115 protein-coding genes, 1 tRNA gene, 1 riboswitch and 1 other annotated feature (2 of these 118 running past the window's edge) are annotated in these 115,343 nt (G+C 54.3%); of the genes, 85 read left to right on the top strand and 31 right to left on the bottom strand.

Going from position 1 to position 115,343, the window contains the following annotated elements; all coding sequences use genetic code 11:
• On the bottom strand, positions 1-892 hold the 5' end (the start) of the coding sequence (locus BN1190_RS11810) for a methyl-accepting chemotaxis protein (protein ID WP_040287078.1). 1,091 nt of this gene lie to the left of the window's left edge; only the first 892 of its 1,983 coding nucleotides appear in the window; its start codon is at positions 890-892; the stop codon falls past the left edge of the window.
• A 153-nt stretch (positions 893-1,045) separates the two neighbouring features.
• On the opposite strand from BN1190_RS11810, the gene flaG reads away from it, so the two are divergent.
• From flaG to BN1190_RS11760, 11 genes are all read left to right on the top strand, one after another.
• Positions 1,046-1,408, top strand: coding sequence for a flagellar protein FlaG (flaG, locus tag BN1190_RS11805; protein ID WP_052461811.1), 363 nt, complete (start codon positions 1,046-1,048; stop codon positions 1,406-1,408).
• Positions 1,409-1,422: 14 nt separating this feature from the next.
• On the top strand, positions 1,423-2,886 hold the full coding sequence (locus BN1190_RS11800; RefSeq protein WP_040287077.1) for a flagellar hook-associated protein 2: 1,464 nt from the start codon (positions 1,423-1,425) through the stop codon (positions 2,884-2,886).
• Between the two features lie 34 nt (positions 2,887-2,920).
• Positions 2,921-3,325 (top strand): flagellar export chaperone FliS, encoded by a 405-nt coding sequence (gene fliS / locus BN1190_RS11795; RefSeq protein ID WP_040287076.1) that lies wholly within the window; start codon positions 2,921-2,923, stop codon positions 3,323-3,325.
• Entirely contained in the window at positions 3,322-3,675 is a 354-nt protein-coding gene (locus BN1190_RS11790; RefSeq protein ID WP_040287075.1) for a hypothetical protein, read from the top strand. Before fliS ends, BN1190_RS11790 begins: the two co-directional genes overlap by 4 nt.
• 129 nt (positions 3,676-3,804) lie before the next feature.
• Positions 3,805-5,277 (top strand): methyl-accepting chemotaxis protein, encoded by a 1,473-nt coding sequence (locus tag BN1190_RS11785; protein WP_052461810.1) that lies wholly within the window; start codon positions 3,805-3,807, stop codon positions 5,275-5,277.
• Positions 5,278-5,499: 222 nt separating this feature from the next.
• Positions 5,500-5,865 (top strand): PilZ domain-containing protein, encoded by a 366-nt coding sequence (locus tag BN1190_RS11780; protein WP_040287074.1) that lies wholly within the window; start codon positions 5,500-5,502, stop codon positions 5,863-5,865.
• Positions 5,866-5,988: 123 nt separating this feature from the next.
• Positions 5,989-6,549, top strand: coding sequence for a ribosome hibernation-promoting factor, HPF/YfiA family (hpf, locus tag BN1190_RS11775; protein ID WP_040287073.1), 561 nt, complete (start codon positions 5,989-5,991; stop codon positions 6,547-6,549).
• Between the two features lie 47 nt (positions 6,550-6,596).
• Positions 6,597-7,037: a hypothetical protein gene (locus BN1190_RS14865; RefSeq protein WP_144036094.1), complete on the top strand. Its 441-nt coding sequence runs from the start codon at positions 6,597-6,599 to the stop codon at positions 7,035-7,037.
• 31 nt (positions 7,038-7,068) lie between these two features.
• Positions 7,069-9,576, top strand: a complete 2,508-nt coding sequence (secA, locus tag BN1190_RS11770) for a preprotein translocase subunit SecA (RefSeq protein WP_040287072.1) — start codon at positions 7,069-7,071, stop codon at positions 9,574-9,576.
• Between the two features lie 38 nt (positions 9,577-9,614).
• A protein-coding gene (prfB, locus tag BN1190_RS11765) for a peptide chain release factor 2 (RefSeq protein WP_098060158.1) occupies positions 9,615-10,716 on the top strand; the annotation gives its coding sequence in 2 pieces (ribosomal slippage) (positions 9,615-9,686 and positions 9,688-10,716; 1,101 coding nt in all).
• A 77-nt stretch (positions 10,717-10,793) separates the two neighbouring features.
• Positions 10,794-11,147: a hypothetical protein gene (locus BN1190_RS11760; protein WP_040287071.1), complete on the top strand. Its 354-nt coding sequence runs from the start codon at positions 10,794-10,796 to the stop codon at positions 11,145-11,147.
• 69 nt (positions 11,148-11,216) lie between these two features.
• On the opposite strand, the gene BN1190_RS11755 is transcribed toward BN1190_RS11760, so the two are convergent.
• A complete protein-coding gene (locus BN1190_RS11755) occupies positions 11,217-12,350 on the bottom strand; it encodes a M20 peptidase aminoacylase family protein (RefSeq protein WP_040287070.1) in 1,134 nt (377 codons plus the stop codon).
• Positions 12,351-12,532: 182 nt separating this feature from the next.
• Entirely contained in the window at positions 12,533-13,420 is an 888-nt protein-coding gene (gene dapA, locus BN1190_RS11750; RefSeq protein ID WP_040287069.1) for a 4-hydroxy-tetrahydrodipicolinate synthase, read from the bottom strand.
• 122 nt (positions 13,421-13,542) lie between these two features.
• Positions 13,543-13,721: riboswitch (Lysine riboswitch) on the bottom strand.
• A 357-nt stretch (positions 13,722-14,078) separates the two neighbouring features.
• Between dapA and cccB the strand changes: the two genes are divergently transcribed.
• From cccB to BN1190_RS11705, 9 genes are all read left to right on the top strand, one after another.
• Positions 14,079-14,411, top strand: a complete 333-nt coding sequence (cccB, locus tag BN1190_RS11745) for a cytochrome c551 (RefSeq protein WP_040287068.1) — start codon at positions 14,079-14,081, stop codon at positions 14,409-14,411.
• A 226-nt stretch (positions 14,412-14,637) separates the two neighbouring features.
• Positions 14,638-15,324 (top strand): cell division ATP-binding protein FtsE, encoded by a 687-nt coding sequence (ftsE, locus tag BN1190_RS11740; protein ID WP_040287067.1) that lies wholly within the window; start codon positions 14,638-14,640, stop codon positions 15,322-15,324.
• Positions 15,314-16,198, top strand: a complete 885-nt coding sequence (gene ftsX, locus BN1190_RS11735) for a permease-like cell division protein FtsX (RefSeq protein WP_040287066.1) — start codon at positions 15,314-15,316, stop codon at positions 16,196-16,198. The genes ftsE and ftsX overlap by 11 nt, the downstream gene beginning before the upstream one ends.
• Positions 16,199-16,231: 33 nt before the next feature.
• On the top strand, positions 16,232-17,620 hold the full coding sequence (locus tag BN1190_RS11730) for a murein hydrolase activator EnvC family protein (protein WP_040287065.1): 1,389 nt from the start codon (positions 16,232-16,234) through the stop codon (positions 17,618-17,620).
• A 170-nt stretch (positions 17,621-17,790) separates the two neighbouring features.
• Positions 17,791-18,453, top strand: coding sequence for a hypothetical protein (locus BN1190_RS11725; protein WP_144036093.1), 663 nt, complete (start codon positions 17,791-17,793; stop codon positions 18,451-18,453).
• Positions 18,450-19,040, top strand: coding sequence for a redoxin domain-containing protein (locus BN1190_RS11720; protein WP_040287064.1), 591 nt, complete (start codon positions 18,450-18,452; stop codon positions 19,038-19,040). Before BN1190_RS11725 ends, BN1190_RS11720 begins: the two co-directional genes overlap by 4 nt.
• An 83-nt stretch (positions 19,041-19,123) precedes the next feature.
• Positions 19,124-20,572: a S41 family peptidase gene (locus BN1190_RS11715; protein WP_244898711.1), complete on the top strand. Its 1,449-nt coding sequence runs from the start codon at positions 19,124-19,126 to the stop codon at positions 20,570-20,572.
• Positions 20,573-20,680: 108 nt separating this feature from the next.
• Positions 20,681-21,844, top strand: a complete 1,164-nt coding sequence (locus BN1190_RS11710) for a PDZ domain-containing protein (RefSeq protein WP_052461808.1) — start codon at positions 20,681-20,683, stop codon at positions 21,842-21,844.
• 22 nt (positions 21,845-21,866) lie between these two features.
• Positions 21,867-22,127: a CsbA family protein gene (locus tag BN1190_RS11705; protein ID WP_040287062.1), complete on the top strand. Its 261-nt coding sequence runs from the start codon at positions 21,867-21,869 to the stop codon at positions 22,125-22,127.
• Between the two features lie 189 nt (positions 22,128-22,316).
• Here the strand turns inward: BN1190_RS11705 and BN1190_RS11700 are convergent, their stop codons facing one another.
• Positions 22,317-22,625, bottom strand: coding sequence for an AzlD domain-containing protein (locus tag BN1190_RS11700; RefSeq protein WP_040287061.1), 309 nt, complete (start codon positions 22,623-22,625; stop codon positions 22,317-22,319).
• Complete coding sequence (locus BN1190_RS11695; protein ID WP_040287060.1) at positions 22,625-23,347, bottom strand: AzlC family ABC transporter permease; 723 nt, start codon at positions 23,345-23,347, stop codon at positions 22,625-22,627. Before BN1190_RS11695 ends, BN1190_RS11700 begins: the two co-directional genes overlap by 1 nt.
• 120 nt (positions 23,348-23,467) lie before the next feature.
• Here BN1190_RS11695 and BN1190_RS11690 point away from each other — a divergent pair, with 120 nt between their 5' ends.
• From BN1190_RS11690 to BN1190_RS11660, 7 genes are all read left to right on the top strand, one after another.
• Positions 23,468-24,097, top strand: coding sequence for a TVP38/TMEM64 family protein (locus BN1190_RS11690; RefSeq protein ID WP_052461807.1), 630 nt, complete (start codon positions 23,468-23,470; stop codon positions 24,095-24,097).
• A gap of 461 nt (positions 24,098-24,558) precedes the next feature.
• Complete coding sequence (addB, locus tag BN1190_RS11685) at positions 24,559-28,059, top strand: helicase-exonuclease AddAB subunit AddB (protein ID WP_040287059.1); 3,501 nt, start codon at positions 24,559-24,561, stop codon at positions 28,057-28,059.
• Positions 28,034-31,741: a helicase-exonuclease AddAB subunit AddA gene (gene addA, locus BN1190_RS11680; RefSeq protein WP_040287058.1), complete on the top strand. Its 3,708-nt coding sequence runs from the start codon at positions 28,034-28,036 to the stop codon at positions 31,739-31,741. The genes addB and addA overlap by 26 nt, the downstream gene beginning before the upstream one ends.
• The gene (locus BN1190_RS11675; protein WP_040287057.1) at positions 31,738-32,934 is read left to right on the top strand and encodes a DUF418 domain-containing protein; all 1,197 of its coding nucleotides are present in this window, start codon (positions 31,738-31,740) and stop codon (positions 32,932-32,934) included. Before addA ends, BN1190_RS11675 begins: the two co-directional genes overlap by 4 nt.
• A gap of 44 nt (positions 32,935-32,978) precedes the next feature.
• Positions 32,979-33,878: a fumarylacetoacetate hydrolase family protein gene (locus tag BN1190_RS11670; RefSeq protein ID WP_040287302.1), complete on the top strand. Its 900-nt coding sequence runs from the start codon at positions 32,979-32,981 to the stop codon at positions 33,876-33,878.
• A 75-nt stretch (positions 33,879-33,953) separates the two neighbouring features.
• Positions 33,954-34,325 carry a YisL family protein gene (locus tag BN1190_RS11665; protein ID WP_040287056.1) on the top strand — a complete coding sequence of 124 codons (372 nt, stop codon included), beginning with the start codon at positions 33,954-33,956 and terminating at the stop codon, positions 34,323-34,325.
• Positions 34,326-34,672: 347 nt separating this feature from the next.
• Complete coding sequence (locus BN1190_RS11660; protein WP_040287055.1) at positions 34,673-36,115, top strand: alpha-amylase family glycosyl hydrolase; 1,443 nt, start codon at positions 34,673-34,675, stop codon at positions 36,113-36,115.
• A 49-nt stretch (positions 36,116-36,164) separates the two neighbouring features.
• Here BN1190_RS11660 and BN1190_RS11655 read toward each other — a convergent pair whose 3' ends face one another.
• Both BN1190_RS11655 and BN1190_RS11650 read right to left on the bottom strand, forming a co-directional pair.
• On the bottom strand, positions 36,165-37,013 hold the full coding sequence (locus BN1190_RS11655) for a DegV family protein (protein ID WP_040287054.1): 849 nt from the start codon (positions 37,011-37,013) through the stop codon (positions 36,165-36,167).
• Between the two features lie 21 nt (positions 37,014-37,034).
• The gene (locus BN1190_RS11650; RefSeq protein ID WP_040287053.1) at positions 37,035-37,844 is read right to left on the bottom strand and encodes a Cof-type HAD-IIB family hydrolase; all 810 of its coding nucleotides are present in this window, start codon (positions 37,842-37,844) and stop codon (positions 37,035-37,037) included.
• A gap of 139 nt (positions 37,845-37,983) precedes the next feature.
• On the opposite strand from BN1190_RS11650, the gene BN1190_RS11645 reads away from it, so the two are divergent.
• From BN1190_RS11645 to BN1190_RS11635, 3 genes are all read left to right on the top strand, one after another.
• On the top strand, positions 37,984-38,754 hold the full coding sequence (locus BN1190_RS11645) for a prolyl oligopeptidase family serine peptidase (RefSeq protein WP_040287052.1): 771 nt from the start codon (positions 37,984-37,986) through the stop codon (positions 38,752-38,754).
• A gap of 51 nt (positions 38,755-38,805) precedes the next feature.
• A complete protein-coding gene (locus tag BN1190_RS11640) occupies positions 38,806-39,114 on the top strand; it encodes a metal-sulfur cluster assembly factor (RefSeq protein WP_040287301.1) in 309 nt (102 codons plus the stop codon).
• Positions 39,115-39,319: 205 nt separating this feature from the next.
• Positions 39,320-41,473 (top strand): ATP-dependent Clp protease ATP-binding subunit, encoded by a 2,154-nt coding sequence (locus BN1190_RS11635; protein WP_425313924.1) that lies wholly within the window; start codon positions 39,320-39,322, stop codon positions 41,471-41,473.
• Between the two features lie 834 nt (positions 41,474-42,307).
• Here BN1190_RS11635 and BN1190_RS11630 read toward each other — a convergent pair.
• On the bottom strand, positions 42,308-42,493 hold the full coding sequence (locus tag BN1190_RS11630; RefSeq protein WP_040287051.1) for a DUF2929 family protein: 186 nt from the start codon (positions 42,491-42,493) through the stop codon (positions 42,308-42,310).
• A 188-nt stretch (positions 42,494-42,681) separates the two neighbouring features.
• Here BN1190_RS11630 and BN1190_RS11625 point away from each other — a divergent pair, with 188 nt between their 5' ends.
• From BN1190_RS11625 to BN1190_RS11615, 3 genes are all read left to right on the top strand, one after another.
• Complete coding sequence (locus BN1190_RS11625) at positions 42,682-43,614, top strand: beta-ketoacyl-ACP synthase III (protein WP_040287050.1); 933 nt, start codon at positions 42,682-42,684, stop codon at positions 43,612-43,614.
• 72 nt (positions 43,615-43,686) lie between these two features.
• Positions 43,687-44,925, top strand: a complete 1,239-nt coding sequence (gene fabF, locus BN1190_RS11620; RefSeq protein ID WP_040287049.1) for a beta-ketoacyl-ACP synthase II — start codon at positions 43,687-43,689, stop codon at positions 44,923-44,925.
• A gap of 124 nt (positions 44,926-45,049) precedes the next feature.
• Complete coding sequence (locus BN1190_RS11615) at positions 45,050-45,268, top strand: hypothetical protein (RefSeq protein ID WP_040287048.1); 219 nt, start codon at positions 45,050-45,052, stop codon at positions 45,266-45,268.
• Here BN1190_RS11615 and trpS read toward each other — a convergent pair.
• Positions 45,225-46,211 (bottom strand): tryptophan--tRNA ligase, encoded by a 987-nt coding sequence (gene trpS, locus BN1190_RS11610; RefSeq protein ID WP_040287047.1) that lies wholly within the window; start codon positions 46,209-46,211, stop codon positions 45,225-45,227. The genes BN1190_RS11615 and trpS overlap by 44 nt on opposite strands.
• Before the next feature lie 54 nt (positions 46,212-46,265).
• Positions 46,266-46,483, bottom strand: a binding site (T-box leader).
• Positions 46,484-46,917: 434 nt separating this feature from the next.
• Here trpS and spxA point away from each other — a divergent pair.
• From spxA to pepF, 4 genes are all read left to right on the top strand, one after another.
• Positions 46,918-47,316: a transcriptional regulator SpxA gene (spxA, locus tag BN1190_RS11600; RefSeq protein WP_025786060.1), complete on the top strand. Its 399-nt coding sequence runs from the start codon at positions 46,918-46,920 to the stop codon at positions 47,314-47,316.
• Positions 47,317-47,582: 266 nt separating this feature from the next.
• A complete protein-coding gene (mecA, locus tag BN1190_RS11595; protein WP_040287045.1) occupies positions 47,583-48,245 on the top strand; it encodes an adaptor protein MecA in 663 nt (220 codons plus the stop codon).
• Positions 48,246-48,333: 88 nt separating this feature from the next.
• A complete protein-coding gene (locus tag BN1190_RS11590; protein WP_179860781.1) occupies positions 48,334-49,491 on the top strand; it encodes a competence protein CoiA in 1,158 nt (385 codons plus the stop codon).
• A 46-nt stretch (positions 49,492-49,537) separates the two neighbouring features.
• Positions 49,538-51,355 (top strand): oligoendopeptidase F, encoded by a 1,818-nt coding sequence (pepF, locus tag BN1190_RS11585; RefSeq protein ID WP_179860812.1) that lies wholly within the window; start codon positions 49,538-49,540, stop codon positions 51,353-51,355.
• Between the two features lie 610 nt (positions 51,356-51,965).
• Here the strand turns inward: pepF and BN1190_RS11575 are convergent.
• From BN1190_RS11575 to BN1190_RS11565, 3 genes are all read right to left on the bottom strand, one after another.
• Entirely contained in the window at positions 51,966-52,781 is an 816-nt protein-coding gene (locus tag BN1190_RS11575; protein WP_040287042.1) for a DsbA family protein, read from the bottom strand.
• Positions 52,778-53,170 (bottom strand): globin, encoded by a 393-nt coding sequence (locus BN1190_RS11570; protein ID WP_040287041.1) that lies wholly within the window; start codon positions 53,168-53,170, stop codon positions 52,778-52,780. Before BN1190_RS11570 ends, BN1190_RS11575 begins: the two co-directional genes overlap by 4 nt.
• 93 nt (positions 53,171-53,263) lie before the next feature.
• Positions 53,264-53,977, bottom strand: a complete 714-nt coding sequence (locus BN1190_RS11565) for a lytic transglycosylase domain-containing protein (protein ID WP_040287040.1) — start codon at positions 53,975-53,977, stop codon at positions 53,264-53,266.
• A gap of 156 nt (positions 53,978-54,133) precedes the next feature.
• On the opposite strand from BN1190_RS11565, the gene BN1190_RS11560 reads away from it, so the two are divergent.
• The 4 genes from BN1190_RS11560 to BN1190_RS11545 are packed head-to-tail and all read left to right on the top strand — an operon-like array spanning position 54,134 to position 56,964.
• Positions 54,134-54,523, top strand: coding sequence for a hypothetical protein (locus BN1190_RS11560; RefSeq protein ID WP_144036092.1), 390 nt, complete (start codon positions 54,134-54,136; stop codon positions 54,521-54,523).
• A 23-nt stretch (positions 54,524-54,546) separates the two neighbouring features.
• Positions 54,547-55,224, top strand: coding sequence for a GTP pyrophosphokinase (locus BN1190_RS11555; RefSeq protein WP_040287039.1), 678 nt, complete (start codon positions 54,547-54,549; stop codon positions 55,222-55,224).
• Positions 55,221-56,027, top strand: a complete 807-nt coding sequence (locus BN1190_RS11550) for an NAD kinase (protein WP_040287038.1) — start codon at positions 55,221-55,223, stop codon at positions 56,025-56,027. The genes BN1190_RS11555 and BN1190_RS11550 overlap by 4 nt, the downstream gene beginning before the upstream one ends.
• Positions 56,014-56,964 carry an RluA family pseudouridine synthase gene (locus BN1190_RS11545; protein WP_040287037.1) on the top strand — a complete coding sequence of 317 codons (951 nt, stop codon included), beginning with the start codon at positions 56,014-56,016 and terminating at the stop codon, positions 56,962-56,964. The genes BN1190_RS11550 and BN1190_RS11545 overlap by 14 nt, the downstream gene beginning before the upstream one ends.
• Here the strand turns inward: BN1190_RS11545 and prpE are convergent.
• Entirely contained in the window at positions 56,931-57,671 is a 741-nt protein-coding gene (gene prpE / locus BN1190_RS11540; RefSeq protein WP_040287036.1) for a bis(5'-nucleosyl)-tetraphosphatase PrpE, read from the bottom strand. The genes BN1190_RS11545 and prpE overlap by 34 nt on opposite strands.
• Before the next feature lie 90 nt (positions 57,672-57,761).
• On the opposite strand from prpE, the gene mgtE reads away from it, so the two are divergent.
• Together mgtE and BN1190_RS11530 are read left to right on the top strand one after the other, a co-directional pair.
• A complete protein-coding gene (gene mgtE, locus BN1190_RS11535; RefSeq protein ID WP_040287035.1) occupies positions 57,762-59,135 on the top strand; it encodes a magnesium transporter in 1,374 nt (457 codons plus the stop codon).
• 48 nt (positions 59,136-59,183) lie between these two features.
• Positions 59,184-59,609, top strand: coding sequence for a hypothetical protein (locus tag BN1190_RS11530; protein WP_040287034.1), 426 nt, complete (start codon positions 59,184-59,186; stop codon positions 59,607-59,609).
• A 108-nt stretch (positions 59,610-59,717) separates the two neighbouring features.
• Here BN1190_RS11530 and BN1190_RS11525 read toward each other — a convergent pair whose 3' ends face one another.
• On the bottom strand, positions 59,718-60,281 hold the full coding sequence (locus BN1190_RS11525; RefSeq protein ID WP_052461804.1) for a CotY/CotZ family spore coat protein: 564 nt from the start codon (positions 60,279-60,281) through the stop codon (positions 59,718-59,720).
• 130 nt (positions 60,282-60,411) lie between these two features.
• On the opposite strand from BN1190_RS11525, the gene BN1190_RS11520 reads away from it, so the two are divergent.
• The 7 genes from BN1190_RS11520 to BN1190_RS11490 all read left to right on the top strand — a co-directional run bounded on the left by BN1190_RS11520 (position 60,412) and on the right by BN1190_RS11490 (position 63,538).
• Positions 60,412-60,807: a hypothetical protein gene (locus BN1190_RS11520; RefSeq protein WP_040287033.1), complete on the top strand. Its 396-nt coding sequence runs from the start codon at positions 60,412-60,414 to the stop codon at positions 60,805-60,807.
• A complete protein-coding gene (gene spoVAC, locus BN1190_RS11515; protein ID WP_040287032.1) occupies positions 60,807-61,262 on the top strand; it encodes a stage V sporulation protein AC in 456 nt (151 codons plus the stop codon). Before BN1190_RS11520 ends, spoVAC begins: the two co-directional genes overlap by 1 nt.
• Positions 61,256-62,263, top strand: coding sequence for a SpoVAD (locus BN1190_RS11510; RefSeq protein WP_040287031.1), 1,008 nt, complete (start codon positions 61,256-61,258; stop codon positions 62,261-62,263). The genes spoVAC and BN1190_RS11510 overlap by 7 nt, the downstream gene beginning before the upstream one ends.
• A gap of 10 nt (positions 62,264-62,273) precedes the next feature.
• A complete protein-coding gene (gene spoVAE, locus BN1190_RS11505; RefSeq protein ID WP_040287030.1) occupies positions 62,274-62,636 on the top strand; it encodes a stage V sporulation protein AE in 363 nt (120 codons plus the stop codon).
• An 89-nt stretch (positions 62,637-62,725) separates the two neighbouring features.
• The gene (locus BN1190_RS11500; protein ID WP_082023355.1) at positions 62,726-62,866 is read left to right on the top strand and encodes a YjcZ family sporulation protein; all 141 of its coding nucleotides are present in this window, start codon (positions 62,726-62,728) and stop codon (positions 62,864-62,866) included.
• Positions 62,867-62,887: 21 nt separating this feature from the next.
• Entirely contained in the window at positions 62,888-63,139 is a 252-nt protein-coding gene (locus BN1190_RS11495) for a stage VI sporulation protein F (protein WP_040287029.1), read from the top strand.
• 81 nt (positions 63,140-63,220) lie between these two features.
• Positions 63,221-63,538 carry a hypothetical protein gene (locus BN1190_RS11490; protein ID WP_040287028.1) on the top strand — a complete coding sequence of 106 codons (318 nt, stop codon included), beginning with the start codon at positions 63,221-63,223 and terminating at the stop codon, positions 63,536-63,538.
• Positions 63,539-63,592: 54 nt separating this feature from the next.
• Here the strand turns inward: BN1190_RS11490 and BN1190_RS11485 are convergent, their stop codons facing one another.
• The 3 genes from BN1190_RS11485 to BN1190_RS11475 form a co-directional block, all read right to left on the bottom strand.
• Positions 63,593-64,033 (bottom strand): GNAT family N-acetyltransferase, encoded by a 441-nt coding sequence (locus BN1190_RS11485; RefSeq protein WP_040287027.1) that lies wholly within the window; start codon positions 64,031-64,033, stop codon positions 63,593-63,595.
• Between the two features lies 1 nt (position 64,034).
• Positions 64,035-64,553 carry a YjcG family protein gene (locus BN1190_RS11480; RefSeq protein ID WP_040287026.1) on the bottom strand — a complete coding sequence of 173 codons (519 nt, stop codon included), beginning with the start codon at positions 64,551-64,553 and terminating at the stop codon, positions 64,035-64,037.
• Positions 64,554-64,629: 76 nt separating this feature from the next.
• Positions 64,630-65,352, bottom strand: a complete 723-nt coding sequence (locus tag BN1190_RS11475; protein ID WP_040287025.1) for an alpha/beta hydrolase — start codon at positions 65,350-65,352, stop codon at positions 64,630-64,632.
• Between the two features lie 117 nt (positions 65,353-65,469).
• Between BN1190_RS11475 and BN1190_RS11470 the strand changes: the two genes are divergently transcribed.
• From BN1190_RS11470 to BN1190_RS11450, 5 genes are all read left to right on the top strand, one after another.
• Complete coding sequence (locus BN1190_RS11470; RefSeq protein WP_040287296.1) at positions 65,470-66,021, top strand: phosphatidylglycerophosphatase A family protein; 552 nt, start codon at positions 65,470-65,472, stop codon at positions 66,019-66,021.
• Between the two features lie 213 nt (positions 66,022-66,234).
• Complete coding sequence (locus tag BN1190_RS11465) at positions 66,235-67,230, top strand: TAXI family TRAP transporter solute-binding subunit (RefSeq protein WP_040287024.1); 996 nt, start codon at positions 66,235-66,237, stop codon at positions 67,228-67,230.
• An 87-nt stretch (positions 67,231-67,317) separates the two neighbouring features.
• Positions 67,318-67,848, top strand: coding sequence for a DUF1850 domain-containing protein (locus BN1190_RS11460; protein ID WP_040287023.1), 531 nt, complete (start codon positions 67,318-67,320; stop codon positions 67,846-67,848).
• Positions 67,832-69,862, top strand: coding sequence for a TRAP transporter permease (locus BN1190_RS11455; RefSeq protein WP_040287022.1), 2,031 nt, complete (start codon positions 67,832-67,834; stop codon positions 69,860-69,862). The genes BN1190_RS11460 and BN1190_RS11455 overlap by 17 nt, the downstream gene beginning before the upstream one ends.
• A 97-nt stretch (positions 69,863-69,959) precedes the next feature.
• Positions 69,960-70,385, top strand: coding sequence for a phenylalanyl-tRNA synthetase subunit beta (locus BN1190_RS11450; RefSeq protein ID WP_040287021.1), 426 nt, complete (start codon positions 69,960-69,962; stop codon positions 70,383-70,385).
• Positions 70,386-70,402: 17 nt separating this feature from the next.
• Here the strand turns inward: BN1190_RS11450 and BN1190_RS11445 are convergent, their stop codons facing one another.
• Complete coding sequence (locus tag BN1190_RS11445) at positions 70,403-70,693, bottom strand: hypothetical protein (protein ID WP_040287020.1); 291 nt, start codon at positions 70,691-70,693, stop codon at positions 70,403-70,405.
• A 188-nt stretch (positions 70,694-70,881) separates the two neighbouring features.
• Between BN1190_RS11445 and BN1190_RS11440 the strand changes: the two genes are divergently transcribed.
• The 3 genes from BN1190_RS11440 to BN1190_RS11430 all read left to right on the top strand — a co-directional run bounded on the left by BN1190_RS11440 (position 70,882) and on the right by BN1190_RS11430 (position 72,281).
• A tRNA-Val gene (locus tag BN1190_RS11440) sits at positions 70,882-70,954 on the top strand.
• 216 nt (positions 70,955-71,170) lie between these two features.
• Positions 71,171-71,392, top strand: a complete 222-nt coding sequence (locus tag BN1190_RS11435) for a hypothetical protein (RefSeq protein ID WP_040287019.1) — start codon at positions 71,171-71,173, stop codon at positions 71,390-71,392.
• A 31-nt stretch (positions 71,393-71,423) separates the two neighbouring features.
• Positions 71,424-72,281, top strand: a complete 858-nt coding sequence (locus BN1190_RS11430) for a DNA-3-methyladenine glycosylase family protein (protein ID WP_040287018.1) — start codon at positions 71,424-71,426, stop codon at positions 72,279-72,281.
• A gap of 121 nt (positions 72,282-72,402) precedes the next feature.
• Here the strand turns inward: BN1190_RS11430 and BN1190_RS15060 are convergent, their stop codons facing one another.
• The gene (locus tag BN1190_RS15060; protein WP_179860780.1) at positions 72,403-72,546 is read right to left on the bottom strand and encodes a hypothetical protein; all 144 of its coding nucleotides are present in this window, start codon (positions 72,544-72,546) and stop codon (positions 72,403-72,405) included.
• Between the two features lie 326 nt (positions 72,547-72,872).
• On the opposite strand from BN1190_RS15060, the gene BN1190_RS11425 reads away from it, so the two are divergent.
• From BN1190_RS11425 to BN1190_RS11390, 8 genes are all read left to right on the top strand, one after another.
• Positions 72,873-74,261 carry an aldehyde dehydrogenase gene (locus BN1190_RS11425; RefSeq protein WP_040287017.1) on the top strand — a complete coding sequence of 463 codons (1,389 nt, stop codon included), beginning with the start codon at positions 72,873-72,875 and terminating at the stop codon, positions 74,259-74,261.
• Between the two features lie 147 nt (positions 74,262-74,408).
• Entirely contained in the window at positions 74,409-75,899 is a 1,491-nt protein-coding gene (locus BN1190_RS11420; RefSeq protein WP_040287016.1) for a UDP-N-acetylmuramoyl-L-alanyl-D-glutamate--2,6-diaminopimelate ligase, read from the top strand.
• A gap of 31 nt (positions 75,900-75,930) precedes the next feature.
• On the top strand, positions 75,931-77,505 hold the full coding sequence (locus tag BN1190_RS11415) for a peptide chain release factor 3 (RefSeq protein ID WP_040287015.1): 1,575 nt from the start codon (positions 75,931-75,933) through the stop codon (positions 77,503-77,505).
• A gap of 138 nt (positions 77,506-77,643) precedes the next feature.
• Positions 77,644-80,742, top strand: a complete 3,099-nt coding sequence (locus BN1190_RS11410) for an efflux RND transporter permease subunit (RefSeq protein WP_052461803.1) — start codon at positions 77,644-77,646, stop codon at positions 80,740-80,742.
• A gap of 451 nt (positions 80,743-81,193) precedes the next feature.
• On the top strand, positions 81,194-81,943 hold the full coding sequence (locus BN1190_RS11405) for a TerC family protein (RefSeq protein ID WP_040287014.1): 750 nt from the start codon (positions 81,194-81,196) through the stop codon (positions 81,941-81,943).
• 173 nt (positions 81,944-82,116) lie between these two features.
• Complete coding sequence (locus tag BN1190_RS11400) at positions 82,117-83,466, top strand: TrkH family potassium uptake protein (RefSeq protein WP_040287294.1); 1,350 nt, start codon at positions 82,117-82,119, stop codon at positions 83,464-83,466.
• Between the two features lie 201 nt (positions 83,467-83,667).
• Positions 83,668-85,110, top strand: coding sequence for an ATP-binding protein (locus BN1190_RS11395; RefSeq protein WP_144036090.1), 1,443 nt, complete (start codon positions 83,668-83,670; stop codon positions 85,108-85,110).
• 90 nt (positions 85,111-85,200) lie between these two features.
• Positions 85,201-85,641 (top strand): MarR family winged helix-turn-helix transcriptional regulator, encoded by a 441-nt coding sequence (locus BN1190_RS11390; RefSeq protein ID WP_040287013.1) that lies wholly within the window; start codon positions 85,201-85,203, stop codon positions 85,639-85,641.
• Between the two features lie 43 nt (positions 85,642-85,684).
• Here the strand turns inward: BN1190_RS11390 and BN1190_RS11385 are convergent, their stop codons facing one another.
• Both BN1190_RS11385 and BN1190_RS11380 read right to left on the bottom strand, forming a co-directional pair.
• Positions 85,685-86,425 (bottom strand): hypothetical protein, encoded by a 741-nt coding sequence (locus BN1190_RS11385; protein WP_040287012.1) that lies wholly within the window; start codon positions 86,423-86,425, stop codon positions 85,685-85,687.
• Positions 86,426-86,475: 50 nt separating this feature from the next.
• Positions 86,476-86,682, bottom strand: coding sequence for a YkvS family protein (locus BN1190_RS11380; protein WP_040287011.1), 207 nt, complete (start codon positions 86,680-86,682; stop codon positions 86,476-86,478).
• 221 nt (positions 86,683-86,903) lie between these two features.
• Between BN1190_RS11380 and BN1190_RS11375 the strand changes: the two genes are divergently transcribed.
• On the top strand, positions 86,904-87,080 hold the full coding sequence (locus BN1190_RS11375; protein ID WP_082023354.1) for an aspartyl-phosphate phosphatase Spo0E family protein: 177 nt from the start codon (positions 86,904-86,906) through the stop codon (positions 87,078-87,080).
• Between the two features lie 193 nt (positions 87,081-87,273).
• Complete coding sequence (locus BN1190_RS11370) at positions 87,274-88,134, top strand: NAD(P)-dependent oxidoreductase (RefSeq protein ID WP_040287010.1); 861 nt, start codon at positions 87,274-87,276, stop codon at positions 88,132-88,134.
• A 36-nt stretch (positions 88,135-88,170) separates the two neighbouring features.
• Here the strand turns inward: BN1190_RS11370 and BN1190_RS11365 are convergent, their stop codons facing one another.
• Entirely contained in the window at positions 88,171-88,638 is a 468-nt protein-coding gene (locus tag BN1190_RS11365; RefSeq protein ID WP_040287009.1) for a YkyB family protein, read from the bottom strand.
• Between the two features lie 194 nt (positions 88,639-88,832).
• Between BN1190_RS11365 and fadH the strand changes: the two genes are divergently transcribed.
• From fadH to BN1190_RS11305, 12 genes are all read left to right on the top strand, one after another.
• Complete coding sequence (gene fadH / locus BN1190_RS11360; protein WP_040287008.1) at positions 88,833-89,591, top strand: 2,4-dienoyl-CoA reductase; 759 nt, start codon at positions 88,833-88,835, stop codon at positions 89,589-89,591.
• A 77-nt stretch (positions 89,592-89,668) separates the two neighbouring features.
• Positions 89,669-89,908 (top strand): hypothetical protein, encoded by a 240-nt coding sequence (locus BN1190_RS11355; RefSeq protein WP_040287007.1) that lies wholly within the window; start codon positions 89,669-89,671, stop codon positions 89,906-89,908.
• A 133-nt stretch (positions 89,909-90,041) separates the two neighbouring features.
• Entirely contained in the window at positions 90,042-90,482 is a 441-nt protein-coding gene (gene cbpB / locus BN1190_RS11350) for a cyclic-di-AMP-binding protein CbpB (protein WP_040287006.1), read from the top strand.
• A 126-nt stretch (positions 90,483-90,608) separates the two neighbouring features.
• Complete coding sequence (locus BN1190_RS11345) at positions 90,609-91,502, top strand: LysR family transcriptional regulator (RefSeq protein ID WP_040287005.1); 894 nt, start codon at positions 90,609-90,611, stop codon at positions 91,500-91,502.
• 69 nt (positions 91,503-91,571) lie between these two features.
• Positions 91,572-93,971 carry a hypothetical protein gene (locus tag BN1190_RS11340; RefSeq protein WP_144036088.1) on the top strand — a complete coding sequence of 800 codons (2,400 nt, stop codon included), beginning with the start codon at positions 91,572-91,574 and terminating at the stop codon, positions 93,969-93,971.
• Complete coding sequence (locus tag BN1190_RS11335) at positions 93,968-94,918, top strand: ABC transporter ATP-binding protein (protein WP_040287003.1); 951 nt, start codon at positions 93,968-93,970, stop codon at positions 94,916-94,918. Before BN1190_RS11340 ends, BN1190_RS11335 begins: the two co-directional genes overlap by 4 nt.
• Positions 94,899-95,750 carry an ABC transporter permease gene (locus BN1190_RS11330; protein WP_040287002.1) on the top strand — a complete coding sequence of 284 codons (852 nt, stop codon included), beginning with the start codon at positions 94,899-94,901 and terminating at the stop codon, positions 95,748-95,750. Before BN1190_RS11335 ends, BN1190_RS11330 begins: the two co-directional genes overlap by 20 nt.
• Positions 95,751-95,764: 14 nt before the next feature.
• Positions 95,765-97,345, top strand: a complete 1,581-nt coding sequence (locus BN1190_RS14860) for a hypothetical protein (protein WP_052461800.1) — start codon at positions 95,765-95,767, stop codon at positions 97,343-97,345.
• Between the two features lie 20 nt (positions 97,346-97,365).
• Positions 97,366-98,358, top strand: coding sequence for an AAA family ATPase (locus BN1190_RS11320; protein ID WP_040287001.1), 993 nt, complete (start codon positions 97,366-97,368; stop codon positions 98,356-98,358).
• The gene (locus BN1190_RS11315) at positions 98,355-99,218 is read left to right on the top strand and encodes a DUF58 domain-containing protein (RefSeq protein WP_040287000.1); all 864 of its coding nucleotides are present in this window, start codon (positions 98,355-98,357) and stop codon (positions 99,216-99,218) included. The genes BN1190_RS11320 and BN1190_RS11315 overlap by 4 nt, the downstream gene beginning before the upstream one ends.
• A 15-nt stretch (positions 99,219-99,233) precedes the next feature.
• Positions 99,234-100,982, top strand: a complete 1,749-nt coding sequence (locus BN1190_RS11310; RefSeq protein ID WP_040286999.1) for a vWA domain-containing protein — start codon at positions 99,234-99,236, stop codon at positions 100,980-100,982.
• Positions 100,966-103,551, top strand: a complete 2,586-nt coding sequence (locus tag BN1190_RS11305; RefSeq protein WP_040286998.1) for a VWA domain-containing protein — start codon at positions 100,966-100,968, stop codon at positions 103,549-103,551. The genes BN1190_RS11310 and BN1190_RS11305 overlap by 17 nt, the downstream gene beginning before the upstream one ends.
• Positions 103,552-103,646: 95 nt before the next feature.
• On the opposite strand, the gene BN1190_RS11300 is transcribed toward BN1190_RS11305, so the two are convergent.
• From BN1190_RS11300 to BN1190_RS11275, 6 genes are all read right to left on the bottom strand, one after another.
• Positions 103,647-104,846 carry an MFS transporter gene (locus BN1190_RS11300; protein WP_040286997.1) on the bottom strand — a complete coding sequence of 400 codons (1,200 nt, stop codon included), beginning with the start codon at positions 104,844-104,846 and terminating at the stop codon, positions 103,647-103,649.
• 358 nt (positions 104,847-105,204) lie between these two features.
• Entirely contained in the window at positions 105,205-106,224 is a 1,020-nt protein-coding gene (locus BN1190_RS11295) for an ABC transporter substrate-binding protein (RefSeq protein WP_425313932.1), read from the bottom strand.
• 50 nt (positions 106,225-106,274) lie between these two features.
• Positions 106,275-107,075, bottom strand: a complete 801-nt coding sequence (locus tag BN1190_RS11290; protein ID WP_040286995.1) for an ABC transporter permease — start codon at positions 107,073-107,075, stop codon at positions 106,275-106,277.
• Positions 107,059-107,886, bottom strand: coding sequence for an ABC transporter permease (locus BN1190_RS11285; RefSeq protein WP_040287291.1), 828 nt, complete (start codon positions 107,884-107,886; stop codon positions 107,059-107,061). Before BN1190_RS11285 ends, BN1190_RS11290 begins: the two co-directional genes overlap by 17 nt.
• A complete protein-coding gene (locus BN1190_RS11280) occupies positions 107,876-108,979 on the bottom strand; it encodes an ABC transporter ATP-binding protein (protein WP_040286994.1) in 1,104 nt (367 codons plus the stop codon). Before BN1190_RS11280 ends, BN1190_RS11285 begins: the two co-directional genes overlap by 11 nt.
• Before the next feature lie 16 nt (positions 108,980-108,995).
• Complete coding sequence (locus BN1190_RS11275; protein ID WP_040286993.1) at positions 108,996-109,538, bottom strand: helix-turn-helix domain-containing protein; 543 nt, start codon at positions 109,536-109,538, stop codon at positions 108,996-108,998.
• Between the two features lie 180 nt (positions 109,539-109,718).
• Between BN1190_RS11275 and BN1190_RS11270 the strand changes: the two genes are divergently transcribed.
• The 4 genes from BN1190_RS11270 to BN1190_RS11255 all read left to right on the top strand — a co-directional run bounded on the left by BN1190_RS11270 (position 109,719) and on the right by BN1190_RS11255 (position 112,052).
• Complete coding sequence (locus BN1190_RS11270) at positions 109,719-110,033, top strand: hypothetical protein (RefSeq protein ID WP_040286992.1); 315 nt, start codon at positions 109,719-109,721, stop codon at positions 110,031-110,033.
• 157 nt (positions 110,034-110,190) lie between these two features.
• Positions 110,191-110,733 (top strand): peroxiredoxin, encoded by a 543-nt coding sequence (locus tag BN1190_RS11265; RefSeq protein ID WP_040286991.1) that lies wholly within the window; start codon positions 110,191-110,193, stop codon positions 110,731-110,733.
• 94 nt (positions 110,734-110,827) lie between these two features.
• Positions 110,828-111,277, top strand: coding sequence for a TlpA family protein disulfide reductase (locus tag BN1190_RS11260; protein ID WP_040286990.1), 450 nt, complete (start codon positions 110,828-110,830; stop codon positions 111,275-111,277).
• Positions 111,278-111,392: 115 nt separating this feature from the next.
• The gene (locus BN1190_RS11255) at positions 111,393-112,052 is read left to right on the top strand and encodes a potassium channel family protein (RefSeq protein WP_040286989.1); all 660 of its coding nucleotides are present in this window, start codon (positions 111,393-111,395) and stop codon (positions 112,050-112,052) included.
• A 50-nt stretch (positions 112,053-112,102) separates the two neighbouring features.
• Here BN1190_RS11255 and rnjA read toward each other — a convergent pair whose 3' ends face one another.
• The 3 genes from rnjA to def all read right to left on the bottom strand — a co-directional run bounded on the left by rnjA (position 112,103) and on the right by def (position 114,781).
• Positions 112,103-113,770 (bottom strand): ribonuclease J1, encoded by a 1,668-nt coding sequence (gene rnjA / locus BN1190_RS11250; RefSeq protein WP_040286988.1) that lies wholly within the window; start codon positions 113,768-113,770, stop codon positions 112,103-112,105.
• A 3-nt stretch (positions 113,771-113,773) separates the two neighbouring features.
• Positions 113,774-113,983 carry a DNA-dependent RNA polymerase subunit epsilon gene (locus tag BN1190_RS11245; protein ID WP_040286987.1) on the bottom strand — a complete coding sequence of 70 codons (210 nt, stop codon included), beginning with the start codon at positions 113,981-113,983 and terminating at the stop codon, positions 113,774-113,776.
• Positions 113,984-114,226: 243 nt separating this feature from the next.
• Positions 114,227-114,781, bottom strand: a complete 555-nt coding sequence (def, locus tag BN1190_RS11240) for a peptide deformylase (RefSeq protein ID WP_040286986.1) — start codon at positions 114,779-114,781, stop codon at positions 114,227-114,229.
• Positions 114,782-114,899: 118 nt separating this feature from the next.
• Between def and BN1190_RS11235 the strand changes: the two genes are divergently transcribed.
• A protein-coding gene (locus BN1190_RS11235; RefSeq protein ID WP_040286985.1) for a YkyA family protein crosses the window boundary here: on the top strand, positions 114,900-115,343 show its 5' portion. Its footprint extends 189 nt past the window's final position; 444 of the gene's 633 nt are visible here — the first part of the coding sequence; the start codon lies at positions 114,900-114,902; its stop codon lies beyond the right edge, outside the window.

The following is a 115,343-nucleotide window of genomic DNA, read 5'->3' as shown; positions in this document are numbered from 1 at the left end:
GCGCAATCGCCACGATCACGAGAACAATGAGCGCGATGACGAGGACAGCGCCCCTCAGTTCATCGGCCATGCCGGTGAGATGGCTCTTTTCATAGACCGTACCGACTTTCCAGCCGAATCCGGGAACCGTGGAATAGGCCCGGACTTTGTTACGTCCTTTTTCGTCCGTGAATTCGATATCACCGCTGTCAGCTTTGTACATATCGGCAACATGGCTTTCATCCATCTGGTTTTTACCGGCGAACGTCGGGTGGACGATCGCGTTGCCTTCCGCGTCATACATGACCGGATAGCCGCCGTATGGAATGTCGAGCTCTGTCAGCAGGTCGCTGAGTGCGCCGAGCTCCAGGTCGAAGCCGAGCACGCCATTCACACGGCCGCCCGATTCAGTGGCGATGGAACCGGTGATCATGTAGTTTCCGGTTGTATCATCCTGATAAGGGGCCGACCACTGCACTGTGCCGGGTTCCGCTACAGCATCTGCATACCAGTCGCGGGTCGTTGGATCGAAATCCGACCAGTCCGCTTCTGGATACGAAAGAGAATATTTCGAAGGTAGCGAGTAATAGATGGACACCGCATCATCATAAACGCCGGCAGCAGTTTTGAGCGCTGCCTGGAGCTCGGCTTCCGTCACGTCTTTGCCATCCGGACCGGTGAACCGAAGGAATGTTTCTGTATTAGCGGTTGCCTTGATACCTTTCGTATATTGATCAATAAAATTGAATACGGTGGACGATGTCTGATCCGCGAGAGTTTCGCTGGAATCGACGACACTCTCGAGCGTAAGCTTTTTCGCGCGGTCGTTGATCATGAAAGCCATGATCAGGAGACCGACGGCAAAGAGGATCAGCGTCAGTGCAATGATTTTAGTTTTAAGGGAGCGGGTCATGTGGTAGTTCCTTTCTGAATATATATTGTTTACTCCGCTTATTTCGGCAGGCGGCCCGGGATGTTGAGCGGGAAATGTGAAAAAGCGGTTAACAACCTTTCCGGCAGGCCGATATAATAGGTAATACATGGGACACTGAGGGGGACGGAAACGATGGTCAGTCAACTAGGGGGCAGTCCGGACGGCAAACCGACAGCCGGCACTGCGGAATTCAGTCCGGCGGGGAAAGTCGCACGGACGGAAGGCATGGGGAGCCAGACGCAGGAACAGCCGAACGAACATCGCGAGCTGACAGCGAAAGAAGCGAAAGACCTGACAGGCAACATGAACAAATTCCTGGAAAGCGTGGACACACAGCTCCGTTTCAAGATGCACGACGAGCTCCACGAATACTATGTGACGATCGTCGACTCCAAAACCGACGAAGTGATACGTGAAATCCCATCCAAGAAACTGATGGACATGCACGCGGAAATGAAGAAATTCCTCGGCCTGCTCATCGACCGAAAAATCTGAAGGAGTGACGCACTATGAGAATCGGCGGACTCGCCAGCGGCATCGACACCGAGTCGATCATCAAAGACCTCATGAAAGCGGAGCGGATCCCGCTCGACAAGATCACGCAGAAGAAACAGTACTTCGAATGGCAGCTGAACGACTACCGTTCCGCAAACCGTGACCTGAAGGACTTCAGCACGAAATTGTTCGACAACATGATCCTCTCAAAAAACTTCAATGCGAAGAATGTAACCGTCTCCGCGCCGGATGATGTCTCGATTCGGGCGAAGGGAAATACGGAGAATTTTTCGGGAACTATTAAAGTAGAGCGCTTGGCAACAAGTGCAACTTTACAAAGCGCTGAAATTGCAGATGATTATAAAGTGCCAAATGGGGGCGCTTCATTAAATGTAACTTTTCCTGTTTCGACTGATGAAAAGCTTAAAACGGTAGAGCTTACTTTTTCTGAAGGCGCTGATATTAACGAAATTGTGAAGAGCATAACAGAAAAGACAGGCGTAAGAGCTTTTTACGATCCAGGTTCTAAGAAAATTGGAATGTCTTCTAAAGAAAGCGGTCTTGGTGAGATAGCACTTTCTGGTTCTTTAGCCGAGTCGTTAAATCTGACAGTTGAAAAAGGCGCAACTTCTAAAGCTGGAGTAGATTCCGAAGTTCTCTATAACGGAATGAAAATAAACCGGTCTTCCAACACCTTCGAACTCGACGGCATGGAAATCACTCTAAAAGCCGCAAGCCAAAAAGACATCACCTTCAACGCAACAACAGACACCGACAAGGTCTTTGACAACATCAAAGGCTTCGTCGATGACTATAACAAAATGATCGAGGATCTGAACAAAAAAATCCGTGAACCAAAATATCGGAACTACCAGCCTTTATCCACCGAACAAAAAGCCGATATGAAAGAAAAAGAGATTGAACTGTGGGAAGAGAAGGCAAAAAGCGGAACACTGCGCAATAACCCGGAACTGTCCAACCTGCTGTCATCGATGCGTTCCGTCTTAAACAAGTCGGTTCAAGTAGGACCAGAGCCTACCGACAAGCTGAGTCTCAGTGAAATCGGCATTAAGACATCCAACAACTATCTCGATCACGGGAAACTCGTCATCGATGAAAAGAAACTGAAAGAAGCAATCTCGAAAAGCCCTGAAGACATTCAAAAATTGTTCGGCCAGGACGATAAAGAGAGTACAGGGACATCTTCCAAGACAGGACTTGCCCGCTTGCTGCGGGACGAAGTCGACAACGTCCAGAAAGTCATCCAGAAGAAAGCCGGGAAGGTCGGCGACACGAACAAAGCGTTCACTCTCGGCCGTACCCTCGATGACATGAACAAACAGATCGACCGGTTCCAGGACAAGCTCCAGATGGTCGAAACCCGCTACTGGAAACAGTTCACCGCCATGGAAAACGCGATTCAGCGTGCCAATATGCAGTCCGCCAACCTGATGAACGCGCTTGGCGGCGGTGCATAAGTGAACCACGCAACACAAAAGGAGAGTCTTTCAAATGGTCATGCATAATCCATACGCAACGTACCAGAACAACACCGTCACCACTTCATCGCCCGGCGAGCTGACACTTATGCTGTACAACGGCTGCCTGAAGTTCATCCAGCAGGCGAAGCAGGCCGTCGTCTCCGGCACTATCGAAGAGAAGAACACGGCGGTCCAGAAGGCGCAGGCCATCATTTCGGAACTGATGATCACCCTGGACGTAAAGGCCTTTCCGGCAGGCAAAGAGATGCTCGTGCTGTATGAGTTCGCGAACAGCCGGCTGATCGACGGCAACATCAAGAACGATATTGCACTGTTCGAGGAAGCATCGGAGATCATCACGGAATTCCGCGATACGTGGAAGCAAGTGATCCAGCTGAACCGTCAGAAGCAATACGGCAACGTGAGCGAGATATGATCCGGCCGGCGCTGACCGAGTGGAAGGCTGCGGCGGATCGGCTTCTGGCGCTCTCCCTGCCGGCAGAGTCGGAACAGCGGGATGAAGTCATTGCGGAAATCGAGACGATCCTTGACCTCCGGGACCGTCTCCTGCCGGATATCCAGCCGCCGTTCTCAGCGGAAGAAGAAGTCTTCGGCCGGGACGTCCTGGCTGCAGAGCCTGCCGTTGCGGCGAAACTGGAACAGTGCATGTCGCTGATCCGCAAAGACCTGTCCGCCTCCCAGACGAAGAAGGACGGGGTGCGCAGCTATGTGAACCCGTACAGCAAAGTCGCGCGGGATGGCACCTTCTATGATACAAAACAATGAACGGCTGCCGGCGATCGGAAACGTTCGCCGGATTTTTTTGTATATTTACTAGGTACATTTGCCGGTGCTGAAAGTTTTATGTCCATTGGATTCAGCATTGCCCTACATAACTTTAGAGGAAGTGGCCTAATGACAATCGAACAAATGAAGTACCAAGACTGGCAGAGCAAAAACAATATCCTGTTCTTCGGATTCCTCGCTGCCGGCGGCCTGGGGCTCATTGCCCAGCTGTTCCTGAAGACCAACCTGAACATCATCCTGTCCGTCGCGATCCCGCTAGCGGCGGCCTGTCTTTATTACACCGCTTTCCGGATCACGAAGAACCGGATCCTTTCCGTCAGTCTGCCATATGTGCTACTCGCAGCGACGTTCGCTGTGGCGGCGGGCGTCATCCTATTTTCCGGTGCGAATCTCGGTTCGCTCGGCATCGTGTTCTTCCTGCTTGTCCTCGGCGGGATCCATGGCCGGCTGGTGATCATGGGAGTGGCGTATGTCCTGAGTCTGATTGCGCTATTGATGAACAACACGTTGTTCACGGAACCTGCCGTCGTGGAGTCAAGCGGGTCCAACCTGATCCTCCTGCATTTCCTGAGCGGCATGGTGCTGCTGCTCGTCGTCCGGCAGAACGCATCGGTCTCGAAACGGATCGAACAGGCGACAGCAGAGAGTGAAGCGAACCACCGGCAGGAAGAAGAGCGGGCTGCGCATCTGCAGGCGGCAGTCGAAACCATCACCCGGAACCTGGATACGCTCAGTTCCTCTTCGAAGACATCACTCGCTGCCCAGAAGGAAATGCTCACAGCTGTCAATGAAGTGAGTGCGGCAGGGCAGCAGCAGGCGGATTATATCGGGGATATCGCCGAGCGGTCCGAACGGAATTTCAACTCGGTGTCAGCGGTCTCGGAAGGGCTGGCACAGCTGGCGCAGGCCGTGTCAGGTGCCGGCACCAGTGCTGCAGAGGGCAGTACAAGGATCTCTGCACTGACGAAAGGGATCGAGGAATTCGCCGTATTCTTCGAAGAGGTCAACCGTACATTCGAGACACTGACCGAGAAAATCTCCGAGACGAATGCCTTCGCCTCTTCCATCAAGGAGATCACAGACCAGACCAACCTGCTGGCCCTGAACGCTTCCATCGAGGCGGCGCGTGCCGGTGAACAGGGCAAAGGCTTTGCCGTCGTAGCCGATGAAATCCGGAAACTGGCCGGACTCACGGATGAGACGTTGGCGAAGATCGACCGCAACCTGACCGAAGTCAATTCGTACAACGAACTGGCCGTGTCCAAACTGGCGGCCGGCAAGCAGCAGATTGCAGAACAGACAGTCAGCGCCAATCACTCCAACACGACGTTCACCGGTCTCCACATGGCGATGGACGGTCTGCAGAGTGAGATGGAAAAATTCAGCCGTTCCTTGGCGGAGATCACAGAGGACACAGGGGTCGTGCGTGAACGGACGCTGGAGTTCGCTTCCGTGATCGAAGAGAATTCAGCGGCCGTCGAAGAACTGGATGCGACATTGACGAATCTGACGGGCGAGCAGGGCGAGATCGATACGTATCTCCAGGAAACCTATAACGAGGCCGTCCGTCTTCGGGACTGATCCAAGCGCCTGTCCGGCATCTGCCGGGCGGGCGTTTCCTTCGTATGGCGTGCCGTCTGCCTGCATACGATAAGCGTCGGCTGCGCTCCATGTTTCGGAACGGGGGCAACCGGCAATAGATAAGGACAGAACTATCGCCGGGGAAGTTGGAATTTTGGGAGCCGTGCTGGCAGGATTTTGGTATACTGGAGTCACCAGCAAAGCGGATGGAGCGTGGTTAGTATGCATTACAAACGCGATGAAGCGTTCAGGTTCCCATTTTCAGAACCGGTACCTGCGGAGTTCAGCCTGTATCTTAAAAAAGGCAGCCAAACCGGCACCGGCACGGGCGACGCGATCCTGCTCGACATCAGTCCCGGCGGCACCAGGATGCGGACATTGTTCGACATCCCGGTGAATCGGGAAGAAGTGGCGATCCGCCTGCGGTTCAATGTTTTTCAGGAGCCGATTTTGACGGACGGCGTCATCGTCTGGAAGGAAGTGACCGGCGAAGACTGGGTATACGGCATCGATTTCGATGAAGACGAATTGACCGCCGCCCGGATCGTGAGCGACCTGAAGCTGCGGCGGCAATCGGAACGGATGTGACGGCCGAAGTTGCCGGGCCGCACAAACCGCCAAAATTCTTTTTTATTTTCCAGTTGAAAAGAAGGGTTTTGCGGAAGGTATGCCGAAGTATAAGGCAGGGTCAAATCAAAGGAGGAGTTTAATATGTTAGACTTCAACATTCGTGGCGAAAACGTCGAGGTGACTCCGGCAATCCGGGAGTATGTCGAGAAAAAAGTGAACAAGCTCGAGCGCTATTTCACTGAAGGGGCGAACGCCACTGCCCACGTGAACCTGAAAGTTTATAACGACAAGCAGACAAAAGTGGAAATCACAATTCCTATGAAAAATTTGACACTCCGTGCAGAAGAACGGCATAACGATCTGTATGCAGCAGTCGATCTGATCGTCGACAAGCTCGAGCGGCAGATCCGTAAATATAAAACACGCGTCAACCGCAAGTTCCGGGAGCGGGAAGGCGTTGCGGCATTCATGCAGCAGTCCGTCGAGAACGAATCGAAGGAGCAGGATGCCGAAGATGAGAACGAATTCAATGTCGTGCGTACGAAGCAGCTTGACTTGAAGCCGATGGACCAGGAAGAGGCCATCCTCCAGATGAACATGCTCGGACACGATTTCTTCATCTTCACGGATGGGGAATCCGACGCGACGAACATCGTCTACAAGCGCCGTGACGGCAAATACGGCCTGATCGAAGCAACTTGATAACTGATAAACCCCAACCGCCCGGCCATGCGCCGGGTGGTTTTCGTATGCCTGCTGGCGAACCTATCAATTCCACAGGCGAAGTGATCAATAACGCCGGCGAACCGCTCAATACCACAGGCGAAGCGATCAATAACAACGGCGAACCGATCAATACCACTGCCGAACCGCTCCATTCCACCAGCGAAGCGATCAAAACCACAGGCAAAGCGATCAAAACCACAGGCAAAGCGATCAATTCCATCGGTGAGCCGCTAAATACCGCCGACCGATCAATACCACGGCCGAACCGCTCCATTACGCTGCCGAAGCGATCAATCCCCCGGCGAACCACTCCATTCGCACCGCTGACCGATCAATACCACAGGCGAACCGCTCCATTCCGCCCGCCTACCGCTCCATTCCTCCGCCGAACCGCACACCCTTCCCAAAAGTCGGAAAGTTCCTTGCATGGCATTTGCGCCCTCTGTTTCACAATGTTAAAATGAAGGGTGAACTTTATGAGGATGTGACCAAATTATGCTAAGCGTATTGAATAAAATGTTTGATCCGAATAAACGTGATTTGAAACGGCTTGAAAAAATTGCAGATCAGACCGAAGCGCTCGCCGGCGATATGGAAAAGCTCTCCGATGAAGAGCTGACAGCCAAAACGGCGGAATTCCAGCAGCGTGTCGCGAACGGGGAGACGCTGGACGACATCCAGCCGGAAGCGTTCGCGGTCGTCCGCGAAGCGGCGCGCCGTGTGCTCGGCCTGTATCCGTTCCGCGTTCAGATCATCGGGGCAGCCGCCCTTCACGAAGGCAACATCGCGGAGATGAAAACCGGGGAAGGGAAGACGCTGACGTCGACACTCGCCGTGTATTTGAATGCCCTCGACGGCAAAGGCGTGCACGTCGTCACGGTCAACGAATACCTCGCCTCCCGGGATGCTCAGGAAATGGGGCAGCTGTACGAGTTCCTCGGCCTCACGGTCGGCCTGAACATGAACAGCCTCGGCAAGGACGAGAAACGGGAAGCCTACGCAGCGGACGTCACGTATACGACGAACAACGAACTCGGCTTCGACTATCTGCGGGACAACATGGTGCTGTACAGCGAGCACAAGGTCCAGCGGCCGCTCCATTATGCCGTCATTGACGAAGTCGACTCCATCCTGATCGACGAAGCGCGGACACCGCTCATCATCTCGGGACAGGCTGCGAAGTCGGCTGAACTGTACCGGCTTGCGAACCAGTTCGTCGCGACGCTGAAAAAAGAGGACGATTACACGTTCGAGGAAACGACCAAAGGGGTTACGCTGACCGAATCGGGAATTGAGAAGGCGGAGAAAGCGTTCGGCATTGACAACCTGTTCGATCTGCAGCACGTCACACTCAACCATACGATCAATCAGTCGCTGAAAGCGCATGTCAGCATGCATATCGACGTAGACTATGTCGTGCAGGAAGGCGAAGTCATCATCGTCGACTCGTTCACCGGCCGTCTCATGAAAGGCCGCCGTTACAGTGATGGACTTCACCAGGCGATCGAAGCGAAGGAAGGCCTCGAAGTCCAGAACGAATCGATGACACTCGCGACGATCACATTCCAGAACTACTTCCGGATGTACGACAAGCTCGCGGGCATGACCGGTACGGCGAAGACGGAGGAAGAGGAATTCCGCAATATCTACAACATGAACGTCGTGGCCATCCCGACGAACCGTCCGATTGCGCGGGATGACCGTGCCGATCTGATCTACGCATCGATGGAAGGGAAGTACAAAGCGGTCGCGGATGATATCAAAGAGCGTCACCAGGAAGGCCAGCCGGTGCTGGTCGGGACGGTTGCGATCGAGACGTCCGAAATCATTTCGAATTTCCTGAAGAAATACGGCGTGCCGCATAATGTCCTCAACGCAAAGAACCACGGGCGTGAAGCGGAAATCATCGAGCAGGCCGGCCAGCCGGGTGCGGTCACGATCGCGACCAACATGGCAGGCCGCGGTACCGACATCAAGCTCGGCGAGGGTGTGGCGGAACTCGGCGGTCTCGCTGTCGTCGGCACCGAGCGCCATGAGTCACGCCGGATCGATAACCAGCTGCGCGGACGTTCCGGCCGTCAGGGAGACGCCGGTGTCACACAGTTCTATCTGTCACTCGAGGACGAATTGATGCGCCGCTTCGGTTCCGAGCAGATGAAAGGCATGATGACCAAACTCGGCATGGACGACGAAACGCCGATCCAGTCGAAGATGGTGTCACGCTCCGTCGAATCCGCACAGAAACGGGTCGAGGGGAATAACTTCGACTCGCGGAAACGTCTCCTGCAGTATGATGACGTGCTTCGCCAGCAGCGGGAAATCATCTACAAGGAACGGAATGATGTACTTGAATCTGAGAACGTCCGTCCGGTCCTGGAGGCGATGATCGACCGTGTCATCGAAAATGCTGTTGCCGTGCACACGGCGGAGGAGAACCAGGATAACTGGAGCCTCAAGGCACTCGTCGATTACTTGGGTGCGAACCTGCTTCCGGAAGACCGCCTGGAGGAATCCGATCTTAAAGGGAAATCCGCCGAGGAATTGACGGAGTTCATCAAACAGGCAGTGCATGCCCGGTATGATGAAAAAGAAGAGGAAATGTCCGCAGAGAAGATGCGTGAGTTCGAGAAGGTCGTCCTTCTCCGCGCGATCGACACGAAGTGGATGGACCATATCGATGCGATGGATCAGCTGCGTCACGGAATCCACCTGCGTGCATACGGCCAGAACGACCCGCTCCGCGAATATCAGTCCGAAGGGTTCAGCATGTTCGAAGAGATGGTCGCATCCATCGAACAGGATGCGGCGAAATACGTCATGAAAGCGGAAATCCGCAACAACCTGGAGCGCGAGGAAGTCGCAAAAGGCCAGGCGGTCAATCCGAAGGAAGACGGCGAAAAGCAAGTGAAGAAACCGGTCCGCCGCCGGGTCAACATCGGCCGGAACGATCCGTGCCCATGCGGCAGCGGCAAGAAATATAAGAACTGCCACGGCAAAGAGTAACACGCCGTGAACTTGAATTTTTGGAGGAACAAATTATGATGGAATTATCCGAAGTACGCAACGAGCTCGACAAAACAGCTAAGAAATTAGCGGGTTTCAGGGGGTCTCTTTGACTTAGAGAACAAAGAGGCACGAATGCAGGAACTCGAAGAAATGATGCTTGATCCGGAATTCTGGAATGACCAGGATGCGGCGCAGAAAGTCATCTCGGAATCGAACGCACTGAAGGACACGGTCGGCGAATTCCATGAGATGAACGACGAGCAGGAGAATCTCGAGATGACACTCGAGCTGCTGAAGGAAGAACCCGATGCGGAATTGCAGGAAGAACTCGGCGACGAGCTGAAAGCGTTCCTGAAACGGATGGAGGAATTCGATCTGCAGATGCTGCTGAGCGATGAATACGACAGCAGCAACGCGGTCCTTGAAATCCATTCCGGCGCAGGCGGCACCGAGTCCCAGGACTGGGCCTCGATGCTGCTGCGCATGTACACACGATGGGCGGAACAGCACGGCTACAAAGTCGAGACGCTCGACTATCAGGCGGGTGATGAGGCCGGCGTGAAATCCGTGACGCTGTCCATCAAAGGGCACAACGCCTACGGCTATCTGAAAGCGGAGAAAGGCGTCCACCGGCTCGTCCGGATTTCGCCGTTCGACTCATCAGGCCGCCGTCATACGTCATTCTCCTCCGTCGAAGTCATGCCGGAATTCACCGGTGAAGTCGACATCGATCTGAAGATGGAAGACGTCAAGATCGATACGTACCGCTCAAGCGGCGCGGGCGGTCAGCACGTCAATACGACGGACTCCGCTGTCCGGATGACACACATCCCGACAGGTGCGATTGTCACGTGCCAGACCGAACGTTCGCAGATCAAAAACCGGGAGCGTGCACTCAACTTGCTGAAGGCGAAAATCTACCAGATCCGGCTCGAGGAAGAGGAAGCACGGCTGCTTGAAATCCGGGGGGACCAGAAAGAGATCGGCTGGGGAAGCCAGATCCGTTCCTACGTCTTCCACCCGTATTCCATGGTAAAAGACCACCGGACGAACGAAGAGACCGGGAACACAGGAGCCGTCATGGATGGGGAGATCGATCCGTTCATCAACGCCTACTTGCGTTCGCGTATTTCATAAGAAGCACCGGAAGACCGTTCAGCCGCATATCGTGCTGCTGAACGGTTTTTCAATACATAGGCACAGGGGGGATGGGGATGTTTTTCCGGAAAAAGAAGAAGGCGGAACGCGAGCTGTTCGATGTCAGCATCTTCGCTTCCGGCACTGCCGGCGAAGACACGTTCATGAGGTGGACGGATGAACTGATGGACACGGCCGGCAATGTCCTGTCCGCCGACTGGATACACAGTGAGGAAGCGGATCGCGACGAAATCGACGGCATCTGCTCGCAATTCCCTTCCGTGGATCCGGCACAGCCGTTCTTCGTCATCAGTCCTGCGGAAAGCGGCGGGGATGACGTACTGCTCGCCACGAACGATATGCGTGACGCGCAGGCGTTCTTCCGCGCTGCAGAAGACCGGGAGGCAGGGCGCCGCCCGTTTGACGTATAACAAAAAACCGCACGGCATCCGGAGCAGAGGTTCCGGTGCCGTGCGGTTTTTGTTGGCCTGAAAGACTGTTCAGCCGGCATCCTGTCCTGCATGCAGTTCCAGGATGCGCACCATGACATCGATGCCATTCATCATCGATTCATGGTCGAATGTCATATCGGGATGATGGAGCCCGGGGGACAGACCGCAGCCGAGACCGATCATCGTCGCCTTCAGATGCGGCCGCTTGATGGTATAGAAGTGGAAGTCATCCCCGCCGGGCGTGATGACCGGGGGAACCGTGTTCTCCTCGCCGAGCACGTCGGTGATCGCCTGCCGTGCAGTCTCCTGTGCTTCGGGGTGCACACGTGCGGCGGCCACATAGGTGTCTTCCGTGATAGTGATTTCGCTGCCGAACAGGTTTCTCGCGCTGTCCAGGACATCGCGGACCCGTTCCATCAGTTCATCCATCACTTCGTTGTCCTGTGCGCGGACGTCGATCGCAAGCGATGCGCTGCCCGGGATGATGTTCGTGCTCCGTCCGCCCGCCTGGAACCGTGTCACTTTCACGGAGTGGGCGACATTCGGGTTCACATGGATGGAATGCAGCGCATTGACGATGAACGTGCCGATCTCGATGGAATTCCGGTTCAGGTGCGGCCGGGCGCCGTGTGCATCATCGCCGCGGATCTCCAGTTCGATCGTTCCGTTCGCACCATGCACGATGGCTGGAGCCGCTTTGCCGTTATCCGTCTCCTGGAAGGGGCGCAGGTGGATGCCGTAGTAAAAATCGACATCTTCGATCGCTCCTTTCTCCACCATCTTGAGCGCACCTGTCCCGACTTCCTCCGCCGGCTGGAAGATGAAACGGATGCCGAGGTGCTTGAGCAGTTCGTCCCGGTCTTTCACGCGCTCCAGCACGCCGAGCACCATCGTCATGTGTGCATCATGCCCGCACGAATGGTTCGCCTGCAGGCTGCCGTCGACTTCCTGCCATAATGCATCCATGTCGGCGCGCAGTGCAATTACCGGCACATCGCCGGAGAAATTGCCGATATCACCGAAGACACCTGTGCAGTCATCGAACGACGTCACGCGGCAGCCGGCGTCTTCCAGCCGCTTTTTCACATAAGCGGTCGTCTGCTCTTCCTCCCAGCTCAATTCAGGGTTGTTATGCAGATGCTCGAATGTCTCCATCACTTGCTTTTTCGTCAATTGTGCCATATCGGTTGCCTCCTATGCGTCCGTAAATGATGGGACTGCTGTAAATTGTAAAGACTCCATAAGATTCCGTCAAATCATGGCGTATGGATTGACTGCCCGGTACGTCTGGCGGGCAGGCTGTGTGCGTACATCAGGCACCAACAGAAAAGCCGGACCGCTGCGATGCGGTCCGGCTTGCGTGTTCAGGCGGTTGCTTTGCAGTTCAAGTCATCGAGGACATTTGCGAGCGACTGCTGCTGCCTGTCCGTCAGCGGCACCATCGGGAGACGGACCGTGCCGGCGGGCAGTCCCTGCAGATTCAAAGCCGCTTTGACGGGTGAAGGGTTCGGTGCTTTGAACAGTTCCTTCATGAGAGGCAGGAGGCTGCGGTGGAGCGAAGCGGCCTCCTCGAAACGCCCGCTTTCAGCCGTATGCATCATCGCTTTCATCTCCGGTCCGATGAGGTGAGCCGCGACGGAGACGACGCCTGCGCCGCCGATCGTCAATGCCGGCAGTGTCAGCGCATCATCCCCGCTGTAGACAGCGAAACCGGCAGGCGTCTGTTCGATGATCGATGCCATCGTCTCCAGGCTGCCGCCCGCTTCCTTGATGGCTGTGATATTCGGGATTTCCGCAAGTTTCACGATCGTTTCGATCTCCAGATTGACGGTGCTCCGGCCAGGGATGTTGTACAGCATGACAGGCAGCGAAGTCGACTCCGCAATCGCCTTGAAATGGGCATACATCCCTTCCTGGCAAGGTTTGTTGTAATAGGGGACGACGAGCATGACGCCGTCAGCGCCCGCTTCCTCAGCTGCGCGGGTCAGTTCGATCGACTCCCGGGTGCTGTTCGTGCCGGTGCCTGCAATGACAGGGATCCGTCCGCCTGCACACCGGACCGTATGGCGGAAGAGAGCTGCTTTCTCCGAAGCGGTCAATGTCGGGGATTCGCCGGTCGTCCCGGCGACAACGAGGGCGTCCGTCCCTGTTGCGATCAAGTGCTCGATCAGTTCCTCCGCGGCTGTGAAATCGATGTCTTCCTGTGCATTGAATGGGGTCACCATCGCGGTGATCAGCTGTCCAAAATTCATCTGTTCTCCATCTCCTTTTGGTTGGTTTCCAAAAAATAGAGGTGGAAGGCAGTGTCTCCTGAAACGCAAAAAGCAGCAGCGAAGGATGCGCTGCTGCTGAAGAATCGACGATCTATTCCTCTGCATCAGATAGCCCTCCATATAGTCGCCTATATGACAGTCCTGCACTTGTTCAGTCCAGAACCAGCGTGGGGACGTTTGAGCATCCTCCCGCTTCGGCAAATTCCCCTTTCCGCGGCCGTCTCCGGAGCTCAATCTCCTCGGACTGCGTACTGATGGTTTTTGCGCCTCTATCCTTACTTCGAACGTTGCGAAATAAGTTTTTGTTCAATTACACGTTAGCTTACCGTGTTTCCCGCGGCATTGCAAGCGAAAATTGAAAATATTCCGAGCTTTGCTGTGCTGCTCTTAATCGGCTGTTTACCCGTCCTGCATAGTTTGAAACCTTGAAATCCACCAGAACTGCAGCTGGACAGCCCTCCATAAAATTCTTCCTGGCAAGAGGTTTGATTTCCGGAGAAAAGAGAATAGTACATAGAAGGAGTACGGCAGGTCAGGCCCAAACGTCATGAGTTTGTCACACGGCGGCGTGAAGGACATGCGGATTTTGGTATACTGAGGGAGCACGTACTTATTTTATCTGAAGGAGGAAATCAGTATGAAAACGAAAAGCAAATTCGCAGCGGCAATCTTTGGTGCTGCACTCGTACTCGGCGCATGCGGAGGCGGGGATGACAGCGCGTCCGGCGACAAGGAAGCAGGCGGCAGCGACGTAGATCCGGACAAGGTGTACCAGGCCAACTGTGCGACTTGCCACGGCGGCAACCTGGAAGGCATGAACGGACCGGAACTGGCACACATCGGCGGTGAGCTTTCTGAAGACGAAATCCACGATATCATCGAGAACGGTAAATCCGGCGGCATGCCTGGAGGCCTCATCAAAGGGGAAGAGCTCGATGCAGTCGCAAAATGGCTTTCCGAGAAGAAATAAGACATCCTGAATAAGGAATCATCCGGCAGAGGCACTTCGGTGTCTCTGCTTTTTTGCTGTTCGGCAGTCCCAGCCAGACACCCATAAACAGGATGCCAGATTACAAGATTGTTGAAAAGGTGTGAACAGTCCTGTCGAATTGAAATACTACTGTAATACTATGGAGGTTTATATCTGCTATAATGAAAAAGCTGGCGAAAAAGTAATTGAATCAGGTGGTTACAGAATGATCAAAATGAAAAACGTGTACAAAAAGTACTCGAACGGCGTCGTAGCCGCAAATGGCATCACGATCGACATCGACCGCGGTGAATTCGTCTACGTAGTCGGCCCGAGCGGTGCAGGGAAATCGACGTTCATCAAAATGATGTATCGCGAGGAAGCCCCGACCAGCGGGCAGATTTTCATCGATGGAACAGACCTTGGTTCGTTGAAAAGCAAACAGATCCCTTTTTTGCGCAGACAGATCGGGGTTGTCTTCCAGGATTTCAAGCTCCTGCCGAAATTGAATGTCTATGAAAATGTGGCATTCGCCCTGGAAGTCATCGAAGAGACACCGACGGAAATCCGTAAGAAAGTGACAGATGTTTTAGCGCTTGTCGGCCTGTCGCAAAAAGCGAGAATGTTTCCTAACGAGCTATCCGGCGGAGAACAGCAGCGTGTTTCGATCGCGCGTTCCATTGTCAATGAACCGAAGCTGGTCATTGCGGATGAGCCAACAGGAAATTTGGATCCGGATACGTCGTTAGGGATCATGAACATCTTCGAGAAAATCAACAACAGAGGAACTACCATTGTCATGGCAACCCATAACAAAGATATCGTCAATTCGATCCGGCACCGTGTCCTGCTCGTCGAGGGCGGCATGATCACACGGGATGAATATGAAGGAGAATACAGTTATGAAGGGTAGGACGCTTGCCCGTCACTTCCGCGAGAGTTTCAAGAGTCTCGGCCGGAATGGCTGGATGACATTCGCCTCCATCAGCGCCGTGGCTGTCACGCTTCTTCTTGTCGGCAGTTTCATCGCTATGATGATGAACCTGAACAAGATGGCGGACAACATTGAAAACGACGTGGAAATCAAAGTGGTTGCGGATGCAGCGGCAAGTGACGAGGCAATACAAGAGTTACAGAAGAAAGTGGAATCGCTCGGCGGCGTGGCGAGTGTGGAATATGCGTCGAGAGAGCAGGAACTGGACAAGGTCATCAAGCAGTACGGGAAAGAACTCGCTCTCTACAAGCAAAGCAACCCGCTCGGCGATGCATTGTACGTGAAAGCTGCGGATCCGCACAACACCGCAAAAATCGCCAAAGAGATCGATACATACGAATACACTGCCGAAGTGGTCTACGGAGCCGGGAAAGTCGAAAAACTGTTCAATGTCGTCAAAGTCAGCCGCAATGTCGGCCTGATCCTCATTGTCGCATTGCTGTTCACGGCGATGTTCCTCATCTCCAACACGATCCGCCTGACAATCATCGCACGCGGACGTGAGATCGAAATCATGAAACTGGTCGGTGCGACGAACAGCTTCGTCCGCATTCCGTTCATCTTGGAAGGGGTCTGGCTCGGTATCCTCGGGTCCATCATCCCGATCACGGCGATCTCGATCGCCTATCAGCAAATATACGCCTACTGGCAGCCGAAGCTGGTCAACGAAATGTTCCAGGTGCTCGATCCTGTGCCGTTCATCATCCAGGTCGACGGACTGCTGCTGTTCATGGGCGTCTTCATCGGCGTATGGGGCAGCCTCATGTCCGTACGCAAATTCCTGAAAGCCTGACTAGCCGAATCGTTTGAAAGGGGAACTGGGACTTTGAAAAAGAATAAAAGTTTACTGCTGTCGACCATGGGGGTCCTGCTCTTATCGTCCACTGTCGGTGCAACAGCAGTATCAGCAGATTCACTCAAAGATATGCAGAACGAACAGAAACTGCTGCAGCAGAAACAGAACGAACTGAACAAAGGCATCAAGGACAAGTCTGATAAAATCAACGAAAAGAAAACAAAGAAACAGACGATCCTCGACCAGATCTCGAAACTCAACGGTGAAATCGATACTAATAATGAGAAGATCCGCGACGTGAAAGAAAAGATCGCGGATACAACCAAAGAGATTGCGCAGCTGCGCATCTCCATCAAGACACTTGAGCAGCGCATCAAAGAGCGTGATGAAGTGCTGCGCGAACGTGTGAAAACGATGCAGGTGAAAGGCGGGGACGTCAGCTACCTGGACGTGCTCCTCGGGGCGACCAGCTTTTCAGACTTCATCGACCGTTTCTCAGCAGTCTCTACACTGATGGACGCAGACCGGAAGATCATGAAGCAGCAGGAAGACGACATGAACCAGCTTGAAGAAGAAAAAGCGCTTGTCGAAAAGAAGCTTGCTGAACAGGAAGACCGGAAAGCGAAACTGACTGACTTGAAGAAGAAACTGGAAGGCCAGAAAGTCGAAAAGGACAAGCTCGTCGATCAGCTGGAAGCGGAAGAAGCAAAGCTGTCGAACGAAAAAGCCCACTTGGAAAGTGAAGCTGACGAAGCACATGATATGTCAGCGGACCTTGAAAAGAAGATTGTTGCAGAACAAGAGCGCCTTGCTGAAGTCGCCCGCCAGGCTGAGCTGAAGCGTAAACGCGAAGCGGAACTCCGCCGCCAGCAGGAGGCTGCCGCGGCGAAACGGCGTGCGGAACAGGCTGCCAGCTCGTCACATTCGTCAGCTTCATCCAGCAGCAGTTCTTCGAATGCATCATCAAGCTATGAGCCGTCGGTTGCGGCACCGCCAGTTTCAAGCGGAGCATGGACTGCACCAGCACACGGCCGTCTGACGTCGTCATTCGGATGGCGCGTGCACCCGATTTTCCATACGAAGAAGCAGCACCGCGGCCAGGACATTTCAGTACCGGTCGGAACAACAGTCAGCGCAGCTGCTGAAGGTGTCGTTTCCCATGCAGGACCGATGGGCGGTTTCGGTAATCTCGTCATGATCACCCACTCCATTGACGGTCAGATCTATACGTCCGTCTATGCCCACCTGTCCAGTATCGGTGTCAGCACCGGTCAGCATGTCGGCAAAGGCGAACCGATCGCAAAGTCCGGAAACACCGGCAATTCGACAGGGCCTCACCTGCACTTCGAAATCCACGTCGGAAACTTCTCGGCGACAGGTCCAAGTGCTGTGAACCCGCTCCGTTATGTATCGTTCTGATACCCGGTTCATTACTCTATAACAGTAGTATTTCCGGCTCAGCTCCATCCTAAACATTGCGGCGCAAGTCGGTATGATAAAAAGGTTCGCTCTCGGGCGGGCCTTTTTCTTTGCACCGAAGCCCCCTCGTTGGTGTTGACGAAGGAAATAAGATACCATATGAGGTATCAATGACTGAGGGGATTGCCATGCCAGTTACGGAATACTATCTACTATGGAAGGTGACCGTTCCGTCCTCATGGGTGGCGGCGGTCTTCGGGCTGGCTGCCGGCTGGCTGATGGTGCGCCGCCGATTCGGGAAGCAGGCAGCAGACATGGTGGGTGATGCGATCTTCACCGTGCTGCTCACCTGGAAGCTGTCCGTCATCGTCACGGATTTTGGGGTCGTCCGGCAGTCGCCCACTGCTATACTGTACTTCAACGGCGGAACAATTGGATTCCTCGCCGGCATCGTGCTTGCCGCCTTGCTCTTTCTGCTTTCGAAGAAGCCGGTCCCTGTCTCTGCAGGGCGTGCCTTCCTGCTGCTGACGGCTGTCGCCCAGGCCGGCTATCAGATCCTGATGGCCCTGCTGAATAGGGGTACGCTGTACGCGGAGGCCGTCACGATTCTCCTGTTCGGTATCCTGATCCTGCTCACTGTCCGGTATGCAGGGGACACACGGGTGACCGTCTTCCAGGGAGCCCTGCTGCTGACGGCCGCCCATGGGTTCATCGCCGCCCTGCAGCCGGCAGGCTTCGCCGGGATCCCGTTCGCCGCGTCAGCCGCGGTAAGCGCGTTTATCGTACTGATCGACCATTTGATAAGACAAAGAACTGCTGGAGGGATTGGATGAATAAAAAATGGGTCGGGTATGCGGTTGCCATTCTCGTCATCGGCACGATGGTTGCCCTGATGGTGAAATCCAATATGCAGAAGCCCGAGAAGATCGACACAGCCACGACCAAAGCCCAGTCGGAAACATTGCCGGGCATGGAAGAACTGCCTGGACTGAAACCGGGCGACACGCCTCCGGATTTCGAACTGAAGACACTTGACGGTGATTCAGTGAAATTGAGCGATTTGCGGGGCAAGAAGGTCATGCTCAACTTCTGGGCGACGTGGTGTCCGCCGTGCAAGGCGGAGATGCCGCATATGGAAAACTATTATAAGGACCTCGAGGAAGAGGACAACGTCGAACTGGTCTCCGTCAACTTGACGACAGCGGAGAACCGCGGAGAAAAAGCGGTGGAGGAATTCGCGGACGCCTACGGTCTGACGTTCCCCATCCTGCTCGACACGGAGGATATCGGGATGACCGATTACCAGGTGTTCTCGATTCCGACGACCTACATCCTGAAGACCGACGGGACCGTGGATAACAAGATCATCGGCCCGATGGACGAAAAGATGATGGAGCAGCTGATGGACGACGTCGACTGAATTTCATCAGCCGAATAATGCTGGATCCGGTTTCCGGTGTCGTAACATCCCTGTCCTTTTCATATGTATGGAAAGAGGAGGGGATGGTGACGATGCGCAGGAGCCGGTTTTTTTTAGTTGGCCTATTTGCTGCGGTTGCAGTTTGTCTTGTACTGCTTAACGGATGCGGGAAAAAAGAGAAGGAACGGGCGGCGCCTTCGGATGAATTCGGCGTCATCGACGAAGCCTATGATGTCATTACAGGCAATGCTGTGTATCCGCTTGAAAAGAACGATCTGATCGAAGGGGCGCTCCGTGGGATGGCGGATGTGATCGGCGATCCGTACTCGACGTATCTGACAAAGGAGGAAGCCGCCTCCCACAAGGAATCGCTTGCAGGTGAGCGGGTGGGCATCGGTGCGGAGATCACCCGGACCAGCGGGAAGTTCGTCATCGTATCGCCGGTGAAAGGATCGCCGTCGGACAAAGCAGGTCTGCTTCCATACGATGAAATCGTGCAGATCGATAAGGAAGGCGTCGACGGGCTGACGCTGCAGGAAGTCGTCAAACGGATCCGCGGGAAGAAAGGGACGACAGTGGAACTGACCGTCTACAGGCCGGAAGCCGGAAAGCACGTCGAACTGACGATTGAACGGGATGTCATTCCTGTCCATACGGTGTCTTCTGAAATCATTGAAGAGCGCGGCAAGAAAATCGGCTACATAGGGCTCACGATGTTCGGGGAGGAAAGTGCGAAAGAATGGCAGGCGGCAACGGACCTGCTTGTCAAAGAAGGGGCGGAAGCGCTGCTGATCGATGTGCGCGGCAATCCCGGCGGATATCTCCATGCGGTCGGTGCGATTGCAGGCAGCATGCTGCCGGAAGATACGGTGTACGCCTACATGGAAAACATCAAAGGGCAGCTGACTCCGCTTGTCACGGAGAAGCCTGAGGGCGTTGTGTTCGATGAAAAACTGAAGACCCTGCCGATCGCACTCATGCAGGATCAGGGAAGTGCTTCGGCAAGTGAAGTGCTGAGCGGCGCCCTGCAGGACCTCGGCCGCGGGTTCATCGTCGGGACGACGAGTTTCGGCAAAGGGACTGTCCAGGAGACGATGGAGCTCTCGAATGGCGGCGAAGTGAAATTGTCGACGCACAAATGGCTGACCCCGAAAGAACGATGGATTCACGGCGAAGGCATTGAATCGGATCTTGTAGTCAAGCAGAACAGCCTGTTCGCCGAACATCTGCGGGTGCTTGCGGACGTGTATAGGGAAGAACAGTTCCATGATGATATCGCGTACGCTCAGCGTGTCCTCAAGGCGCTCAAGTTCGATCCGGGCCGCACGGACGGCTATTTCGACGATGCGACCAAGAAGGCGGTTGCGGAATTCCAGAAAGATGCAGAACTTGAAGTCAGCGGGGAGATGGACAGTGCGTTCTATCAAGGTCTGAAAGCCGCGGCCGAAGAAGTGAAAAGCGACCGCGCGAACGATGAGCAGCTCGCAATGGCGATCGGTTATCTGCACCACACGCTGTCTTCGAAAAAGTGAGCGGTCCGGCCTGTTTGCAAAGAACGGTCCGTCCTCACTATCCAATCCATCCGGTTGTTTGATACAATAGTAGAAAACAGCCGGACTGGGATGGGAGTGTGACGGAACGTGACAGATAGTTGGATCGAAGACGTGCTGCAGGCAGCCGGGATGTTTTTCCTGAATCCGCTGCTGTGGCTCATCCTGCTGGCGGCAGTGGCTCTCGGCTACATGCGTGTCAAACGGGAACGACGGGATTACAATATCCGGAAACTGCCGGGCAAGACGGAATTCAGGCGGGTGCTCGCGGATTCGTGGCTCCCTGCACTGATTGTTTCCATCGTGCTGAGCGGCATCGGACTGGCAGCGGACGCCGGCTGGATTGTGCTGTTCTGTGCATTCATGCTTATCATGGCAGTCAGTTTCTATTATCAGTGGGGTTCCCCTGTCTATACAGCGGGGTTCGCGTTCTTCACGCTGCTCATCTGGCAGCGGACCGGACCGGGCGTCTCGTACCGGGGTTGGTCCCTGGACGGCGTCGCGGATGAACTTGCGGTGACCGCTGCAGTCGCAGCAGGCGTGCTGATGATCGCGGAAGGTTTCCTTATCAGGAAGTCAGCAGTCCGGTATCCGTCCCCGCGGCTGGAGAAGACGAGCCGGGGCCTGCGGGCGGCTGTGTTCAAGGTGAAGAGCCTGTGGCTGCTGCCTGTCCTGCTGATTGTGCCGGGCGATATGATCAGCGCCCATCTGCCGTACTGGCCGCAGTTCACGCTGGGCTCGGATTCGTTCAGTTTGGTGCCTGTGCCGGTTGCGATCGGTTTCAGCCAGATTGCGCGCAGGCAGTTCCCGGATGTCCTGCTTCCGAAAATCGGACGCTCTGTCATATGGACGGGGATTGCAGTTACGGCCATCGGGCTTGGCGGTCTGTATGAACCGGTCATTGCCTGGGCGGCACTCGCTGCCGGGATCATCATCCGGACGGTCATCACCGTCACGGCAGCTGCAGGCGAACGGCGAGGCGGCTATGCCGCTTCTCCGAGTGCGGCAGGCGTAGTCGTGGCAGGTGTGCTGCCGGGATCGCCCGCCGAGAAACTCGGCCTGCTGCCGGGTGAGGTGATCCGTGCTGTCAATGGCATGCAGGTCGCCAACGAAAAGGAACTGTATGATGCCATCCAGGTGAACGCCGCCCACTGCCGCCTGCAGGTTGCAGACCGGAACGGGGAAGTGCGGCTCATGCAGCAGGTGCTGTACAGGCATGATCACTATCAGCTCGGCCTGCTGCTCGTCAGATGAATGAGGAAGGAGGCGGCGCACGATGGAAAGTCTGGCTACCAAGTTCGTGCTGGCACTGCTGCTGCCGGGACTGCTCGTCGTGTTCTTCACGCGGGTGACATTCCATCACGTCGTCGGCCTCCTGCTGACGATCGCCCTGATCGCCGCTTCCGTCTATGCGGGCTACACCCACAACTGGATCCTGTATGCAGCGGATGCACTGTCGCTCACTGCGGGATTCTGGTTTGCGTCCCGCATGGTTGCAAATTCGCACAGGCGGACGGAAGACGGACAGGACGAATGACGGGATGTCAGATTCAGCTATGAAAATACCGCACGGCTTCAAGTATTCGAAACTTGAAGCCGTGCGGTTTTTTGTTGTCCGGTCACTGTACAAAGTAACAGCGATACCTGTCTCCTTCTTCTTCACCGATTACTTTGAAACTCGCAGTATGCTTTTACAGATTTCAGGGTATGATAAAGAGAGGGTTCCTCATAAGAACAGGCTGTACACGGCGAGAATACCGATCGTGCCGAGAACGACAGGCATGAGGCCGAAGCCGAGAAGAGCGATGCCGAATGCCGACACGGCGCCGATCACTCCGAACAGGATGTTGCCTTCCTGGACGTAGAAGATGGCCGGAAAGATGAGGGCGCCGAGCACCGCATACGGGATGTTGCCGAGCACGCCGGTGACGAACGGAGGCAGTTTTCTGCCATCCAGGAATGTCAGCGGGATCATGCGCGGCAAGTAGGTGACGAGTGCCATGCCGAACAGCATCCACCAGTATGTTGCGCCCATCAGATCCCCTCCTTTTCAAACGGCGGCACGGGGGAGCGTCCGGTTTTTACATAGAGCAGTTCTATGGCGATTGCTGCAATCAGGGTGGACACGAGAATCGACCAGCCGGTTGGCAGCAGCTCCGTGTAATAGAAGATGCAGCTGAGGATCGCTGATGCTGCAGCGAGCAGGACGACCTTCCGGCTGCCTTTCATGGACGGCACGAGCAGGGCGACGAACAGCGCATAGAGGGCGATCGACATGGCGGCCTGCAGGAACGGCGGCAGGATGTCCCCGATGAGGTGGCCGGCAGCTGTGAAGCCGACCCAGCTGCCATACGCGACGGCGATGACACCGAATGCATGGGCGCTCGTGACTTTGTCCTCTTTGCTGGTCGCGATGACCGAGAACGTTTCGTCCGTGACACCGAATGCGACCGCAGCTTTCACCGGTTTCGGTGCTGGGTGCATCTTTTCATTGAGCGACGCGGACATCAGGAAATGGCGGATGTTGACGATGAACGTGTTGACGACGATCATGAATGGATCGACGGCATGGGCGAGCAGGCTGAGCGATATGTATTGGGCAGCGCCGGCGAACACGAAGATGCTCATCGCAGTCGCTTCGAGCAGCGAGAGGCCGCCTGTCTTCGCAAGCAGGCCGAATGTGAGCGCAACGGGGAAGTAGCCGATGCCGATGCTGAGACCGGCCCGCAGGCCTTTGCTGAATTCCGATTGGTGCATCTTGCAACCCCGCTTTCTGTTCAGTGGTCAATACTAGTGATTATACTATATTCTATACATAGGACAAGACGGAATCTTTGCACGTTTTCCGAATAGTGACGTACTCAGGGGGAATCACGGATGCAGGAATGGTTCACGGTAGACAAAATCATCGAACTGACAGAGCAGTATCGGGCATTCGGTCCGGCGATCGGCTTTCTTTTGCCGTTCATCGAATCGTTCCTGCCGTTCCTGCCGCTGTTCGTTTTCGTATTCGCAAACATTGCCGCCTACCACGTCATCCTGGGCTTTCTGCTGTCGTGGAGCGGGACGGTCGTCGGCTCCTATATGGTGTTCCTGATCATCCGGAAGTACGGCCGCAGCCGCCTGCTGAATTTCATCACCCGGCACAAGCGGGTGAAAAAGCTGATCGTCTGGGTGGAGAGCAATGGGTTCGGCCCGCTCTTCCTGTTCATCTGCTTCCCGTTCACTCCGTCCGCACTCGTAAACCTCGTCGCCGGGCTGTCGAACATGAAGAAGACCTACTACCTCGCCATCCTCATGGCAGGGAAGTTCGTCATGGTGTTCATGATCAGTTTCGTCGGCTACGACATCCGGGCACTCTTCACCCAGCCGATCCGGACGGCCATTGTCGGGGTAGTAATCCTCATCCTCTGGCTCGCCGGCAAATGGTGGGAGAAACGGGTCAACAAGCGGGTGGAAAACCACGCGCGCGAATGGGACGGCCATAAGCATTGGGAAGACGACTGAAGTTGCAGCGCTCCGCCTCGGCGGGGCGTTTTTGTATGGCCGGATGTAGAGAGGGATTGTGTCCGGCTGCCGATAAATTCGGCGGAGTGTCCGATACTTGCGGCCAACTGTCCGATAACTTTGACGAAGTGTCCGATACGATACGCCAACTGTCCGATACCGAGCGCACGGCGGGCCTGACAGGAAACGAGCGAAGCGAGCCCAAGCCAGTCCTTTGAATTATATCCGGATGCCGATAAATTCGGTGATGTGTCCGATAACTCAAGTGAAGTGTCCGATAGTTCAGGCCATCTGTCCGATAAATTGCGCGAGGTGACCGATACCCCGCGCGAACTGTCCGATACCCGCCTGCTCTCTGTAAAATAATACGAACATTCATTCGTAAAATCACACACTCCGCTTTGATTCTTCCAGGCAAAACGATTACAATTGAACTATCAGACTGACAAGGGGGCGGGCTCATGACGCTGCGCATGATAACAGGACGTTCAGGAACAGGCAAGACGTATACGATCGAGCAGGAGATCGCCGGAGCGCTGCGGGAAGACCCGCTCGGCGCGCCGATCATCCTCATCGTGCCCGATCAGATGTCGTTCTCGATGGAGCACAGTCTCTCCTCACGGTTCGGTCTCCATGGGATGGTGCGTGCACAGGTACTGACGTTCAAGCGGCTCGCCTGGCGCATTCTGCAGGAGACCGGCGGCATCACACGCCGGGAAGTGGACGCGTTCGGCTACCGGATGCTGATCCGTAGCGTGCTGGAAGAGAATAAAGACGAATTTACGCTGTTCCGGCAGGCGGCGGACAAGCGCGGCTTCACCGAGCAGGTCGAGGGGGTGCTGAAGGAATTCAGCCGCTATTGTCTCGATCATACGGTGCTGACCCAGCTCAACAGCGAATTGACGGCGGCCGATGCGCCCCGTTCGCTGATCGACAAAGCGGGGGATCTGTCCCTGCTGCTCGGCAAAGTCGAAGAGCGGCTCGGCACGGGCTATGTCGACAGCGAAGGGCATTTGGCGATGCTGACGGAGCAGATCCGGTTCTCGGAGTATATCCGGGAGGCGGATATCTACATAGACGGCTTCGAATTGCTGACGAACCGGGAACACGAAATCATCCGGGAGCTGCTGAAATACGCCAAACGGGTCACCGTCGCCCTGCCGACGGACGAAACGGCAGGCACCGCGGAAGACCATGAGCTGTTCTACAGCCCGATGCGCACGAAGCAGATCATCACGGAGATCGCGAAAGGCGAGGCCGTCGAAATCGAACAGGAACTCCGCCTGACGGACGCCCGGCGTTTCCGGAATCCGGACGTCCGCCACCTCGAGGCGCAGTTCGACCGCTATCCAGCCGACCGGCAGACCAGCGCGGGGGACGTACGCATCGTGGAAGCAGCGGACCGGCGTGCGGAACTCCACGCGGTCGCCCGGTCGATCCGTGAGCTCGCCCGGAACGGCAAACGGTACCAGGACATCGCCGTGCTGTACCGCCAGCCCGATGTCTATGACGAGTTGATCAAAACGATCTTTCCGCTCTATGATATCCCGGTGTTCATCAGCCGGAAGAAACCGATGCTCCACCATCCGCTCATCGAATTCACGCGGTCCGTGCTCGAAGCGGTGACCGGCAACTGGTCGTACGAGGCGATTTTCCGCGCCGTCAAGACGGATCTGTTCTTTCCGTACGGCGAAGATCGGAAACTGTGGCGGGAACGGGCAGACCGTCTGGAGAACTATGTGCTCGCCCACGGCATCCATGGCCGCCGCTGGTTCGACGAAGACCGGTGGCGTGTGAAGAAATACCGGGGCCTTGAGCTGCATACGGACGTCCAGACGGATGAGGAACTTGCCATGCAGGCGGAACTGCACAGCGTCCGCGATCTGATCCGCGGCCCGCTCGAGACGTTCGGCAGCCGGCTGAAACGCGCCAAGGGCGGACGCCAGGCGGCTGAAGCCCTGTTCACCTTCATGGAGGACTTGCGGGTCTACGACAAGATCATCGGCCTCCGGGCGGAAGAGGAAACGGCCGGCCGGCTTCTCGGCGCTTCGGAACACGAACAGGCCTGGAGCGGGTGGATCAACGTGCTCGACCAGTTCGTGCTCATGTTCGGAGACGCCGATATGCCTGCAAAAGAAGCGATCCGTGTGCTCGACGAAGGATTCGATACGCTCGAATTCGCCCGCATTCCACCGTCACTCGACCAAGTGACGGTCATGACGGTCGACCTGGCGACGTTCCTGAATATCGACGAAGTGTTCGTAATCGGCGTGAACGACGGCGTCCTGCCGCAGCGGATCGATAACGAAGGGCTTCTGTCCGATGCGGACCGTGAATGGATCGGGACAATCGGGTTCGAACTGGCGCCTTCCGCGAAAACACGCCTGATGGATGAAACCTATAAAGCATACCGGGCATTCACAGCGGCCGCGGAAGGGCTGACGGTTACGTATCCGCTCGCGGACGAAGCTGGCAAAGCGCTCATCCCGTCGCTGTACGTGCCGCGTCTCGGCCAGATTTTCGAAGGGCTCACGATCGAACCGGCTGCGGCCGACCCGCTCGATCTGCCCGACGGATCGGATGACTGGCCGTACATCAGCCATCCGCGCCCGACACTGCCGTATGCTTCCGCACAACTGCGCAATTTCGGGACGGATGGCATCATGAGCCCGCTGTGGCGCGCTGTCATCGCCTACTATGAAGACGATCCGCTCTGGTCTTCGATCCTCGCGGGCATTCACGGCCAGAAGAAGACAGGTACCGAGACGGAACGGCTTACACCCGGTATCACGGCGGGCCTCTATGGCGAGTCGTTGAATTCCAGTGTGTCGCGCGTGGAATCGTATTACAGCTGCCCGTTCCAGCATTTTGCGTCGTACGGCCTCGGCCTGCGGGAGCGGACGGAATTCACTCTGGAAGCGCCGGCGATCGGCGATCTGTTCCATGCAGCACTGAAATGGGTGTCGGATGAAATGATGAGGACAGGGGCGAACTGGGCCGGCCTGACGAAGCAGGACACATTCCGTCTCGCCCATGACGCCGTCGAAAGCATCGCACCGTTCTTCTTCCATCGGATCCTGCTGACGACCAACCGGCATATGTACATCAAACGGAAGCTGACGCATATCATCCAGAGGACGATCGCTGCACTCAGCAGCCAGGCGACGGCCTCCTCGTTCCAGCCGATCGCTGTGGAAGTCGGGTTCGGACCGGGCGAACAGATGCCGCCGCTGTCAATTCCGCTGAAGCGCGGCGGGCAGATGAACCTCCGGGGGCGGATCGACCGGGTCGATGCCGCAAAAGTCGACGGCAAGACGTATATCCGGATCGTCGACTATAAATCATCATCCAAGGCGCTCAACCTGACGGAAATCTACTATGGCCTCTCCCTGCAGATGCTGACGTACCTCGACGTCGCGCTGGAGCATGCCGATGAATGGATCCAGCTGCAGGCGGATCCTGCCGGGATGCTGTACGTCCATGTGCACAACCCGATGATCCGCAGCATCCAGGAATTGTCGGAAGACGCGATCGAGCAGGAAATGATGAAATCCTTCACGATGAAAGGCTACGTTCTCGAAGACCTGTCCGTCGCAAAGGAGATGGACAGCGGCATCGAACAGTCCTCCTCGATCATTCCGGCCCGGGTCAAGAAGGACGGTACATTCTACTCGAATTCCAAAGTGCTGCCGCCTGATGACATGCAGATGCTGCGGTCCGCCGTACGGAAACGGCACCGCCAGGCAGGGGACGCGATGCTCGCGGGGGACACCCGCGTCTATCCATACCGCCTGAAGGAGCATATGCCGTGCACGTATTGTCCGTATCAGGGCGTCTGCCAGTTCGATAAGACGGACCCTGAGGCGGCATTCCGGCAGTACGAAAATCTGTCAGCAAAGGAATCACTCGAAAAAATGAGGAAGGAGGCGGAAGGCGATGCACATACCACCGAAACCCGCTGACGTCACATTCACGGATGCCCAGTGGCAGGCGATCTATGCGTCCGGCCGGGACATTCTCGTCTCCGCAGCGGCCGGCTCGGGGAAGACGAAAGTATTGATCACCCGGCTTATCGAGAAAGTGCTCGACGAAACCAACCCGGTCAATGTCGATGATCTGCTCGTCGTCACGTTCACGAATGCGGCGGCTGCAGAAATGCGGCACCGGATGGGGGCGGCGCTGGAGGAGGAGATCGCCCGCAATCCGGAATCCGCTCATCTGCGCAAGCAGCTGAGTCTGCTGAACAAAGCCCAGATCTCCTCGCTGCACTCCTTCTGTCTGACGATTGTCCGGCAGTATGCCTATCTGCTCGATATCGATCCGGCATTCCGGATAGCGGACCCGACGGAAGCGGCACTGCTCCGGGACGATACGATCGAAGACGTGCTCGAAGACGCCTACAGTGCCGATAACCCGGAAGCGATCTACCGTCTTGCGGACAGTTTTACATCCGACCGGAACGACCAGTCGCTCGAACTCCTCATTGACCGGCTCTACGACTACTCGCGGGTCCATCCGAAACCGGAGCAGTGGCTGCGCCAGATTCCGCTCGAATATGAGCTGGCGGAGGATGCCGACATCGACAGCCTGTCGTTCATCGGCCCGCTGAAATCGGCGATCCGCCAGAAACTCGAGGAAGCGGAGGCGCTCACGCTCGACATGCAGCGCATCGCGGAACAGCCCGACGGTCCGGCGCCGCTCGTGCCGACCGCGGAGGCGGACTTGGCTTGGATCCGCGGGGCGCTCGGAACTATCGAAGAAGGTACCTGGGAAGAAACGTATGCGTATTTCGGACAGCTGAAATGGGTGAAAGCCGGCAGTGTCAAGAAAGATTCCTGTGATGAAGAACTGGCAAAACGCGCGAAAGCGCTGCGGGAGTCCGTCAAAAAGCTCGTCGGCGGCGTCAAGGAATCGTTCTTTGAGCGGACGCCTGCACGCCTGCTTGACGAAATCCGGCTCATGGCGCCGATGATGCATACACTGATCGGTCTTGTGATCGATTTCGGTGAGCGGTACCGTGCCGTCAAGACCGAGCGGGGGCTCGTCGATTTTTCGGATCTCGAGCATTATGCGCTTGAGATTCTGTCGAAGCAGGAAGGGGATGTCCTCGTGCCATCCGATATTGCCGCCGATTACCAGGCGAAGTTCAAGGAAGTGCTCGTCGACGAATATCAGGATACGAACCTGCTTCAGGAAGCAATCATCCAGTTCGTCAAATCCGGTGCGGAAGCGGACGGCAACCTGTTCATGGTCGGTGATGTCAAGCAGTCGATCTACCGGTTCCGACTGGCGGAGCCGGGCTTGTTCCTCGGCAAATACGGCCGATTCACCGAGCAGGCCGCAGGCGAGGGTCTCAAAATCGACCTGAACGCGAACTTCCGGAGCCGGAAAGAAGTGCTCGATGCGACGAACTTCATTTTCACCCAGATCATGGGCAGACGTGTCGGAGAGATCGAGTACGATGAAGCGGCGGAACTGAAGTATGGTGCACGCTATCCGGAGTCCGACACGGCCGCCCATCTGACGGTTCTCTATTCGGAAGAAGAGGAATACGGGGACGAAACCGGGGAAGATCTCGAAAACCTGAAGAATTCCCAGGCAGAAGCCCGTTACATGGCGAAGACGATCAACCGGTGGATGACGGAGAAACACGAAGTGAGCGACGCCTTCAGCGGAGAAAAACGGCCGATCCGCTACAGCGATATCGTCGTGCTCATGCGGTCGATGACGTGGTCTTCGGAGATCGCCGATGAGTTCAAAAGGGCCGGCATCCCGGTCTACGTCGAATTATCGAGCGGCTATTTCGATGCGCTCGAGGTGACGATCATGCTGAACACGCTGCGGACGATCGACAACCCGTACCAGGATATCCCGCTTGCATCCGTGCTGCGCGCGCCATTCGTCGGCATGACGGAGAACGAACTGGCACAGGTCCGTCTCGCGGATAAGAACGCTTCCTACTATGATGCGCTGAAGACGTTCATCGTCACGCAGGGGACCGGCATGGCGCCTGAGACCCAGCAGAAGCTGCAGCGGTTCCTGCTCATGTTCGAGCAATGGCGGAACCTGGCGCGGCGCGGATCGCTGTCGGAACTGATCTGGCAAGTCTACAGTGATACGAACTACTATGAGATGGTCGGCAGCATGCCGAACGGCAAACAGCGCCAGGCGAATCTGCGGGCGCTCCACGACCGGGCGATCGATTACGAAAAGACGTCGTTCCGCGGTCTGTTCCGGTTCCTGCGGTTCGTCGACCGGATGAGACGGCGCGGTGATGATCTCGGTGCTGCCCGCTTCCTGAGCGAGAAGGAGGATGTCGTGCGCATCATGACGATCCACTCATCGAAAGGGCTGGAATTCCCGAATGTGTTCGTTGCAGGTCTCGGGCGGCAGTTCAATAAGATGGACTTCAACGAACCGTATCTGTTCGATCAGCATTTCGGGCTGGCCGTCAAAGCGATCGATCCCGACAAACGGATCATGTACACGTCGCTGCCGTTCCTCGCGATGAAAGAGCAGAAAGAGCTTGAAATGCGCGCGGAAGAGATGCGCGTCCTCTATGTCGCGATGACCCGTGCCAAAGAGCAGCTCGAACTTGTTGCCACTGTGAAAGACATCGAGAAATCGGTGACGAAGTGGCAGGATGCGCAGCTCATCCAGCCGGAAGAGCGCCTGCCGGATTATATGAGATCCCGTGCGAACGGCTATCTCGACTGGATCGGCCCGACTGTCGCCCGCCATCAGGATTTCGTGAAATTCGGCACCGCGCCGGGTGCCATGGTGAAAGATCATCCGTCCAGATGGGACATCACGATGCTGCCGGTCTCCTATTTCAGTGAGCCGGCTGCAGAGCGGGCTGGTGATGAAGAAGCCGGCCGGACACCTGCCGAGCTGCCGCCTGCAGACGAGGCACTGGTCGCCGAAGTGACTGCCCGCTTCGACTTCAGGTATTCCCATGAGGCGTCGGTCCGAAAACGGTCGAAGATTTCCGTGTCGGAACTGAAACGGGTCGCACTGCTTGAGGCCGAGCCGGATTATAATGACCCGTTCGCGACAAGAGATACGGAAACGAATCCCGTGTTTCTCCACGAACGGCCGGCATTCCTCCAGAAACGCTCGATCAGTGCAGCGGAGGTCGGGACGGCGATGCACACCGTCATGCAGCATATCGATCTGGACCGGACCTATACGGCTGATGATGTCGGGGAGTTGCTCTCCGATCTGCTGGACCGTCAGCTGCTGACATCGGAAGAGGCCGGTGCGATCAACCGGGAACGGATCGTGCAGGTGATGCGGTCGCCGCTCGCTGAACGGATGCGGCATGCGAAACGGGTGCTGAAAGAACTGCCATTCACGTATGCGTATGACGGCGCTGACGGGGATTCACAAATACTCCAGGGGATCGCCGACTGCCTGTTCGAAGAAGAGGACGGCTGGGTGCTGCTCGATTACAAGACCGACCGGCTCCGCGGACGCTATTCGTCGGAGACGGAAGCGGACGAGGCGATGCGGGAACGGTACGCCATCCAGCTCAGCCTGTACAAGAAGGCGGTCGAGGCGATCACCCATATTGAGATAAAAGAGATGCTATTGTATCTGTTCGACGAAGGGCGGACAATACCAGTTCAGGAGGTTACGGTTTGAGATCACTCCCCACCGGCGGTACCGGACGGATCGAATCGCTGGATATGCTCCGCGGCTTCGCTCTGCTCGGCATTTTCATCGCCAATATGATCCATTTCAATGCACCGGTCATGTACATGGATCCGTACAGCTGGTTCGAAGGAAATGGCGAAGGTGCATCCTACATGTGGATCGATATTTTTGTAGAAGCGAGTTTCTACCCGATATTCGCAATGCTTTTCGGGTATGGACTGAGTATGCAGTATGAAAAGACGAGACTGCATAAGACGCCGTTCAGCCCGATCACGGCAAGACGCATGGGCATCCTGCTGCTGTTCGGTGCCCTGCATGCAATCTTCATCTGGTCGGGCGACATTCTCTTCACCTATGCCATCATGGGGTTCGTCATGATCGCAGCAGTCCGCCTGCCTGCAAAATGGCTTCTCGGCGGTGCGCTCGCACTCTATATCGTACCAGTCGGTCTTCTGACAGGATTGGTCTACGCAGGTGAGTCACTGATGGAAGGAAGTTCGCTGTCCGAGTTCGCCGATATCCAGAAGGTCCAGGACACGATCGAGGTGCTCGGTCACGGCAGCTACACAGAGGTGCTCGCATTCCGGACGAAGGAGTGGCTGCTGTTCACCGCGACGAATTTCTTCGCCAATCCGTTCACCATCCTGCCGCTCATCATGATTGGCGCAGCACTCGCCAAATGGCGGCTGTTCGAACGGGCGAAGGAATGGAAAGGAAGGATCGCAGTGATTGGTGTCCTCGCATTTTCAGCAGGGATCCTGCTGAAGTCTGTGCCATTCCTGGTCAGTACTGAGATGTCGATGCAGATGATCCAGACGTATTTCGGCGGACCGCTCGCAGCAGCAGGGTATACAGCGTTCGTACTTCTGCTGTGCACGCTGCCGTGGTTTACGAAAGTGTTCCGCCCGCTCGCAAAAGCGGGCCGCATGTCACTGACCACGTATATCGGGCAGTCCGTCATCGCAACGCTGCTGTTCTACCATTACGGATTCGGCCTGTACGGCAAGATCGATCTTGCAACAGGCACACTGATGGCTGTCGGCATCTTCGCCGTCCAGGCGCTTCTCGCGGACTTATGGCTGAGCCGCTTCAGGATGGGACCGCTCGAATGGGTCTGGCGGATCGGCACATACGGGACCTTCTTCCCGATTAAAAAGGAAAAACAGCAGGATATGTCGTAACAGTATGGAAGACAGACCAATCATGGAAGGGATGGATGTATGCTATGAAACTGCTCTCATTCAAGTATGACGGGAAAGAACTGTTCGGTCCGAAAGTCAAGAAAGAGGAAGCGGTCTGGGATGTCCGCAAGATTGCGGAAACCGCCGGAACAGAAAACTTCCCTTCTTCGATTGCGGAAGGCGTGGCTGATGGATTGGACTTCATCGAGGAAATCCGCAGTCTATGCGAGCAGGTCCGTGAATGGGAGGACGCAGACAGCTACAAGTATCCGTTCGATTCGATCGAGTGGCTGGCGCCGATTCCGCGGACCCCGAAGAACGTCCTCTGCGTCGGCAAGAATTATGCCGATCATGCATCCGAGATGGGGGGCGAAGGAGCGCCGGAGAAACTCATGATCTTCACGAAGGCCCATACGGCGATCGCTGCGGATGAACAGACCCTTTCCGTCCATGCGGATGTAACGGAGCAGCTCGACTACGAAGGTGAGCTCGCGGTCATCATCGGCAAAGGCGGCCGCAATATCCCGAAACAGCTTGCATACGATTCGGTATTCGGCTATACGATCGGCAATGACCTGACGGCGCGCGACCTGCAGGCGGAACGGAAACAGTTCTTCCTCGGCAAGACACTCGACGGCAGCTGCCCGCTCGGTCCTTATGTCGTCACGAAAGATGAGATCCCGAATCCGCAGGACCTTTCCATTGTCACCAAAGTGAACGATGAGGTGCGCCAGAACGGGAACACGAAATCGATGTCCATTCCGATCGACGGCATCATTGCTGAATTGTCCCGGTTCGTCACTCTGGAGCCGGGTGATGTGATTCTGACCGGCACCCCGGCAGGTGTCGGGAAAGGCATGAACCCGCCTGCCTATTTGAAAGCGGGAGATACAGTGAAGATTTCCGTAGAGGGCATCGGAACGCTCGTCAATTATTTCAAGTAAGCTCCCTCACTTTGGCGCGTCTGCTGAATTATGGTATATTGTTCTGTGGAACTGACTTTGAATGAGGTGACTAACTTGGATTTCTTATCGAACTCGACGCACATCCATATCTTTTCATGGGTCGTCGGCATCATCCTGTTCATCGTGGCAGCCACGATGCCGCTCGAATCGAAAGGCCGTAAAATCACGAAGATGGTCTTGCGGGTGTTCTACATCCTGATCATCATTTCCGGTCTTGCGCTCTTCATCCGCTATATGGATATGAATGCAGCTTTGTATGGCGTGAAATTCCTCTTCGGTATTCTGACAATCGGTCTCATGGAGATGGTATTCGCCCGCCAGAACAAGAACAAGCCGGCGCAGATGTTCTGGATCCTGTTCTTCGTGTCCTTGCTGATCACGATCTTCCTTGGACTCAAACTGCCGATCGGTCTGCACTTGTTCTGATACTGAATTACGGAAGGAGGAGAAGGCGGTATGATCGGATGGACGATACTGCTCGCCGTATTCGCCGTCATGCTCCTCTTCGCCGTCTCGGTCGTCGTCACGGCCCGGCGGAAGGACTTGCCGGGTGACCATGACAATCAGGAATGACAAACAGCCCCGCAGTGTCCAGTCCAACTGGCACTGCGGGGTTTTTGCTGTTCTGCAGCCGACCGGACATGCCCGCTCTGCGATTTCACAGGATCGACTTATTTACTTGAGGGGCATTTCATTTTTGCGTGGAATGCATAGCGGCATGCTGGCGGGTTTGATACTATTAAGGGTGGAATGATTACAGAGGGGGCTTTTTTGTGAAGGCGAAACGACTGATCAGCGTACTCATGCTGATACCTTTGCTCTTTGCCGCAGCCTGGCCGGCGTCGGCTTCAGCAAAAAACGAACGGACAATAACGGACGAAAGTATATATGATCTGCTTGTGGACCGTTTCAATAATGGGGACGGCCGCAATGACGGGAATGCGGATGCGCAGGACCCCGAAGCGTTCAATGGGGGCGACTTCGTCGGAATCTCCCTGCGACTCCAGCATATTCTGGACATGGGCTTCACTGCTGTATCGATCGGGCCGGTCTTCAAGACGGCATCCTATGACGGCAGCGAAGTGCTCGATTATACGAAACTGGAAGACCATTTCGGGACAGAGGAAGACTTCAAGGACATGCTGGATGAACTTCACGATAAGGACATCCGCGTCATTGCAGACTTCCCGCTGGCCGGTGTCAGCAAAGACCACGTCTGGAAGGACAAGCTGCCGTGGACGGCAGGGGACGGTGCGACAATCGACTGGAACGCCGATGATGCTGATGTCCAGCGTGTTCTGAGAGAAGCGATGACCGACTTTGTCAAAAAGTACGATCTGGACGGCATCCGGCTGACGAAGACGGACCAGTACGATCCGGCAGTGCTGGATGGGTTCATCGGGGCTCTGAAGAAGGCATCGCCGGACTTGTATGTGCTGTCCGGGGAGGAGACGGAAGCTGCCGTCGATGCGCAGCCGAACGATTCCGAAATGGAAGCATTACGACAGACCTTCGTCAAAGTGTCACCGGATTCCAAGCCGATGGACCAATTCAGCGCGGATGGACGGGGAGACCTGATTCAATTCGATAAGCTGACCGGTCCGCGTTTCACTCACGCCATAGTGGAAGAGCGGATGTTCCCGCCGACCCGCTGGAAAGTCGCCGTTACGGCCCTATTCACGCTGCCGGGAATCCCGGTCATGCCGTACGGGACGGAAATTGCAGTGAATGGGCAGAAGGCACCCGAAAGTCATCCGCTGTTCAACTTCAAGACGGACATGGAGCTGAAGGATCTCATCGGCAATCTGAACCAGCTGCGCAATGAGTCGAAAACACTCCGCACAGGGGATTTCAAAATGCTTCATAACAAAGACGGTTATCTCGTCTATAAGATCTGGGATGATGAGGAAACATGGATTGCCGCGGTGAACAATACAGATAAGACACAGACGTATGAACTTGACCCATCGGAAATCGGCAGCAAGAAACGGCTCCGCGGTCTGCTGGACTCAGATCAGATCGTCGAGACGGAAGACGGGAAATATCACGTCGTCATGGACCGGGAACTCGCTGAACTGTACTTGGTCAAAGAGGACAAAGGATTCAATATCCCGTATCTGATCGCTTCGATCATGGTCTATGTGCTGTTCCTCGGCTTCCTGTGGGCTGTCTGGAGAAAAGGGCGCGCTGCCCGTAAAGCCCGGAGCATAAAATAAGTAAAAAAAGAGCCGTCATGGCTCTTTTTTTCATGGCTGGGCGGATCGGTCAGCGCTTGTTCAGGAAGAACACGGACAATGTGTCCGGACCGGCATGGGAGCCGATGACGGAGCCGATCATATGGATCTGGATATCCTGCGGATGGAATTTCTCGTCGATCAGGTCACGGAGCTCCTCGGCACCTGCCAGATCGTCCCCGTGACTGATTGCGACTGTCTGGCTGCCGATATCATCCCCGCGCTCTTCCATCAGTTCGATGATGCGGCGGAACACTTTCTTCCGTCCCCGGTGCTTTTCAATAGGCACGAGCCGTCCGCTTTCCACATGCAGCAGCGGTTTGATGTTGAGCAGGCCGCCGAAGAAAGCACTCGCTTTTGACACTCGGCCGCCTTTGGCCAAGTAGTCCAGATCCTCGACGGTGAACAAGTGCTCCATATGTCCTGCCAGTTTACGGATCTTGCGTTCGATCGTACGGACGTCTTCTCCGGCGTCACGCATTTCAACAGCTTTCTCGACGAGCAGTCCGCAGCCGAGCGACGCGCAGCGGGTGTCGATGATGATCAGATTCATGCCGGGATTTCCTTCTTTCACCTGGTCCCGCATCATCACTGACGTCTGATATGTACCCGACAGCTCGGAGGAGAAAGCGATGTAGATGCCGTCTTCCCCGGAGGCGGCAAACTCTTTCCACATAGCAAGCACCCTGTCGGGAGATACTTGGGATGTCTTCGGCTGTTTCCCGGCACGGATCGCCTGGAACACTTCTTTCGAGTCGATATCGACGATGTCCTGATATTCCTTGCCGTCAAGCAGGACGGTCAGCGGAAGCAGTGTCACATCATGTTCATCCAAATAGGACTTCGACAGATCACAGCCGCTGTCTGCAAAAATTTTCATGCGGATCCTCCTCCGTTCGTATTAGTCCAACTGCAGCCGGTCTTTTAACAATACGGCGATGCCGTCTTCGTTATTCGTCCGGGTCACTTCATTTGCAATCGATTTCAGCTGGTCGATCCCATTGCCCATGGCAACGCCGATCCCCGCGTAATCGATCATCTCGAGATCGTTGTCCTCGTCTCCGAAGGCGATGATCCGCTCCTGCGGCACACCGATCCACTTTGCGACCTTCGACAGGCCGACCGCTTTGTTCAGACCGTGCCGGATGATTTCGACGACATCCCACGGAGCGCCCCAGCGGCGGTGTTCGATCACTTGGGCATGCACTTCCTCGAGGTGCTCGCGGATCTGGTCCGCAGTCCCTTCAGCCCCCTGGATCAGGAGACTTGTCGGATCCACTTTCAGCGATTCGCGGAGATCCCCTTCCGTCACCGACGGACTGCCCATGCTGAAAATGTCGAGCAGTTTTTCATCGTGGTACTGCAAGTAGACATCATCCATCACTTCGGCGATGAGGTTTTTCAGCTTGAAGTCCTGCATAGCTTCTATGACATCACGGGCGACGGATAAGTCGATCGTTTCGTGGATCGTCTTCCAGGTGCGGTCGGTCGGATGGTGTACGAATGCACCATTGAAGTTGACAATCGGCGTTTTCAGTCCGAGCTGACGGTAATAGGCAGCGCTTGAGCGATACGGCCGGCCGGTTGCAATCATGATATGGTGACCGGCATCTTCCGCCTTTTTCAGTGTGGCGAATGTTTCGTCGGAAATGACTTTCTGGTCGTTCAGTAAGGTCCCGTCCAAATCGAGGGCAATTAAATGAGGTTTCAAGGCAAAAACGCCTCCTTCCTTCATTCAGTTTAGCCTTATATGCGGCGGCAAGTCAAAAAAGTGGCAATCCATGCGCATCTTTTGTTTTTGTAAAAAAGTATTGGTATGCTCTAAGCAAACAACTAAAGAGGTGACGGCTATGAAAATCAGGGAAGAACAATGGGGGACAGTCCCTCTCCTGCATATTGTCGATGAACAGACTGAATCACCGGAAATGCCCGTCGTCATCTTTTTCCATGGATTCACGAGTGCGAAAGAGCATAATCTGCACTATGCCTTCAACCTGGCGAAGAAAGGGATTCGGGTGCTGCTGCCGGAAGCGGCACTGCACGGCGTCCGTTCGGAAGATCTGGATGAAGTCCAGCTGAGCCTGCGTTTCTGGGAAATCATCCTGACCTCCATCGAAGAGGCAGGATTCCTGCACAGCGAACTGGAGCGGAAAGGCCTGCTGGCGTCCGGCCGCATTGCGTTCGCCGGAACGTCGATGGGCGGCATCACCACACTCGGCTGCCTGACCGCCTATCCATGGATCCGGACAGCTGCCGTCATGATGGGAACGCCGGGCTATGTCAAGCTGGCACAAGGCCAGATGCAGCAGTTCGAAGACCAGGGCTACAAACTCCCGATGAACGACAGAGAGATCCGCAGCCTGCTCGATACGCTCCGTACGTTCGATATGACGGAGCATCCGGAAAAGCTGGGGGAACGGCCGGTATTCTTCTGGCACGGCAAAAAAGATATGACCGTTCCGTTCGCACCGACACAGCAGTTCTACGAAGCCGCCAAAGGGGCCTATAGCAACCATCCGGAAGACTTCGTGTTCATGGCGGACAACCATGCAGGACATGCCGTTTCAAGGCCGGGCATGCTTGCGGCAGTCGATTTCCTGGCAGACCATTTGAACGGATGAAGCGGTTTTGCTATGATGGAGACAGAAAAACCGGAAGAGAGGGGAATCCCGATGGCTGACGAAATGAAAGAAAGCATGATGGGCGCTCTGGAGAACGTAATCGACCCTGAACTCGGTGTCGATATCGTCAACTTGGGTCTCGTCTACGATGCCGAACTGCTCGAAGGCGGCGTGGCGAAGATCACCATGACACTGACGTCGATCGGCTGTCCGATGGGTCCGCAGATCGTGGCGAACGTCAAACAGGAACTGATGGAGCTGCCGGAAGTGAAAGACGTGGAAGTCGATATCGTCTGGAATCCGCCATGGTCGCGTGATAACATGTCACGCTATGCCAAAATGGCGCTCGGCGTACGATAATAGGGAAGGGGCGGTGAATGCATACATGCATTTGCCGTCCTTTTTTGTTGTGTTTAACGGGATGCGGCTATGGATAGAGTACTAGGACAGGGAAGTGCTTCTCCCTTTACAGCACGTCCCGGCAGTTGTATACTAGTATTAGTCAAAGATAGTCAAAGTCAAACAAAGAATGAAAGTATACTACCATAGAATGAGGTGATGGTTCATGAGAATGGACGGCGTACAGGAAGATCAGCGTTCCCCATTGGAGCAATATGGACGGAACCTGGTCGAAGATGTGAAGAACGGCAAGATGGACCCTGTCATCGGACGGGATGAGGAGATCCGCAATGTCATCCGGATCCTATCGAGGAAGACGAAGAACAATCCTGTGCTGATCGGCGAACCGGGCGTCGGGAAGACGGCCATCGTCGAAGGTCTCGCCCAGCGTATCGTGAAAGGTGATGTGCCGGAAGGGCTGAAAGACCGGCAGATCCATGAGCTCGATATGAGTTCGCTCATCGCCGGTGCCAAGTTCCGCGGGGAATTCGAGGAACGGCTGAAAGCGGTACTGAAGCAGGTGAAGGACAGCAATGGCGAAATCATCTTGTTCATCGATGAAATCCATACGATCGTCGGTGCCGGCAAGACGGAAGGCGCAATGGATGCAGGCAACATGCTGAAACCGATGCTCGCCCGCGGAGAGCTGTACTGCATCGGCGCTACGACACTCGATGAATACCGGATGTACATCGAAAAGGACCCGGCACTCGAACGGCGTTTCCAGCAGGTAATGGTGCGGGAGCCGTCCGTCGAGGACACGATTTCAATCCTGCGCGGCTTGAAGGAACGGTTCGAACTCCATCACGGTGTGCGGATCCACGACCGGGCGCTCGTCGCATCGGCAGCGCTGTCCGACCGGTATCTGACGGAACGCTATATGCCGGACAAGGCGATCGATCTGATGGACGAAGCGAGCGCGATGATCCGTACGGAAATCGACTCGATGCCGCAGGAGCTCGACCAAGTGACGCGGCGCATCCTTCAGCTGGAGATCGAAGAGCAGGCACTGACGAAAGAGAAGGATGCCGTGAGCCAGACCCGGCTTGCCGCCCTGCGGGAAGAGCTGGAAGAGCTGAAGGAATCCTCATCAGGCATGCGGGAGCAGTGGAATGAAGAGAAGAAGAAATTGCAGGAGGTCCAGGACGTCCGTGAACAGCTGGACCGGTACCGCCGGGAACTCGAGGACGCGGAGAACAAATTCGATCTCAACAAAGCGGCGGAACTCCGGCACGGCAAGATTCCGGCGCTCGAGCATCAGCTCCGTGAGCTGGAAGAGTCCTTCAAGGGCGGCCAGGAGAACAGCCTGATCCGCGAAGAAGTGACCGAAGATGAAATCGCGATGATCGTCGCCCGCTGGACCGGCATCCCTGTGACCAAACTGATGGAAGGCGAGCGGGACAAACTGCTGCGGCTCGGCGATACGCTGAAAGAGCGGGTCATCGGCCAGGACAATGCCGTCCAGCTCGTCACGGAAGCCGTATGGCGGGCCCGTTCCGGCATCAAGGATCCGAACAAGCCGATCGGGTCGTTCCTGTTCCTCGGACCGACCGGTGTCGGCAAGACGGAACTTGCAAAAACACTTGCCGGCACACTGTTCGACTCGGAGGATCACTTCATCCGCATCGATATGTCCGAATACATGGAGAAGCACAGTGTCTCCCGCTTGGTCGGGGCGCCTCCGGGATATATCGGCTATGAAGAGGGCGGCCAGCTGACGGAAGCGGTGCGCCGCAACCCATACTCGGTCGTCCTGCTGGATGAAATCGAAAAAGCGCATCCTGACGTCTCGAACATCCTGCTGCAGATACTGGACGACGGACGGATCACCGACAGCCAGGGCCGGCTCGTGAGCTTCACGAACACGGTCGTCATCATGACGTCCAACATCGGTTCGCAATACTTGGTGAGCGGCCAGTTCGACTCCGAAGAGCACGCAGCGGAGGATCTCGTCATGGCCGAGCTGCGCGGTCACTTCAAGCCGGAACTGCTGAACCGGATGGACGATATCATCATCTTCCATTCACTGACCGGTGATGCATTCGGCCTGATCGCCCGCAAAATGCTGCATGACCTCGTGGCGCGCCTCGCTGAACAGGAAATCCGCCTGACGTACGGCGAAGACGTCATCGACTGGATCGTCGACCAGGGGACCGATGCCGACTTCGGCGCCCGGCCCCTCAAGCGGTTCATCCAGCGCTACGTCGAGACGGCCGTCGCCAAAGAAGTCATCAAAGGCGAACTGCAGGAAGGCGAAACGCTGCACCTCCGCATGGAAGGCGGCTCCCTCGTCATCGACAAGGAACCCGCAGCTGCATAATGTAGAAAAACCGCCCGGACCAGGCGGTTTTTTAACTGGATGAGCGGGGGAGTGATCATAAAACCGGAAAAGTGATCATAAACCAAGGAATACCGCTCATAAATCTGGAAAAGTGATCATAAATCTGGGTTTTCGCTCATAAACCAGCGAAAGTGATCATAAAAACCAAAATGTGCTCATAAACTTGCACGCAGCGCTCATAACTTCACAATTGAAGAGACCGACGACCACCAAACGCGCGCGGAGAAAAAAACAGAGCGCATCGCACACCACAATGCCGCGCAAAAAAGGGACAAGTCAAGGGCTGGCTTGTCAGCTCCGCTGCGCTCCGCGTTTTCTGTGGTGTCGGTGGGCAAACTGGGATCTTCTGCTGGCAGCTGTGCTGCGGAAAACCGGAAAAGTGATCATAAAAGTGGGAAAGCGATCCATCAACCAGGAAAAGTGATCATATAAACGGGATACCGCTCATAAAACTTGGAAAGTGAACATAAACCCGGGATTCCGCTCCATAACTTCACATGTTACCTGCTCCCGTGGCATCGCCACTGCGCCTGACATACGGGTGAGCCGCGAATCATGCACTGCCAGCAAGTCAAAAGACTGGCTTGTCTGCTCCGCTGCGCTCCCCTATTTTGTAGTGCCGGCGCGGCAAGGGAAATCTCCTGCAAGCAGAATTGATCACAACTACGGGATTCCGCTCATAATTCTCCTGAAATGGTCACTGCCGCCCCGGCCAAACCCCTTATAAACCGAGCGACCCGGCCCCGCACAGACCTGTTTCCAGGCACAAAAAAACAGCAGAAAGGCAAATCGCCTTTCCGCTGCCGCCTCACATCAAAGATCTGCCACTGGCTCGTCCGGAATGAGCGCTGTAATGATGAACACCATAACGGACAGAACAAGGGAGACAATGATGCCGGTTGTGAATTCGAAAGTCGGTACGTTCGCAATGGCGCCTGCCACGTAATTGAGCATGGACACCAAAAGGAATGACCAGACAAATGTCATGATGAATCTCACTCTGCATCACCTCTAGCCTGTGTTTTCAACTTCCATCATAGCACAGCTGCCGGGTCCCGCCTACACTTTCCCCGTAAACTGCAAAAGAGTTTGACGGAATCGTGTCACTGAAGTTGAAATTCCGGTGAAATCCATTTATAATTAACACCAGGTACTAATAATAGATAATAAGGAACGGGGTATGAGCTATGGGTGTTGGACTTCTCAGTATTGGCAAGTATGTCCCTGAACATGTGCTGACAAACGGAGAGCTTGAAAAGAGAATGGATACATCCGACGAATGGATCCGTACGCGCACCGGCATCGAGGAACGCCGGATCGCCGACAACTTTACAGATACCTCAGACATGGCCTATGCAGCTGCAAAACAAGCGATGGAGAAGGCAGGCATCACGGCAGACCAGATCGGCATGATCCTGGTCGCAACCGTGACACCGGACCAGCCGTTCCCATCCGTGTCGACGATGCTTCAGGCGAAACTTGGTGCATCCAACGCAAGTGCGATGGATATCTCGGCAGCATGTGCAGGGTTCATGTACGGTGTCGTCACTGCCAAGCATTTCGTCGAAGCGGGTACGTGTGACTATGTACTCGTCGTAGGCGTGGAGAAACTTTCGAAAATCACCGATTACAAAGACCGCAATACCGCTGTTCTGTTCGGTGACGGTGCAGGCGCCGGGATTGTCGGAAAGACGTCCGGGGACCGCGGCATCCTGTCCTTCGAACTCGGTGCGGACGGAACAGGCGGCGAACACTTATATCAGGACCGCTATCTGCGCATGAACGGACGTGAAGTATTCAAGTTCGCTGTCCGGCAGATGGGCCAGACTGCCGTCAATGTCATCGAAAAGGCGGGGCTCGGCAAAGAGGATATCGACTTCCTGATCCCGCACCAGGCGAACATCCGTATCATGGAAGCCTCCCGTGAACGGCTCGGGCTGCCGCCGGAGAAGATGTCGAAAACCGTCCACAAATACGGCAACACGTCAGCCGCCTCCATCCCGATCTCACTGTTTGACGATCTGGAGGAAGGGCGCATCAAAGAAGACGATGTCGTCGTCCTCGTCGGCTTTGGCGGCGGACTGACATGGGGCGGCATCTGCATGCGCTGGGGAAAATGATCTGCCATCTTGACTAATTCGAACCGGCCGATAATCTTTCGGCCAGACACGAAACGAAGGAGAGTTCAACCAATGGAAAAACGACGCGTAGTCATTACCGGAGTCGGGGCCGTTTCCCCGGTAGGCAACACAGCGGAGGAATCCTGGAAATCCGTACTGGAAGGCAAATCCGGTATCGGACCGCTCACCCGTCTCGATCAAGAACAGTTCCCGGTGAAAGTGGCGGCAGAAGTGAAAGATTTCGACATCGAGGAATATATTTCACGGAAAGACGCACGCAAGATGGACCGGTTCACGCATTATGCGATGGCCGCTTCCATCATGGCGATGAAAGACGCAGGACTCGAAAAGCTCGATGAAGACACAGCGCTGCGGACAGGTGTCTGGATCGGTTCCGGTATCGGCGGCATGGAAACCCATGAAAAGCAGTTCCTGACGTTCCAGGAAAAAGGCTACCGCCGTGTCAGCCCGTTCTTCGTCCCAATGATGATTCCCGACATGGCGTCTGGACAGGTCTCCATTTATTTTGGCGCGAAAGGCATCAATTCGTGCACAGTGACGGCCTGTGCCTCAGGTACGAACTCGATCGGCGATGCTTTCGAGGTGATTCGCCGCGGCTCGGCGGATGTCATGATCACAGGGGGAGCCGAGGCTCCGATCACAACCATGTCCGTCGCCGGTTTCTGTGCGAACACGGCGCTTTCACTCAACCCGGATCCAGCCACAGCTTCACGGCCGTTCGATAAGGAACGCGATGGCTTCGTCATTGGTGAAGGTGCCGGTATTCTCATTCTGGAAGAGTACGAGCATGCGAAAGCACGCGGAGCGGAAATTTACGCGGAGATCGTCGGATACGGATCGACAGGGGATGCCCACCATATTACCGCCCCGGCACCGGAAGGCGAAGGGGCCGTCCGAGCGATGCAGCAGGCGATTGAAGAAGCCGGGATTTCACCGGACGATATCGGCTACATCAACGCACACGGCACCAGTACTGCTTACAATGACGCTTTTGAAACAATGGCGGCAAAGACCGTGTTCGGCCAGCATGCATATGAACTGGCCATGAGCTCGACCAAATCCATGACCGGCCACCTGCTTGGCGCAGCGGGCGGTCTCGAGGCGATCTTCACGGTCAAGGCGTTGAAAGAAGGCGTACTGCCGCCGACAACGAATTACGAACACGAAGATCCGGAATGCGATCTCGATTACATTACAGAAGGCGCACGAAAAGCGGATGTCGGCTACGCGATGAGCAACTCGCTCGGGTTCGGCGGCCACAATGCGTCACTCATCTTCAAGAAAATCTGATAGCAGCACAAAAAGAGCTGTCCCGGCTAAAGGGGACAGCTCTTTTTTTTGGACAGACCCTGTTGTAATCCGCGGCGGCGGGTCATATGTTAGAACACCATCAAGCAAGAAAGGGACGGAGCCGATGACACGTTTATTCCTATTCCTGTTGAGCTACGGGCTGATCGTGACGACCTGTACAACGATGATCACCTATCTGAACTATACATCGATGGGCTTTGACATGCGCGCCGTCATGCTGTTCATCGTCCGCTCTGCGGATTTCGCGCTCTTCCTGGGGGCGGTCGTCCTGCTGCTGCTTACCGTTTACGTCCGAGTCCCATTGCGGCCTCCATCTTCGTAAGGGTCGCCGAGGCAGCTGCATTCGCTTTTGCAGCACCTGCATCAAGGATGACATCCAGCTCATCGGATTCCATCAGCTGATGATACTTTTCCTGGATCGGCGCAAGGTGCTCGATCACACTCTCCGCCACGCCCGCTTTGAACGCGCCATATCCGAGCCCGTCGTATTTCCGGACAAGTTCATCGATTGGAACGCCCGTCAATGCGGATTCGATGATCAGAAGATTCGAAACGCCTGGCTTATTCTCAAGGTCGAAACGTACAACACCCTCCGAATCGGTCACTGCGCTTTTGATCTTCTTTTCAATCTGCTTCGGCGTATCCATCAGGAAGATTGTCGCCTTCTTGTTCGGATCGGACTTGCTCATCTTCTTCAGCGGATCCTGCAGCGACTTGATGCGTGCGCCGACCTTCGGGATCCTCACTTCGGGGATTGTCAGCACGTTATCATAACGGCGGTTGAACCGTTCCGCCAGATCGCGTGTCAGTTCGAGATGCTGCTTCTGATCTTCCCCGACCGGCACGATGTCCGTGTTGTACAGCAGGATGTCCGCAGCCATCAGCGGCGGGTATGTCAGCAGTCCGGCCGATACCCCCTCCTGGCCTTCCGACTTGTCTTTGAACTGCGTCATCCGTTCGAGCTCACCGATCGATGCGGTACATTGCATAATCCAGCCTGCCTGCGCATGGGCGGGCACTTCGGACTGGATGAAAAGAACGGACTTCTCCGGATCGATACCGCTCGCAATGTAAGTGGCCGCCAGTGAACGGATCGCCTGCTTCAGCTCATCCGGATCCTGCTGGACAGTGATCGCATGCTGGTCCACGATGCAGAAGATGCAGTCGGCCTCCTCCTGCAGCTCGATGAACTGGCGGAACGCACCGATATAGTTCCCGAGTGTGATGATGCCTGTCGGCTGGACCCCTGAAAAAATTGTTGTCATCCCGAATTCCTCCTTAAAAATGAATGCAAAAAAACACCGGCACATCCCTATCTGTGTAGGGACGGTCGATGTGCAGGAACCGCGGTGCCACCCGAATTGCCCGAAGGCCGCTCAAACCCTTAACGCGGGGGAGACGCAGTCACCAGCAGCCTGATTGCTGCCGGACACCGAGCTCGGGAGTCCATTCCTCGGGATCGCTCTGCCTGTTCACACCAGCCACAGGCTCTCTGGGAGAGCGGTTTCCGGAGTACTTGTTCCGTCAATGCCGTTTCATAATTGGAGTCATTATAATATGATTCCCGGCAAAAAGCAAGACGGTTTGCCGTTTCAAAAGCTGCACGATGGGAATAATAAAACTAAGCAAGAAGAAAACCATCTCTTCCGAAACCTTTTAGACGTTGAAACGTACTATATGCTGAACGGTGATTTTCAATCATATCTTCTAAATGATAATCACAGTTCATATGCAAACAGGTTTATGTGCGCTGCCGAGTGGGTATATTCCTACAGATGTAGTGCAGACGAAGAGTAATTATATTGCGGAATTGTTACAGTCAGCGGAATTACTGGAAAAACTTTTTAAAAAGTGTATTCATTAAGAACAAATGTGTGTATAATAGGTATTGTCTACAATAATTTAAAATAATTCTAATGTAAATCAGAGATCCACCACTATACGGAGCCGATTGAAAGGGAGTGTCAGCAAATGGGCGTTACATTGTTCACATCACCAAGCTGTACATCATGCCGGAAAGCGAAAGCATGGCTGGAGGAACATGAGATTCCATACGAAGAGCGCAATATTTTCTCCGAACCGCTCAACATCGATGAAATCAAGCAGATTCTGCGGATGACCGAAGATGGAACGGATGAAATCATCTCGACGCGTTCGAAGATTTTCCAGAAGCTTAACGTGGATGTGGAAAGCCTTCCGCTGCAGCGTTTGTATGAACTGATCCAGGAGCATCCCGGATTGTTGAGAAGACCGATCATCTTAGATGAAAAGCGTCTTCAAGTAGGGTATAATGAAGATGAAATACGCCGCTTCCTGCCTCGGAAAGTGAGAGCCTATCAGTTGCTCGAAGCACGCCGGATGGTTAACTAATCAAACTCATATAATCAAGCTGATAGGGGATGACATGGTGAATGCCGGCTGCCTATCAGCTTTTTCGATTCTCCGGGTTCCTGGAACCGGGATGGGCCTGTACCTCCAACCGTGTCAGAACCGGCCTGTTTCAAAAAATATCTATCGCCTATAAGGCAAAACCCTTTCGTTACGGATGGATTGAACATATAGTATAAGAAGCATCGCGGGAACTAGAATAGGAAGCAGGATTGTTTGCCTGCTTCGGGGGGAAAGGAGAGGAAATCATGGAAATCGAGCGCATTAACGAAAATACGGTCAAGTTCTATTTGTCGTATGTGGACATCGAAGAGCGGGGCTTCACTCGTGAGGAAGTGTGGTATAACCGCGACAAGAGTGAAGAATTGTTCTGGGATATGATGGAGGAAATCGATTCAGAGTCCGATATCGAATTTGAGATTGAGGGGCCTTTATGGATCCAGGTACATGCGATGAGCGGCGGTATTGAAGTGCTGGTGACTCGTGCCCAGCTGCCGGAGGATGGGGAATCCACCGAGTATCCATATGGCATCGACGATCCGCGTAAGCTGTTCCAGCCGGAATTGGAAGCTGCGATGGAGGCTGACGATCAGGCAGGCGGACAGATGGCCGAGAAACGTTCAATACCTGCGCGGGAAACGTTCGTCTTCAGGGAATTCGATGATCTGATCCCGCTGGCCTCACAATTGGAAGGGCTTGAAGAAGCGACATCCCTGTATGCGTTTGAAAACAGCTACTATCTGCATCTCGATTATGCGGGTACCGATAAAGAACTGTCCGAGCAGATCGATACGGAAAGCGTTATTCTGGAATATGGCGCTCCGACCAATATGACGATCCATCGTCTGCAGGAATATGGAACCGAAGTGATCGGCAGCGATGTGTTCGGTACGATTAATTCTTATTTCTAACAGTGGAGCCACCTTGCCGGGTGGCTTTTTTGATTGGGCAGAAATTTGCTTTTCAGTCCCGGAATTCGTACACTATTCAGTGAAAGGAGTGATTCACATACTGACAGCCACCACAGAAGATGGCACACCAGTAGTTCTCGATACATCGTTGTCCCGCGACATGTTGACCGCCTGGAAGACAAGCGGCCGATTTCAATGTCCCCAGTGCAAGGAGCCGGTCCTCCTGAAGGCAGGGACGGTCCGGATTCCCCATTTCGCACATCGTCCCGGCTCCGACTGTCAATCCCGCTTCTCGGAAGGGGAGTCGGCAGCCCACCTGTCCGGCAAACAGCTGCTGTATGGACTGTTCCGGAGACTCGGCAAACAGCCGGTGCTGGAACCGCTTCTGACTGAACTTGCCCAGCGACCGGATCTTCTCATCATCCATGGAAATGACACCATACCGATTGAGTTCCAGTGCAGCCGGATTCCGCCGGACCTGAAAGACAGCAGAAGTGCAGGATACCGGTCGGTCGGAATGACGCCGATCTGGCTGCTCCGGACGCCTGAAACTTCCGAAGGGCGTGCCGAAGGAGTGGATCTGTACAGCTTTTCCTCGTTTCATCAGCAATTCATCACTACGAGCTTATCCCCCGGTGCCTCACTGCTCACGCTCTCCCCGAATACAAGCGCTTTCCATTACTTCACCCATTTCCTGCATATCGAAGGCAACCGCTACCTTTGCGGCCATCGTAAGCTGCCGGTCCATCTGCAGACGTTTCCGTTCGCGCGTCCTAAGCCGCCGTCTGCTGAGACGGCAGCCCGTTATTCATATTTGTACCGCAAACACCGCAAAGCATTTTTACAGCGCTCTCTGTTCATCAGCCGGAAAGGCGTGCAGGATCCGTTTCTCCGGAACTGCTATCGGATGAAGACCGCTCCGTCTGCCATGCCCTGGCATATCGGTGTGCCGGTGACCGGGAACTCGTCATTTGCGGTGCATGACTGCGTCTGGCAGCTCGATCTCACTGTCTCCATGAAGAACTGGCGGCTGCCGCCGGCGAGCATTCCTCTCCGATACTTGCGCCAATTCACCGCCCGGTATTCAGGAAGTCAGGAGGCGCAGCTGGATGCCTGCCGAAACTACCTGAAATTCCTGCGGCGTATCCGGCAGCCGGATAAGACGCTGCTTCCGGAAAAAGAGGCGGAGAAAGAAATAATTCAGCTGATTGCGGATGGATTTCTTGCAAACCAAATAGAAAATTGAGAAAATGGAAAAAGATTCGTATCCCGAAAAACCGGGATGAAGGGGGATAACAGAAGTGGCAGAGAAACTATTAACGCGTGATGAAGTGAAGACAGAAGAAACATGGAACTTGGAGAATATCTTCCCGAGTGACGAAGCATGGAATGAGGAGTACGAAGCGATCGAAGAACTCTCCAAGAAGGCGGACTCCTATAAAGGGACCCTGGATAACGGACCCGAAGCGCTCCTTGAAGGTCTTGCGTATCGTGACGAGATTTCACAGCGTCTCGGCAGGCTCTATACCTATTCCCACCTAAAGACGGACCAGGATACCACAAACAGCAAATACCAGGCCATGGACAGCCGTGCGAAGACTCTCGCAGTGAAAGTTTCCACAAAGCTCTCGTTCTTCCTGCCTGAGCTGCTGTCGATCAATGAAGACAAGCTGAACAGGATGGTGGAGGACAGCAAAGGGCTGTCCCTGTACAAACATGAAATGGAAGAACTGAACAAAATGCGTCCGCACGTTCTGCCTGCCGATCAGGAAGCACTGCTTGCAGAGCTTTCGGAAGTGGCCGGCGGCTCGTCGAAAACGTTCAGCATGCTGAATAATGCGGATCTGACCTTCCCGACTGTGAAGAACGAGAACGGGGAAGAAGTGGAACTGTCCCATGGCCGTTTCATCAACTTCCTGGAAAGTCCTGACCGTTCCGTCCGGGAAGAGGCGTTCAAGGCAATGTACAAAACATACGGGTCCTTCAAGAACACGTTCGCATCCACGCTTTCAGGCAATGTGAAGGCGAATAACGTGAACGCATCCGTCCGCAAGTACAGTTCGGCACGGGAAGCGGCACTTTCGAACAACCACATTCCGGAGCAGGTGTATGACAACCTGGTCAACACGATTTCCGATAATGTCGGTCTGCTGCACCGCTATATCGAGCTGCGGAAGAAAGTATTCGAACTCGATGATCTTCACATGTGGGACCTGTATGCGCCGCTTGTAAAAGATCTGGACATGAAAGTCACCTACGAAGAAGCAGCTGACACGATGCTGGAAAGCTTCAAGCCGATGGGTGAGGAGTACCGTGACATTATCCGCAAGGGACTGTCCGAGCGGTGGGTCGATGTGCGGGAGAACAAAGGCAAGCGTTCAGGTGCGTACTCATCCGGTTCGTACGGAACAAACCCGTATATCCTCATGAACTGGCAGGATAACGTCAACAACATGTTCACCCTGGCCCACGAATTCGGCCACAGTGCGCACAGCTACTATTCACGCGCGAACCAGCCGTACATCTACAGCGGCTATTCGATCTTCGTTGCGGAAGTTGCTTCAACGGTGAACGAAGCATTGCTCAATGACTATCTGCTCAAGACGACAGACGATGAACAGAAACGCATCTATCTGCTGAACCACTGGCTAGACGGTTTCCGCGGCACCGTCTTCCGTCAGACGATGTTCGCGGAATTCGAGCATAAGATCCATCAGCTCGATCAGCAGGGCGAGGCGCTCACCGCCGACAAGCTGACGGAAGTCTACTACGACCTGAACAAGAAGTACTTCGGCGGCAGCATGACAGTCGACGAGGAAATCGGCCTTGAGTGGTCCCGGATTCCGCACTTCTACATGAATTACTATGTGTACCAATATGCAACAGGCTACAGTGCAGCAGTGGCCCTCAGCCATCAGATCCTTACGGAAGGGGAGCCGGCAGTCGACCGGTACGTCAGCAATTTCCTGAAAGCCGGTTCGTCGGATTATCCGATCGAAGTCCTGAAGAAGGCGGGCGTCGACATGACGACCACTGCGCCGATTGAAGAAGCATGCCGCGTCTTCGAAGAGCGTCTGAATGAGCTGGAACAATTATTGGCAAATCAGTAAGCATCCGCTTAGAGATATATCAATATAATAAAAAGGATGCATCCGGGACAGACAACTCCACGGATGCTTCTTTTTTTATTTGAATCAAAAAACACTACAAGTAAGCGTTTTCAATGAAAATAAATGTGACAGATCTATGAAATTGTTTGTGAAATGTTGATGGAACAATTATTCTGTGATAAATTTAACTTGTGAATGAAACTCACAAACCAAACATACACCCCTTTTGTTTGAACGTGAACATTTTTCCCATTCCCTTTATGATAAGCACCGCTTCCCCCCAGGAGCGGTGCTTTTTTCGTGGTTGCGAAGAGGTCGGGGGCGGGGACGCACTTGCTGTTTGCAAGTATCGGACACTTGGCCGGGGGTATCGGACATTCTGGCGGCCATATCGGACAGTTCAGCGGAGTTCTCGGACAGTTGACGAGAAATATCGGACAGTTTGCCATGGATATCGGCCACATCACTGAATTTATCGGCGTCCCGGTTAAATTCAAACAGCCTGGACGACTGCATGCATCCGGCGCGCGGCCGGCTGTCGGAATTCCGGGCAAACTAAAACAGGCAGGGAAAAATCCGCGATTTTTCTCTGCCTGTCAGATTTCCACTATCATCTTTTCCTCCATAGCACTGTGTCATTGATGACGACGCGTTCCACTTCCTGCTTCAACAGGAGTTTCTTCAGTTCACGTTCACTTTCCTTTTCCGTCATCCCGTAAATGTCGGCGATTTCCGAGGTGGCAAGCATTTCAAACCGGGTGAACAATGCTTCCAATGAAGGGGCGCATTCCCGCTCGATCGCTGTACCTGACAGCTCCTCAAGGATCTGTTCATAGATGTCATAGCTGTAGGAGCCGTCCACCATCAATCCCTCGTCCTCGATATTTTCGTTGAAGAAGACGAATGTCGGGGATTTTTCCACTTCCATCTCTTTCGCCAAGTGCAGATCGACCTGCAGCGACTGGAGCACATTGCGAGAGAAGAAATCACTGATGAATTCTTCTTTGTCCAGCTGGAGCTTCTCGGCGATCTCGACGAGGACCGGGAATGATTTCACATTGCGCGACTTCAGGAAAGAGTATTCGAACAGCTTGGTCAAAAAACGGAATCCGGCGCGTTTCCCCTGGAATTCAGCGGCTTTGATGGCGATGCTCGGGAATGCGGGATGGGACTTCGCCAGCGGATCGCGGCCATCGGTCCCCTCATCCTCCTCGATTGCGGTAACATTGTAATTCATCTTCGGGAGGGAGGTGAGCAGGCCGATCCTCAATGTGAAATACCGATCATACTCGACCTGGAGCCTGCGCAGGATCGGCTGGAGCGCCCAGCAGTCGTGGCAGAGCGGGTCCAGGAATACATACAGTTCGATCGGGCGGGGGCTTGTCAGCTGTCCGTGTTCCGCTTCTGCAAGTGTGCGATGATTCACTGATCTCCCTCCCCGCTCCGGTTCACCATATGATTGGCAGTGAGGACGAGACGCTGGTAATAGATCTCGCGAAGGGGTCCTTCGAGTCCGACATCATCCATCGCTTCCTTCATGCACGCGAGCCAGGCCTGTGCGCGTTCAGGTGTGATGGGGAACGGCATGTGCCTGGCTTTCATCATCGGGTGTCCGTGTTCTTCGGTATATAAATTCGGTCCGCCCAAGTACTGGGTCTGGAACTGTTTCTGCTTGCGGGCTGTTTCAGTTAGGTCGTCCGGGAATATAGGCGCCAAGTCCGGATGAACCGCGACTTTTGCGTAGAACCGGTCGATGAGTTCCGACAAACGTGCTTCACCGATCTCCTCGTAAGGTATCAAAGGTTTTCGTGTCATGAATGTCATTCTCCTTTGTTGTCACTCTGTACGTCCATTTTAGCAACGACCCAGAGCATTCACAAATAAATCGCTTCCGCCCGGCCTCGGCTGTCAGGCTTTGTAGGTCTCATAGTTGTGCATCACTTTCGTGACATAGTTCTGCGTTTCGCGGAACGGCGGGACTCCTCCGTACTTCCGCACATTGCCGGGTCCGGCATTATAGGCAGCGAGAGATAAGGTGAGATCGCCGTCGAATTGATCGAGCATCTGACGGAGGTATTTCGCGCCGCCCATGATGTTCTGCTCAGGATCCGACGCATCCTGCACGCCGAGGAATCTGGCTGTGCCCGGCATGAGCTGCATGAGACCGCGTGCGCCTGCATAGCTGACGACATCCTTATTAAAACCCGATTCCTGCTTGATGACTGCTGCAATCAGAGCAGAAGGCACATTATGCCGCTTGGCCGCCTTGTCGATCAGCGGCGAATAGGCCGTATCCAGCCGACTGCTGCCGCCCGGGTAGGCAAGGGGCGGGCGGCTGGCAGACGCGCGGTCGATCAGCTGGACAGCATCTGCAGGTGATTGCACGGACGGCGCCGGGCTGAATGAAAACGGAAGAGTGCCAGTAGGTGATTGCAGGCTTCCGAGGGCTGTCGCGGAGAAACTTGAGAGGGCATCCGTGACGGACGGCTCTCCTCCCATCTCTGTCAGCAGCGTCTGGAAGAAATCCGTATTCGCCGCTCCGGGTTCCGCGGCTGAACGGACGGCCCCCAGCGTCTGCAGGGAATTCAGTTCAAAAAGTGTACGAATCATCTGCGTATCCATACGTATCGATCCTTTCAGGGTGCGTGTTCTTCCGTGGCCGAACTGTTGTGATTTCAGTATATCAATTTCAAGATGGAAAGCACAATCCCGACTGCATCCGCCGGGACTCTATGGTAAACTAGCAGTACTGAACATTAGGGAAGGGAAGATAAGCTTGTGCGTATACAATATCGGGTGACAGAAGGATATATGAAGGATGGTACCGTCATTTTCAATTTTGACGGGCCGGCAGCACGGCTCGGCACGAAGCCTTCCGGCAAAATGATAACCGATACGGACGAAGGGACATTCGTCTACTTGTTCGAAGACGGGGAAGACTACGTCTATCTCCACTTGGCACAGACTGTCTGGCCGCTCATGCAAAAACTGGCAGACAGCGGGAAGGACCCGGTGCTGGATTGCGCTGATTCAACCATCCGCCTGGCTGGTTTCACAGAAGAACTGACGATGCTGATTTTCAATATCGAAGGCAACGGGAATTATGGAGAAGCCTTTGTCCTTGCGGTTGAGCAGGAGTTTGCGAACACCTTGCAGGCGATGGGCTGAAGAGGGAAAGGGAGGCGTCTCTGATGAGGATGTGGAATGATTTTCTGGCTCCCTATAAGCAGGCTGTCGTGGAGCTGAAAGTGAAGTTGAAAGGGCTGCGGCATCAGTACAAACTCGAAGATCAGCATGCGCCAGTCGAATTTGTGACCGGACGTCTGAAACCGCTCGCAAGCATCTATGACAAGACGCTTGAAAAAGGGATTCCTTTCGAGCCTTCCAAAGAACTGGCCGAAGAAGTCCCGGACATTGCAGGTCTGCGTATCATGTGCCAGTTCGTCGATGACATCGGTGCCGTTGTCAATATGCTCCGTGAGCGGAAAGACATGAAGATTGTCGAAGAACGTGATTACATATCGCATAAGAAGAAGAGCGGGTACCGTTCCTATCATATGATCATCTCCTATCCCGTGCAGACGATCCATGGTGAGAAATCGGTGCTCGCGGAAATCCAGATCAGGACGCTTGCCATGAATTTCTGGGCATCGATCGAGCACTCCCTGAATTACAAGTATCAGGGGGAGCTCCCGGACGTCATCCGCCAGCGGCTTGAAGGGGCTGCAGAAGCGGCGTTCCGGCTGGATGAGGAAATGTCACTGATCCGCGACGAAATCCACGAAGCCCAATCCTACTTCAGTTCGTTCAAGGAGACGGAGCGGCGGGATATTCAAGATACCTCATGGAAAGGGGATGCAGACACATGAAATTCGCTATTGAATCACGCGGCGACGAACTGTCGAACCGGCTGATGTCGGATGCGAAAGACTATTTGACGGAATTCGGGCTGACCTATGATGACGTCGAGCCGGAAATCGTCCTGTCCATCGGCGGGGACGGCACCCTGCTCCATGGGTTCCATAAATACGTCCATCGCGTCAAGGAGACCGCATTTGTAGGAATCCATACCGGCCACCTCGGTTTCTATGCGGACTGGAAACCGGAAGAGATCGAGAAGCTGGTCATCATGATCGCGCGGAAAGATTTCCATGTCGTTCAATATCCGCTGCTCGAAGTGGAGATCACCTATACCCATTCGGAGGAGACGGCGACCTACCTTGCGCTGAACGAGTCGACCATCAAATCACCGGAAGTGACACTCGTCATGGATGTGGAACTGAACGGCGCCCACTTCGAACGGTTCCGGGGAGACGGACTCTGCATGTCGACGCCGTCAGGTTCGACTGCCTACAGCAAATCGCTGAACGGAGCGATCCTCCACCCGTCATTGTCATGCATGCAGCTGACCGAAATGGCCTCCATCAATAATCGGGTATTCCGGACTGTCGGTTCGCCGCTCGTTCTGCCGGCACACCATTCGTGCCTGCTGAAACCTGTCAAAGGACCTGACTTCATGGTGACTGTCGATCATCTGCAGCTGCTGCAGAAAGACGTGAAATCGATCGAATACAAAGTATCGAAGGAAAAGATCTCCTTTGCACGGTTCCGCCCATTCCCGTTCTGGAAACGTGTGTCCGAGTCATTTGTCGCGAGTGATGAAGAGAACTGAGCAATCTCCGCTCACATTGGCATTCACTGCAGAGCAGCCGATGCAGCTGAGGGAATTCCTCGGCATGCAGGCGCTGTCGAAACGCGCGGTGACAGCTGTCAAATACAGCGGCGGTGCAATAACGGTCAACGGTGAAGAACGGACGGTCCGTCACATGCTTTCGGCAGGGGACAGAGTCGTCATCGAATTCCCGCCGGAAGATATGGCCGCGGGACTGACGCCTGAAGATGGCATACTCGAAATCCTGCATGAGGACGATTCTCTGCTGATCCTCGACAAACCGGCCGGCCAGGGCACGATCCCTTCTCGCAACCAGCCTTCAGGGACATTGGCGAATCTAGTGGCAGGCAAGTATGTACGGGAAGGCCACCATGCAACCGTGCATGTCGTCACGAGGCTGGATACCGATACATCGGGGCTCGTCTGCATCGCAAAAAACCGCCATGTCCATCACCTGATGAGCTGCCAGATGCAGCAGACAGGGATGGACCGGTGGTATACTGCGTTTGTGAGCGGATTTTTAAACGGTGATGAATTTCGGATCGAAAAACCGATCGGCAGGAAAGACGGCAGCATCATCGAACGAGATGTCCGTCCTGACGGCCAATACGCGAGGACGGATGTCCGTGTGACGGGCCGGTTCCTCGTTGACGGAGAACCGTTCACGGCAGCGGAACTGCGGCTGTACACAGGAAGGACCCATCAGATCAGGGTGCATATGGCGCATATCGGCCATCCGCTGATAGGCGATGACCTGTATGGCGGTCCGTGCAGCCTGCTGCCCCGCCAGGCGCTCCATTGCGCGGCGGTATCATTCGTCCATCCGACGGAACACCGGTCAGTCACCTATACGAGTGCGCTGCCGGAAGACATGGAATCCCTGTTGGCGAAGGCTGTCCGGGTTCAAGAAGGGAACTCCGAGAATTTCTCCGGCTGAAACGGCTGCCGGGATGGAACGGCTGCGATTTCCAGTTCCGGCCAGCGCAGTGCTGTCAGCATGCCGCCGAACACACAGCCCGTGTCGATATTCACGGAGTGTCCGGCAAAGCGCGGGCTCCGGACCGGCGTATGACCATATACAATCCATGGGCCGCCTGAATAATGGGCGGCCCAGTCACGTCTGATCGGGCGCCCGTCTGGCAAGGTGCCGCCTGTGATATCCCCGTACAGAACGAACGTTTTCATCGCACCGGATGGCTTCGCGCCGATCATCCTTTCCGGGAGGCCGGCATGGGCGATGATCAGCTTGCCTTCATCCAGTTCCTGGTAAAGGGGAAGAGCTTCATAGAACCTGCGGTATCTTGTGAGGACGCGGCTCCGTTCGTTTGGTGGAAGATTGTCGAGTTCGGCAACTGTCGTCTCAAGACCGTGCGTCTGCTGCACATTGTTGCCTTTGGCGTAACGGTACAGTTTGTTGCAATGATTTCCAGGGGAATAATGGAGCTGTCCGCTGTCCTGCAGTGCAAACAGCAGATTCATGACGCTGAGCGAGTCGGGGCCGCGGTCCATGCCGTCTCCGACGAAGGCAAGTGAACGGCCATCCGGATGGTTCGGTACGCCATCATGGAACGAATAGCCGAGCGTGCTCAGCAGCTCCTCCAATTCCGCATAGCATCCATGGATATCTCCGATAATATCGTACATGAGAAACACTCCTTTTCAGTTAGTATCCGCCCTATACTGCTGAGTATACAGGAGACAGGGTATACAGCGAAGAAGAAGGAAGGTGCAGCCATGGAAACAACAGAAGACCGCAGAGAAGAAGTGGATTTCGATGAAACCAAGCTGAAGGAGGATCTGGAACAGCAGGACATCAAAGCATTCCGCGATGAGTACTTACTGCTGCACCCGTATGATCGGGCAGTTTTCTATGAAAAAGCCGGTCCGGAACTGCGTAAAGTCATGTACTATTTCCTGTCGCCGAAAGAAATGGCGGAGATCTTCGAGACAAGTGAAATTGAGGAAGATGAATACGAAGAGTTCCTTCAGGAGATGGAGGCGACGTATGCCGCAGAAATGATTTCCTACATGTTTGTGGATAACGCGGTCGATGTCCTGAAAGAACTCGATAAGGCGCAGAGCGTCAGTTATCTGACGTTGATGAACAATGAGGCGGCTTCGCAGATCAAAGAGCTCCTCCATTACGAGGAGTATACTGCCGGTTCCATCATGACGACGGAGTATGTAACAATTCCGCAGAACTCCACGGTCCGGTCCGCCATGAATATTTTGCGCATCCAGGCGCCGAGTGCGGAAACAATCTATTATGTGTTCGTCGTGGATGATGATAATGTGCTGACGGGCGTCGTCTCGCTCCGGGACCTGATCACTTCCGAAGAGGACGTACTGATCAGCTCGATCATGAACGAGCGGGTCGTCAGTGTACTTGTTTCCGACGATCAGGAAGACGTCGCAAGGACGACACAGGACTATAATCTGCTGGCCGTGCCTGTCGTCGATTTCCAGCAGCACATCCTTGGGATTGTCACGGTCGATGACGTACTTGACGTCCTGGAAGAAGAAGCATCGGATGACTATTCGAAACTGGCCGGTGTATCCAATATGGATACATTCGACAAAAATTCGTTTTCTGCTGCCAAAAAAAGGGTTCCGTGGCTGATCGTCCTGCTGGTGCTCGGGATGATCACAGCGAACTTGATCGACATGTTCACGGATACGATTTCACAAGTTGCACTGCTGGCCGCCTTCATCCCGCTAATTGCCGGCACTGCCGGAAACAGTGGAACACAGGCGCTGGCGGTGGCTGTCCGCGGAATCGCCACCCGGGATATCGAAGAGGAGAGCAAATTCAAGCTTCTGATCCGGGAAGCGGGGACCGGAATCATCACCGGGCTTATCTGCGGACTGTTCGTCATCGGCCTGATCTTTTTCTGGAAAGGCGAACTGGTCATCGGCATGCTCGTCGGGGCTGCAATCTTCGTCTCGATCTTTGCCGCGACCATTTCAGGGTCGTTCATCCCGCTCTTCATGCACAAGATGAATATAGACCCGGCGGTAGCATCGGGCCCGTTCATCACAACGCTGAATGACCTGATCAGTATTCTGATCTACCTGGGACTTGCAACGGCCTTCATCAGCCAGCTGTAAGTTTTTTTCACCTCTTTCCGCCCATTGCATACTATACGGGTAAAGGAGGTGGCGGCAATTTCACTCCGTGCCCCGCTGCTGTTCATAGACGGACCGCCGTTGACGACGGTTGTGCAGATCGAGAAAGAGGAGAGCACAACAATTTACTGGAAACCTGAACCAGAACCGGAAACGGACAAAAAACTGGAAGATGAATCGGAAGCACCCGCCGTTGAAAGCACGACGGCGGATTTCTATGAGGACAGTGAAGTCGTCCGCAAGATCCGGTACTTGGCTGAACCGTTTCCCCGGACCGCATACAGGCCGCTTCAGTTCCTCGTGAACGGACAGCTGCTGACAGGAGGGATCGTCGGCCTGTCGGGTTCCGAGATCGCTGTCGAAGTGACAGAAGAGAGCCAGTCACTTGAAGAGATCCGCACGCTCGATCTGCGGACGATCGAAGAGGTGTTCTGGAAAGGCCAGCCATTCAGGTGAAGACTGATGCATATTGCGAACTTCGGACATTCCCGTCCGGAGTTTTTTTGTATGCAAAAAAGACTGCCGCGTGGGCAGTCTTCTTTCAGCATCCGCGGGAAGCGGCTGTTACGTTGTTGCAGGCGGGCACTGCGTCACGTACGTATCCGTGATGCACTGGATTGCACAGAAGCAGTTCAGATCGACGGTGATGCAGGACTTTGTCGCACGGAATTCCGTGACCTGACACAAACGGTCCAAGCAGAGTTTGCCGCAGTCAAACAGATTGACGGGACCGTTGGCATCCCTCGGCTCAAGCACCATCAATGTTGCACAGCAGTCATCGAAGATGTTCTGCACCCGGAAGAATACCGAGAAGCATGTGTTTGGCGGTGTGACTGTACCTGAACGGCTTCCGGCCGGTGTCACAGTTGCAGGACGGTACATAGCTTTGAAGAAGTCACCATCTTCCGTCAGCAATGAAAACACCCGTGTGTTGAAGCGCTCGTTGGCAGGGCTCACCAAACTGCCGAGCGGCCGCATGAAACAGTCCGTGTCGCAGTCGAAGCAGTCGTCGTCCTGGTGGGTATCCTGCAGCCGTTTGATGAAACGAACTGCCTCGCATACACAATGACCGTGCGTCGGTGACACCTTATCCCCTTGGTTTTCGTTCTTTCCACATCCACAACTCATGAATCATTTCCTCCTTTCGATTGTTCCTTATACCTTATGGCGGACTGGCGCCTTCTGACAGGGCACCTGTACATATGTGAATAGATTCGCAACGAACCAGACATACTGGAGGAAAAAGGAGGGGATGGGCATGCGAAAATGGCTGCCGCTGGTGTTTGTTCTATGTCTCCTGGCAGGCTGCTCGACGGATATCGGCTACAAGACCGTCAATACGACATCCGAGGATGGGCAGCAGGCAGAAAACGTGTTGAAAGACGATCCGCGCATTAAAAATGCTGTTCTGCTGATCCACGATGACCGTCTGATTGCAGGACTGCGGGTCAACACGTTCGACCGGTTCAATAAGAGGGAGATCGCCAAGGAAGTGGAAAAGAAGTTCCGCAAGATGTACCCCGGCATGAAGGTCACTGTGTCCGCCGACAGCAAAGTGCTGCTGGAAACGAACAAACTGATCGATAAGAAAGACACGGAGCACTATACAAAAAAGATGAAAAAAATCAGCTCGTTAGTAAAGGAAGAGACTTGATGGATGAAAAAAAGTACCAGCAGCTGGAACAGCAGATCACACCGAAGACCCCTTATCTGAAAAACTGTCTGAAAGCATTCATCACAGGCGGTTTTATCTGTCTGGTCGCTCAATTTATTGCATTGTTCTATATAACCTTCTTCAATTTCACGGAACGGACCGCCAGCAATCCGACAGTCGCGACGATGATTTTCCTTTCCATGCTGCTGACCGGTTTCGGTATCTATAAGAAATTTGCTCAATTCGCCGGCGCTGGAAGCGCGGTCCCGATCACTGGATTCGGGAACGCGGTTGTCTCCGCCGCAATTGAGCACCGGACAGAAGGCTATGTCCTCGGCGTGGGCGGCAATATGTTCAAACTGGCGGGCTCGGTCATCCTGTTCGGAGTCTTCTCGGCATTTGCCGTCGCTCTCATCAAATCGATTTTAGTCGCGTTAGGAGTGGTGTCATGGTGAACAAAGGAGGATTGCTCAGCTTCCCCTCCAAACCGGTCATTGCATCGACCGGCGTGACGGTAGGACCGCTGGAGACGAAAAAGAGCCCGTTTGCGCAATTCGCGGATAAGCAGTACGAGGATGAGCGCTGCGATTTGAAGACGAATGAGCAGGGGCACGCCAAAATGATGGAGGAATCGATCAAAATCACTTTATCCAAAGTGGATAAAACGCCATCGGACGCGGAGTTTCTGCTGATCGGCGACTTGGTCAACGAAATGACACCATCCAACTTTGCGGCCGGATCTGTCGGTATCCCTTACATCGGTATGTTTTCCGCCTGCGCGACATCGGTATCCACATTACTGATGGCCGCACTGCTGACCGAGGCCGGTATATCGGAACTGGCAGTTGCGGGATCTGCAAGCCAGCATAATGCGATCGAACGCCAATTCCGCTATCCGCTCCAGTACGGCAGCCAAAAAGGACCGACCGCACAATGGACGGCGACTGCCGCCGGGACAGCAGCTGTCGTTCCCTACATTTCGGGAGCCCCTGTCATCACTTGTGGCACGATAGGCACCGTCGTCGATCTGGGACTGACCGATCCGCTCAATATGGGTGCCGCCATGGCACCGGCAGCGGCAGATACGTTCAAACGCCATTTGGAAGGGCACAGCCGTAAATTGGAAGATTTCGATCTCGTCATGACCGGAGACCTGGGGAAGATCGGTTTTGAATTGTTCAAGACACTGCTCGATCGCTGGGAATATGATGTGTCCCACACGTTCCGGGATGCCGGTGCCGAATTTTACGGCAAACATCCCGAGTTTCTCGCCGGTGCGAGCGGTTCCGGCTGCTCGGCGTCCGTCTATTTCTCGGAAGTCTACGACAAACTGCTCGCCGGCCAATACAAACGGGTGCTCCTGATTGCAACAGGATCACTGATGTCACCGCTTTCGTATCAGCAGGGCGAAACGATCCCCTGCATCGCACACGCAGTGGAAATTGAAATGAAATGAGGGATTGCGCATGCTGTCCATCTATATAACAAGCTTTATTGTCGGCGGCCTGATCTGTGTGATCGGGCAGCTGCTCATGGATGTAGGGAAGCTGACGCCGGGCCATACGCTCTGTACGCTGGTGGTCGCAGGATCCATACTGGATGGGTTCGGCTTATACGAACCGCTGATCGACTTCGCAGGCACCGGGGCAACAATCCCGATCACGTCATTCGGCAATGCCCTCACACACGGCGCGCTCGCCGAGGCGGAAAAGCACGGCATCATCGGGGTCCTGACCGGAATGTTCGAAGTGACAAGCTCCGGAATCAGCGCAGCGATCGTATTCGGCTTCATCGCATCCCTGCTGTTCAAAGCGAAAGGCAATATTTGATACAAAGGGAAATTAAAAAATATGCAAAAGTCCCGCCCTCTTTGCTCATCCGCTGCATAGGATACAGTGAAGAGAGGGGGGACTTTCCTATGTTCGGAAATTATTGCTATGGCGGCCCGCGTTATGATGCGTACCAGGACCGCGGATGCGGCCAGGGAGGCGGCTCGACGTTCGTGCTGCTTGTCGTTCTGTTCATCCTGCTGATCATTGTCGGCAGTACGTTCTGCTAATCGAGAGGGGGAACCGGGAGTATGAATGACTCCTTCTTCAAAAAAATCGAGTCCAAAACCGGCGTGCCGATGGAAGAAGTGTTCGCACTTGCGAATGCCATCCAATACGCGGATTTCAAAGACGAACGCCAGGTCAGGAAGATTATCCAGAATGTCGGAGCGCTCGCAAACAAGCAGGTGCCGCCTCATCTGGAAGACGAACTGGTCAATTCGCTCGTATCAAGCGGTCAGCCGGTGAATATCGCTGACATACAGCGGATGCTGGGGAAATAATATAACTAGGTTTAGAGATTCGGGAGAACGGGTATAGTATCTTAACCTATTTATAGACTTGAATGAAAGAAGGTGCGGGCAATGGGGTACCAACTGCCGATCCAGCCGATCCAATCACAAATCTACGCGAACCGCATGGAGAATGCCTCTCCGAACTTCGCTTATATCGACAGAGTGCAAGCCGTCAAATTGAAGACGGAATTTGACGAGTGGCAAAAAATCCACAGACGTGAAGAGCGTATGACGGAAGAGCTGGAACGCGAGTCTGATGAGCCGGCAGTACCCCGACAGCCATTGCCGCCCGTGAAGAACGGATTCATCCGGCCGAATCCTGCTGCGCTTTCAAAGGAAGTAGCGATTGTTGTCGGAAAAGGGATCGCTGTGAATGAATACGCCTGACTGAATGAGCTCAATAAAAAGCCCCGTTCTTCGGAACGGGGCCTTTTATGTCGTTTATTCTGCTGTGTCGATCGTCTTCTCCATCGCACGGTGCGGAATGTCCGCATCCATGAATTCCGGTGACGTCACGGTATAGCCGAGTTTCTCGTAGAAGGGAACTGCGTAGGACTGGGCATTCAGCAGGATTTTGCTCATGCCTGTCTCTTTCGCGTGTTCTTCCAGTGCGTGCATCATCAGATTGCCGAGGTGTTTTCCCCGGTATTCCTTCAGTACACAGACGCGCTCCACTTTTCCGACCGCATCGGACGTACTGCGGATCCGGCCGGCAGCAATCGCCTTGCTGCCGTCCCGGACTACGAAATGTGAGGCGGTTTCATCGAAGTCATCAAGTTCCAGGGACAGCGGTACGCCCTGTTCTTCGACAAACACTTTCTTCCGCACAGTGAAGGCGGCTTCCCGTTCCTGTTCCGACGCAGCAATCATGATCTCGTACAAATCAGTTTCCCTCTTGCAGATGGAATGTTTCATAGACAGTCCATGAGCCGTCATCCAGCTGATACAGGAGGTGGAAGCGGTCAATTGTTTCAGAATGATCTGCTCCGATCATCTTGAGCTGGCCGATAATATCATCATGCTCGCCGGATGTCAGATCCTGAGCGATTGTGATGTGGGGAACAAACGAGTATTTTGGCGCGCCGCCGAAAAAGTCTTCCCCGTTCAGTGCGTCATGCAATGAGGTGAGCTCCTCGTTCGGATCCACTTTAAAGTATATCGTATTGGTGATTGGGGCGAAGGTGCTCACTTTCCCGACATTGAGTTCAAACGGCTTATGTGTTTTCGCCACTTTGCGGATCGCTTCGGCGACTTGGCGGATTTCCCGCTCGTCCGCCTCGAACACCTCTTTCAGTGTCAAGTGAGGAGTGATCTTTGAATAGCGGGGATCATAGCGTTTTCGGTAACCATTCGCCAAATCCTGCAATTGTTTTGAAGGAAATGCAACAACTCCATACTTCATGTGAAAAACCTCCTTAGGAAAGTAACTGCACTACTGCTTTCCAGTATAGCAGAATTGTTGCCAATTGTCCGATTGGTTATTGGCCAAATACCATTTTGACAGCTCTCTGTACGTCAGGCTGCCAGTATTTCCATGTATGCTCCCCTTTGAATTCTTCGTAGAAGTAAGGAAATCCTCTATTCTCGAATAATTTTTTTGCCTCGCGGTTCGGTGTCAGGAAATCCTGGGTGCCATCCGCTGTCGTCGCAACTTCGGTCTCTCCTTCACCGACGATGTGATAGACCGACAAAGTCTGCGGAGATTTCGCGTTTTCGATGGCATCCAGTACTTTACCGTCAATATAGGGCGATTGCAGAATGACGCGGCTGAAACAATTCGGATACTGCAGTGCTGTCTGCAGGGAGACCGTCGCGGCAAGTGAATCACCGATCAGCGCCCGGCCCCCTCCGATTTGATAGGTCGGATAGTGCTCGTCGATATAGGGCACAAGTTCGTGCGCCAGGAAACGGATATAATCTTTCTGCCGGTCCCCGTCCGGGTGATACATCCGGCGCCGTTCGGAAACAGACTTATAAGGAATGCCGACAACAATCACATTCTCGATTTCTTCACTGCTCAAATACGTATCGATGACCTTGCCGATCCGTCCGTACTGGAAATAGTCCTTGCCGTCGGAAGCGAACAAGACGGAATATTTAAGAAGGGGTGTATAATTATACGGAAGGTAGACGAGCAGTTCCATTTCCTCCTGAAGTGCCTCGCTGAAAAATTGTATGTCATGGATTTTGCCGTGATTCATCAAACTTCCTCCTGTCTTGTACTGTTACAAAGAATTGTATCATACGTTTGGAAGAGGGTATAATGTGCAGAACCACATTGAAATGGTGAATCGACAGACAGGAAGGGATGGATGGACATGTTCGAAGGGGAAAGCAAAGTACGCTCGGAAGTGATCGCCAAAGCGACGCTGGAAGCATTGGAGCGGCGCGGTGTGCAGATCGGGGATATCGCTAAGATCGTCTATGAAATGCAGGTGCCGTACCATAAGGAACTGAAACTTGAACAATGCATCGATTCGGTCGTCAATGTACTGCGGAAGAGGGAACTGCAGCATGCGATTCTTGTCGGCGTCGAATTGGACGAACTGTGTGAACAGAAGAAACTGTCCTCACCGCTCCAGGAGATTGTCGAATCGGACGAAGGACTGTTCGGCGTGGATGAAACGATCGCACTCGGCGCGGTATTCACATACGGTTCGATCGCTGTCACGACATTCGGCCATCTGGATAAGAACAAAATCGGCATCATCAATGAACTGGATACGGAAAAAGGGGACCACTGCAACACGTTCCTCGATGATCTTGTCGCAAGTGTCGCTTCGTGTGCCGCTGCGCGCATTGCCCACCGATCGCGTGATCTCGAGGAGGCCGGCCTGACATTCGATGATGTCAAGGATGCCGCGAAGTGAAAAGGGATTATATTTAATGAAGAGATAGAAGAAATAGTATAAGCACCATACAGCGAAAGATCATTGTTTCCGTCAATCGGGCAATGATTTTTTCTGTATTCAGAATGAAAACGGTTTCAACTATTATTATGTTCTGAAAAAGATTGACAATTGAACCCGCTTACATGCTATTATAGAGTTTACCGAACTACTAGAGAAATAGGGGGTCATTGAATGAAAAAGAAATTATTTGGTCTCATCGCATTGATGCTGGTCGCTGTCATGGCGCTGGCTGCATGCGGGTCCGACAAAGAGGATGCGAAAGATGGAGACGCTAAAGGCGGAGACTCGGACAGCGGCAAGGACTACAAGTTCCTCAGCCTGCTGACAGGCGGCACGCAGGGGACGTATTATGCACTCGGCGGCGCGATTGCGGAGAACATTGAAAAAGATACAGGCGTCAAAACGTCTGCTGAAGTCTCACAGGCATCGGCAGCCAACATGACGGCACTGAAAGACGGAGATGCGGAAATCGCATTCGTCCAGACCGATATCGCGTACTATGCGACTGAAGGCAAAATGATGTTCGAAGGCGACAAAGTCGATAACGTCTCTGCACTCGGCGCACTCTATCCGGAAACTGTTCAGCTGATCACTCTGGATAAGACAGGTATCAAAACATTCGACGATCTGAAAGGCAAGAAAGTGTCCGTCGGCGCACCGGGATCCGGTACGTATGCGAACGCAGAACAACTCATGGAAATCCACGGGTTGTCAATGGATGATATCAAGCCGCAGAACCTCGACTTCGGGGAGTCCCAGGAAAGCCTGCAGGCAGGCCAGATCGATGCAGCGTTCATCACTGCCGGTACACCGACAGGAGCTGTTGAAGGACTGAATGCAGTAGCGAAAGTGTTTGTCGTGCCGGTAGAAGACGACAAAGCGGATGAACTGATCAGCAAATACCAGTATTATGCAAAAGAAGTGATTCCGGCCGGAACATACGGCCTTGAGAAAGACACACCGACAGTATCTGTAGGGGCGATGCTTGCGATCAAGAACGACGTGCCGGAAGACCTGGCATATGAAATCACGAAAGCGGTCTACGATAACGCTTCGAAGCTGCAGCATGCAAAAGGAAAGCTGATCAAGGCTGAAACCGGGCTCGATGGAATCGGCATACCGGTTCACCCGGGTGCACAGAAGTATTTCGATGAAGTGAAAAAATAATCGGATGTCGTGACGGGACGGTGAGGCGAAAGCTGCTTCTGCCGTCCCATTCGTCATTCCGGAAACGGATTCCAAAGAGGTGAGCGGATGAAAAAATGGATGATCCCGCTCGGTCTGACCGTATTACTGCTGGCAGGACTCGCTGTCTGGAACCTGCCTGTCAAACAGGCATTCACCTTCACGGAAACGAGGACAGAGCATCCGGAGATCGTGTATGCGCCGGTTGGCGATGAAACGGAATTCCAGATCCGCTACGTCCACTCGATCTTCCTGACGAATGTGTTTGAAACATACAATTTGCAGTCTGATGGGTCCATCCGTTTCCTGACGATGCAGTACGAAGACGTCGGAATCGGTCTTCCTGCATATGCAGAAGAAGGCGAGTCACTGTCTGTAACAGAAGATGGCATATACACACTTACATATGAAGACAAAGTGATCGATTCGTTCATATTATATGTCGGAGACGTGGATGCCCAATTGGCGTTCCGCTATCAGGGGAAAGAGACGGATTTGAAATCCGTGCTGGCACGCGGCCATTCGTACGAATTCCGTGTGGAAAAATTAACGTTATATGAACTATGGAAAGGAGCCAGGCTGAATGGCAAAGCGTACTAAACAGAAAAAAGCAGATCCGATCACCGATCCGAACGACGAGCGGTTCGACACGCTGACGGAAGAAGAACAGCTCGAACTGCTGCAGAAATTTGACCCGGAGTCGAATACGAGAAATTTGGCCGGCCTGCTCGGCAAAGTCGTATTCTTCGGTCTGCTCGCATTTTCGTTATTCCAGCTCTATACATCTATCGGAACACCGTTCACGGCTTATATCCAGCGCTCCATCCACTTAGGGTTCGCGCTGTCCCTGATCTTCCTGCTGTTCCCTGCTACGAAGAAAGGTGGCGTACGGCGTAACAAAGTGCCGTTCTATGATGTGATACTGTCACTTCTGGCAATCGGCGTCGGACTCTATTGGCCGCTCAACATGGACGAACTTGTCCTGCGCGTAGGCCGTGTGTCCGATCTCGACCTGATCGTCGGCACACTGGCCGTATTGCTGACAATGGAAGCGGCACGGCGGGCAGTCGGCCTGCCGATCACAATCATTTCTGCAGTCTTCCTCGTCTATGCGTTTTTCGGACCGTACTTCCCGGGCTTCCTCGCCCACCGCGGGCAGAACCTGGATAATCTTGTCCAGCTCATGTTCTTCACGACGGACGGGATCCTAGGAACTCCGATCAGCGTGTCGGCGACATTCATCTTCGTGTTCCTGCTGTTCGGGGCATTCCTTGTCAAGACAGGGGTCGGGAACTATTTCAATGACCTGGCAGTCGTCCTCGCAGGAAAACTGACAGGCGGACCGGCAAAGGTTGCAATCTTCTCGAGTGCCCTGCAGGGGACGATTTCCGGAAGTTCTGTTGCGAACGTCGTCGGGTCCGGTTCCTATACGATCCCGATGATGAAAAAGCTCGGCTACCGCAAGGAATTCGCAGGCGGCGTCGAAGCAGCCGCATCGACAGGCGGACAGATCATGCCGCCGATCATGGGAGCTGCCGCCTTCCTGATGGTTGAATTCATCGGCGGGGTCACCTATTGGGAAATTGCAAAAGCAGCCGCCATCCCGGCACTGCTGTATTTCACAGGGATCTGGATCATGACCCACTTCGAAGCGAAGCGTGTCGGCCTGCAGGGCATGCGTCCTGAAGAGATTCCGAACCGGAAAGAGACGCTGAAAAAGATCTACCTGCTGCTGCCGATCATCGGTATCATCGTGTTCCTGCTGCTCGGGATCCCCACGATGAAAGCGGCATTGCTCGGTATCGTGCTGACATTGATCGTCAGTGCCTTCAATAAAGAGACGCGCCTCGGTTTCAAGGATATCATCCAGGCGCTTGTCGACGGTGCACGTACAGCGCTGGCCGTCGCTGCGGCTACCGCATGTGCCGGTATCATCGTCGGTGTCGTTGTAAAAACCGGACTTGGGCTCAGCCTCGCGAACGGCCTCGTCAGCGCAGCCGGAGGAAATATCCTGCTGACGCTCATCTTCACGATGTTCGCGGCAATCGTTCTCGGCATGGGATCGCCGACGACAGCGAACTATGTCATCACGTCGACAATCGCTGCACCGGCGATCATCACCCTGCTGATGCTGGATACACCGAACGCACCCGTACCGGTCGTCGTGGCGATTTCAGCGCACTTGTTCGTGTTCTACTTCGGCATCATCGCGGACATCACGCCGCCTGTTGCGCTCGCGGCCTTCGCTGCTTCCGGTATCTCGGGCGGGGACCCGATCAAGACCGGGGTCACGTCAGCAAAACTCGCCATTGCGGCATTCATCATCCCGTATATGTTCGTCTTCAATCCGGCGATGCTGATGATCGATGCGAGTGTGTGGGAGATCATATGGGTGACCGCCACCGCCATCGTCGGCATGATCGCGATCGGAGCGGCGCTGATCGGATACTGGTACCGCAAACTCAATTGGATTGAACGGATCATCACGGCGGCGACCGGCATGATGCTCATCTATCCGGAGACGAACACCGACTTCATCGGTCTAGCGCTGTTCATCATTTTGTTCGCGATCCAGCTGATCTCGAAGAACAAACAGAAAGCACTGACCGTATGACTAACACCCGTCTGATACTCGTATTGGGCGGGTTTTTTGAAACTTATCAGTACGGTACACGTCTGGTTATGCAAGAAGAAGAAGGAGGAACAAACCCGTGAAATGGATCAGAAGGTTATTCACTGTCCTCGTCCTATTTGCTATTGTCATCGCCGCAGCCTATTACTTCGGCACCAATTGGCTGGCCGACAAAGCGATGAATGAAGTGACCAGCCAGCTGGAAACATCTGGACAGCTCGATTCCGTGAAAGCGGAGCTGAACAGCAATCCGGACGTCCAGTCCTATCTGCAGGACGCAAAAACCGCAGACCGGAGCAAACTGCCTATTAAGACAAAGGAACAGGCCACCCGCGCAGTACTGAAGAAATTCAGCGTCAGTGAGCTGGCGGAGATGCAGAAACAAGCGCAGTCCGGCATGACCGCTGCAGAACAACAGGAACTTCTTCAAAAAGTGGAAAGCCGGCTGACACCGGAGGAACTTCTGTCACTGAAAGTACTGGCGCTTGACGAGCTGTCCAAATAATTGAAAACGGGGACCGTTCAGAGGCGTCTATTGCTGCCTGCCGAACGGTCCCTGTCCGCTGCTCCCCTCGAGTGCCTCATCTCCTCGCTCATTGCGGTGAGCTGCTGCTTCAGCTCCCGCATCTCCTGCAGCAATTCGCTGTTATCAGGGGACTGCTTCTGTTCTTCGATTGCGAGAGCGGCTGCGTATGTCGTTATCGCATCACCGATCAGGGAGACGACACTTCCGAACACGGCGAGCTTGGCGGCCTGCCCGGATTCACCGGCTTCCAGGAAATCAAAATCATCAATACTGACGATCGCTATCACCTTTATATGGATATATGTACTGTCAGTGTATGCTCCGGTCTGCCTGGAGGAGCGGAAAAACGACCGACGGAAAATTATTTTGCAAAAAGGCATTGCGTCATTCGAAATCTCGTGGTATTATCATAAATGTGCTTAGCGACAGGCAGTTTACCTCAAACACCTGCCGGTTGAGCCAACTGCATAATCCCGATTCCGTAGCTCAGCTGGGAGAGCGCTACCTTGACAGGGTAGAGGTCGCTGGTTCGAGCCCAGTCGGAATCATTGGGTGCCAAACCCTTGGAAGTATTGTCGGAACAACGATACTTCTCCAAAACAGACCTATTAGGCCGGATGCCTAGGGTCTGTTTTTTTGTGTTCGTAAACGTATTGCTGACCGGAGCCTGCAATCTGTAAATTTCTTTCGGCATAGCTGACCTTCCTCTCTTTACATACGAACGTACATTCGGTATACTCGTAAGAAAGAGGAGGCGAACGAATGTGCGGGTTCAACTTGAGAAAGCGATGCTGAACGGGGAGCGCATGGTGATGATCTACCGGGCGAAAGACGGGCAGTGCACGAAACGGACAGTCACGGTGCTGCAGACAGGGGAGGTCTCTTTCCGTGCATATTGTCATATGCGCCAGGCGAAGCGCACCTTCCTGATGGACCGGGTGCTCGCATTGTTCCCTGTTATCGAAGGGGAAAGAGTGGTATTGTAGCGTCATAGAAGCTTTTTGGGAGTGAGTGGCGATGGCAGTGGAAATCGATTTGCAGTTCCCCTACGACTTCGACAGTGCGCTGGCAAGGCTCGCAGGCAACCCGGTGCATGCTGTCGATTTGGAGGGGCGTCTTGTCAGGGTTCCGATGGAAGAGGGGAATCTCGTCACTGTACAGGGGACGGGTACTGTCCGGGAGCCTTCTTTCCGGATCAGCGGTCTGCTGAATGGAGAACAGCTGGCACATATCCGATGGGTTTTTCATTTTGATGAACCGCTCGACGGCATCGCAGCCCATTTCGCAAATACCGACTTGGTTCCGGTATTTGCGGTACATGCAGGAACGCCGCTCATCCGGAGTTTTTCGCTGTACGGGGAACTTGTGAAAAGTATCATCCACCAGCAGCTCAATCTTTCGTTCGCCAATGTGCTGCTGATGCGATTCATGGAAACATACGGGCTGCAGCAGGACGGCGTCTGGCGTTTTCCGCCGCCGGAGCAGACCGCGTTGCTGACAGTCGCAGATCTCCGGGAGCTGCAGTTCAGCACACGGAAGGCTGAGTATGTCATCGGCCTATCGCAAGCGATTGCCGACGGAACGATCGATCTGGAATCGATGCGGCACAAGACGGATGCTGAGGTGACCTCTGCGCTGACCGCTCTCAGGGGGATCGGTCCCTGGACGGCCCAGGGGTTCCTCATGTTCGGTCTCGGACGCCCGAATCTCTTTCCGGCGGCGGATGTCGGATTGCAGAATGCGCTGAAAACCCTTTGGGCCCTGGATCGAAAACCGACCCAGCAGGAAATCCTCGCCCGGTTTCCGGATTGGTCGCCTTATCTCAGTTATGCGGCATTGTACTTATGGAGGAGCATCGAGGCGCCTGCCGGCTGACCGGTACACCATGCCATCCAAATTAAAAACAGCTTTTCTTTTTCCGTGATGCGAAAAGAAAAGCTGTTTTATGTACCTGGATCTTTTACATAGGTCCCCTGCATGAAGGTCGCTGTCAAAATCAGTTCATTGCCTCGTGGTCGATTTCTTCGTCTCTGAAATAGAGGAAATGCTCTTCTTCCAATTCGTCCATCCGTGCTTTATCCAGTCCGATTTCCAAGTTTCCTGCGAAGATCGTTTCCCACCAAGTGTCTGTAGCTGTCATGTGTAATTCCTCCTTTTAGTTGTGGCTGCTTGTATGCTGTCTTTACCCCAACGGCGGAATGCTTAAAACGTGTTCGCTAAAATCATGTCATTAGTCCCGCTGCCGTCTGTCCGGCTGCCGGCCTGCTGATATTGTCAGTATATGATTCGGCACCGCCTGATAACCTGCGTATTTTGTCGGAACTTATGCGGACCGAAAGGGTACCTTTCGAGTCATTGACAGCTGAATCGATTTTTGATATTAGTGTCGGGACAGTACGGAATTTTTGCGCAGGCGCTCCGTTCCCGGTAAGATGGAGGAAACATTCTGGAAAAGGGGTGGCAGTCATGAATTTCACAGACGCGGATGTCAGCCGGATGATCGAGCGGCAGCACGAGTTCTATTTTACAGGGGCAACCCGTCCTGCCGGATTCCGGAAAGCGATGCTGAACCGGCTGAAAGAAGCCATTGAAGCGCGGGAGAAGGCTATCGAGGAGGCGCTTTACCAGGACCTGCGGAAGAGTCCGTTCGAAGCGTACGTCACGGAAATCGGATTCGTCCTGTCGAGCATCAAACACGTCCTGAAGAACTTGGATGAGTGGATGGAACCGGAGGCCGCCAAGACCCCGATCCATCTGCAGCCGGGCAAAAGCTGGGTCGAGCGGGAGCCGTATGGTTCTGTCCTGATCATCGGACCGTTCAATTACCCGTTCCAGCTCATCATGGAACCGATCGTCGGGGCGATCGCAGGCGGCAACTGCATTGTCGCGAAACCTTCCGAGTCATCCCCCCGAACGGCAGCGGTCGTCCGCGAAATCCTGGAGTCCTCCTTCCCGCCTGACTATATCCGGGTCGCAGAAGGAGCGAAAGAGGAGACATCCGCACTGATTCACGCGCCGTTCGATTCCATCTTCTTCACGGGAAGTGTCGCAGTCGGAAAAGTCGTCATGAAAGCGGCAGCGGAACGCCTGACGCCGGTTACGCTGGAGCTTGGCGGCAAGAGCCCGGCAGTCGTGGACCAGACCGCCGATCTGAAAACCGCGGCTGAGCGGATCGCCTGGGGGAAGTTCTCCAATGCCGGCCAGACGTGCGTCGCCCCTGATTATGTCGCTGTCCATCAGTCCGTCCGGGAACCGTTTTTGCGTGAGTTGGAGAAAGCGATCGTCCGGTTTTACGGAAAAGACGCGTCGGCGAGCGATGATTATGGCCGGATTGTCAATGAAAAGCAGTTCGACCGGCTGCACGGCATCCTGGGGAAGGAACGGCAGTCCGTCAGCTATGGCGGCCGCACGGACCGGTCCGATCTGTATATCGAGCCGACCGTTCTGGCCGATACGGATTTCGACAGCCCTTCCATGGAAGATGAGCTGTTCGGTCCCATCCTTCCTGTGCTGATGTATGACAATCTGGGTGACCTGATCCGCCGTATGCGGAAACTCCCCAAACCGCTCGCGGGCTATATCTTCACGGAGAACGAACAGGCTGCCCGCTACTTCACGGAACAGCTGCCATTCGGAGGCGGGTGCATCAACGATACGATTTCGCACGTCGGTAATATCCATCTCCCGTTCGGCGGCATCGGTTCGTCAGGGATGGGAAATTATCACGGAAAAGCGAGCTTCGACGTGTTCACCCATGAAAAGGCGATGCTGGATCGCAGTACAGCCATCCCGATGCGCGCTGCGTTTCCGCCGTACGGCAGCAAATTGAAATACATCAAACCGCTGATCAAGTGATCTCAGCGGTTTTTTCTTTCGGTTTCTGTCATTCATCCATGACGCCGTGCCTAAAAAAACGTATAATGGGTGTATTGCCTAGAGTGGCAGCAGAGATACCGTCCGATTGGATACTCGCTGCCGGGTATGACGGAACGGAGGAGTCTTATGAATACGAACGAGTTACTGGCCGTGCTGCCGGTGAAACAGATAATCGGGGAACTGCCCGAAGACGTCAGCGATCTCACGACGGATTCAAGGGGCGTCCAAGCAGGCGGGGTATTCGTCTGCATCGAAGGCTATACAGTGGATGGACACAAGTATGCCAAGCAGGCTGCGGACGCCGGTGCACGTGTCATCATCGCCTCGAAACCCATCGAGGAGGATACCGGGAAAACGGCTGTCGTCTGCGTGGACAATACATCAAGGGCGATCGGTCTCCTGGCTGCACGCTGGTGCGGCTACCCCTCGAAACGGATGACGATGATCGGTGTGACCGGCACGAACGGGAAGACCAGCGTCAGCAACATCATCCACGGCATCCTCATGGGTGCTGGCGAACGGTCTGCTGTTTCGGGAACCATCGGCTTTAACCTGGACGGTGTCCTCTATGAAACGGAGAATACGACTGCGGACGTCCTGACGACGCAGCGGATGATCGCACAGGCGGCAGAAGAGGACTGCGACACGATGACGATGGAAGTCTCCAGCCATGGTCTCATCGAAGGCAGGCTGGCCGGAACTGAATTCGATATTGCTGTCTTCATGAACCTCACACACGACCATCTCGATTTCCACGGCACGATGGAGAACTACGGCAATGCAAAAGGTCTGCTGTTCGCGCAGCTCGGACAAGACCTCACGCAGCGGAAATTCGCAGTCGTCAATGCGGACGATCCGTGGCATTTGAAGATGCAGGAGATGACCGCATTCCCGGTATTGACATTCGGGATCCATGCGGATGCCATGTTCAAGGCGAAAGATATCGATCTGCGGACGGACGGCACATCCTTCACTCTCCAATGTCCGGAAGGGGAGTTCCCTGTCAATATGCGGATGATCGGTGAGTTCAGTGTTTCCAACGCATTGGCTGCCATCACGGCATTGTATGCGAAAGGGCTCGCCATCCCGGATATCCTCGGGCCGCTCGAATTCCTGTCGCCTGTCAAAGGGCGGATGGAACGTGTCGAGACGAAATTGCCGCTCACAATCTACGTAGACTATGCCCATTCGGCGGATGCGATCGAAAAGGCGATAGATGCCGTGCTGCCGTACAAAACCGCGGAGCAGAAACTGATCTTCATCATCGGCACAGGAGGGAACCGTGACCGGAAGAAACGACCGATCATGGCCGAGAAAGCATCCAGGGCGGACTATGTCATCCTGACGACGGACGATCCGCGCGATGAAGCCTATGACTCGATCACAGGCGAACTTGCCGCAGGAATGACCCACGACCGATATGCCTGTATCGGTGACCGTGAACAGGCTGTGCGCCATGCGATCGAAGTTGCCGACGAAGGGGATATCATCATTTTCGCAGGGAAAGGCCATGAGGATTTCCAGATTATCGGATCGACAAAATATCCGCACTCCGATGCGGAGATAGCACTGGACGAAGCAGAAAAAAAGTTTGGCAGAGGACTGATCGGCAATTGATCCCTCTGCTGGTAAATGAGGAGCACATCTAATGAAAAATGCAATACAAGACGAAATCGCATCCCGCAGGACGTTTGCGATCATCTCCCACCCGGATGCCGGGAAGACGACGATGACCGAAAAACTTCTTTACTTCGGCGGTGCGATCCGTGATGCCGGAACTGTAAAAGGGAAGAAAACAGGCAAGTATGCAACATCGGACTGGATGGAAATCGAGAAACAGCGTGGAATTTCCGTGACATCATCTGTTTTGCAGTTCGATTATGACGGCAAGCGCGTCAACATCCTGGACACACCGGGGCACGAAGATTTCAGTGAAGATACGTACCGGACTCTGATGGCGGTCGATGCGGCCGTCATGATGGTCGATTCGGCAAAAGGAATCGAGCCGCAGACAATCAAACTGTTCAAAGTCTGCCGGATGCGCGGCATTCCGATCTTCACGTTCATGAACAAAATGGACAGGCAGGGGAAAGAACCGCTCGAACTGATGGAAGAGCTCGAGGAAGTGCTCGGCATCGAATCGTATGCGATGAATTGGCCGATCGGTATGGGCAAAGAATTTGCAGGCATCTACGACCGATACAACCGGCGGATCGAATTGGCCAGACCGGAAGGCGGCGACAGATTTCTCGAACTGGACGAAGAAGGAGAACTCGCAGCCCCGAATGCCATGACGGAAACGTCTTATTACCGGCAAGCTGTCGACGATGTGCTCCTGCTCGACGAAGCGGGGAACGATTTCGATAAAGCGCGGATTGCCAAAGGCGAACTGACACCGGTCTTCTTCGGAAGCGCTCTGACCAACTTCGGAGTCCAGACGTTCCTGGAGACATTCCTGCAATTCGCGCCGCAGCCGCAGCCGCGTCTGACGGAAAACGAAGACTATGTGGACCCGATGAATGAGGAATTCTCAGGCTTCATCTTCAAAATCCAGGCGAACATGAACCCGGCGCACCGCGACCGGATTGCATTTGTCCGGATTGTCTCCGGCGCATTCGACCGGGGGATGTCCGTCACCATTCCGCGGATCAGCAAGACGGTGAAACTGACCCAGACGACCCAGTTCCTCGCGGATGACCGTGAGACGGTCAATGAGGCGGTGGCCGGAGATATCATCGGACTATATGATACCGGGAATTACCAGATCGGCGACACGGTCGTCGGCGGAAAGTCGATGTACCAGTTCGAGGCCCTGCCGCAATTCAATCCGGAGCTCTTCGTCCGGGTGACCGCGAAAAACGTCATGAAATCGAAGCATTTCCATAAGGGGATCCTGCAGCTCGTGCAGGAAGGCGCCATCCAATATTACAAAACACTCCACACGGAGGAAGTCATCTTAGGTGCGGTCGGACAGCTTCAGTTCGAAGTGTTCGAGCACCGGATGAAGAACGAATATAACGTCGAAGTGCATATGGAGCATATCGGTTCCAAAGTGGCGCGCTGGATCGAAAACGAATCGGACGTCAAGGAATCGATGACCGGTCCCCGTTCCATGCTCGTCAAGGATCGCTACGAGAATCTTGTGTTCCTCTTCGAAAATGACTTTGCCATGCGCTGGTTCAATGACAAATATCCGGATATCCGTCTGTACAGCCTCCTTTGACAGGTTCCGAGGAAAACCCGTTACATTTCTGTGTACGGGTTTTTCTGTTATCCGGCGGTTTCCGACCGTTCTGATTGAACTCGTCCGCTGCTTTGCATATGATGAAAGTACTGTATTTTGAAAAAAGGGGACCCGCACATGAAAATAAGCGATTTTTCGATCAAACGACCGGTATTTACGATCGTCACGATGTTTCTCATCATCATTCTCGGAGCTGTTTCGTTCTTCAAGATCCCTGTCACCCTGATCCCGGACCTGAATCCGCCCGTTGCGGTGGTGGTTGCGAATTACAGCGGTGCGTCACCGACCGAAGTCAGCGAAAAACTGACGAAACCGCTCGAAGAGAGCCTGTCCACCTCACCCGGACTGAAGACGCTGCAGTCGACTTCCCAGGAAGGCGCGACATTGGTCTTCATGATGTTCGACTGGTCGGCGGATATCGATGATGTCCAGCTCGATATCCTCCAGCGCATCGACCAGGTGCCGGTTCCGGAGGGAGCGGACAAGCCGAGGTTCATGAAATTCGACCCATCCCAATTCCCGGTGATCCAGCTCTCGCTGAAAACGGCGAAAGATGATGTCGACATCCGGAAGATCGCCGACGAGCTCGAGACGGAACTCCGTCAGACCGAAGGGGTCGCAAGTGTCAGCGTCTCCGGTAAATTGGTGGAAGAGATCCAGATCAAGCTCGATGAAAACAAACTGGAGAAAAATGGCCTTACCCAGGCGGATATCGTCCAGGCGGTCCAGGCATCGAATGTCACGATGCCGGGTGAGCCGGTGAGTGCGTCCGGCGGCAAACAGCTGACGACACGGATTGTCAGCACGCTGTCGACAGCGGAAGATATCGGCAATGTCATTATCGGGCCGAACCCTGTCACCGGCAAGCGCATGTACGTCAAGGATGTTGCTGCCGTCAACAGGACGGAAGCGGCCAATGACACGATCACGCGGGCGAATGATGAACAGGCCGTCCTGCTGTCCGTCCTGCAGGAATCGGGGGCGAACACTGCGGAGGTTTCGAGTTCGTTCAAGGAATCCCTCGACCGGCTGCTCGATGAAAAGCAGTTCAAGGACGTTGAAGCGGACATCCTCTTCGACCAGGGGGACTATGTCCAGCTGGCCATCAACAATATCGGACAGTCGCTGATCCTCGGCGGTCTGTTTGCGATGGTTGTCCTGTTCTTCTTCCTGAAAGGCATCCGCAGTCCGATCATCATCGGTGTGGCGATCCCGTATTCCGTCATCGTCACATTCGTGCTCATGTTCTTCGCGGACTTCTCCCTGAACATCATGACACTCGGCGCCCTGGCGCTCGGCATCGGGATGCTCGTCGATAACGCGATTGTCGTCATCGAGAATATCGAGCGGCATCTGGCCATGGGGAAAGACCGGAAAACTGCCGCAAGTGAAGGGGCGAAGGAGATCGGCGGTGCAATCATCGCATCCACGCTGACGACACTTGCCGTCTTCGTACCGGTGATCTTCATCAGCGGGCTCATCGGCCAGATCTTCACACAGTTCGCATTGACCATCTCGTTCAGCCTGTTTGCATCGCTCGTCGTGGCATTGACGGTTGTGCCGATGATGGCGAGCCGCATGCTGCGCAAACCGCGCCGCAATGTGGAAGCGCGCAGGCGCCGGTCACGCACGCTGCGGACGTTCGAGAACTCCGTCAAGTGGTCGCTCCGGAACAGGGCGCTCATCCTTGTGTGTACAATCGTCCTGCTCGCAGCAAGTGCATTCGGGCTGTTCAAAGTGGGCACCGAATTCCTGCCGTCGACCGACGAAGGATTCTTCAGCATCAATGTCGACCTGCCGAATGGCTCGTCGCTTGCCTCGACAGATGACGCAGTGAAGAAAGTGGAAGATATACTCAAGGAACAGAAGGACGTCGACGTATATGTCAGCCTTGTCGGCGGTACCCAGCAGTCGATGGCACAAGGCGGCTCACAGGCGGATACCGCAGAGATGTACGTCAAGCTGAAACCGCTCGATAAGCGCGACCGTTCCGTTTTCGACTTCATGGATGATGTGAAACCGAAAGTGGAGGAGGCGGTCGGTGACAGTGCGGACGTCAGTTTCAATGTACAGGCTGCGGCCGGCTCGAGTCCGAATACACTGTCCTTCTCACTGGAGGATACGAACGAAGCACGTCTGACGAAAGCGATCGGACAAGTGGATGAAAAGCTCCGCAGTCTGGATGGTGTCACAGATGTCTCCAACAACTTGATGGATACGGTCGAAGAAGTCAAAGTGACCGTCGACCGGGAGCTGGCTGCGAACTTCGGTCTGGCACCGTACCAGGTCGCACAGATCATTACAGATGCGACGCGCGGAACGTTCGCAACACAAGTTGTGGATAAGGATGACAATGTACTGACTGTCAATGTGCAATATGATAAGAAATTTTATGAAGATACCGGCGCTTTGCGCAAAATCAAGCTGCGTACACCTTCCGGCCAGTACATCAAACTCGGCCAGGTCGCGAAAATCGACATTGCGGAAGGACCGGTCGCCATCCAGCGTGTCGACCAGGCACACTCTGTTTCGTACGACATCAAGTATGAAAACAGCCGATCCCTCGGTGAAATGACGAAAGCCGTCAATGAGGCGATCGATGGACTCGACCTGCCGGATGACGTGAAGATGTCATACAGCGGCGACCGTGAGCTGTTCGAAAATGCGGCGAACGACATGCTGCTGGCGATCATCCTGGCAGTCGTCCTCGTTTACATCGTCATGGCAGCCCAGTTTGAATCGTTCAAATATCCGTTCGTCATCATGTTCTCGGTTCCACTCATGATCATCGGGGTGGCGATCGGGCTGTTCGCAACACAGACACCGATCAGTGTAACGGCCGTCATCGGCATACTGGTCCTTGTCGGGATCGTCGTCAACAACGGGATTGTCCTTGTTGACTACATCAATCAGCAGAAAGAAAAGGGGATACCGTCCTATGAGGCGATCGTCATCTCGGTCAAGAACCGGGTGCGCCCGATCCTCATGACAGCTCTCACGACGATCCTCGGTCTGCTGCCGCTTGCGTTAGGCATCGGTGAAGGTACGGAAATCAACCAGCCGATGGGGATCGCCGTCATCGGCGGTCTGATCAGTTCCACGTTCCTGACGCTGTTCATCGTTCCGGTCATCTACAGTCTGTTCGACAGGGAAACGAGACGGCGCGCACGTCCGAAGAGCGGCTATACAGCAGCGGACAGCGAAGAAGACGTATGATGAGTATTACAGCCGGCAGCGCGGAATTCCGTGCCTGCCGGCTGTTTTCCTGTCTGCGGACAACCTCGAATATCATGCAGGCGGCCGGCATACAGTAGGACGGACTGCAAAGGTTTGTGAAGCTCAGGGTTCGGCTGCTGCCGTTGCGGGGCTCTCTCTTCGGACATACGCCTGTGCTCCCTGCCGGATTGCCCGGCCGGGGGACAAATGGACAGTTTACAGATGCGTGCGTCCCCGGTATAATGAAGAGAGAAATTACCCAACAACTGAATGTCTTTGACGTTTGTCAAAGGGGAGTAGCTATAGGGAAACCTATTTCATAGTCGTCAATACATGGTGAATTTGCGCCATCGGTTATGATAGCTGGATTTTTCACAAATTCCGACTTAGCGAGACCTTTGCCTTTTATTAGGTGAGGGTTTTTTTGATTGAAAAAAAGGAGGAATTGGTTGTGGAAACGATATTTTTAGAATATGCTTGGGTGCTTCTGGTGCTGATCGTACTGGAAGGCCTGCTGGCAGCGGACAACGCGGTCGTCATGGCCGTCATGGTGAAACACCTGCCGAAACTGCAGCAGAAGAAGGCGCTGTTCTACGGACTGCTTGGGGCGTTCGTCTTCCGCTTCACCGCGCTGTTCTTCATCACCTTCCTGGTCAACTATTGGGAGATCCAGGCGCTCGGTGCCGTGTACCTGCTGTATATCTCCATCAAGAACATATGGGACCAGAAACACCATAAAGAAGGCGGCCCCTCGAAGAAAAAACGCAGACAATCCGGTTTCTGGATGACCGTGCTGAAAGTGGAGCTCGCGGACATCGCGTTCGCACTCGATTCCATGCTTGCAGCCGTTGCGCTGGCGGTGACACTGCCTGAACTCGGCAACTTCCATATCGGCGGCATCAACGGCGGCCAGTTCACCGTCATGCTGCTCGGCGGCATCGTCGGCCTGGTGCTGATCCGTTTTGCAGCCCGTCAGTTCGTCACGCTGCTGGAGAAATACCCGGCGCTTGAAACAGCCGCCTTCCTCATCGTCGGCTGGGTCGGCGTCAAGCTTGCGGTCATGACGCTTGCGCATCCGAAAGTCGGCATCCTTGCAGAGTCCTTCCCGCATTCGGCCGCCTGGAAGCTGACGTTCTGGATCGTGCTGGCCGGTATCGCAATCGGCGGCTATCTCACGGCAGTCGCACGTAAACATAAATGAAGTCTGTATATCGTTCTGAATGTCCGCTCCGGCAGCCGCCGGGGCGTCTTTTTTATGGTCAGCCCTGCACCCGGAGCTGCACGGCACCCTTCGGAACGACTGCGATTTCACTGACAGGGCATTTTTAAATGTGGTATGATAATGTCTCCTATCAGGAAAGGAACGGATCCATTATGAAATTTAACCGGGACAGTCTGCGCAGGTTCACGCCTGCCCAGATCATTGTTTTCTATTATTTCCTAGCGATTGCATTCTCATTCTTATTATTGAATTTACCGGGCGTCTACAAGCCGGGTGTCGAGATTTCCTTCATCGACAGCCTGTTCACATCGGTGAGTGCTGTCAGTGTGACGGGCCTGACACCGATCAGTATCGGCGGCACGTATACTGTATTCGGCCTCTGTATGCTGATGCTGGTCCTTCAGCTCGGCGGTATCGGCATCATGTCGATCGGCACCTTCTTCTGGCTGCTTGTCAGGAAGAGGATCGGCCTGAGGGAACGCCAGCTCATCATGGTCGACCATAACCAGTATTCTCTGGCCGGTGTCGTCCAGCTGATCAAACAGATTGTCTGGATCATCTTCCTGATCGAACTTATCGGCGGGCTTGTGCTGACTCTCTATATCATGCCGCTCTATGAATCACTTTCGGAAGCGCTTCTGAACGGGATGTTTCTGGCAGTGTCGGCCACGACGAATGCCGGCTTCGATATAACGAATGCCTCGCTCCTGCCGTATTTCAATGACTACTTTGTCCAGACCGTCATCATGATCCTGATCATTCTCGGCGCTATCGGCTTCCCGGTTCTTGTCGAAGTGAAAAGTTTCTTTTCGAAAAAAGTCCCGCATTTCCGTTTTTCGCTGTTCACGAAGATCACGACAGCAACATTCGGCGTACTTCTTATCGGAGGAGCTGTCCTCATCTTCATCCTGGAATCGTTCCACTCATTCCGGGGGATGGCGTGGCACGAAAAGGTCTTTTCTTCATTGTTCCACTCGGTCTCCGCGCGTTCAGCAGGACTGACAACGTACGATATAACGAATTTCGGGGACGCGACAGACATTCTGATCAGTATCCTCATGTTCATCGGGGCTTCGCCAAGTTCGGTCGGCGGAGGCATCCGGACGACAACGTTCGCGATCGCCATCCTGTTCCTCATCAATTTTGCGAAAGGGAAAGACGTCATCCATATCTTCCAGAGACGCATTACACTGGTCGACATTTTCCGCTCGTATGCGGTCATACTGCTTGCCGGCTTCATGGTGATTGCGGCCATGCTCATCCTGCTCATCACGGAGCCCGGTGTCCCGGTTGTGTCCCTGCTGTTCGAAATCACTTCTGCGTTCGGTACATGCGGTATGTCACTCGGCATCACTGCGGACTTATCGGTGCCAGGCAAGATCATCATCATGGCACTCATGTTCATCGGCCGTGTCGGACTGATCTCGTTCCTGTTCACATTGGGGGGGAAAGTGTATAAGACCTCATTCCGTTATCCGAAAGAACGTGTCATCATCGGCTGATCCTGTGCTATATCTGCAGACATTAGTCACACACCTGTCAAAATTATTTTAGAATTGTTTAATAATTTATGTCTTAAGACCTATAGTTGAGCCATATAAAATGTGGAATAATCAAACGTATAAACGAATCGGGATACAAAAAACAATTCTACAACGTAATCTGATTGCATACCTTGTCTGTAGTCTCAGGTAGAAAGGGTGTTGGACCAATTGGATGCTGCTTATGAAAACATGTCACTGTTCGTAAAAGATAACCGCCATCCGTGCATCTTGATCGACATGGATGGGACCATCAAAGAAACGAATGCAATGTTCCGGAACAGATTCTCTATGGAGCCGGATGATAATTTCCTATCTCTTTTCAAATCGAAAACAGCTCTCGGTGAATGGTACAGCCTTAAGGGAACCTCTGATGGAACGAAAGTGAGTGTGCTTGAAAACCTGGCGCTGTCTGTCGGGGAAAACGTTGAGTGCCTGTGCACAGCACATGTTTTCTATAGCCAAGATAATGGACAGGCTGTTGTAACACTCGTTCTGCCGGCAGCTTTCCAGGCGCTGCCTGAGTCGGTATACGCGACTAGTTTCGGCTATATTTCAAAAATCATCCTGCTGATAGATACGGACGGGCGGATTCTCGACGTGAACAGTCGGGTTGCCGGGATTTTCGATATGAAAAGAGGTACACTGATCGGAAAGAGTATCCGCTCCCTCTACAGGAAGTTCAACACACATAAGGACGAAGGGGAGAAATGGTACGAAGAGTATCTTCACCACTTGAAACTGTATGGAAAAGTCCAATTCACGGAACGGTTCGAAAATGACCCGAACGATATCAAGTTTTTCGAGATACAAGTTTCCTACAACCGTGAAGACGAATTGTATGTAATGGAAATGAAGGACTGTACGGAGACCGAAATGCTCCGCAAACAGCTGGAGCATTCGGGATCCCTCTCCACTGTCGGTCAGATGGCGGCCAGTATCGCCCATGAAATCCGGAACCCGATGACAACGCTGAAAGGGTTCGTGCAGCTCATGGAGACAACAGCTGACGGAGACACGGCGAAGTATCTGGCTGTCGTCGACAGCGAACTGCAGCGGATGGAGACGATATTGAACGAGATGCTCATGCTGTCGAAGCCTTCCGAAGGCATCTATTCGGAGTTCTCGCTGGGCGTGCTGATCACCAAGGTGCTGGAGATCATGAAACCGAAGGCAATGTTCGAGTCGATTCTGATCGACTGGCACGATGCCTCATTCTGCAACTCGATGATCTACTCGAATGCCGACAAGCTCAAGCAGGTGCTGCTCAATCTGTTCAAAAATGCGTTCGAAGCGATGGAACCCGGCGGCATCTTGACGCTGAAACTCGAGAAAGAGGTGGATAGTCCATCTTTCATCCTCACTCTCAAGGATACCGGAAAAGGGATGTCCGAGCTGCAGATGAAGAACATGTTTTTGCCGTTCTTTACATCCAAGCCGGAAGGAACCGGTCTCGGTCTGCCGTTCGTGCTGAAAACGGTTGAAGACCTGGGCGGTTCTATCGGTGTGAGTAGCGAGCTGGGCGTCGGAACGACTTTCGTGCTGACGTTCCCGGTCCATTGCGGGAAAAGGTTTCAGGAATTCAGACAACTCAATGTGAATTGACTGGTGCATCCGTACGCTTTTTGACAACGTCCCCAGTTTGACCCTATACTAGACACATTGATAATTTGGGACATAGAGCGGGTGTGAACTATGGAAAATGTTAATGAACGGGCACTCAAGCTGTTTGTGGTGCTGTCCAGAGCCAACAAGGTGCTGCATGAAGAAACGAATCGGCTGATCATCGCAAAGGGCTTGAATCCGACTGAATTCGCGGTGCTGGAGCTGCTGTTCCATAAAGGGAAGCAGCCGATCCAGAAAATCGGGGAAAAGATTCTGATGCGCAGCGGTTCAATGACATATGTCATTAACAAACTTGAAGCAAACGGGTATCTGCAGCGGGAGACCAACGTCAATGATAAACGGGTGACATATGTTTCGATTTCAGAGAAAGGCAAAAGACTCATGGAGACGATATTTCCGGAACATGCGGATAATATCACCAGCTTGCTGTCTGCACTGACTCCTGTTGAACAGGAAGAAGCTGTGCGGCTGTTGCAGAAGCTCGGTGTCTCCATACGGGATCTTTCATAAAAAAACTGACCTGCTTACTTGGAAGCGGTCAGTTTTTTTATGCTTATTCAGCTGATTCAATTGTTTCGGCCATCTTCAGGAAGTCGCTGTAATAGTCCTCGTCTGCGTTGTCATACATCATGACAGTCACGAGCATCTGATCTTTCTCGAAAATCATAGCGGTGATCGGCCCTTCAGGTGCGTTGACACGGTACGCTTTCACTTTTTCGAGGCTTGTGTCCGTTGGCAGCTGATCGTCCTCCGTCAGTTCCACAGGATCGGAATCGGAACTGGATGCTGCCAGCTTTTCATTCATCATTTCAAGCCCTTTGTCGTAATCAGCGTCTGCTGCATCCGTCGTTTCAATGCTCATGAACCATTCCTCATTGTCTTTTGCGTAGAGGACGTCACGTCCCGGTTCTTCACTTGTCAGTGTGTAATCAGGAAGCACCTGCATCTTGAAGTTCTGTTCGTCACTCTTCGTTTCGCTGGCATCCGGAAGAGCAGCTGAATCGTCATCTGTATCTGCGCTGTCGGAATCGGTTTCCGAGTCGGTATCTGCGTCAGTGTCGGTTTCAGAGTCCGCTGCACCTGATTCGTCCACATCATCTTCTGTGATGCCTTCACTGTTCGTATTTTCGCCTTCGGCAGGCTTGTTCTCACTATCTGCATTTGTATCTGCGCCAGTGCCTTCAGTGTCCGTGTTGACTGTTTCTGCAGGGTCTGCAGTTTCATCGCTCGTTCCGCAAGCTGCAAGCAAGAGGGATGCGGATAACGCTGTGTACATAAGTTTACGGTTCATCATCTGTATATCTCCTCCTTCGTCATGTTAACGCTGCCGGCCGGTGAAAGGTTTCAATCCTCTTTCCTGTGAAGGATCTTGTAGCGCTTATGGTTGACAACGGTTTTCTCTTCAAGACCGAGATCCTCGAAGTTTTCCATGTACGTCAAGTTGACAATAACTGAGTTATCATTCACTTTTTCCACAATGCCTTGCAATCCGTCACCGAATTCGATGATGGAGCCAACTGGGGCGACATTCGGATTTTCCAACTCTTCCATATTCTCCAGCTCCTTCGTTTGCAGATTTGTAGTCTTGCAGTCCGTTTCGGACGTTTCGGATATAGGTAAAGTATCATGAAATGCAGATTTGTACAAATGTTACAAGCTATCGGAGAAGATGTCGAAATTTGACTAAAAGTTTAGATATCTTAACTTTAGCAGATATGCTACGATAATTAGAGGTGTGTTAAAAACTGAAGGAGGTGTTCCTGTTGAATAGAATGGAAATCGAAATCGAACAGACACGCAAGAGACTGTTGACAGCCGCACGGGAACAAGGGCTTTCCTCCAGCGAAACGATCCGGCTCAGCGTTGAATTGGATCATCTCCTCAACTCATACGACAAAGAACGGCGCCATTTTGGAAGATGCGCACGGTTTGATGCTGATTTCAGCTGAACTAATTAAAAAAATGATTCAAATAGGGTTTAAAGTTCTGTGAGACGGGCATATTATAATCGAACACAGCAACATTCTCATTTCCCCCTTTTGAGGACGGCTCTTTCCCAGGAGCCGTCTTTTTTTGTTTGCCGGAGATAAATCGCATAGTGTGCTGTATGATAGGAAGAGACATGTAAAGGGGGCAGTGGAGATGAAAAAGATTTCATTTATCGGGACAGGTGTTATGGGGGCCAGTATCGTCCGCCATTTGATGGACGGCGGTTATCCGGTTAAGATTTACACGCGGACCAGACGGAAAGCGGAACCGCTGATTGAAGCGGGGGCAGAATGGGCGCCGACTGTCCGGGAGGCAGCAGATGGAGCCGACTGTATTTTTACCATGGTCGGCTATCCGGCAGATGTCGAGGAAGTCTACTTCGGGAACGACGGGATTTTAGAAGCGGCTTCGGAAGGCAGCCTGCTGATCGATTTGACGACGTCGAGTCCTGCGCTTGCGATCCGAATTGCAGAGACTGCTCGGGAAAAAGGGATGATGTCACTGGATGCTCCGGTATCCGGAGGTGATGTCGGTGCCAGGAACGGCACCCTGTCTGTCATGTGCGGCGGAGAACCGGCAGCTTTCAGGAAAGCCGGTCCGCTGTTCGATCTGTTCGGCAGCCAGATGAAACTGCAGGGCGGTGCAGGTGCCGGGCAGCATACGAAAATGTGCAACCAGCTTGCGATCGCGACGAATATGATCGGTGTGTGCGAAGCGCTCGTTTATGCGGAAAAGGCAGGCCTTGATCCTGAAAACGTACTGGAATCCATTTCCACCGGCGCAGCGGGTTCCTGGTCGTTGTCGAATCTCGGTCCGCGTATGCTGGCAGGCAATTTTGAACCCGGGTTTTACACGAAGCACTTCCTGAAAGATCTCCGGATCGCTCTCGAGGAAGCAAAGGCGATGGAGCTGCCTCTTCCCGGCCTCGAGCTGGCAATCAGATTGTATGAAAGGCTGAGTGACGAAGGATATACGGATAAAGGGACACAAGTGCTGTACAAGTATTATAAATGAAAAAACGAAAGGACATGCCGTGCGCGGCATGTCCTTTCATCGTTTTCCGTCCAAATAGGAGGAGCGGAATCCCGCTGTGTTCGAAACCCGCTTCTTCTTTTTCGGCGGTTCGGCTAACGGAGCTTTCTGTTCGGTTTCAACCGTCCCGCCGGTGAACACTGTCAGCAGGTCGCGTGCTGTCTTCAGGCTCATCCGCTCCTGCGGATTGCGGAACTGCATATCCTGCTCACCTAAATGGGGGAGTTTCGCAAAGTCTTCTTTTTCCGGAAGGGTATGGAAGAGGAAATCACCGCAGCGGACAAGGACGGTGGAGTGCTGTTTGCTGAACTTCGGATTCTCGACAAAATGCAGTCCGATCTTTTCAGCTTCCCCGGCTTCCAGCAGTTTGGCGATGGACTGCTTCTTCAGCTGATACAGCGGCCGGTTATCGGGAGCGGTCTTTGCGTGACGGTTGACCGTGTAGATCGCTACAGCGATTTCATGGAGAGAGGCTGTTCCTGACAAGGGACGCCCTCCTTTCGTGGACTTTGAAACTTCAATTTGACAGTATTGTACTAGGAAATCGGGAAGAAGTATAGACAAAGAGCGTTTCAAGTTTAATTGGCCGAAATTTCTTTATAAGCGACTAGAAAGCTGATAAGTAATCAGAATCATGATACAATTTGAATGAGTATTCATTCATTGAAGGGGGAATTCAAATGGCAGAGCAGAAAGTGATCATCGTAACAGGCGGATCCAGCGGGATGGGGAAGTACATGGCGAAGAAATTTGCATCAGATGGAGCAGCTGTCATCATCACCGGCAGGGATGAGGAAAAGCTTACGGCAGCCCAAAACGAGATCGGTGATGGAGTGTACACATTCCGGATGGATGTCCGTGAGCTCGATACGATCGAGGCACTGATCCGTTACGCCGATGAAACGTTTGGCAGGATCGACGGACTCGTCAACAATGCGGCCGGAAACTTCCTCGTCCAGGCGGAAGATCTGTCGCCGAACGGCTGGAAATCGGTCATCGACATTGTGCTGAACGGCACTTTCTATTGTTCGCAAGCAGTCATGAACTACTGGAAAGAGAAGGGGCAGAAAGGTGCCATCCTCAATATGCTTGCGACATACGCATGGGATGCCGGCCCGGGTGTTGTCCACTCGGCAGCCGCAAAAGCCGGCGTCATGTCCCTGACAAGGACACTTGCTGTGGAATGGGGACGGAAGTACGGCGTCCGGGTGAACGGCATTGCACCGGGACCGATTGAACGCACAGGCGGTGCTGAAAAACTGTTCCAGTCCGAAAAGGCCGCGGCGAGGACGATCCAGTCGGTTCCGCTCGGACGTGTCGGCAAGCCGGAGGAAATCGCGGAACTCGCCGCTTTCATCATGTCCGACAAAGCCGCGTATATGAATGGGGAGATTGTCACGCTGGATGGCGGCCAGTGGCTGAACCAATTTCCGTTTTGACGGATAGACCGGTTGCAGACTGCGCATGCTGAGACTGCCTGATACCACAAAAGGAATCCGGCAGAGGAGGATGGAAGATGTTCGATATTTGGGTCGTCCCGATCATGGTTGTCATTGCTGTCATACTTTTGATCGGGCTTCTGTCGGTGCTGAAGAAGCCGGCATACAATCCTGAAGGAGCGCTGAATAGACAGGATCGGAGTGTCGCCGAACCGATTGAAGATCATCCGGTCGGGCTGAACCCTATTTTTTGGGTGATACTGGTCGCCGCGCTTTTTATGGCTGTCATCATTATGTACTACTGGGCCTCCTATTAACCGGAGGCTTTTTTCATGGAGGAAAAACTTCCGCCCTCTCTCCGTGACGTCCTTCATTTTTCATCGGGCTCTATGATATAGTAGAGTAGCAGCATTGAGTCGTAACAAGTTGCTGCTGGAGGAGCGGTTTACATTGGTTGCTTTGAACAACAACGAATTTCTGGTGATGCCGATTTCTGATTATCTGATCTCTGCAGAGAAAGTGGCGCATGTGCAAGTCGGCAATAATGCCGAACACGCCCTGCTTGTCCTGACCAAGACAGGATACTCGGCCATTCCTGTGCTCGATGCAAAATACAAACTGCGCGGTCTGCTGGGGATCGGTATGATCACCGATGCCATCCTCGGACTCGAACGGATCGAATATGAGAAACTGTCGGATTTGAAAGTCGATGAAATCATGCAGACGGAACTGCCGGTCATCCGGACTGCGGACAGATTCCAAAAAGGTCTGGATCTGCTCATCAACCATACTTTCCTCTGTGTGACGGAAGAAGACGGGACATTTGCCGGAATCCTGACGCGGCGGGTTATGCTGAAACAATTCAAGAAGTATGTATATAGCGCAAAATAATGCAGCAACAGCAGCATTCGACCGGATAAGCAGAGGCTCTTTCTCCCGAAAAGAGCCTCTTTTTTAATAGCTTTGGCAACAAGAACAATTTGAAAAGACGGACAGGGGAGTCAGAGGAGGAACAGCATGAATACGACTGAGATTATTAAAGTGCTGGCGGAAGAAGGGAACATGCGGAAAGCGGCAGACCGGCTGTTCATCTCCCAGCCGGCGCTGTCACAGCGGCTGCAGTCAATTGAAAAGGAATGGGGAGCGAAACTTTTTGTGCGTTCCCAGAAAGGGCTTGTCCCGACAGCAGCGGGAGAGCTGGTTATCGAGTACGCTAAAGAGACGGTGCACCGGAAGGAGGAGACGATCGAGCGGATCGCCTCCCTTGCGGATCGGGTGCACGGTACACTCAATATCGCCTGTGCATCGATTGTCGGTCAGACATGGCTGCCTGAAGTGCTGAAGGACTTCGTCAAAAGGTATCCGGACGCTAAAATCTCCCTGATGACGGGCTGGACGTCGGAAATCCTTCGGGCGCTCTACGAAGGGGAAGCGCATATCGGCATCGTCCGGGGAGAAGTCGACTGGAACAGCCGGAGGACATATCTCTTCCGTGACCAGCTGTATCTGGTCGATCAGGAGCTGACATCGATCGAGCAGCTGAAAGATACGAAGCGGCCATACATCCAATTCAAAAGCGACTCGAACTACTACATGGAGATCCAGCAATGGTGGCAGCGGCATTTTTCGAAGAATCCAGGCAGGCAGCTGACCGTGGATCAGATGGAGACATGCCGGCAGCTGGCGCTTAACGGAATCGGCTATGCCATTTTGCCCTCCATCACGTTGCGGGGGGACGAACCGGTCAATAAGATTCCGCTGCTGAACAGCGAAGCGGAGTTCGAACTGACGAGGGATACGTATCTGATCGGCTATGAATCGATTTTTGATCTGAAACAGGTAGCAGCATTTGCGGAAGTCATCGAAGAACATGCAAAACTGCTGAGAGAGAGTTCTGGATTGTTGGAATAATGCAACCTCATTAGGGTTTGTACGTACTACTTAGTTAGACAGAAACCAAATAGAAAGTGAGGCGGACCTATGAGACGCCGATTGACCAATCTATTCAGCCTGCTGGCTGCCCTGACCCTCCTGCTCGGAATAGTGCCTGCAGGCCGTGCATCAGCTGCACCGGACCTGTCGATATCCGTCCAGGCCGGACTCGATAACAAAACGAAAATGGGGGAAGGGGCACAGCTCTTCATCACCGTGGAGAACAAGGGCAGCCTGTTCACAGGGGATCTCATCCTCGATACGGCGTCCGGCCAATCTTCAGGAGTAGGCCAGGCGATCCCTGTCACTGTCGGGGAAGGGGAGAAGCAGACGGTATCCATGGTCGTGGATTCCCTGGAAGACCCCCAGACGTATACAGGCAGTCCGGCGAAGAAAAACATCTTCCTGTTTGAAAACGGCTGGAGAAATGGCAAGGAGGTTGCCCATTCCGGCACACAAATGGTTTCTTCGGCGTCCTATCCGCCGGAGACGCTGTTCATAGCAGGTCTCGGAGAAAATATCGACCGCCTGTCCTCGCTGAAGGACATCCAGCTGAAAGGCAGCCAGGGAATGGAGCTGCTGAACCTGTCCAAACCGGACGGCCCGCCGCTGCCGGATACAGCTGCAGGCTGGGAGGCGGCAGATATCATCGCAGCCGACAGATACCCGATCGCGGATCTGACTGCAGATCAGCAGCAGGCGATGCTCGACTGGGTCAACGGCGGAGGGACGCTTCTGCTCAGCGGATCTGACAATCCCGCTGCGGAAGCAGGGATATTCCGTGAAGACCTTCCATTAGATCTCGGAGCTGCCGAGCAGCTGCCGCCTGCCATCTTCGGAGACAAATTCAAGGAACCCATACCAGGGTATAAGGCGGCAGCCGCCAAAGATGCTGTTATCCTGCTCGAAAAGGACGGCATTATCCTTGCCGCTGCCAAACAGCTCGGGAACGGTATGATCGTCCAGACATCCTTCACATTCGGCAGTGACGCCTACCGGTCATCCATCGGCGTGAAGAAGTTCTGGCCGGCGCTCCTCGATAAGCGCAGCCTGCTCATCCCGCAGCGTCCTGTCTCGTCATACTACAACAGTCCTGCGGATGATCTTGCATGGAGTGTCGGTGAGAACAACGAAGTGTTCCCATCCTTCAAAGTGTCGACACCGCTTCTTTTCGGTTTCATCCTGATCTATATGATCCTGATCATTCCGCTGCTGTACGTCATCCTGAAAAGAAAGGACAGACGGGAGCATGCCTGGTGGATCATTCCGGCTGCCGCGGTTCTCGTGTCGGTTGTGATTTTTGCGTACGGAGCGAAGGACCGTCTCGGCAAATCGCAGCTGCAGCATTCCGCTGTCTATGAAGTGCAGCCGGACGGCAGGCTGACCGGCTACTATGTGGAATCGCTGCTGACGGATAAAAGCGGTGATTTCTCATTCAGCCTTCAGAAACCGAGCTCCGTCTTCGTCAGCTCGTCCGTGGACGGTCTGTTCGGAAGCGGCCAGCCGGCACATGAGCGGGCCGTCGTCGAAAAGGGGCCGGCTGCTGAAACGCTGTCATTCCGCAAGCTCGGCTTCTGGAATGTCGCGACGTTCTACGGAAAGACCGAAATGGCGGACACCGGTAAGTTCGATGCACAGCTGACCGTCGCGGACGGCCGGCTGACAGGTACAATAACGAATTCGTTCCCGTTCGCAATGGAGGATGTCATGGTCCTGTCGGGAACCAAGAAGATCGAGCTCGGTACAGTCCAGGCAGGCGAGACGTTGACAGTCCGGAAAGAAGTCAAAGCAAGCGTGCTCGGACCGAGGATCTCCGGCCAGTCAGGTTTCAGTATCCAGCAGCCAGCCGGACAGGACGATCTTATTGCGATGCGGAAAGAGGGACTTCTTGAATTTTCATCCCTGCATATGAATGATTCTCCGAAACCGCTTCTTGCAGGCACTGCACGGGCACAGCTCATGGACGTTTCACTTGACGGACGGAAGGCGGAGTCTTCTGCGCTCTCGGTCATCCTGCAGCCGGTCGATATCAGATCCGTACTGTCAGGGACCGTGAAAGTGGACAGTGACCTGATGGACATGGAGATGGTCTCATCGACCGGACAGTCCGCTGAGCTGCTGGATGACATGACGAAGGACTATATGTTCTATGAAAAGGATTATACGCAGACGTGGCGGCTCCCGGCCGATTTCCTGAAAGATGTCGCGGGCTGGAGCAAACTGGACCTGCTCGGTGCGGATATGCAGGCGTACAGCGTCAGCATACTGAACACGGAGAGCGGGGAATATGAACCGCTCGAAGGGAAGAGCACACTCACTGTGGAACCGGCAGACCCTTATGTATCGAAAGAAGGGGCCGTCACGGTGAAACTGGAGATCAGCGATCAGCGGATGGGTGAACCGGTACACCCGCCTGAACTCCGGCTGACAGGGGAGGCAGTGAAATGATTGAAATCAGAAACCTGACGAAGAAATACGGCAATTTCACAGCGCTCGACAACCTGACATTATCCTTGCCTGAAGGCACGGTATTCGGGTTTGTCGGAGCGAACGGTGCCGGGAAGTCGACGACGTTCCTAATCCTGTCGACATTGCTGCAGCCGACCGCCGGCACGGTTCTCATCGATGGCATCAATATTACGGAGAAACCCGATGAGATCCGACGGCGTATCGGCTACATGCCGGATTTCTTCGGCATCTATGATCAGCTGAAAGCCCATGAATACCTTGATTTCTACGGAGCGAGCTACGGAATCCCGGCAGCGGACCGTCCGAAGCTCATCACGGATCTGCTTGAGCTCGTCAATCTGTCCGACAAGCGCGATACGTATGTCGATTCCCTGTCACGCGGCATGAAGCAGCGCCTCTGCCTGGCAAGGAGCCTGATCCATGACCCGAAAGTGCTGATACTGGATGAACCGGCTTCAGGTCTCGACCCGCGGGCACGTGTGGAGATGAGGGATATCCTCCGTTCGCTGAGAGCAATGGGAAAAACGATCTTGATCTCGTCCCATATTCTGCCGGAGCTCGCAGAAATGTGCGATGAAATCGGTGTGATCGATGGCGGCAGACTGATCGCGCACGGTTCGGTCCCGGACATACAGGCGCAGCTGAAGGGCGAGAAGACGGTCACTGTCCGTTTCATCGGCAGTGCAGCAGCTGTGGTCTCCGTATTCGAAGAGGATCCGGCTGTCTCCCATATCCGCCAGGAAGCGGGGGAAGGGATGCTGTCGTTTACATTCAAAGGGAATGATGAAGAACAGGTCCGGCTTCTGAAGAATGCTGTGCAGTCCGGCGTGCAGATCGTCTCCTTCTCCGAGGACTCTGCGGATCTGGAAGATGTCTTCATGCAGATCACGAAAGGGGAGGATCCGATTGAGAGCCCAGTTCAATAATCCTGTTCTCGCCAAAGAAGTGAAACTGCGATTCAGGAGCGCCAAAAGTTTCACGGGCATCCTCATTTACCTGGCGGCGATGTGCCTGTTCGTGTTCGGGTTCATCTATACGACAACGAGCCTGTCGGGCACCATCTACTTCAAACCGTCGGAGAGCGTTGTACTGTTCATGTTCCTGACGTTCATCCAGCTCGGACTCGTGCTGTTCATCACGCCGGGGCTGACGGCAGGCACGATCAGTGGCGAACGGGAGCGGCAGACACTGCCCATGCTCCTGACGACATCGCAGAGTTCATTCCAGATCATCTCCGGCAAACTGCTGTCTTCGGTGCTGTTCCTGCTGCTGCTGATTGTTGCCGGACTGCCGGTGTACAGCATGGTGTTCCTGTTCGGCGGCATCTCACCGGTGCTGCTCCTGAAGTCCCTGCTGTTCCTGTTCATCACCCTGCTGTCGCTCGGCAGTCTCGGTGTCCTGTTCTCCACACTGATCAGGAGGACGACAGTTTCGATGATCGTGACGTATGGCAGTATGCTGTTCTTCACGGCTGTCATCCCGTTCCTTTTCCTGATCATCGTGCAGGTGAAGCAGATGGCGGCACTCGGTTCAGGGACGGCCGGTAAATCGGTCGCAGGTTTCTTCCTGGCAGCCATCAATCCGGAGATCTTTTTTGCCTCATTGCTCGCCCCGGAAGTCGGGGGCATGGTGGAAGAAGTGACACAAGTGCAGTTCCCGATGTGGATCGTATATGTCCTGTTCTACGGTCTGATTGCCGTCTTGTCCATCTGGCTGGCGACGAAACGGCTGCGGGTGAATATGAAGAAGCCGAAATGAGGAGGCGATAGCGGATGACCCAGCAGAAAGAGCAGTTGCAGCAGATCCGCCGCTCAGTGTTGAAAGCAAGAAGAAGCTTGCGTATCGAGCGGTTCTATGTAGAGTCGGTGAACGGTATGATCTGGACTCTGCTGAGTGCAGCCGCTGTCCTGCTCATATCCAGGTTTTATGTCTTCCCCTCTTACAAGCTGTTTGCATTTGCGGCTGCACTTTCAGCCGGCATGATCCTGTCTGTGGTCATATTCCGGAAACGGCCTTCGGAACGCGAGGCGGCCCGGCAGCTGGACCGCTATCTGCCGGACAATCTGCTTCTGACAGTACTCGATGAGGACGTACAGCAGTCCCCGCTTGGCAGATTGCTCATTGCAAGGACCGCAGACCGGATGGAAGCCGCAAACCAGCTGTTTTCACGACGGAAAAAGCGGCGTCCTGACTGGAGGAGGGCTGCAGCTGCGGCAGCGGCCGCGATGGGACTGCTGCTGCTGACCCTATTCCCGGCACCCGCTCAGCAGGAAGCGGACGATGCGGCGGTTGTCCGGAAAACGGTGGACACTCTCGGGAAGAAGGCAGCTGCATTGGCCGCTGAAACGGCGGATCCAAAGATGAAGAAGAAGCTGGAAACGCTTGCGGATGAATTGAAGAAGACATCTGATGCCGGGCAGGCCCTCAAAGAGGTCGTCAAGACTCAGAAAGAGCTCCAGCTCCGCAAGCAGCAGCTGGAAGGGAAAGAAAGGCTGGCGGACAGCGGCAAATCAGCACAGCTGACGGGAAGTGAGACCGCTGAACTGGAGGAACTGAAAAAATCCGCGGCGGAACTTGCGGGCGCCGGTGATCAGGCATACCGGAAACTGGAGTCGATCGGAAAAGCTCCGCCGCTACCGCAGCTCGCTGCCGGTCAGGGAACTGACGGCAGGCAGGGGCAGACCGGGCAGGACAGCCAAGGGGGCAATAAGCAAAACGGGCAGAAAACCGGTCAGCAGAGCGGCCACCCTGGCAGCCAGGAGGGCGGTACGCAAGCAGACCGGGGCTCAGGTCAGAGCCAAGGGCAGGGACAAAGCCAAGGGCAACAAGGGCAACAAGGTCAAGGGCATAGCCGAGGCCAAGGGCAAGGTCAAGGGCAAGGGCAAGGTCAAGGCCAAGGGCAAGGTCAAGGCCAAGGGCAAGGTCAAGGCCAAGGGCAAGGCCAAGGGCAAGGTCAAGGCCAAGGGCAAGGTCAAGGCCAAGGGCAAGGCCAAGGCCAAGGCCAAGGCCAAGGCCAAGGCCAAGGCCAAGGGCAAGGTCAAGGTCAAGGTCAAGGATCCGGCAGCGGGCTTGGCCCGGGGGCAGGGACCGGCTCGGGCGGCAGGAATCTTCTGTCGATCCCAAATGACCGTCTCGGCCAAGCCGGCAGTCCTGATACGGATTCCGGAAAACTCGGCAGGGGCGACGCTGCGCAGTCAAATGATAAACAGACTGTGAACCGGAAAGGGACGATCCGGCCGTATGAAGAGGTCGTCGGCAGGTATAAAGAATCGTATCTGGAGCAGACCGAACGCCTGCCGCTGTCACCGGAACTGGAAAAACTCGTATCGGACTATTTTTCTTCAATCGACTAACACCCGGGAGGGAACAGCATATGGAAGTATCGATGCAACATTTCGAGGAACTGAGCGGACAGATGGAACAGGTGCGAAAAGAGATCGGGCGGTTCATCGTCGGGCAGCAGGAGGCGGTCGACTATACGTTGCTGTCCATCGCAGCAGGCGGCCATGCCCTGCTGGAAGGGGCGCCGGGTCTCGGCAAGACGATGCTCATCCGTACAATCGGTGAGGTGCTCGATCTGACATTCAAACGGATCCAGTTCACCCCCGATCTGATGCCGTCCGATATCACCGGGACAACATTGCTGGAACGCGGTGAGGACGGACAGCAGCGGTTCACCTTCAGCGAGGGGCCGCTGTTCAGCCAGCTCGTCCTGGCGGATGAAATCAACCGGGCGACACCGAAGACGCAAAGTGCACTGCTGGAAGCGATGGGAGAGAAGACGGTGACTGTCCTCGGACAGACCTATGATATGCCCACGCCCTTCTTTGTGCTTGCGACACAGAACCCGATCGACCTGGAAGGTACATACCCGCTGCCGGAGGCGCAGCTCGACCGGTTCCTCTGCAAAATCAATCTGCCGTATCCGTCCGCAGACGAACTGAAGGAAATCATCAGGAGGACCACAGGAACGGAAACAGTCCGTATTGAAAAGAAGATGACAGCCGGGCAAGTGCTCGAAGTCCAGCAGCTCGTGCGTGAGGTCGTCATCGCGGAAGACATGATCGATTATGCCGTCCGTCTGGTGACAGCCACACAGCCGCAGACCGGGACTGGCGATGACTGGTCCTCCTATATCCAGTTCGGGAGCGGTCCCCGCGGCCTCCAGTCGGTCATCCGGCTCGCCAAGGCGAGAGCCTTCCTGTCCGGCAGGGTCCACGTCTCCATTGCCGATATCCGGACAGTGGCCAAGCCGGCGCTCCTGCACCGCCTGCAGCTGAATTATGAAGCGGAGGCGGAAGGGATCACGGAGGAGATCTTCCTGGATCACGTGCTCGGGAATCTGCGGAAGGAGACGGCCGGGTGAAGCCGCTCCTGTTTCCCGCAAAGCTCGCCGCCCGTCTCGGACGGCTGGCGTTCAACCGGCGCTCAGGACGGCTCGGCCATCATAAAGGGACCCATCTGTCGAAGAAGAGCGGTGCGTCCATGGAATTTTCGGATTTCAAGGAATACCATCCGGGTGATGACATCCGGCATATCGACTGGAATGTCTACGCACGGACGGACACGTATTTCATCAAACAATTCCTTGACGAGCAGGAAATGCGCATCCATGTCCTGCTCGATTCAAGCAAGTCGATGGATTTCGGAGGCAAGTGGCCATTTGCGCAGCAGCTCGCCATCGGCCTCGGCCAGATCGCTTTGAAGAATGGGGATACGGCGTCGCTCAGCCGGACACCGGACCCGGCGGTGGTCAGACGGAAAGGCGCACGGCAGGCGGATGCCTGGAGTGCCCGTATTGCGGCGTTTCCGGTTCCTGAGGAAAACACGGGACTGCAGGAAGGGATACCGTCAATCCCCCGCGGCACGACCATATTGTTTGTCATCACGGATGCGCTGGAGCCTGCCGAAGTGCTTGAGCAGACGTTCCGGAAACTGAAGGCCCGCTGTCAGGACATCCGGCTGCTCATCGTCCGTTCCGCTGATGAGCAGCAGCCTGCTTTCGAAGGGGATGTTCGGCTGATCGATGCAGAGCAGGATACCGCAGCGGAGGTATCGATGACCGCCGCCTCCGTATCCGCATATACCCGGCGGATGGAGGAACACGAAAGGCGGCTGCTCGGACACGCGGGGAAATACGGCATCAGCGTGCTGTATACATCACCTGCAGACGGAGCGGAAGATGTTTTCACCAGACAGATGAGACGTGCACAGTGGGTGCGCTGATGAGGAGGTGCGCCAATGGGATTCGCCAATCTGTATAACAGCTGGACGCTGATCTTTCCGGCGTTGCTGATCTTGTATTATCTGTTCCGGAAACGGTTTTACCCGCAGCCGGTCTCCTCGACCCTGTTCTGGCAGCCGGATCGGAAGGAAGAGCATGTGTCACCGTTCATCCGCAATCTCCAGCGGAATGCGTTATTCTATCTGCAGCTGCTGGCACTCCTTCTCTTTGTCTGGCTGCTGCTCGGACCTTATATGAAACAAGACAGGACCACCGGTGTGCCTCTCGTGATCGTTGTGGACCGGTCTGCTGCGATGCTCGCCGCTCCTGACGGTGAGCCGCTGTTCGACCGTCACCTGAGGGAGATGCATAAGCTGCTGGATGAAACGCAGGAGCGGCCGGTCACGATCATTGCCAGCGGACCGGGTCCTGAAACGATCACTTCCGGACAGAGTGTTTCTGCAGCGGCGGCAAGCCTGGAGGGCCTCACCGTGAATTATGCAGATCCGTCGCTGCGTGAGTCGGTTGCGCTTGCAAGGACACTGCTCGGCGGGAAAGAAGGGGAAGTGCACATATTCACGGACAAGCTGGACAGGGAAGAGTTCAGCGAGGAAACCGGTGAGACGGAATGGCATGTCCATGCGAACGGGGACCGGGCAGACAACCAGTCGATTGTCCGCTTCGGGGCAGTCCGGCGCGGCGGTGCAGTCACAGCGATCGCAAAGCTTCAGAACGATGCGGATGCTGAACTTCCGGGGATCATACGCCTCCTGGATGCAGTGACAGGGGAACAGCTCGCACAACAGCAGGTCACCGGAAAACCAGGCGAGGATGAATATATTACATTCAAAGATATCGTAACGGAAGCTCCCGCTGTAACGGCAGAACTCGAATCAGCTGACCAATACTCAGCGGACAATACGGCATTTGCACTGCTGGAAACAGGCACACCTGCCGTGACGGTCGACACTGAACTGCATGAGCTGCTGAAGAAAGCGGTGGAAGCCGTCCGTGATGACATCCTCATCGATGACGGCAAGGCGGCAGTTCCGGAAGACGCCCTCCGTATCACCCGGTCTTCCGATGTCCTTGCGGAAAGCAGGCGGCCCGTCCTGCTGTTCGGCCGGGATGATGAAACGGCAGCGGAGGCGGAAGGCAGCATCACCGTGCAAGAAGACCCCCTATTTGCAATCGCGCCGCCAACAGATATGTATGTGAAGGAAGTGTATCCTCCTTACGACAAGTATGAAGTTCTTGCAAAAGTCGGCGAAGCACCGCTCATCCAGCGGTCGCCGGACGGGGACATCGTTTTTCTGGCGGACCTGGAATCTACGGACTGGCCGCTGCAGCCTTCGTTTCCGCTGTTCATCTGGAGTGCGGTCCATTCCCTGGCGGATGGATCGGAATCCCTCGGCGTATTCACACCCGGCCAGCGGAAAAATGTAATTCTTTCATCAGCAGCGGATCTCTATGACATGGACGATTCGTACATTTCCTCTACAGAATCCGCCAATACGCTGCAGGCACCTGTGAAACCGGGAATATACAAGGCGGCGGACACGGAATCCGAGAAGCTGCTGGCTGTGCAGCTCAGTGAGTCACAGCACAGTGTACGGACAGGGGATTCCTACATTGCCGGCAAGCTTGGGGAAACGGCGGAGCATGAACAGGAAACGGTTCCGATTCTGTGGCCGTTCGTCCTGCCGCTGCTTCTGCTGATGTCAGCCGAATGGGAGGTGCAGAGACGACGTGGATATCCGTATTGAACATCCTTTCTGGCTGCTGCTCCTGCTGCCGCTGGCCGTGCTTCTCATCGCGTCGTGGCGGTCGGCAGGCAGGAAAACAGGCCGGACGAAACTGCTCTTCCTGCTGCGCAGCATGTCCGTCCTGCTGCTCGTTCTGACACTTACAGCCCCTTATTTCCTGCTTCCGGACGATCAGGAGCAGGTGATCATTATGGCAGACCGCTCCGCATCCGCAGCAGGATCTGCAAAGGAGATCGACGACTGGATCGCAGAAGCTGTGCGTTCCAAAAAGGCGAATCAGCAGGCGGGCATCTATTCATTCGCCGGATCGCTGCGGACCGATATTCCGCTGAGCGATTCGCTTCCCGCCCTGCCGGAGATGAAACCGATGGAGCATCGCGGAGAGACGGATCTCGAGAAGGCTGTCTCCCTGGCGCTTGCGGCGGCTGACCAGAAACAGGCTGTGCGGATCGCCCTGCTGACGGACGGTCTCGAGACGAAAGGGGACATCCTGGCCGATCTCCGGAAACTGACAGGGGACCGCGTGCAGATCGATGCCGTCCCGCTCGGCTCCGGTGTTACCAAAGACGCGGCTGTCACCAGGATGGATCTGCCGCGCACCGGATTTGCAGGACAGCGGCAAGTCCTGACCGTGGAGATCGAATCTTCCGGCAGGACGGCAGGACGTCTGCTGCTCTATGAAAACGACCGGCTGCTCGACGAACAGGCGGTCGATCTGGTCCCGGGTGTGAACAGATTCTCCCATCCTGTTCAGACCGAAAAGACAGGTATGGTGAAATACGAAGCGAAATTGATCGCCGATGATGATCAGTTCCTCGAAAACAACCATCTGTTCGCAGCCGTTTCAATTCAGGGGAAGCCCTCCGTCCTCGTGGTCGATACGGACGAAAACCCATCTGTCATTCCTGGTCTGCTCGATAACGGGACTGTGCAGGTGACGGCGATGAAAGCCGGCGAGCTGCCTGCTTCGCTCGGCGGCTATCTCCCGTATCAGGCGATCATATTCGATAATGTGCCCGGCACACTGGTCGGTGAAGAGAAAATGGCGCTGATCGAGCAGGCGGTGAAAAACTTCGGAACAGGCTTCCTGATGACGGGCGGCGAAAACAGCTTCGGGCTCGGCGGTTATTTCAAGACGCCGGTCGAGCGCCTTTTGCCGGTCGAGATGGAAGTGAAGGGGAAGGAAGAACTGCCCTCCCTCGGTCTGATCATCATCATGGACCGGTCCGGCAGCATGAGCGGCGCCAAATTGTCGCTCGCCCGCGAAGCGGCTGCCCGTTCGGTCGACCTGCTCAGGGAGAAGAACACATTCGGCTTCACCGCATTCGATGAGAATATCTGGGAAGTCGTTCCTGTCGCCCCGCTGGAAGACAAACAAGGGACGACCGATAAGATCCTGTCAGTCACAGCCGGCGGAGGCACGCTCATCTTTCCGTCCGTCGAGAAGGCGTACGGGGATCTAGCAGACCTCAATCTTCAGCGGAAGCATATCATCCTGCTGACGGACGGCCAGTCGCAGATGCCGCCCGGATATCTCGATGTGATCGCGGAAGGGAAGGGGAACAACACGACGCTGTCAACGGTCGGCATCGGGACGGATGCCGATCAGCGGCTTCTGGAAGAGATGGCTGAAGCTGGAGGCGGCCGGTACTACGGCGTGACGGACGAGTCGACGGTCCCTGCAATCCTGTCCCGCGAAACGATCACGATGACGCGCACATACATCGAAGACGACCCGTTCTACATGCAGCTTGGCGGCAATCCCGACTGGAACAGCCTATTTGCAGAAGGCGTGCCGCAGATGAATGCCTATGTAGCCGTATCGGCCAAGCAGACTGCAGAACTCGCAGGGAAAAGTCCGAAAGACGACCCGATCATCGCTGAATGGCAGTACGGTCTCGGCCGGACGGCTGCTTTCACATCCGATTCGTCCGGGAAATGGTCTGGTGATCTTGCCGCATGGCCGGAGTATCCGGCATTTTGGCAGACCGCACTAAAACGGATCCTGCCGTCCTACGACTCGGCGCCTTTCCTTGTCACGCAGGGGGCCGGCGGGTCCTTCACCATCTCGGATACCGGCGGGGAGTCCGCGTTTCTTGAGGTGACGGCCGTCACGGAAGACGGGAAGGAAGTCGATCTGACAGAAGAGCAGACGGCACCGGGTGAAGTGGATGTGACGCTCGATGGGGAACCGGGGCTTGTCTACCTCGGCGTGAAAGACGACCAGGGCCGTTTCTTCGAGACAGGGGTCACCATCCCGTATGGCGATGAATACAAACCGCAGGAGCCGAATGACGCATTGCTGCAGGAAATCACGGAGACAACGGGCGGGCTGCTGCTGGAAAAGCCGGAAGATGTCTTCCGCCCGCATCCGTACAAAAGCAGGGATGAACGCAGCCCGACCAACTGGCTTCTGTTTGCTGCTCTGCTGTTCTTCTTTGCGGATATCACGCTGCGCCGATTCAGCCGCAGCTTGCGGTGGAAGAAGCCTCAAATCCTTGATGAACAGCCGGCTGCAGCGCAGGCATCCAATATATCCGAGCTGCTGAAACGGCAGCAACGCAGGTGACAGATGGTCCGCAGCGCATCGGCGCATACAGAAAACCGCATGGAGGCTCCCGGCTGACGGGGCACTCCATGCGGTTTTTACGTTCCTATTGCCCGTCACGAGGAACGGGTGTCCGCCAGCACGCCTGCGTTCCGTTTCGCCCAGGTGGAGGCGATCGCAAAACAGGTGAGCAGGATGGCGGTTCCGAGGAAGTACGGGGCAGTCATCTTCCAGTCGAACACGAAGCCGGCCAGGGCAGGCCCGATCATATTGCCGAGGCTCATATAGGCGTTCATCATACCGGCAGCGTATCCCTGCTCGTCACCCGCAAGCTTGGACACGAGCGTGTTGACCGCCGGACGGAGCAGCGCTGTTGCGGTTGAGAAGATCGTGGCAACCAGCAGGATGGACCAGAACATGCTGACAAATGTGATGCCGAGCATGGCGAGGGCCGCCACGACAAGATTGATGAGGATGACCCGCATTTCACCATACCGCTTGAACAGCCGGTTGATGACGAACGTCTGGATGATGACACCGACGAATCCGCCGACTGTGATGATGACGGCGATCATGAGCGGCGTATAATCGTACTTGATGCCGACGTAAAGCGAGATGGTCGACTGGAAATTCGCCAGCCCGAATGAAAAGACGAACATGACGAGAAGGACGACAAAGTAGGGGGTCTTCGCCGAGCGGGTGATCTGCTGGAACAGGTTGCCCGCCTGTTTCGGGCCTCCTTCGGCCGCTGCCGCAGGTGCCGGATTCGGAAGGATATACATCGACAGGAGCGCTGCGAAAATCGCCGCCCCCGCAGCGAAGTAGAACGGGAACTGGAGGCCGAACTTCGACAGGAACCCGCCGATCCCCGGTCCGATCATGAAGCCGAGTGACATGGAAGCGCCGAGCAGACCCATGCCGCGTCCCCGTTCTTCGTAGGTTGTAATGTCCGCGACGAACGCCATCATCGGCGGAATGAGGAAGGCTGAGCCGATCCCCGAGAAGAAACGTGCCGCGAACAGCATCCATAATTCGGTGGACAGGCCGAACGCCAGCTGGGAAACGCCGTACAGCAGCAAGCCGAAGATGATGATTCGCTTGCGTCCATGCCGGTCGGAGAGCGAACCGGACACCGGGGAGAAGATGAACTGCGCAAACGAGAAGACGGCGATCAGCGAGCCGAGCGCCGCACCCGCGACACCGAACGTGCCGAGGTAGTCGGGCATGATCGGGATGATCAGCCCGATGCCCGACATGGTGATGAACATGTTGAACATCAGGATATAGATTGCAAACGATGATGATTTGCCGGTCAAGCGCGTTCCTCCTTCAGTCATGATATGTACTTGTCCAAGTGTATCACACAGCGCTTGCCGGCAGTGTTTCAGAGAGCTCAGCCGGAAACTGATCAGCAATCCGGCAGTTTTGATCATGAATTAAGGAAAGTGATCATAAACCCGGGAAAGTGATCATAAAACGGGGAAAGTGATCATAAATCAAAGAAAGTGATCATAAACCGGCAAAAGTGATCATAAACTTGAAATTCCGCTCATAAACCTCACAAAACCGCTCATAACTTCACACTATCCATCGCACTTCTAACAGCCAGTGCACAAACTCCGACTACCCCGGACAAAAAAAAGCAGGAGCCCGCGGGCTCCTGCTCTGCATACATCACTTCATATCCATCTTGAACTCGAGGAACAGCTCATTATACGTGCCGAGCATCTCCAGGCCGAGATCTTTGTATACTTCCAAATGCTCGCGCGCCTGCTCGTCCGGATAATAGCGTTCATCAGACGTCACTTCAGGATCCATCAGATCGAGGGCTTTCATGTTCGGCGTCGAGTAGCCGACATAATCGGCATTCTGCGCGGCCACATCAGGACGCAGCATGAAGTTGATGAATTCATAGGCACCGTCGATGTTCTTCACCGTACGCGGGATGACGATGTTGTCGAACCATAAGTTGGACCCTTCTTCCGGCACAACATAGGTGATGTCCTCATTTTCGGACATCATATCCGCCGCCTGGCCAGACCAGATCAGCGATACGGCCGCTTCGTTATTCATCATCATCTGGGTCACTTCGTCACCGATGACCGCTTTGATGTTGGGGCTCAGCGTCTTCAGCTTGTCCGTCGCTTCGCGCAGTTCGGCAGGGTTTGTCGAGTTGAGTGAATAGCCGAGGGAGTTCAATCCCATCCCGATCACTTCGCGGGCGCTGTCGACGAGGACCGCTTCCTGTTTCAGGGAAGGGTCCCACAGGTTGTCCCAGCTTTCGAATGTCTGCCCATCCAGGAGGGAAGGGTTATAGGCGATGCCGAGCGTGCCCCAGAAGTAGGGGATGGAATACTTGTTGTCCGGATCGAACGGCAGGTCCGTAAAATACGGATCGATGTTCTTGAAGTTCGGGATCTTGCTGTAATCGAGCGGGATGAGGAGGTCCTTCTCACGCATCATCTCCACCATGTACTCCGATGGGACCGTGATGTCGTAGGAAGTGCCGCCCTGCTCGATCTTCCCCATCATCCCTTCGTTCGAGTCGAACGTTTCATAGATGACGTTCATGCCGGTCTCCTGTTCGAACTGTTTGATGAGATCGGGATCGATATATTCGCCCCAGTTGTAGACGGTGAGCGTGTTGCCGCCCGCCTGGGAGCCGCTTTTTGCGAGCTGTGCGTTGACGATCATGAGAATGACGGCTGTTGCGGCAATCAATGCCGCGCCGCGTATGAGCGCTTTCATCGCTTCACCCCCGCAGCCGGCGTTTTCGGCCGGTTTTTCAGTGCATAATAGCCGAGGATCAGCCCTGCTGTAATGACGAAGATCAGGCCGGATAGGGCATTGATGGTCAGCGTGACACCTGTCCGTGCCATCGAGTAGATCTCAACGGACAATGTCGAGAATCCGTTGCCGGTCACGAAGAACGTCACCGCAAAGTCATCCAGTGAATAGGTCAGTGCAAGGAAGAACCCGGCAAAGATGCCCGGCTGGATGAACGGCAGGATGACCCGCGACATGATCTCTTTCCGGGTCGCGCCAAGGTCGAGCGCTGCGTCGATGAGTGTAGGGCTCATCTCCTGCAGCTTCGGCAGCACCATGATCACGACAATCGGGATGCTGAATGCGATATGGGACAGCAGGACGGATGCAAATCCGAGCTTGATGCCGACCAATGTGAACAGGATCAGGAACGAGGCGCCGATGATGACATCGGGGCTCACCATCAGGATCGAGTTCATGGACAGCATGACATTCCGCATCGCTTTGCTGCGCATATAATGGATGGAAATGGCGCCGAGCACGCCGATCGCTGTTGAAATCAGTGCGGACAGAAGGGCGACGATGACCGTGTTCAGCACGATTCCGATCAGCCGTTTGTCCTCGAATACCGCTGCGTAATGTTCCAAAGTGAACGAGTCGAAATGGGACATCTTGCCGCCTGAGTTGAACGAGTAGAAGATCAGGTACGCAATCGGGGCGTACAGGATGACGAACACGAGCGCCAGATAGATCTTCGCGAATTTACCGTTTTTTTGCACTGCCCGCCATCCCCCTTTCGTTCGCTGTCGTCAGCAAGAGAATTATTACCATGAAAAGTATGAGGAACACGGCAATGGTGGAGCCCATGCCCCAGTTCTGTGTGACCAGGAATTGCTGCTCGATCGCCGTACCGAGCGTGATGACTTTGTTGCCCGCGATCAGCCGGGTGATCATGAAGAGCGACAGCGCCGGGATGAAGACAACCTGGACACCTGATTTCACGCCATTCAGCGTCAGCGGCCAGATGACACGCCGGAACGTCGTCCATGCATTCGCCCCCAGATCCCGCGACGCGTCGATCAAGGCCGGATTGAGCTTATCGAGCGCATTGAAGATCGGCAGGATCATGAATGGGATGAATATATAGACGGAGACGAAGACGAAACTGAAATCGGTGAACAGGATCTGCTGCTTGCCGATCCCGAACGCTTCAAGCACTGCGTTGATCGGTCCATACAGCCCCATCAGTCCGATGAACGCGTACGTTTTAAGCAGCAGGTTGATCCACGAAGGGATGATGATGAGCAGGAGCCACAGCTGCTTATGCTTCAGTTTGGTCAGGAAATAGGCAGTCGGGTATGCGATCAGCAGGGAAAAGAACGTGATCAGGAATGCATACCAGAAGGAGCTCACTGTCAGTTTCAAATACACCGATGTGAAGAAGTTCTTATAGTTGTCCAGTGTGAAATTGCCGTGCAGATCGAAGAACGAATAGTAGACGATCAGACCGATCGGCACGATGACGAACAAGACGATCCAGACCGAATACGGGACGAGCGGAAGCCGGGAATGCGCACGGTTATTCTTCATCAGCCGCACCATAGGCTTCCAGACGGGCATCATAATCCTCTTCAGACTCGTTCAGTCTCATGACGTGAATGTCTTCCGGATTGAAATCCAGTCCGATTTTCGTGCCGACAGCCGCTTTCTTCGTCGAATGGACGAGCCATTCGTTGCCGTCTTCATCATATGTGGACAGTTCATAGTGGACACCGCGGAACAGCGACGTGTCGACCGTGACATCGAGTTTGCCGCGTTCGACCGGTGTGATCTCCAGATCTTCCGGACGCAGGACGACATCGACTTTCTCATTCGGCTGGAGTCCGGCATCGGCACATTCGAACCGTTTACCGTTGAATTCCACCAAGTAGTCCTCGATCATGATACCCGACACGATATTGGACTCGCCGATGAAGTCCGCGACGAAGCGGTTGATGGGTTCATCATAGATATCGTTCGGTGTTCCGGACTGCTGGATCTCGCCGAAGTTCATGACGAATATCTCGTCGGACATGGCGAGTGCTTCTTCCTGATCATGCGTGACGAAGATGAATGTCTTGCCGAGTCGCTGCTGCAGTTCCCGCAGCTCATACTGCATCGCGGAACGGAGCTTCAGGTCAAGTGCCGACAGGGGCTCGTCCAGCAGGATGATTTCAGGATCATTGATGATCGCTCGTGCAATCGCGACCCGCTGGCGCTGGCCGCCGGACATTTCCGTGATTTCACGTGATTCGTAGCCGGCCAGGTTGACGAACTTCAACGCTTCTTTGACACGGCGGTCGATTTCCGCTTTCTTCACTTTTTTGATGCGCAGTCCGAACGCGACGTTTTCGTAGACATTCAGATGAGGAAACAGCGCATAATCCTGAAATACGGTATTCACTTGGCGCTCGTTCGCCGGCAGCCCGTTGATCGGCTTGCCGTCAAAATAGATCGTCCCTTCGGTAGGGTCCGAAAACCCTGCGATCAGGCGCAGGATGGTCGTCTTGCCGCAGCCTGAAGGACCGAGCAGTGTGTAGAATTTTCCCCGCTCCATTTCGAACGATACGTCTTTCAGGACGGTCGTCTCTTCGTTGAAACGCTTGGTGACATTCTCGAAGCGGATGATCGGTTGTGTGGACAATGGGGGTCCCCCTTTTTTATAAGTAAGATTCCGTGGCGACGAGCAGCAGCTCACTCATGCCGTCGTGTGCGTTCGATATGCGGTGCTGATCTTCTGCGGAATAATAGACGGCATCCCCGGTCTTTGCCCTGTACACCCGGGGGCCGATCTCTATTTCCACGTTCCCTGACAGTATGTAGATAAACGTTTCCGACAGGGAAGGGGCGAATTGCTTGAGCTCTCCTTTGGAAGAGAACGTGATATAGACCGGTTCCATTTCGTTCTCGTTGGAACGGGGGATGAGCCAGCGGATTTTGTAACCCATTTCCTCGTTCGCATAAGTCGTCTGATCTTCGGGTGAAAAGACGACAGGCTCGGTCTTTTTCGATTCATCGAAAAAATCTTTCGGACTCGTGCCGAGTACGTCCAGCAGGGAGAACAGTGTCTCGATGGAAGGGGAGTTCAAATCCCGCTCCAGCTGGGAGATGTACCCTTTTGTCAAGTCAGTGCGTTCACCGAGTTCTTCCTGGGTCAGTCCATTTTGTAATCGGAGCCGTTTGATTTTGCTGCCGATCTGCATTCCGTTCCCCACTTTCTAGAAAGTTTAGTAATAGTGTACTTGAAGTTTACTTTTAGCGTCTCTTATTATACAAAATCCATGCAGGAAAGCAATAGGCAATTGAATCCACGGGACAGCGTCATTTCATTGTGTTACGCCAATGCCCGTAGTAAAATGGAACAAAGAAATGGAGGGCTCCGATTGGGCGATAAAATGACATTCTTTTTTGACCCGGAAGACCGGCACTGGAACAGTCTGCTGAAGTCGGCACTGGAAGGCCGGGCACCGGTCACCGACGGCCAAAAACGTTTTTTCCTGTACCACAAGGAGACGGTGATCGAGTGGGAAGAGATGGCGAATCATTGTGTCTGCTGCATGGAACCGCTGCTGTACAATGAGCAATATGATTCGGTCTTCTGCGCGGACTGCGACGCATGGCGGGAAGAGGCCTGCAGTGATCCGCTCTGTGACTATTGCGGCACCCGTCCTGTCCGGCCGTCGCTTTGCACAGACTGAGAAGGACGGACGGCTTCCTTCTCAATTACACCCCGTTTTTTCAATAATGATTATTACAAGTGAATCATTCTAATTGATATAGAACGGGATGTTTGGTACGATATAGAGGAATTGAGCAGGTGAGAACACTGCTTCTAAGATAATGGAGGGATTTAGAATGGCAGAGCGTATGGTTGGGAAACAAGCACCGCGATTTGAAATGGAAGCGGTCATGAAGGACAAGTCCTTCGGCAAAGTAAGTCTTGAAGAAAACATGAAAGACGACAAATGGACAGTATTGTTCTTCTACCCGATGGACTTCACGTTCGTATGTCCTACCGAAATCACAGCGATGTCCGACCGCTATGACGAATTCGAAGACCTCGATGCAGAAGTGATCGGCGTCTCTACGGATACAATCCACACACACAAAGCGTGGATCAACACAGACCGTAAAGATAACGGTCTCGGTGAACTGAACTACCCGCTTGCTGCAGACACGAACCACGAAGTCGCACGCGACTACGGCGTATTGATCGAAGAAGAAGGGATCGCACTCCGCGGATTGTTCATCATCAATCCTGAAGGCGAACTGCAGTACCAGACTGTCTTCCACAATAATATCGGCCGTGATGTGGACGAGACTCTCCGTGTGCTCCAGGCACTTCAAACAGGCGGTCTCTGCCCTGCAAACTGGCGCCCGGGTCAGGAAACTCTATAAGTTTGACTGACCGGCAGCCTGCCGGAACGCAAGCCGACAATTCCCCGCTCAGCATAAGCTGCGGGGAATTTATTCTAAAGGAGGATTTTTTTCGATGAAACTTCGTGAACAAATGCCTGAATTGAACGGCGCTACTGCCTGGCTCAATGGGGAAGTGACAAAGTCCGAACTGGTAGGCGAAAAGCCGACCATCATCCACTTCTGGTCAGTGAGCTGCCATATGTGTAAAGAAGCGATGCCGGAAGTGAACGCATTCCGTGACAAATACAAAGACGAACTGAACGTCGTGGCCGTCCATATGCCGCGTTCGGAAGATGACACGAACCTTGACCATATCAAGGAAGTGGCTGCCGAGCACGATATTACACAGCCGATTTTCGTCGATAGTGAATTGAAGCTGAATGATGCAATGGAGAACCAATACGTGCCGGCTTACTACGTCTTCGACAAAGACGGCCAGCTCCGTCACTTCCAGGCGGGCGGCAGCGGCATGAAAATGCTTGAAAAGCGTGTAAACCGCGTCCTCGACGAAATGAAGAAGTAATACCTCAAAAACCCGGCGATCCTAGTTCAGGAACGCCGGGTTTTCCTGTGGTTTGAGTGTCAAGAACGGCTGTGGTAAACTAAACGCATTCTTATGTGAAGCGGAGAGATCGACTATGAAGAAAGAATTTGTCGTCATTGGACTGGGCCGGTTCGGGGGCAGTATCGTCAATGAGCTCATTGAACTTGATGCGTCTGTGATGGCGATCGACATATCGCAGGAACGTGTGTCGGAATACGCGCAGATTGCCACGCAGGCTGTCGCTGCCGATACGACGGATGAATCCACGCTGCGGTCACTCGGTATCCGGAATTTCGAGCATGTCGTTGTCGCGATCGGAGAGAATATCCAGGCGAGCATTTTAACGACGCTGATCCTCAAGGAGATCGGTGTCCCGATGATCACGGTGAAAGCCCAGAACGATTATCACGAAAAAGTGCTGCGCAAGATCGGCGCAGACCATGTCATCCACCCGGAACGCGACATGGGACGGCGCATCGCCAACCGGCTTGTCTCCAATGACATCCTCGATTATCTCGAACTGTCGGAAGAATACTCGATTGTCGAAATACGGGCGAACGCACGTCTGGCAGGAGCGTCTCTGATCGACCTGGACATCCGTGCGAAATATGGCGTCAACATTGTCGCCATCAAACGGGAGGATCATATTTTAGTATCTCCGCAGGCGATCGAGGAAATCCAATTGAATGATATTCTGATCGTCATCGGTTCGGATGTGGACATCCACCGCTTTGAAAAGAAAGTGCTCCATTGAAAAAAGGCTGTCCCGGAAAGTCATCTGACTCTCCGGGACAGCCTTTTCAGTTATACTTCCAGGATGACCGGCAAGATCATCGGTTTACGTTTTGTCTTGTCGTACAAATAGGAACTGAGCGAATCGATGATATCACTCTTCAGTACGCCGATATCGGCAGGACCGCCGGCGAGTTTCCGATGCATCTGTCGCGTCAGCATATACTGCGCTTCGTTGATCATCGCACCGGACTCCCGCATGTAGACGAAGCCGCGGGAAATGAGATCGGGACCGGAGACGACACGGTTCCGTCTCTTGTCGATCGTTGCAACGACGATCACGAGACCGTCTTCCGACAGGTTTTTCCGGTCGCGGAGGACGACGTTGCCGATGTCGCCGATTCCGCTGCCGTCAATGTAGACATCGCCCGAAGGGACCCGTCCTGCTGGGCGGGCGCTGTCTTCCGTGAGTGCCAGGACATCCCCGTTCGACATGATGAAGATATTATCCGGCTCGACATCGCATGCGACAGCGAGCTCTTCATGCATCTTCAGCATCCGGTATTCACCGTGGATCGGCATGAAGAACTTTGGCTGGATGAGACGGAGCATGAGCTTCTGTTCTTCCTGTGATCCGTGTCCGGATGTATGGATGTTGTTCAGCGCTCCGTGTATGACCTCGGCGCCGGCGCGGAACAGGGCGTTGATCGTCTTGTTGACGCTCAGCGTGTTGCCCGGAATCGGAGACGAGGAGAAGATGACTGTATCGCCAGGCTGGATCTGCACTTGGCGGTGCGTCCCGTTTGCGATGCGCGAAAGTGCTGCCATCGGTTCCCCCTGACTGCCTGTACAGAGGATCATCACTTCGTTCGCCGGAAGCCGGTTGATGCTCTGGGCATCGACAAACAAGTCTTTCGGTGCGTCGATGTACCCAAGTTCACGGCCGATCGTAATCGCATTGTCCATGCTGCGTCCGAATACGGCGACTTTCCGGTTATGGATCTGTGCCGCTTCGATCACCTGCTGCAGACGGTGGATATTCGAGGCGAATGTCGCGAAAATGATACGCCCGTCCACTTTGCGGAAGATGTCGTTCAGGCTGTCGCCGACTTTCCGTTCGGACATCGTGAAGTTTGGAACTTCCGCATTCGTACTGTCGGACAGCAGGCAGAGGACCCCCTCGCTGCCGATTTTTGCCATCTTGGCAAGGTTAGCCGGTTCACCGACTGGTGTGAAGTCGAATTTGAAGTCTCCTGTATGCACGATATTGCCGGAAGGTGTCTTGACGACAACTCCATAGGCATCCGGAATACTGTGTGTCGTGCGGAAGAAGGAGACGGAGGTCTTCCTGAACTTGAATACGTCATCTTCGCCGAACTCGATCAGCTTGGTCGAACGCATCAGACCGTGCTCTTCAAGTTTGTTCCGAAGCAGGCCGAGTGCAAGTTTGCCTCCGTATACCGGCATGTTCACCTGGCGGAGCAAGTAGGGGATGCCGCCGATATGGTCTTCGTGACCATGGGTGATGAACAGACCTTTGATCTTGTCTGCATTCCGTTTTAGGTACGTATAATCAGGAATGACATAATCGATTCCGAGCAGGTCGTCTTCCGGGAATTTGATGCCTGCATCGATCAGGATGATTTCGTCCTGGAATTGCACTGCATACGTGTTTTTGCCGATTTCGCCCAGTCCGCCCAGTGCGAAAACAGCTGTCTCATTGTTCTTTATCGATTTCATGAATTACACCTGCTCGAGCTCGAAGTGCTCGGAAGCCTGTTCATACTCGAGATGCTCCCCTTCAAGCTGCTGGATGAATTCGATGTTGTACTTGCGGTCTTGCAGCTTCTGACGCACTTCCCGCTGCGTTTCAGCTTCTACGTATAGTGTTTTCGTGTTCTCGCGGACCGGCACTTGAGTCTTGCTGTCTTGATAATAAACTTTAAAAATCATGTTGTGCTCTCCTTTTTTCTTTCGTTCGATTTTGGACTGATATGTTTAATAGTACCACGTCACCCTCTGAAAATAAAGAAAAGCCCACCTGCACAGCAGGCGGGCGGAATGTCGTTATGCGATGGATTTTTTGCCGAGGATGCCATTAAGACGCTTCAACAGTTTACGTTTCAGACGTTTATACATGGCGGTATCACTCCTTGAGTGAAGTGTATCATAGACTTAAAATTCTGTCAAGTAGAATCACCGTTCGAATGGGGTGGCATCTGGAATAGGTTTATAAGGATCTCTCGGATCGATATGATCATAGAACATGACACCGTTCAGATGATCCAGCTCATGCTGGAAAGCGATTGCCGGGAGACCTTTCAGACGCTTTTTGTATTCCTTGCCCTCCGTATCGAATGCTTTTACTGTAATCCGGGCATACCGGGGGACATACCCTTCCACGTCACGGTCGACCGACAGGCAGCCTTCGCCGGTCGATAGATAGGTCTTTTCAACGGAATGGCTGACAATCCGCGGGTTGATGGCGATCAGGCTGATGCCTTTTTCCTCGTCCGATTCGATATGGAGTGCGAAAATCCGTTTCGGTCTATTCACTTGCGGGGCGGCCAATCCGATGCCGGCGCGCAGCCCGTACTTCTCCGAGATTTCATCATCTTGACTGTTGACGACATACTCATGCAGATCAGCCGCGAGCTGTTTGTCCTCCGCAGATAGGGGGAATGTTACTTCCTCTGCACGCTGCCGCAGTGCAGGATGGCCTTCCCGTATAATATCTTCCATTAAGATCATGGTGGTTTGCTCCTTTACAATTTGGTGCGTGAATGTACGTAGTATCAGTATAATGGAATTCGGATGCATCGAAAAGAAATTCAGGCTGGAGCCTGGGAAAAAGTGAGGTGACAGGAAATTGCGGAAAGTATTCTTGTTTCTGCCGATCTGGCTGATGCTCATGGCAGGCTGTACGCCTGATAAGGACCAATTCCAGCATGGGCTAGACAGTATCCTGGAAGACGTGCAAAACCAGGAGAAAGATATTGCGGACATCGACAATCAGCTGAAAGACCTTGAAAAGAAGGAGCAGGCGCTGTTCAGCAAGACAGTCGAACTGAATATCGAGGACAGGGAGGCACTGGAAAACAATGTAATGAGACTCCGTACGCTGCTGGACGAACGTGAAGACCTGCTCGATGACGAAGACAAAGCAATTCTTGCCGCACAGGAAGCATCGGAACAGCTGCGGGATCTTCCACAATCGGAAACCGAGAAAGGCACGCAGGCAGCTGCAGATTTAAAGGCAGCTTTGGAAAAACGGTATGACCTGCATCACCAAGTCGCAGTCACCTACAGGGAA

The organism is Sporosarcina koreensis, from assembly GCF_000826145.2.
GTDB lineage: Bacteria > Bacillota > Bacilli > Bacillales_A > Planococcaceae > Sporosarcina > Sporosarcina trichiuri.
Note: the sequence above shows the minus strand (reverse complement) of the source record. Positions and strands in the feature narration are given on the sequence as shown.

Bases quoted from the DNA above. Each gene is read 5' to 3' on its own strand.
- flaG (WP_052461811.1), top strand. From the start codon at position 1,046: ATGGTCAGTCAACTAGGGGGCAGTCCGGACGGCAAACCGACAGCCGGC.
- BN1190_RS11800 (WP_040287077.1), top strand. From the start codon at position 1,423: ATGAGAATCGGCGGACTCGCCAGCGGCATCGACACCGAGTCGATCATC.
- fliS (WP_040287076.1), top strand. From the start codon at position 2,921: ATGGTCATGCATAATCCATACGCAACGTACCAGAACAACACCGTCACC.
- BN1190_RS11790 (WP_040287075.1), top strand. From the start codon at position 3,322: ATGATCCGGCCGGCGCTGACCGAGTGGAAGGCTGCGGCGGATCGGCTT.
- BN1190_RS11785 (WP_052461810.1), top strand. From the start codon at position 3,805: ATGACAATCGAACAAATGAAGTACCAAGACTGGCAGAGCAAAAACAAT.
- BN1190_RS11780 (WP_040287074.1), top strand. From the start codon at position 5,500: ATGCATTACAAACGCGATGAAGCGTTCAGGTTCCCATTTTCAGAACCG.
- hpf (WP_040287073.1), top strand. From the start codon at position 5,989: ATGTTAGACTTCAACATTCGTGGCGAAAACGTCGAGGTGACTCCGGCA.
- BN1190_RS14865 (WP_144036094.1), top strand. From the start codon at position 6,597: ATGCCTGCTGGCGAACCTATCAATTCCACAGGCGAAGTGATCAATAAC.
- secA (WP_040287072.1), top strand. From the start codon at position 7,069: ATGCTAAGCGTATTGAATAAAATGTTTGATCCGAATAAACGTGATTTG.
- BN1190_RS11760 (WP_040287071.1), top strand. From the start codon at position 10,794: ATGTTTTTCCGGAAAAAGAAGAAGGCGGAACGCGAGCTGTTCGATGTC.
- BN1190_RS11755 (WP_040287070.1), bottom strand. From the start codon at position 12,350: ATGGCACAATTGACGAAAAAGCAAGTGATGGAGACATTCGAGCATCTG.
- dapA (WP_040287069.1), bottom strand. From the start codon at position 13,420: ATGAATTTTGGACAGCTGATCACCGCGATGGTGACCCCATTCAATGCA.
- cccB (WP_040287068.1), top strand. From the start codon at position 14,079: ATGAAAACGAAAAGCAAATTCGCAGCGGCAATCTTTGGTGCTGCACTC.
- ftsE (WP_040287067.1), top strand. From the start codon at position 14,638: ATGATCAAAATGAAAAACGTGTACAAAAAGTACTCGAACGGCGTCGTA.
- ftsX (WP_040287066.1), top strand. From the start codon at position 15,314: ATGAAGGGTAGGACGCTTGCCCGTCACTTCCGCGAGAGTTTCAAGAGT.
- BN1190_RS11725 (WP_144036093.1), top strand. From the start codon at position 17,791: ATGACTGAGGGGATTGCCATGCCAGTTACGGAATACTATCTACTATGG.
- BN1190_RS11720 (WP_040287064.1), top strand. From the start codon at position 18,450: ATGAATAAAAAATGGGTCGGGTATGCGGTTGCCATTCTCGTCATCGGC.
- BN1190_RS11715 (WP_244898711.1), top strand. From the start codon at position 19,124: ATGGTGACGATGCGCAGGAGCCGGTTTTTTTTAGTTGGCCTATTTGCT.
- BN1190_RS11705 (WP_040287062.1), top strand. From the start codon at position 21,867: ATGGAAAGTCTGGCTACCAAGTTCGTGCTGGCACTGCTGCTGCCGGGA.
- BN1190_RS11700 (WP_040287061.1), bottom strand. From the start codon at position 22,625: ATGGGCGCAACATACTGGTGGATGCTGTTCGGCATGGCACTCGTCACC.
- BN1190_RS11695 (WP_040287060.1), bottom strand. From the start codon at position 23,347: ATGCACCAATCGGAATTCAGCAAAGGCCTGCGGGCCGGTCTCAGCATC.
- BN1190_RS11690 (WP_052461807.1), top strand. From the start codon at position 23,468: ATGCAGGAATGGTTCACGGTAGACAAAATCATCGAACTGACAGAGCAG.
- addB (WP_040287059.1), top strand. From the start codon at position 24,559: ATGACGCTGCGCATGATAACAGGACGTTCAGGAACAGGCAAGACGTAT.
- addA (WP_040287058.1), top strand. From the start codon at position 28,034: ATGCACATACCACCGAAACCCGCTGACGTCACATTCACGGATGCCCAG.
- BN1190_RS11670 (WP_040287302.1), top strand. From the start codon at position 32,979: ATGAAACTGCTCTCATTCAAGTATGACGGGAAAGAACTGTTCGGTCCG.
- BN1190_RS11655 (WP_040287054.1), bottom strand. From the start codon at position 37,013: ATGAAAATTTTTGCAGACAGCGGCTGTGATCTGTCGAAGTCCTATTTG.
- BN1190_RS11645 (WP_040287052.1), top strand. From the start codon at position 37,984: ATGAAAATCAGGGAAGAACAATGGGGGACAGTCCCTCTCCTGCATATT.
- BN1190_RS11640 (WP_040287301.1), top strand. From the start codon at position 38,806: ATGGCTGACGAAATGAAAGAAAGCATGATGGGCGCTCTGGAGAACGTA.
- BN1190_RS11635 (WP_425313924.1), top strand. From the start codon at position 39,320: ATGAGAATGGACGGCGTACAGGAAGATCAGCGTTCCCCATTGGAGCAA.
- BN1190_RS11625 (WP_040287050.1), top strand. From the start codon at position 42,682: ATGGGTGTTGGACTTCTCAGTATTGGCAAGTATGTCCCTGAACATGTG.
- fabF (WP_040287049.1), top strand. From the start codon at position 43,687: ATGGAAAAACGACGCGTAGTCATTACCGGAGTCGGGGCCGTTTCCCCG.
- BN1190_RS11615 (WP_040287048.1), top strand. From the start codon at position 45,050: ATGACACGTTTATTCCTATTCCTGTTGAGCTACGGGCTGATCGTGACG.
- trpS (WP_040287047.1), bottom strand. From the start codon at position 46,211: ATGACAACAATTTTTTCAGGGGTCCAGCCGACAGGCATCATCACACTC.
- spxA (WP_025786060.1), top strand. From the start codon at position 46,918: ATGGGCGTTACATTGTTCACATCACCAAGCTGTACATCATGCCGGAAA.
- mecA (WP_040287045.1), top strand. From the start codon at position 47,583: ATGGAAATCGAGCGCATTAACGAAAATACGGTCAAGTTCTATTTGTCG.
- BN1190_RS11570 (WP_040287041.1), bottom strand. From the start codon at position 53,170: ATGACACGAAAACCTTTGATACCTTACGAGGAGATCGGTGAAGCACGT.
- BN1190_RS11565 (WP_040287040.1), bottom strand. From the start codon at position 53,977: ATGGATACGCAGATGATTCGTACACTTTTTGAACTGAATTCCCTGCAG.
- BN1190_RS11555 (WP_040287039.1), top strand. From the start codon at position 54,547: ATGAGGATGTGGAATGATTTTCTGGCTCCCTATAAGCAGGCTGTCGTG.
- BN1190_RS11550 (WP_040287038.1), top strand. From the start codon at position 55,221: ATGAAATTCGCTATTGAATCACGCGGCGACGAACTGTCGAACCGGCTG.
- BN1190_RS11545 (WP_040287037.1), top strand. From the start codon at position 56,014: ATGAAGAGAACTGAGCAATCTCCGCTCACATTGGCATTCACTGCAGAG.
- prpE (WP_040287036.1), bottom strand. From the start codon at position 57,671: ATGTACGATATTATCGGAGATATCCATGGATGCTATGCGGAATTGGAG.
- mgtE (WP_040287035.1), top strand. From the start codon at position 57,762: ATGGAAACAACAGAAGACCGCAGAGAAGAAGTGGATTTCGATGAAACC.
- BN1190_RS11525 (WP_052461804.1), bottom strand. From the start codon at position 60,281: ATGAGTTGTGGATGTGGAAAGAACGAAAACCAAGGGGATAAGGTGTCA.
- BN1190_RS11520 (WP_040287033.1), top strand. From the start codon at position 60,412: ATGCGAAAATGGCTGCCGCTGGTGTTTGTTCTATGTCTCCTGGCAGGC.
- spoVAC (WP_040287032.1), top strand. From the start codon at position 60,807: ATGGATGAAAAAAAGTACCAGCAGCTGGAACAGCAGATCACACCGAAG.
- BN1190_RS11510 (WP_040287031.1), top strand. From the start codon at position 61,256: ATGGTGAACAAAGGAGGATTGCTCAGCTTCCCCTCCAAACCGGTCATT.
- spoVAE (WP_040287030.1), top strand. From the start codon at position 62,274: ATGCTGTCCATCTATATAACAAGCTTTATTGTCGGCGGCCTGATCTGT.
- BN1190_RS11500 (WP_082023355.1), top strand. From the start codon at position 62,726: ATGTTCGGAAATTATTGCTATGGCGGCCCGCGTTATGATGCGTACCAG.
- BN1190_RS11495 (WP_040287029.1), top strand. From the start codon at position 62,888: ATGAATGACTCCTTCTTCAAAAAAATCGAGTCCAAAACCGGCGTGCCG.
- BN1190_RS11490 (WP_040287028.1), top strand. From the start codon at position 63,221: ATGGGGTACCAACTGCCGATCCAGCCGATCCAATCACAAATCTACGCG.
- BN1190_RS11480 (WP_040287026.1), bottom strand. From the start codon at position 64,553: ATGAAGTATGGAGTTGTTGCATTTCCTTCAAAACAATTGCAGGATTTG.
- BN1190_RS11475 (WP_040287025.1), bottom strand. From the start codon at position 65,352: ATGAATCACGGCAAAATCCATGACATACAATTTTTCAGCGAGGCACTT.
- BN1190_RS11470 (WP_040287296.1), top strand. From the start codon at position 65,470: ATGTTCGAAGGGGAAAGCAAAGTACGCTCGGAAGTGATCGCCAAAGCG.
- BN1190_RS11465 (WP_040287024.1), top strand. From the start codon at position 66,235: ATGAAAAAGAAATTATTTGGTCTCATCGCATTGATGCTGGTCGCTGTC.
- BN1190_RS11460 (WP_040287023.1), top strand. From the start codon at position 67,318: ATGAAAAAATGGATGATCCCGCTCGGTCTGACCGTATTACTGCTGGCA.
- BN1190_RS11455 (WP_040287022.1), top strand. From the start codon at position 67,832: ATGGCAAAGCGTACTAAACAGAAAAAAGCAGATCCGATCACCGATCCG.
- BN1190_RS11430 (WP_040287018.1), top strand. From the start codon at position 71,424: ATGGCAGTGGAAATCGATTTGCAGTTCCCCTACGACTTCGACAGTGCG.
- BN1190_RS15060 (WP_179860780.1), bottom strand. From the start codon at position 72,546: ATGACAGCTACAGACACTTGGTGGGAAACGATCTTCGCAGGAAACTTG.
- BN1190_RS11425 (WP_040287017.1), top strand. From the start codon at position 72,873: ATGAATTTCACAGACGCGGATGTCAGCCGGATGATCGAGCGGCAGCAC.
- BN1190_RS11420 (WP_040287016.1), top strand. From the start codon at position 74,409: ATGAATACGAACGAGTTACTGGCCGTGCTGCCGGTGAAACAGATAATC.
- BN1190_RS11415 (WP_040287015.1), top strand. From the start codon at position 75,931: ATGAAAAATGCAATACAAGACGAAATCGCATCCCGCAGGACGTTTGCG.
- BN1190_RS11410 (WP_052461803.1), top strand. From the start codon at position 77,644: ATGAAAATAAGCGATTTTTCGATCAAACGACCGGTATTTACGATCGTC.
- BN1190_RS11400 (WP_040287294.1), top strand. From the start codon at position 82,117: ATGAAATTTAACCGGGACAGTCTGCGCAGGTTCACGCCTGCCCAGATC.
- BN1190_RS11390 (WP_040287013.1), top strand. From the start codon at position 85,201: ATGGAAAATGTTAATGAACGGGCACTCAAGCTGTTTGTGGTGCTGTCC.
- BN1190_RS11385 (WP_040287012.1), bottom strand. From the start codon at position 86,425: ATGATGAACCGTAAACTTATGTACACAGCGTTATCCGCATCCCTCTTG.
- BN1190_RS11380 (WP_040287011.1), bottom strand. From the start codon at position 86,682: ATGGAAGAGTTGGAAAATCCGAATGTCGCCCCAGTTGGCTCCATCATC.
- BN1190_RS11375 (WP_082023354.1), top strand. From the start codon at position 86,904: ATGGAAATCGAAATCGAACAGACACGCAAGAGACTGTTGACAGCCGCA.
- BN1190_RS11370 (WP_040287010.1), top strand. From the start codon at position 87,274: ATGAAAAAGATTTCATTTATCGGGACAGGTGTTATGGGGGCCAGTATC.
- fadH (WP_040287008.1), top strand. From the start codon at position 88,833: ATGGCAGAGCAGAAAGTGATCATCGTAACAGGCGGATCCAGCGGGATG.
- BN1190_RS11355 (WP_040287007.1), top strand. From the start codon at position 89,669: ATGTTCGATATTTGGGTCGTCCCGATCATGGTTGTCATTGCTGTCATA.
- BN1190_RS11345 (WP_040287005.1), top strand. From the start codon at position 90,609: ATGAATACGACTGAGATTATTAAAGTGCTGGCGGAAGAAGGGAACATG.
- BN1190_RS11340 (WP_144036088.1), top strand. From the start codon at position 91,572: ATGAGACGCCGATTGACCAATCTATTCAGCCTGCTGGCTGCCCTGACC.
- BN1190_RS11335 (WP_040287003.1), top strand. From the start codon at position 93,968: ATGATTGAAATCAGAAACCTGACGAAGAAATACGGCAATTTCACAGCG.
- BN1190_RS14860 (WP_052461800.1), top strand. From the start codon at position 95,765: ATGACCCAGCAGAAAGAGCAGTTGCAGCAGATCCGCCGCTCAGTGTTG.
- BN1190_RS11320 (WP_040287001.1), top strand. From the start codon at position 97,366: ATGGAAGTATCGATGCAACATTTCGAGGAACTGAGCGGACAGATGGAA.
- BN1190_RS11310 (WP_040286999.1), top strand. From the start codon at position 99,234: ATGGGATTCGCCAATCTGTATAACAGCTGGACGCTGATCTTTCCGGCG.
- BN1190_RS11295 (WP_425313932.1), bottom strand. From the start codon at position 106,224: ATGATCGTCAACGCACAGCTCGCAAAAAGCGGCTCCCAGGCGGGCGGC.
- BN1190_RS11285 (WP_040287291.1), bottom strand. From the start codon at position 107,886: ATGAAGAATAACCGTGCGCATTCCCGGCTTCCGCTCGTCCCGTATTCG.
- BN1190_RS11275 (WP_040286993.1), bottom strand. From the start codon at position 109,538: ATGCAGATCGGCAGCAAAATCAAACGGCTCCGATTACAAAATGGACTG.
- BN1190_RS11265 (WP_040286991.1), top strand. From the start codon at position 110,191: ATGGCAGAGCGTATGGTTGGGAAACAAGCACCGCGATTTGAAATGGAA.
- BN1190_RS11260 (WP_040286990.1), top strand. From the start codon at position 110,828: ATGAAACTTCGTGAACAAATGCCTGAATTGAACGGCGCTACTGCCTGG.
- BN1190_RS11255 (WP_040286989.1), top strand. From the start codon at position 111,393: ATGAAGAAAGAATTTGTCGTCATTGGACTGGGCCGGTTCGGGGGCAGT.
- rnjA (WP_040286988.1), bottom strand. From the start codon at position 113,770: ATGAAATCGATAAAGAACAATGAGACAGCTGTTTTCGCACTGGGCGGA.
- BN1190_RS11245 (WP_040286987.1), bottom strand. From the start codon at position 113,983: ATGATTTTTAAAGTTTATTATCAAGACAGCAAGACTCAAGTGCCGGTC.
- def (WP_040286986.1), bottom strand. From the start codon at position 114,781: ATGATCTTAATGGAAGATATTATACGGGAAGGCCATCCTGCACTGCGG.